Origin of the sequence: Microcoleus sp. EPA2, from assembly GCA_020882975.1 — a bacterium.
Classification (GTDB): Bacteria; Cyanobacteriota; Cyanobacteriia; order Cyanobacteriales; family Microcoleaceae; genus Microcoleus.
In genome coordinates, this window is the sequence record JAHRFD010000011.1 from 46,267 (window position 1) to 150,957 (window position 104,691).

84 protein-coding genes and 1 pseudogene are annotated in these 104,691 nt (G+C 44.4%); 32 read left to right on the forward strand and 53 right to left on the reverse strand.

All coding sequences use genetic code 11. From position 1 onward, the window contains the following. Positions 1–718, reverse strand: a pseudogene (locus tag AAFP14_RS12290) (CopG family transcriptional regulator); the annotation flags it as partial. Positions 719–1,524: 806 nt separating this feature from the next. Here AAFP14_RS12290 and AAFP14_RS12295 point away from each other — a divergent pair. Next, positions 1,525–3,363: an ATP-binding protein gene (locus AAFP14_RS12295; protein WP_341732539.1), complete on the forward strand. Its 1,839-nt coding sequence runs from the start codon at positions 1,525–1,527 to the stop codon at positions 3,361–3,363. 62 nt (positions 3,364–3,425) lie between these two features. On the opposite strand, the gene AAFP14_RS12300 is transcribed toward AAFP14_RS12295, so the two are convergent. Further along, the gene (locus AAFP14_RS12300; RefSeq protein ID WP_341732540.1) at positions 3,426–5,414 is read right to left on the reverse strand and encodes a bifunctional serine/threonine-protein kinase/formylglycine-generating enzyme family protein; all 1,989 of its coding nucleotides are present in this window, start codon (positions 5,412–5,414) and stop codon (positions 3,426–3,428) included. Positions 5,415–5,673: 259 nt separating this feature from the next. Here AAFP14_RS12300 and AAFP14_RS12305 point away from each other — a divergent pair, with 259 nt between their 5' ends. Then, positions 5,674–5,847, forward strand: coding sequence for a hypothetical protein (locus AAFP14_RS12305; protein WP_341732541.1), 174 nt, complete (start codon positions 5,674–5,676; stop codon positions 5,845–5,847). Positions 5,848–6,410: 563 nt separating this feature from the next. Here AAFP14_RS12305 and AAFP14_RS12310 read toward each other — a convergent pair. The 5 genes from AAFP14_RS12310 to AAFP14_RS12330 form a co-directional block, all read right to left on the reverse strand. Then, positions 6,411–6,938 carry a DM13 domain-containing protein gene (locus AAFP14_RS12310; RefSeq protein WP_341732542.1) on the reverse strand — a complete coding sequence of 176 codons (528 nt, stop codon included), beginning with the start codon at positions 6,936–6,938 and terminating at the stop codon, positions 6,411–6,413. A gap of 23 nt (positions 6,939–6,961) precedes the next feature. Further along, positions 6,962–7,957, reverse strand: coding sequence for a DMT family transporter (locus tag AAFP14_RS12315; protein WP_341732543.1), 996 nt, complete (start codon positions 7,955–7,957; stop codon positions 6,962–6,964). 94 nt (positions 7,958–8,051) lie between these two features. Next, complete coding sequence (locus AAFP14_RS12320) at positions 8,052–8,756, reverse strand: DUF4079 domain-containing protein (RefSeq protein WP_341732544.1); 705 nt, start codon at positions 8,754–8,756, stop codon at positions 8,052–8,054. 50 nt (positions 8,757–8,806) lie between these two features. Beyond that, positions 8,807–9,463, reverse strand: a complete 657-nt coding sequence (locus tag AAFP14_RS12325) for a peroxiredoxin-like family protein (protein WP_341732545.1) — start codon at positions 9,461–9,463, stop codon at positions 8,807–8,809. Positions 9,464–9,527: 64 nt separating this feature from the next. Further along, positions 9,528–9,905 (reverse strand): hypothetical protein, encoded by a 378-nt coding sequence (locus AAFP14_RS12330; protein ID WP_341732546.1) that lies wholly within the window; start codon positions 9,903–9,905, stop codon positions 9,528–9,530. A 128-nt stretch (positions 9,906–10,033) separates the two neighbouring features. Here AAFP14_RS12330 and AAFP14_RS12335 point away from each other — a divergent pair, with 128 nt between their 5' ends. Then, positions 10,034–10,924 carry a LysR family transcriptional regulator gene (locus AAFP14_RS12335; RefSeq protein ID WP_341732547.1) on the forward strand — a complete coding sequence of 297 codons (891 nt, stop codon included), beginning with the start codon at positions 10,034–10,036 and terminating at the stop codon, positions 10,922–10,924. Positions 10,925–10,989: 65 nt separating this feature from the next. On the opposite strand, the gene AAFP14_RS12340 is transcribed toward AAFP14_RS12335, so the two are convergent. The 4 genes from AAFP14_RS12340 to AAFP14_RS12355 all read right to left on the reverse strand — a co-directional run bounded on the left by AAFP14_RS12340 (position 10,990) and on the right by AAFP14_RS12355 (position 14,378). After that, complete coding sequence (locus AAFP14_RS12340) at positions 10,990–11,970, reverse strand: AAA family ATPase (protein ID WP_341732548.1); 981 nt, start codon at positions 11,968–11,970, stop codon at positions 10,990–10,992. Between the two features lie 245 nt (positions 11,971–12,215). After that, positions 12,216–13,097: a sulfite exporter TauE/SafE family protein gene (locus AAFP14_RS12345; RefSeq protein ID WP_341732549.1), complete on the reverse strand. Its 882-nt coding sequence runs from the start codon at positions 13,095–13,097 to the stop codon at positions 12,216–12,218. After that, positions 13,094–13,645 carry a rhodanese-like domain-containing protein gene (locus AAFP14_RS12350; RefSeq protein ID WP_341732550.1) on the reverse strand — a complete coding sequence of 184 codons (552 nt, stop codon included), beginning with the start codon at positions 13,643–13,645 and terminating at the stop codon, positions 13,094–13,096. The genes AAFP14_RS12345 and AAFP14_RS12350 overlap by 4 nt, the downstream gene beginning before the upstream one ends. A gap of 31 nt (positions 13,646–13,676) precedes the next feature. After that, positions 13,677–14,378: an MBL fold metallo-hydrolase gene (locus AAFP14_RS12355; protein WP_341732551.1), complete on the reverse strand. Its 702-nt coding sequence runs from the start codon at positions 14,376–14,378 to the stop codon at positions 13,677–13,679. A gap of 89 nt (positions 14,379–14,467) precedes the next feature. Between AAFP14_RS12355 and AAFP14_RS12360 the strand changes: the two genes are divergently transcribed. Next, positions 14,468–14,812, forward strand: coding sequence for an ArsR/SmtB family transcription factor (locus AAFP14_RS12360; protein WP_341732552.1), 345 nt, complete (start codon positions 14,468–14,470; stop codon positions 14,810–14,812). A gap of 77 nt (positions 14,813–14,889) precedes the next feature. On the opposite strand, the gene AAFP14_RS12365 is transcribed toward AAFP14_RS12360, so the two are convergent. Continuing rightward, positions 14,890–15,318 carry an MAPEG family protein gene (locus AAFP14_RS12365; protein ID WP_341732553.1) on the reverse strand — a complete coding sequence of 143 codons (429 nt, stop codon included), beginning with the start codon at positions 15,316–15,318 and terminating at the stop codon, positions 14,890–14,892. Between the two features lie 189 nt (positions 15,319–15,507). Here AAFP14_RS12365 and AAFP14_RS12370 point away from each other — a divergent pair, with 189 nt between their 5' ends. Next, the gene (locus AAFP14_RS12370) at positions 15,508–16,251 is read left to right on the forward strand and encodes a LuxR C-terminal-related transcriptional regulator (protein ID WP_341732554.1); all 744 of its coding nucleotides are present in this window, start codon (positions 15,508–15,510) and stop codon (positions 16,249–16,251) included. 82 nt (positions 16,252–16,333) lie between these two features. On the opposite strand, the gene AAFP14_RS12375 is transcribed toward AAFP14_RS12370, so the two are convergent. The 7 genes from AAFP14_RS12375 to AAFP14_RS12405 all read right to left on the reverse strand — a co-directional run bounded on the left by AAFP14_RS12375 (position 16,334) and on the right by AAFP14_RS12405 (position 23,928). After that, complete coding sequence (locus tag AAFP14_RS12375) at positions 16,334–16,780, reverse strand: hypothetical protein (RefSeq protein ID WP_341732555.1); 447 nt, start codon at positions 16,778–16,780, stop codon at positions 16,334–16,336. 71 nt (positions 16,781–16,851) lie between these two features. Further along, positions 16,852–17,085 carry a type II toxin-antitoxin system VapC family toxin gene (locus AAFP14_RS12380; protein ID WP_341732556.1) on the reverse strand — a complete coding sequence of 78 codons (234 nt, stop codon included), beginning with the start codon at positions 17,083–17,085 and terminating at the stop codon, positions 16,852–16,854. An 803-nt stretch (positions 17,086–17,888) separates the two neighbouring features. Further along, positions 17,889–19,475 carry a photosynthetic/respiratory NAD(P)H-quinone oxidoreductase subunit D1 gene (gene ndhD1 / locus AAFP14_RS12385; RefSeq protein WP_472851046.1) on the reverse strand — a complete coding sequence of 529 codons (1,587 nt, stop codon included), beginning with the start codon at positions 19,473–19,475 and terminating at the stop codon, positions 17,889–17,891. Positions 19,476–19,994: 519 nt separating this feature from the next. Beyond that, on the reverse strand, positions 19,995–22,040 hold the full coding sequence (locus AAFP14_RS12390) for an NAD(P)H-quinone oxidoreductase subunit 5 (protein WP_341732557.1): 2,046 nt from the start codon (positions 22,038–22,040) through the stop codon (positions 19,995–19,997). A gap of 281 nt (positions 22,041–22,321) precedes the next feature. Continuing rightward, complete coding sequence (locus AAFP14_RS12395) at positions 22,322–22,567, reverse strand: hypothetical protein (protein WP_341732558.1); 246 nt, start codon at positions 22,565–22,567, stop codon at positions 22,322–22,324. Positions 22,568–22,789: 222 nt separating this feature from the next. Beyond that, positions 22,790–23,170, reverse strand: a complete 381-nt coding sequence (locus AAFP14_RS12400; protein ID WP_341732559.1) for a thioredoxin family protein — start codon at positions 23,168–23,170, stop codon at positions 22,790–22,792. Between the two features lie 44 nt (positions 23,171–23,214). Then, positions 23,215–23,928, reverse strand: a complete 714-nt coding sequence (locus AAFP14_RS12405; RefSeq protein ID WP_341732560.1) for an NnrU family protein — start codon at positions 23,926–23,928, stop codon at positions 23,215–23,217. A 306-nt stretch (positions 23,929–24,234) separates the two neighbouring features. On the opposite strand from AAFP14_RS12405, the gene AAFP14_RS12410 reads away from it, so the two are divergent. Further along, positions 24,235–25,239 carry a LysR family transcriptional regulator gene (locus AAFP14_RS12410; protein WP_341732561.1) on the forward strand — a complete coding sequence of 335 codons (1,005 nt, stop codon included), beginning with the start codon at positions 24,235–24,237 and terminating at the stop codon, positions 25,237–25,239. A 340-nt stretch (positions 25,240–25,579) separates the two neighbouring features. Then, entirely contained in the window at positions 25,580–27,043 is a 1,464-nt protein-coding gene (locus AAFP14_RS12415) for a serine/threonine-protein kinase (RefSeq protein WP_341732562.1), read from the forward strand. Between the two features lie 341 nt (positions 27,044–27,384). Here AAFP14_RS12415 and AAFP14_RS12420 read toward each other — a convergent pair whose 3' ends face one another. Both AAFP14_RS12420 and AAFP14_RS12425 read right to left on the reverse strand, forming a co-directional pair. Beyond that, positions 27,385–28,110, reverse strand: a complete 726-nt coding sequence (locus AAFP14_RS12420; protein ID WP_341732563.1) for an HAD-IA family hydrolase — start codon at positions 28,108–28,110, stop codon at positions 27,385–27,387. Between the two features lie 160 nt (positions 28,111–28,270). Then, positions 28,271–29,464, reverse strand: coding sequence for an NAD(P)/FAD-dependent oxidoreductase (locus AAFP14_RS12425; protein ID WP_341732564.1), 1,194 nt, complete (start codon positions 29,462–29,464; stop codon positions 28,271–28,273). A 491-nt stretch (positions 29,465–29,955) separates the two neighbouring features. Here AAFP14_RS12425 and AAFP14_RS12430 point away from each other — a divergent pair, with 491 nt between their 5' ends. Both AAFP14_RS12430 and AAFP14_RS12435 read left to right on the forward strand, forming a co-directional pair. Next, positions 29,956–32,334 carry a PAS domain S-box protein gene (locus tag AAFP14_RS12430; protein WP_341732565.1) on the forward strand — a complete coding sequence of 793 codons (2,379 nt, stop codon included), beginning with the start codon at positions 29,956–29,958 and terminating at the stop codon, positions 32,332–32,334. Between the two features lie 45 nt (positions 32,335–32,379). Next, positions 32,380–32,805, forward strand: coding sequence for a thiol-disulfide oxidoreductase DCC family protein (locus AAFP14_RS12435; protein WP_341732566.1), 426 nt, complete (start codon positions 32,380–32,382; stop codon positions 32,803–32,805). A gap of 75 nt (positions 32,806–32,880) precedes the next feature. On the opposite strand, the gene AAFP14_RS12440 is transcribed toward AAFP14_RS12435, so the two are convergent. The 4 genes from AAFP14_RS12440 to AAFP14_RS12455 form a co-directional block, all read right to left on the reverse strand. Further along, complete coding sequence (locus tag AAFP14_RS12440; RefSeq protein ID WP_340518706.1) at positions 32,881–33,306, reverse strand: hypothetical protein; 426 nt, start codon at positions 33,304–33,306, stop codon at positions 32,881–32,883. Between the two features lie 357 nt (positions 33,307–33,663). Continuing rightward, positions 33,664–39,111 carry a trifunctional serine/threonine-protein kinase/ATP-binding protein/sensor histidine kinase gene (locus AAFP14_RS12445; RefSeq protein WP_341732567.1) on the reverse strand — a complete coding sequence of 1,816 codons (5,448 nt, stop codon included), beginning with the start codon at positions 39,109–39,111 and terminating at the stop codon, positions 33,664–33,666. 218 nt (positions 39,112–39,329) lie between these two features. Beyond that, positions 39,330–41,717: a GAF domain-containing protein gene (locus AAFP14_RS12450; RefSeq protein ID WP_341732568.1), complete on the reverse strand. Its 2,388-nt coding sequence runs from the start codon at positions 41,715–41,717 to the stop codon at positions 39,330–39,332. 408 nt (positions 41,718–42,125) lie between these two features. Continuing rightward, positions 42,126–42,314, reverse strand: coding sequence for a hypothetical protein (locus tag AAFP14_RS12455; RefSeq protein WP_341732569.1), 189 nt, complete (start codon positions 42,312–42,314; stop codon positions 42,126–42,128). Between the two features lie 594 nt (positions 42,315–42,908). Here AAFP14_RS12455 and AAFP14_RS12460 point away from each other — a divergent pair. Continuing rightward, positions 42,909–43,688, forward strand: coding sequence for a calcium-binding protein (locus AAFP14_RS12460; protein WP_341732570.1), 780 nt, complete (start codon positions 42,909–42,911; stop codon positions 43,686–43,688). A gap of 157 nt (positions 43,689–43,845) precedes the next feature. Here the strand turns inward: AAFP14_RS12460 and aat are convergent, their stop codons facing one another. Beyond that, entirely contained in the window at positions 43,846–44,424 is a 579-nt protein-coding gene (aat, locus tag AAFP14_RS12465; protein WP_341732571.1) for a leucyl/phenylalanyl-tRNA--protein transferase, read from the reverse strand. 68 nt (positions 44,425–44,492) lie between these two features. Here aat and AAFP14_RS12470 point away from each other — a divergent pair, with 68 nt between their 5' ends. Then, positions 44,493–44,822, forward strand: coding sequence for a hypothetical protein (locus AAFP14_RS12470; RefSeq protein ID WP_341732572.1), 330 nt, complete (start codon positions 44,493–44,495; stop codon positions 44,820–44,822). A gap of 193 nt (positions 44,823–45,015) precedes the next feature. Here AAFP14_RS12470 and rpsN read toward each other — a convergent pair whose 3' ends face one another. The 3 genes from rpsN to rseP form a co-directional block, all read right to left on the reverse strand. Continuing rightward, the gene (rpsN, locus tag AAFP14_RS12475) at positions 45,016–45,318 is read right to left on the reverse strand and encodes a 30S ribosomal protein S14 (RefSeq protein WP_340518712.1); all 303 of its coding nucleotides are present in this window, start codon (positions 45,316–45,318) and stop codon (positions 45,016–45,018) included. 140 nt (positions 45,319–45,458) lie between these two features. Continuing rightward, positions 45,459–46,106 carry an endonuclease III gene (nth, locus tag AAFP14_RS12480; RefSeq protein ID WP_341732573.1) on the reverse strand — a complete coding sequence of 216 codons (648 nt, stop codon included), beginning with the start codon at positions 46,104–46,106 and terminating at the stop codon, positions 45,459–45,461. A gap of 72 nt (positions 46,107–46,178) precedes the next feature. After that, positions 46,179–47,273 carry an RIP metalloprotease RseP gene (rseP, locus tag AAFP14_RS12485; RefSeq protein ID WP_341732574.1) on the reverse strand — a complete coding sequence of 365 codons (1,095 nt, stop codon included), beginning with the start codon at positions 47,271–47,273 and terminating at the stop codon, positions 46,179–46,181. 287 nt (positions 47,274–47,560) lie between these two features. Here rseP and AAFP14_RS12490 point away from each other — a divergent pair, with 287 nt between their 5' ends. Further along, complete coding sequence (locus tag AAFP14_RS12490) at positions 47,561–48,238, forward strand: ATP-dependent Zn protease (RefSeq protein WP_341732575.1); 678 nt, start codon at positions 47,561–47,563, stop codon at positions 48,236–48,238. 201 nt (positions 48,239–48,439) lie between these two features. Here AAFP14_RS12490 and AAFP14_RS12495 read toward each other — a convergent pair whose 3' ends face one another. Next, positions 48,440–48,655 (reverse strand): hypothetical protein, encoded by a 216-nt coding sequence (locus tag AAFP14_RS12495; protein WP_341732576.1) that lies wholly within the window; start codon positions 48,653–48,655, stop codon positions 48,440–48,442. Positions 48,656–48,919: 264 nt separating this feature from the next. Between AAFP14_RS12495 and grxC the strand changes: the two genes are divergently transcribed. Then, a complete protein-coding gene (grxC, locus tag AAFP14_RS12500; protein ID WP_341732577.1) occupies positions 48,920–49,234 on the forward strand; it encodes a glutaredoxin 3 in 315 nt (104 codons plus the stop codon). A gap of 71 nt (positions 49,235–49,305) precedes the next feature. On the opposite strand, the gene menD is transcribed toward grxC, so the two are convergent. Both menD and AAFP14_RS12510 read right to left on the reverse strand, forming a co-directional pair. Continuing rightward, positions 49,306–51,408, reverse strand: a complete 2,103-nt coding sequence (menD, locus tag AAFP14_RS12505) for a 2-succinyl-5-enolpyruvyl-6-hydroxy-3-cyclohexene-1-carboxylic-acid synthase (RefSeq protein ID WP_341732578.1) — start codon at positions 51,406–51,408, stop codon at positions 49,306–49,308. A 100-nt stretch (positions 51,409–51,508) separates the two neighbouring features. Beyond that, positions 51,509–52,942 carry an isochorismate synthase gene (locus AAFP14_RS12510; RefSeq protein WP_341732631.1) on the reverse strand — a complete coding sequence of 478 codons (1,434 nt, stop codon included), beginning with the start codon at positions 52,940–52,942 and terminating at the stop codon, positions 51,509–51,511. 382 nt (positions 52,943–53,324) lie between these two features. Here AAFP14_RS12510 and menA point away from each other — a divergent pair, with 382 nt between their 5' ends. The 4 genes from menA to AAFP14_RS12530 all read left to right on the forward strand — a co-directional run bounded on the left by menA (position 53,325) and on the right by AAFP14_RS12530 (position 57,687). Further along, entirely contained in the window at positions 53,325–54,221 is an 897-nt protein-coding gene (gene menA / locus AAFP14_RS12515; protein ID WP_341732579.1) for a 2-carboxy-1,4-naphthoquinone phytyltransferase, read from the forward strand. Positions 54,222–54,351: 130 nt separating this feature from the next. Then, complete coding sequence (gene menH / locus AAFP14_RS12520) at positions 54,352–55,152, forward strand: 2-succinyl-6-hydroxy-2,4-cyclohexadiene-1-carboxylate synthase (RefSeq protein ID WP_341732580.1); 801 nt, start codon at positions 54,352–54,354, stop codon at positions 55,150–55,152. Between the two features lie 76 nt (positions 55,153–55,228). Continuing rightward, entirely contained in the window at positions 55,229–56,239 is a 1,011-nt protein-coding gene (locus AAFP14_RS12525; RefSeq protein WP_341732581.1) for an o-succinylbenzoate synthase, read from the forward strand. Positions 56,240–56,244: 5 nt separating this feature from the next. Beyond that, complete coding sequence (locus AAFP14_RS12530; RefSeq protein ID WP_341732582.1) at positions 56,245–57,687, forward strand: 2-succinylbenzoate--CoA ligase; 1,443 nt, start codon at positions 56,245–56,247, stop codon at positions 57,685–57,687. Between the two features lie 278 nt (positions 57,688–57,965). Here the strand turns inward: AAFP14_RS12530 and AAFP14_RS12535 are convergent, their stop codons facing one another. The 4 genes from AAFP14_RS12535 to AAFP14_RS12550 are packed head-to-tail and all read right to left on the reverse strand — an operon-like array spanning position 57,966 to position 61,271. Next, positions 57,966–58,940, reverse strand: coding sequence for a putative 2-dehydropantoate 2-reductase (locus AAFP14_RS12535; protein ID WP_341732583.1), 975 nt, complete (start codon positions 58,938–58,940; stop codon positions 57,966–57,968). A 40-nt stretch (positions 58,941–58,980) separates the two neighbouring features. Continuing rightward, positions 58,981–59,460: an acyl-CoA thioesterase gene (locus tag AAFP14_RS12540; protein WP_341732584.1), complete on the reverse strand. Its 480-nt coding sequence runs from the start codon at positions 59,458–59,460 to the stop codon at positions 58,981–58,983. Positions 59,461–59,485: 25 nt separating this feature from the next. Continuing rightward, entirely contained in the window at positions 59,486–59,932 is a 447-nt protein-coding gene (locus AAFP14_RS12545; RefSeq protein WP_341732585.1) for a tellurite resistance TerB family protein, read from the reverse strand. Positions 59,933–59,966: 34 nt separating this feature from the next. Beyond that, on the reverse strand, positions 59,967–61,271 hold the full coding sequence (locus AAFP14_RS12550; RefSeq protein WP_341732586.1) for an ATP-binding protein: 1,305 nt from the start codon (positions 61,269–61,271) through the stop codon (positions 59,967–59,969). Positions 61,272–61,398: 127 nt separating this feature from the next. Here AAFP14_RS12550 and AAFP14_RS12555 point away from each other — a divergent pair, with 127 nt between their 5' ends. Then, positions 61,399–61,722 (forward strand): TMEM14 family protein, encoded by a 324-nt coding sequence (locus AAFP14_RS12555; RefSeq protein WP_341732587.1) that lies wholly within the window; start codon positions 61,399–61,401, stop codon positions 61,720–61,722. 232 nt (positions 61,723–61,954) lie between these two features. Here the strand turns inward: AAFP14_RS12555 and AAFP14_RS12560 are convergent, their stop codons facing one another. Continuing rightward, positions 61,955–62,980, reverse strand: a complete 1,026-nt coding sequence (locus AAFP14_RS12560; protein WP_341732588.1) for a hypothetical protein — start codon at positions 62,978–62,980, stop codon at positions 61,955–61,957. Between the two features lie 78 nt (positions 62,981–63,058). On the opposite strand from AAFP14_RS12560, the gene AAFP14_RS12565 reads away from it, so the two are divergent. After that, positions 63,059–64,483, forward strand: coding sequence for a hypothetical protein (locus AAFP14_RS12565; RefSeq protein WP_341732589.1), 1,425 nt, complete (start codon positions 63,059–63,061; stop codon positions 64,481–64,483). 18 nt (positions 64,484–64,501) lie between these two features. Here the strand turns inward: AAFP14_RS12565 and AAFP14_RS12570 are convergent, their stop codons facing one another. After that, entirely contained in the window at positions 64,502–67,003 is a 2,502-nt protein-coding gene (locus tag AAFP14_RS12570; RefSeq protein ID WP_341732632.1) for a serine/threonine-protein kinase, read from the reverse strand. Positions 67,004–67,458: 455 nt separating this feature from the next. Beyond that, positions 67,459–67,584, reverse strand: coding sequence for a hypothetical protein (locus AAFP14_RS12575; RefSeq protein ID WP_341732590.1), 126 nt, complete (start codon positions 67,582–67,584; stop codon positions 67,459–67,461). A 4-nt stretch (positions 67,585–67,588) separates the two neighbouring features. Between AAFP14_RS12575 and AAFP14_RS12580 the strand changes: the two genes are divergently transcribed. Together AAFP14_RS12580 and AAFP14_RS12585 are read left to right on the forward strand one after the other, a co-directional pair. Continuing rightward, a complete protein-coding gene (locus AAFP14_RS12580; RefSeq protein ID WP_341732591.1) occupies positions 67,589–68,818 on the forward strand; it encodes a glycosyltransferase family 2 protein in 1,230 nt (409 codons plus the stop codon). A 141-nt stretch (positions 68,819–68,959) separates the two neighbouring features. Continuing rightward, on the forward strand, positions 68,960–70,531 hold the full coding sequence (locus tag AAFP14_RS12585) for a matrixin family metalloprotease (RefSeq protein WP_341732592.1): 1,572 nt from the start codon (positions 68,960–68,962) through the stop codon (positions 70,529–70,531). A gap of 163 nt (positions 70,532–70,694) precedes the next feature. On the opposite strand, the gene AAFP14_RS12590 is transcribed toward AAFP14_RS12585, so the two are convergent. From AAFP14_RS12590 to AAFP14_RS12605, 4 genes are all read right to left on the reverse strand, one after another. Further along, a complete protein-coding gene (locus tag AAFP14_RS12590) occupies positions 70,695–72,968 on the reverse strand; it encodes an FdhF/YdeP family oxidoreductase (protein WP_341732593.1) in 2,274 nt (757 codons plus the stop codon). 167 nt (positions 72,969–73,135) lie between these two features. Further along, on the reverse strand, positions 73,136–78,328 hold the full coding sequence (locus tag AAFP14_RS12595) for an nSTAND1 domain-containing NTPase (RefSeq protein ID WP_341732594.1): 5,193 nt from the start codon (positions 78,326–78,328) through the stop codon (positions 73,136–73,138). A 38-nt stretch (positions 78,329–78,366) separates the two neighbouring features. After that, positions 78,367–78,498, reverse strand: coding sequence for a hypothetical protein (locus AAFP14_RS12600; protein ID WP_341732595.1), 132 nt, complete (start codon positions 78,496–78,498; stop codon positions 78,367–78,369). 198 nt (positions 78,499–78,696) lie between these two features. Next, a complete protein-coding gene (locus tag AAFP14_RS12605) occupies positions 78,697–79,053 on the reverse strand; it encodes a hypothetical protein (RefSeq protein WP_341732596.1) in 357 nt (118 codons plus the stop codon). 566 nt (positions 79,054–79,619) lie between these two features. Between AAFP14_RS12605 and AAFP14_RS12610 the strand changes: the two genes are divergently transcribed. Both AAFP14_RS12610 and AAFP14_RS12615 read left to right on the forward strand, forming a co-directional pair. Continuing rightward, a complete protein-coding gene (locus tag AAFP14_RS12610) occupies positions 79,620–80,981 on the forward strand; it encodes an aldehyde dehydrogenase (RefSeq protein WP_341732597.1) in 1,362 nt (453 codons plus the stop codon). A gap of 675 nt (positions 80,982–81,656) precedes the next feature. Beyond that, positions 81,657–82,085: a hypothetical protein gene (locus AAFP14_RS12615; protein ID WP_341732598.1), complete on the forward strand. Its 429-nt coding sequence runs from the start codon at positions 81,657–81,659 to the stop codon at positions 82,083–82,085. A 70-nt stretch (positions 82,086–82,155) separates the two neighbouring features. On the opposite strand, the gene AAFP14_RS12620 is transcribed toward AAFP14_RS12615, so the two are convergent. The 4 genes from AAFP14_RS12620 to AAFP14_RS12635 all read right to left on the reverse strand — a co-directional run bounded on the left by AAFP14_RS12620 (position 82,156) and on the right by AAFP14_RS12635 (position 87,270). After that, positions 82,156–82,887, reverse strand: coding sequence for a response regulator transcription factor (locus AAFP14_RS12620; RefSeq protein WP_341732599.1), 732 nt, complete (start codon positions 82,885–82,887; stop codon positions 82,156–82,158). 142 nt (positions 82,888–83,029) lie between these two features. Continuing rightward, on the reverse strand, positions 83,030–83,938 hold the full coding sequence (locus AAFP14_RS12625) for a succinate--CoA ligase subunit alpha (protein WP_341732600.1): 909 nt from the start codon (positions 83,936–83,938) through the stop codon (positions 83,030–83,032). A gap of 296 nt (positions 83,939–84,234) precedes the next feature. Next, positions 84,235–85,458, reverse strand: coding sequence for an ATP-grasp domain-containing protein (locus tag AAFP14_RS12630; protein ID WP_341732601.1), 1,224 nt, complete (start codon positions 85,456–85,458; stop codon positions 84,235–84,237). A 300-nt stretch (positions 85,459–85,758) separates the two neighbouring features. Next, a complete protein-coding gene (locus tag AAFP14_RS12635; RefSeq protein WP_341732602.1) occupies positions 85,759–87,270 on the reverse strand; it encodes a glycosyltransferase family 2 protein in 1,512 nt (503 codons plus the stop codon). A 329-nt stretch (positions 87,271–87,599) separates the two neighbouring features. Between AAFP14_RS12635 and ebsA the strand changes: the two genes are divergently transcribed. The 4 genes from ebsA to AAFP14_RS12655 all read left to right on the forward strand — a co-directional run bounded on the left by ebsA (position 87,600) and on the right by AAFP14_RS12655 (position 94,719). Further along, on the forward strand, positions 87,600–87,974 hold the full coding sequence (gene ebsA, locus AAFP14_RS12640) for a type IV pilus biogenesis protein EbsA (RefSeq protein ID WP_341732603.1): 375 nt from the start codon (positions 87,600–87,602) through the stop codon (positions 87,972–87,974). 292 nt (positions 87,975–88,266) lie between these two features. Continuing rightward, positions 88,267–88,941, forward strand: coding sequence for a choice-of-anchor L domain-containing protein (locus AAFP14_RS12645; RefSeq protein WP_341732604.1), 675 nt, complete (start codon positions 88,267–88,269; stop codon positions 88,939–88,941). Positions 88,942–88,956: 15 nt separating this feature from the next. Then, the gene (locus tag AAFP14_RS12650) at positions 88,957–93,153 is read left to right on the forward strand and encodes a Calx-beta domain-containing protein (RefSeq protein WP_341732605.1); all 4,197 of its coding nucleotides are present in this window, start codon (positions 88,957–88,959) and stop codon (positions 93,151–93,153) included. Between the two features lie 477 nt (positions 93,154–93,630). Further along, a complete protein-coding gene (locus AAFP14_RS12655; protein ID WP_341732606.1) occupies positions 93,631–94,719 on the forward strand; it encodes a phosphotransacetylase family protein in 1,089 nt (362 codons plus the stop codon). A 33-nt stretch (positions 94,720–94,752) separates the two neighbouring features. Here AAFP14_RS12655 and AAFP14_RS12660 read toward each other — a convergent pair whose 3' ends face one another. After that, positions 94,753–94,884, reverse strand: coding sequence for a hypothetical protein (locus tag AAFP14_RS12660; RefSeq protein WP_341732607.1), 132 nt, complete (start codon positions 94,882–94,884; stop codon positions 94,753–94,755). A 245-nt stretch (positions 94,885–95,129) separates the two neighbouring features. Between AAFP14_RS12660 and AAFP14_RS12665 the strand changes: the two genes are divergently transcribed. Then, positions 95,130–95,633 carry a DNA recombination-mediator protein A gene (locus tag AAFP14_RS12665; protein WP_340525435.1) on the forward strand — a complete coding sequence of 168 codons (504 nt, stop codon included), beginning with the start codon at positions 95,130–95,132 and terminating at the stop codon, positions 95,631–95,633. 15 nt (positions 95,634–95,648) lie between these two features. Next, positions 95,649–96,065, forward strand: coding sequence for an MAPEG family protein (locus AAFP14_RS12670; protein WP_341732608.1), 417 nt, complete (start codon positions 95,649–95,651; stop codon positions 96,063–96,065). Between the two features lie 96 nt (positions 96,066–96,161). On the opposite strand, the gene AAFP14_RS12675 is transcribed toward AAFP14_RS12670, so the two are convergent. Then, positions 96,162–96,305, reverse strand: coding sequence for a hypothetical protein (locus AAFP14_RS12675; RefSeq protein WP_341732609.1), 144 nt, complete (start codon positions 96,303–96,305; stop codon positions 96,162–96,164). Positions 96,306–96,321: 16 nt separating this feature from the next. Between AAFP14_RS12675 and AAFP14_RS12680 the strand changes: the two genes are divergently transcribed. Further along, complete coding sequence (locus AAFP14_RS12680; RefSeq protein WP_341732610.1) at positions 96,322–96,813, forward strand: YajQ family cyclic di-GMP-binding protein; 492 nt, start codon at positions 96,322–96,324, stop codon at positions 96,811–96,813. Positions 96,814–96,859: 46 nt separating this feature from the next. Here AAFP14_RS12680 and murG read toward each other — a convergent pair whose 3' ends face one another. Next, the gene (gene murG / locus AAFP14_RS12685; protein ID WP_341732611.1) at positions 96,860–97,924 is read right to left on the reverse strand and encodes an undecaprenyldiphospho-muramoylpentapeptide beta-N-acetylglucosaminyltransferase; all 1,065 of its coding nucleotides are present in this window, start codon (positions 97,922–97,924) and stop codon (positions 96,860–96,862) included. A 210-nt stretch (positions 97,925–98,134) separates the two neighbouring features. On the opposite strand from murG, the gene AAFP14_RS12690 reads away from it, so the two are divergent. Both AAFP14_RS12690 and AAFP14_RS12695 read left to right on the forward strand, forming a co-directional pair. Beyond that, complete coding sequence (locus tag AAFP14_RS12690) at positions 98,135–99,052, forward strand: nuclear transport factor 2 family protein (RefSeq protein ID WP_341732612.1); 918 nt, start codon at positions 98,135–98,137, stop codon at positions 99,050–99,052. Between the two features lie 93 nt (positions 99,053–99,145). Then, positions 99,146–99,928 (forward strand): SDR family oxidoreductase, encoded by a 783-nt coding sequence (locus AAFP14_RS12695; protein ID WP_341732613.1) that lies wholly within the window; start codon positions 99,146–99,148, stop codon positions 99,926–99,928. A 940-nt stretch (positions 99,929–100,868) separates the two neighbouring features. Here the strand turns inward: AAFP14_RS12695 and AAFP14_RS12700 are convergent. The 3 genes from AAFP14_RS12700 to AAFP14_RS12710 form a co-directional block, all read right to left on the reverse strand. Beyond that, complete coding sequence (locus AAFP14_RS12700) at positions 100,869–101,090, reverse strand: hypothetical protein (RefSeq protein WP_341732614.1); 222 nt, start codon at positions 101,088–101,090, stop codon at positions 100,869–100,871. Further along, the gene (locus AAFP14_RS12705; protein WP_341732615.1) at positions 101,087–102,856 is read right to left on the reverse strand and encodes a S8 family peptidase; all 1,770 of its coding nucleotides are present in this window, start codon (positions 102,854–102,856) and stop codon (positions 101,087–101,089) included. The genes AAFP14_RS12700 and AAFP14_RS12705 overlap by 4 nt, the downstream gene beginning before the upstream one ends. 443 nt (positions 102,857–103,299) lie before the next feature. Beyond that, on the reverse strand, positions 103,300–104,691 hold a 1,392-nt coding region (locus tag AAFP14_RS12710), incomplete at its 5' end, for a calcium-binding protein (RefSeq protein WP_341732616.1).

The window sequence follows — 104,691 nt, forward strand, 5'->3', positions numbered from 1 at the left end:
TGAGGGAGTTTTCTCGTTCTGACAATTGCTGATGCAATTGCTGTTGGAGATTTTGGGTTTCGGCTAGTTGAGCATCCAATTGGGCGATCGAGTTTTCTCGTTCTGTCAACTGTTGTTGCAAAGATTCGTAACTTGACTTTGGTACAGTTTCGGCTAGTTGCTGTTCCAAATTTTGCTTAGCGGAAGCTAGTTGAGCATCCAATTGGGCGATCGAGTTTTCTCGTTCTGTCAACTGTTGTTGCAAAGATTCGTAACTTGACTTTGGTACAGTTTCGGCTAGTTGCTGTTCCAAATTTTGCTTAGCGGAAGCTAGTTGAGCATCCAATTGGGCGATCGAGTTTTCTCGTTCTGTCAACTGTTGTTGTAAAGATTCGTAACTTGCTTGCAGTGGATTTGGCTGCGTACTCGTCGGATTTTCTGCTGGAGTTTGAGCCGTTTGGGTGTCATGAATTTCCCTGACTTCGGCTGTTTCCCCTGGGAATTCGGCGACATCTAGCGGAGTTTCTGACGTTTTTTTCCAAGTTACACTAACTTTTGTCTTGTCGGTAGAAATCTCCAGAGAACCCTTGGCTAAGCGTTCTAGGAGTTCTGACCTGGATATGTCCAGCTTGCGAGCGATTGCGTTCAATCGATCGGCACTATAAGGAGTGAGCGAAAGTCCGATTTTGACTTTGCTTTCTGGATCTGAACTAGCTACATTGCGACTTTTTTTTACCATTGGCATTTTCCTCATGCCAACCTACACTAATTAGTATAGTGGCTGAAGCTTCTATTAAAATCAATTTTTGTTACTTACTAATTGTTGCAGCTTCCGTTCCCAATCGAACAAAAAGCTGTGAATGTCATTTTCAGTTCTAGGAGTGCCGTAGAACCGCTTCAACATTCTTCGCCCAGAGTCTTTTACGGCACGATACCGCCATGGGCGCTGTTTAGCTTCTCAAATACTATCCAACTTTTGACACTCTGTCAGCCGATGGTCGATTTTTGATTTTCGACTTACCCCCAGGGATGAATTGGGGTGCTTGTTACCAGATTGTTTGCAGTCACTGGTTGGGAGCAATCTACTAATACACTCTATGTCGGTGAAAGTCAAATGCTCTGGGAATGCGGCCAAAACCACAATTTGCCGGTATTCCCTTTGCTTAGGGATCGTCCCTGGCTAGGACGAAAACCAACAAAAGGTCAGCCGGACTGAGGAAAATCCCCGCTGAGTTAAAGGGCTGTTAGGGGGATAGAGAGATTGGTTCGCCCGATCGATCTTATCACTGAGGCGATCGTCTGATGTCAAGGAGTGCGATCGGAGTCGCGGTAAACAAAATAAGTTAATTATTTATAGAAACTTTACATAAAATCTTAGAAAATTAATACAATAATAAATAATATGCCACCGATGATTGCTATAGCAGTCCTTGCAGGAGTCGTAAATTTTTTTACCCCACCCCAACCCTCCCCTTATGAAGGGGAGGGAGTAAGAAATTCACAAATGATTTAGGATTGCTATATAACTTTACCATTCTGTGACCTATGACTATCAAAAACCAGCAACAATATCAGCAATCCTTAGATTGGTTGCGACAATTTCAGCAGTTTATCACTGAATTCGATAGTAATGAAGCCTTAAAAGCCGAAGGCAAAATCTGGAAATTGCCCAAAGAATCTTACCAGACTAAAATTGACAAATTAAACTTAGAAATAGCCGAGTATGAAAGACTGATTAATTATGATAAAAAACAGCCCCTTCAAATCACTGTTGAAAGTTTAAAAAAACTACCCGATGCTTTAATTAAAGCTCGCATCGCTTCAAAAATCAGCCAAAAAGAACTGGCAGATAGACTGGAAATTGATGAAGAAATCATTAAACAGCATGAGGACACAGATTATCAATGTGCTAGTTTTTTAGAAATAATCGAAATTAGTACCGCTTTGGGCATAAAATTTGCACCGGCTGCAATCCGAGTAGATTTTGACGAAGTAACCCACATTAAACACAATGCAGAAAAATGCCCTCGGAAAATTTTTGATTCAGGAGAATATACTGACAACTCTTTACAGCGAACACTCAAGGAACTTGCAGATGTAAAGTTTGCTTTGGATCAATCCTGTATTCTCGCCATTACCGATTGCCAAGGTAAGATTACCTACATCAATGACAAGTTTTGCGAAATTTCTCAATACTCGCGAGCCGAACTATTGGGAAAAACTCACCGCATTATTAATTCAGGATATCATCCCAAAGAATTTTTTAGCGAAATGTGGCAAACTATCGCTAGTGGCAAAGTGTGGAAAGGAGAAGTCAAAAACCGGGCTAAAGATGGAACTTATTATTGGGTAGACACTACCATCGTTCCTTTCTTGAATGCAGCAGGCAATCCTTATCAATATGTGGCAATTCGTAATGACATCACTAATTGTAAACAAGCCAAAGAAGCACTACAATTTCTGAATGAAGAATTAGAAGCTAGAGTGGCAGCCCGGACTGCTGATTTAGAAAAGGTGCTACACAATCTCCAGCAGGCGCAAACCCGATTAGTTCAAAGTGAAAAAATGTCAAGTCTTGGACAATTGGTTGCCGGAATTGCGCATGAAATTAACAATCCAGTGAATTTCATCTACGGCAATGTCATTCATGCCACCGAATACACTCAGGAATTGTTAAGACTGCTTCAGCTATATCGACAGCACCATAGAGACACCAGAGATACCCATCCTGAAAGCTGGGAAGAATCGGAAGACAGCGATATCGATTTTATGATTGAAGATTTACCGAAAATTTTGGAATCTATGGGAGTTGGGGCTAAGCGAATTCAGGGAATTGTCACATCGTTACGAACTTTTTCTCGGATGGATGAAGCCGAGATTAAAAATGTTAATATCCATGAGGGCATGGATAGCACCTTGATGATTTTGCAGAACCGTTTGAAAACTAAGTCCGATCGCCTAAGTATTGAGGTGATTAAAGACTATGGTAATCTACCTCGGATCGAGTGTTACGCCGGACAACTAAATCAAGTGTTTATGAATATTCTGACCAATGCCATCGATGCTTTAGAAGAGGCGTATACTAAAGGAGATAATTTTCAAGGTTGTATTACAATTCGTACCAGTTTGTGCGATCGCCAACAAGTAGTGATTGAAATTGGTGATAACGGTTTAGGAGTGCCTCCATCAGTACAGCAGCGATTATTCGACCCATTTTTTACCACAAAACCAGTGGGTAAGGGAACTGGTTTGGGATTATCCATTAGCTATCAGATAATTACTGAGAGGCATAAAGGTACACTACGCTGTGAATCAGAATTGGGCAAAGGTAGTCGGTTTATTATCACAATTCCCACTTCCCAAATAACTAAGTCCAAACTTTAATTTAATACTGCCACGCATCACATCCTCAAGGATGGAAAACTGGACGTTCATTCATGGGGATTTTATCCAACAGCAACTCGAAAACCCACAATACTAGCCCTACAATCAGGTTGATATCTGAGGCGACAGGCGCTGCGACAATTGGGAGCATGATCGTTCCAAGAACCGCCTCGCAATACCCTCAGCGACTCGTCACCACGATAGTCCCAAACACGACCATCGGTAGGTGCACCATTGTAATTACTATGCCAAAAATCCGCGCACCATTCCCAAACATTTCCGTGGAAATCGTACAATCCAAAAGCATTAGGTTTAAAACTACCAACATCAGTTGTTTGAGCTCGATAAATTCCCTTCGGTGCTTCAGCATAATTAGAACTACCGTTGTAATTTGCCAAGTCAGTGGTAATCGTTTCCCCAAAGTGAAAAGCCGTCATAGTTTCCCCCCGACAAGCATATTCCCATTGGGCCTCGCTAGGTAAACGATAATTCTTACCAGTTTTCCGAGAAAGTCTAGCGCAGAACTCCACAGCCTCGTACCAAGATATATTTTCTACAGGTCGATTTACGCCTTTAAAACGGGAAGGATCGGGATTGAGGAATATTTTAATTTCCGACAGTGAAGCTACCACCGCCCACTGAGCCTGAGTGACTGGAAATTTGCCCATATAGAAAGGTGCTAAAGTAACTTGTTGCTGAGGTTTTTCATCACTATCTCCCTCATTACTTGCAGAACCTATCAGGAAATTACCGCTAGGCACTGACACCATTTCTATAACTAAGCCGCTGCCAATATTTTCTTCAAAAAAATCAGCTTTTCCCTGTTGAACATTAGTTTGATGACCTCTTTTGTCGAGGGTTAAAAACTCAAATTTAAAGGTATTTTTGGGAGAGTTGACATTGTGGTTAGCCTGGGTAACGGCGACACTGCTATTAAAATTTTCCTGTTTATTAACCACATTGCTGGGACGTTGCGTCCTGGGAGGCTGAGGATTTTGGACAACAATTGACCCTCCTGTTTTTTGTTCAGAATTGAGAGCTAGTTTACCTGCTGATAGGGACAGAGGAGGTTGGGGTGGTAACGAATAAAGATTTAAAGCTTTGATTACTTCATCAGCAGATTGATACCTATTTATGAGATAATCTTGAATTAATTTATCTAATACTTCTACCAATTTTCGACTTAAACTTGTGTGGGGGGGTAATTTTTTTCTCCAGTTACCAATGCCTTTAGTCGGGTCATAAAGCTCATCATAACCGTCAACTTGTGGCAAACAGTTAGTTAGCAACCGCAGGCAAGTTATCCCCAAGCTGTACAAATCACTGCCCGGAAAAACTTGACCCCGCATTTGTTCCATCGGTGAGTATCCGCGAGTCCCCACTGTGGTCCCTGATTTACTCATCAGCGATCCTGTTACCTGTTTAGAAACACCGAAGTCGATCAGAACTAAATCTCCTCGCCCTCCTTTTCGGAAAACTGAATTACGCAAGGTTCTAGTTTTTGGGAGAGATGAGTTAAGGGAGCTGCGACGGCGGATGATGTTCTCAAGTTTTATATCTCGGTGAATCACATTGCGATCGTGAACAAATTTAAGAACTGGTAGTAAATCTGCTAGTAACTGCCAAATTTTTTCTTCATTAAAAACGCCCTGTTGAGTTAATTCGGCGAGTAAATTTTGCCCTTCTATTAACTCTTGTACTAAATAAAGTCGCTGGTCTTGTTCAAAATAAGCAATTAATCTAGGAATTTGGGGATGTTCGCCTAGTTCGTAAAGTCGTTTTGCTTCTTGCTGAAACAGTTCAGTTGCTTTTTCAATGGCAGAGGTTCCCTGAAATTGAGGCATAAACTGCTTAATTACGCATGGGTCGTCCATGCGGTCTGTATCTACTGCTTCATAAGTTCTGCCAAATCCCCCTTCGCCCAAAAGTCGAATTACGCGGTAGCGGTTTCTGAATAAAGGTGTGAGGCCTTGAACTCCGCAACTTTGACAAAATTTAGAGTTGTCGGGATTGAAAGGATTAGAACACCTGGGGTTGGAACAGTAGAACATATCTGGGAAGAAATGATCCGGTTAAGATTATGATATATCTTTTATGGGTGTTTGCCTCCTCATGGAGTTATCAAAATTAGAAAGAGATTTAAATAGCAGGAATCCTAGCCCGATCGACTAATTTTCGCCACTCTCTGTGCGCCGATATTTGCCCTTGTCCTCACACAGATGCACCCCGCCGATGGGCCTCCGTAGCATTAAGTATCAAATTAAACACTGTCGAAGGGTTTATTAAATATTGTGAAGCTAGCATCGACAGATGGAAACATCCAGCCCGATAGAAGCTTCTTGGTTGGCGGCAGAGGGCTCGGCCAGACCCCAACACGCAGGCAGAAATATGGAGGCGATCGGCTGCACTTCATTATACCTATTTCATAAAGTAGCGCTACATATCTACCCCCCCAACCCCCCCGATGCCAAGGGGGGGCTTTGAACTACATCTGTAGTAGGACTTTATGAAAATGGTATTATTCGGTGGCTGTTAATTATTTCCCAGCTTCGGTTAATCCACTGCACCACCGTCATTAGATGGATGGAAACTGCTGATTATGTTTGCTAATGTTGACGAACTTTTTGCGTCTTGCTAAGTAAGTTTATTTTTGCAGAATTTGACTCCGAAAATAACTGATACAAACAGAATACAGCAGGATACTGACACTATTGTTTCTGTGATATTTGGTGATATGAATACGATAAATCCTCGATCTTTAATCAAGGCGGAGAAGCTGGACACACAAAATGGCATCAGATATAATCTGAAGGCCTGCCAAAAATCTTTTTTGCCAGGATTAGAAGAAACACTTAGCATCAGACCTGTACCAATTACAACACTTACACCAATAGAATTCATCCAGATATTAATGGCAGGATCGAAATGAAAATAAACTACTACAAGATACCAAATGAGATAGCACCAGAGAATAGTTTTATTTAATTTGATGGTGTAAAGATATTGGATCAACCATTTCATAGGTATAACAAGGCTTTTTCCAAGGGCTAGGAACTCGATCGCTGGAGTCGGGCAGCACCAAAGGTGGCATTGAACTTACGGCACCAAATCGCCACAGAAGCATAATCTTCTGAGTTGATGCTGGCAGGGAGGGCATAGCTTTGAGCACCGCTGTATGATTTGAGTGGCGCGATCGACACATAGTCACCTTTTTTGAGGGGATAGGCGGGAGGAACTGTCGAGCCAATGACATCGGGGGATTTGTGTAAAATGACTACCAAATCAGGACCAGAGGTTGAGGTTTGAAATGCTCGATCGAGTTCCAGAATGCGCTCATTCCCTTTCTGGACAATGCGGGCAGTGCCTTTGGTGGGGTGTTCGCCATCGACAAAAGTGCCAGAAGTTAGAACTTTTGCGACTTGAGCCGTTGCGGGTGATGTGGCTGGCCGAGTTGGCGTGGTTTCAGGAGTGACGGATAACGCCATAGTAGCTCGATCGCCAGGGGTTTTGGTGCAGGCGATCGCGATTGTTGACACGAAGGTAATACTAGCAAAGTTGAAATAGCGACGTTTCATAAAAAAGCTTGTTCCTTAAAATATTAAACACCCCGGAAACCGATCGCGGTTTCCATGGCATCGTGAGGACTGGGGTTAACTAATTCTCGATTTATTTTAGCTTGATGTAAGTTGCCTACCAAACCAAATATCATCCCGACAAACAACAAACTTCCCCCTAAATATTGAGCTAAAGTAGGAGCTTCACCTAAAATTAAATAGCCCATAATTATAGCTGCAATCGGGTTCAATAAACTAGCTAAATTAAGTTCTGTTGAAGTCGCATTTTTTAGACCAGCCAACCAACATAATTGACCAGTGACGACAATAACCGCCGCATAGATAATCATCCATTGCCACAGAAAAGGTGATAAGACTTCGGCAAAATGGTGAGGTCCGTAAAGCAAATTAGCCAATAGGAAAAAAAATACCGTCCCCAGAATATTGCGATAAATCGTAAAAATGCCCAAGGGAATCGATTGTAATTGCAGTTTACCAACGACGGTAGCAATGGAACCAACGATCGCAGCGATCGCCACAAAAATTTCTCCGGTGCCAATTTGAAATCCACCCATCGTCATCATCTGACTTGAACTCCCTAAAACAGCAGTCACTATCACCCCAGCCAAGGAAAGCAGAGAACCTGCAATTGCCCAAAAATCTACCCGCGAACCCAACAACAAAACACCCAATACAAGGGTTAAAATTGGTTCGATGCGCCCAATTAACACAATATTAGTAACATTAGTCTGTCCCAGGGCTGCAAAAATTAACGCCGGAGCGATCGCCCCCGATAAAATACCTGTAATAGTTAAACTCATCCAATCTTTACGAGTCAGAGATTTCAGAGTCGGTCGTTGCCAATCTTGATAAAAAATTAGAGTCATCAACCCCAAGGCACAGATATTACCTACAAATAAAACATTGCATAGTGAAATAGGATTTCTGCCATTAATCGCATGATTTTCCCCAATTTCCACAAGTTTACGAGTTACAGAATTGGCAGCAGCAAAAATTAAAACAGCAAGGCCAAGATACATTGGGCTAGGAACTCGGATGAAAAATTGATGTAATTTATGCGCAAATTTCATGCTGTTAATTTCTCTAATTTTTCAAACCTGAAAATTAATTAGTTTATTTGGGTTGAGGACAGGTTTTATTGGTGTAATCGCATTGATAGATATACTGTGATTGCCAATGGAGGGGAATTTCTAGTAAATCTCTGGCACCAGTCATTCCCTGACCGATAAAGAACAGGAGAGCCAAACAATTGAGAATGATATGAACCCTGCGCCAGCGATTTTCTCTATCCTGATAAATATCTTGGACGATCGCCACTGAAAAAATCATCAACAAAGAGGCTATCATACCGTAGTAATAATGGGAAACAAACCATTCATTATCGCGACGAAAGATTTCTGGTTGAAACCCTAAAATCATCAATCCCATGCCCGTAAAAGTGGCAAAAATGCCTCGCCAGAGTTTAACTCTTGCCTTAAATAGTAGTGCGAAAGAAGCAATGGTTAACAGGAAAATGGCGATCGCAAAAAAGAATCGAAAAGGTTCTTTGGTGATGGTATCGTTACTGAGCATTTTGGAGAAAATGGGGTAGGCCATTCCCAGTAGAGCCACCCCTACCACTGAGCCGCTCAACCAATTACCCATGGCTACGTGCTCGGAACCGACTACGGGCGGAATTTTAGTTTTTCCCCCGTCGGCGACAAGCAGGCGGCGTTGACGGGTGAGCAAGGCGCGATTCACCACAATTCCGATTAAGGGAAAAACGACAACAATGGCGATCGCCGGATGTAATAATGCAAAGATATCTTGAAGTTCCATGTTAAAGATCCATTAATTCACTATTTAAGGACAATCGAAATTTTTGATAACTAAGCAGCCACAAACAGGGACAATAAAATGGCGATCGCATCCGCTGGTTCATAACGCTTGCTATAATCCACGTCAATGTGAGCTAGGGCAATATGACGATGGCGATCGATAATAAAAGTAGCAGGAACAGGTAACAGCCAATCTTCCGTCCCATTGTAATCTGGGAGAGCGTGACCCAATTCGGTATAAAGTAATTTAAGAGGAGGGGGAATTTGAAATACAATACCATAATCACGGGCAATTTGGCAACCCGCATCACTCAGAACATCAAAGGAAAGTCCGTTGTTGAGGACTGTTTTTCGGGAAGCATCAATTGTTTGGGGAGAAATGGCTAAAACCGAAGCTCCCAAGGCTTGAATTTTGGGTGACAGCCCCTGATAAGCCCGTAATTCCAGATTACAATAGGGACACCAACTGCCAAAATAAAAACAGAGAATCACAGCTCCCTGATTTAATCGGTCGTAGAGACTAATCTTTTGACCGTCAGTATTTTCGAGGACAAAATCCGGGGCATCATCGTCAATTCTTAAGCTTCTGCGATTTTTAAATTCCTTGGCTAATGCTTGAGTTGCTCGTTGCATAATCGCCGCTTTTTCCGGGGGAAACCTTGCCAAGAATTCCTGGTAAAATTTATGAAATTCCAGTTGTAAATTCACGATATTTCCCAATATATGTCTGGGGGATATTCCCTTACTTAAAATCAGCAAGGGAACAGGCAAATTACTTCACTTCATTTGGTGAAAACATCGCTACTTTCCCTTGTTTTACAGCGACAATGACATCATACGTTGCACAGTAGGAGAAAGTAACATCGTTGGCTTTGTTATACAGATTGACCACCATGCCTGCTCCACCTGGTTGTACTCCTAATGGTAATAAATCACCAAAGAAAAATCTTCGCAATTGGTCGCCACTACCAATTTGTCCTTTGTTTTTACTAATCATATCGATCTTTTGTTGAGCCGTCATTTCCGGGGCGGCGATCGCGGTATTTTGCAATTGAGGTACAAAGCTATGTACAGCCACATCTCCCGCAGTGATAACGCTAGCTAGGGCTAGCGGAGCAAACAGAGGACTAAGGGATTTGAGTTTTAACATTTACATTTTTGGGGTGAGAACTGTTGATGAGACTATCATGATCTATTTCAATTTCTTTGAGAAGTAGGCAAAATAGAATATGCTATATGCCATTTAGGAATAGGTGCTGTATGGACCGAATTGCTTGTATGCAAAGTTTCGTTCGGGCGATCGAATTGAATAGCTTTTCTGCCGTAGCGCGGGAACAAAAGACTACGCAACCGACGATTAGTAAGCAAATCGCCGCTCTCGAAAAATATTTGGGGGTACAATTACTCACTCGTTCCACTACCAATTTGAATTTGACAGAAGAAGGTAAAAAATACTATCAATATTGCCAGCAAATTTTGGAAACCGTTGCCGAAGCAGAGGCCAGTTTAACCGGGAAAGAACGGGCAACAGGCGTTTTAAGATTGGGCTGTCCCGTGCTGTTTGGGCAAATGCAGGTTGTTCCCCGTTTAAAAGCATTTATGAAACGCTATCCCGATGTCAAGGTAGATCTGATGATGGCAGATCATTTTGTGGACATTGTAGAGGATGGTTTAGACCTGTTAATCCGCATTGGTAATCGTCTGGATAGTTCCCTGATTAGCCATCGTATCGGCACGACTCGCCGCGTCACAGTAGCAACAACAGACTATTTTGAGCAAGCCGGAGAACCGAAAAAACCGGAGGATTTAGTACATCATGATTGTATTGTTTACACTCATCTGTCAACGGGTAATGAGTGGCATTTTCAAGGAACAGATAGCACTATTAAGGTGCGGGTGGGGGGCTGTTTTCAAACTAATAGTTCTGTGGCAATTCGAGCCGCAGTGTTATCGGGTTTGGGGATTGCGGTAGCGCCGGTGTGGATGTTTGGTGATGAGATTTACCGGGGCGATATCAAGGTTGTGTTGCAGGATTATCAGCCGACTCCGTTGCAAATTCATGGGGTGTATCGTCGGAGTCGTTTTTATCCAGCAAAGATAGTTTGTTTTATTGAATTTTTAGCGGCAGAATTCAAGCTCGATCCCTGGGTTTCAGATTATGGGGTTTGAGCCAGATAATTAGAAGACATCTTCGATCGCATTCTCAAAGGCTCATTCGGAAGTTCTTTTTGATGTCATTTTATCGATCTTTTTACGAAGATAATAAACAACAACCTGACAGAATGGATCGAGATAGTTATCATAGTCAGTATTAGAACTAGCCCTGATGTTTGTTGCAAAATCAGAGGCAATTTTTGATTATATCTATCTGATTCTTCAGTTAAGAAAGAGGCATTTTGAGTAACGATTTTGATGGCAATATCGGCGATTAGACCTACCATCATTTTTTGACCAGCACTAAGGTTACTAAAGGGTTGGGGGTTGCCTTGAATAGAAACAACAATTTCCGATCGCTCTGGGTCAAACCATAGGTCATCGGCGTTGGGAATACAACGCAAAATAGCCAATTTTACCACCTTGTAACCAGGGCGCATTTGTCCCTGTCGATTGACCGAAGCGATCGCTTCTTTCTGGAACCAAGTATCGATATCGGCGATTCTAATCCGTTCTTTAAAGCAGTCATAGAAGGCATCCCAACGGCGAGCGGGGCTAGTGTGGGTAGTTGCTTTGTCGCGTTGGTTGGAGGGTAGCCAAGCTCTACCTGCTCCGTAGTAGGCGATGATGGGTAGCCAAATTTTTGCGCCTGCTTCAATCTGTTGAAATAAAGTGGAGATAATTTCTAGAGCTTGTTTGGCTTCTGTGTTGGAGGTTCTAGAGCCGTTAGTTTTGAATTGTCTGAGCCATTGGACTGGCTGACTGTTAATCGTGCCGATCGCTTTAATCTGGACGGGTTTTCGTTGTATAAATTGGGTGATGGTGTCGGATTCGATCGCTTCTAAGCGAATTTCTGAGGGCAGAATGTTACGGCGGCTATTGTTGAGGGTTGTGTCGGGGGAGTTGACCAGCCAAATTCCAGCCGCGATCGCCAAAGCATCGAGGATCGTCGTTTTACCTGTGCCATTGTCCCCAACCAGCAACGTAAATTGGGGATGCAAGTCAAGGGTATAGTCTGAAAATTTCTTGAAGTTTTTGATTTCTAGTCGGTCAATTCTCATGGTAATGTGCTACTGTCGATCGGTATTTAGCTTGTAATTTGTAGCATAGAAATCATCGTAGTACGACACCAACAGCTTTAATTATAGGACAAGTATGGGAGATTGAAAACTCAGCGTCTTTAGACCTGAGAGTGTCAAAGGATATCTATATGTGTCGCAAAAAAGAACGATCGGACTAGAAACTAAAAGGGCGATCGTATTGAATTGAATGGCGATCGCGAGTCGCTAAGATGAGTGACGACAGATTACCTCAGCATCCCAGCCGAAATCTCCCGTCCGTCAGAGAGTGCGTTTTGAGGTTGCTGCTGAGTAGATGACTTTTTGAGTCCCTGCAAACTATCACGATTTTGGACTAATACAAATGTGGCAACTACTAGCAGGAAGTAACCGAAACTTTTTTGCAGTTGTGGCGCTGGAATAAACTGTGCAAGATAAGCCCCAATCACTGTCCCACATCCAGCTAAAAAGGTGAATGAAACCGTGAGATTCCAGTCTAGGGAAATATGCCCTAAATAACCTAACAGCCCCGCGACAGAATTACACGCAATAATTAGGAGAGAAGTTCCGATCGCCTGTCGCATCGGTATGTTTCCCAACAACACCAAAGCAGGGACGATCGCAAACCCGCCCCCCACACCAACCAATCCTGTTAAAACACCTACTGCAATCCCTTCAGTCATCAGCCATAACCAGCAGTATTTGCAAACAGGTTTGACATACTCAATAGCATCTAGTTCATCCTGACTAGATAAAGGCTTTGACTTGGTGGTGCGATAAATCATCAATCCGGCAGCAATCAACATCGACAGTCCAAATAGAGTCATCTGGAATGCGCTGGTAATGAACGGCAGCGTCGCTATTCTTGCACCGAAATAAGCCCCCAACATGGTCGCAGTTCCAAAAATAACTGCGGTTTTGAAATTAAGATTGCCACGCCGCGCATGGGGAATACTGCCCAATAAGCTAACAGTCCCCACAATAATCAAAGTCATGGCGATCGCAGGTTTGGGCGCAACACCCATCACATAAACCAGCACAGGCAATGCTAACACAGAACCACCACCGCCCAATAAGCCTAAACTCACACCAATACCAACTGCCAGGAAATGTCCAATTATCCAGATCATAGTTTATTTCCGGCTTGTTGGTTATAAGGTAACTTTGCCAATAGCATTCCCATCGCACAGGTGTTAGTGACTCCTGCAAACACTAAGCCAGCACCCACAAATCCACTCAAAAGTAAAAAATTAGGTGAGACAAACACCCCTAAAACTGTTCCCAGCACAACCAATGAGCCAGCCACAATCTGCACCTGTCGAAACAAGCTAATCGGCGCATTTTGACTTTTTTCAATCGGATATCCTGCATTTTTCCAAGTAGGAATTCCGCCACGCAGATGAATCACAGAATTGAATCCTGCATCTAAACATTGTCTGGCGGCTTTGGCAGAGCGATTTCCAGATTGACAATAAAGAACGAGTTTTTTCCCTTCAGACGGTCGTACTCGATCGGGATTGAATTGTGAAAGTGGATGCAATTTTGCGCAGGGAATTCGTTCAGTTGCATATTCGGCAGCTTCCCGAACATCCACTAAAGTTACGGCGTTTTCGTCAAGCAATTGTTTCAATGTTTGAGCATCAATTTCTTGAATTTGAGCATCGTTAGTCATTGTCATTGTGTTACTCCAAATAAAATAGATCTAAGGTTTAAGCTAAAATTGAAGTTAGGTTGCCACACCGTTCATTCGCTGGCACAGCTTCCATCATTTTTTGAGGATTGGGCAGATTTAGTGCATTCATAAATTCAATAAACTCATCCCGGCTGCGCCCCACAAACCGAGGGTTCCAGCGTTTTTCTTCCTCAATGGAAGAAACAGTTTGCCCGCGATAGTCGTGTCCTGGATAGATCGAGGTAGAATCAGGCAAGGTAAATAATCTTTGGGTTACTGAATCAAACAAGGTTCCGGCGTCCCCGCTTTGAAAATCCGTGCGTCCACAGCCACGGATAAATAACGCATCCCCGCTGAGCAAGTGAGTTCCATTGACGATGTATGCCATGTGGCTATCGGTGTGTCCTGGTGTGGCGATCGCCTGCACAGCAACCAATCCAACCTGTAGCGTTTCGCCCTGGTGGATAAAACGGTCTGCACAGTTAACCTGTGCTTGGGCTGGAACCACACTCACACAGCCTGTTGCTTCCCGCAGTTGAGATGCACTGGTAATGTGATCGGCATGAACATGAGTTTCCAAGCAATAACGCAAGGTCAAACCTAGTTCTTTGAGCAATTTGAGATCTCGCTCAACCTGTTCCAATACTGGATCGACCAATAGGGCTTCTGCGGAACCGCGATCGGCTATCAGATAAGTATAGGTACTGCTTTCCCGGTCAAAAAGTTGACGAAACAGCATAGCTATGGCTCTCTATCTATGAATAATATTACGATATAGTAATATAGTAAATAAGTCAAGTCAAAACTCTAGTCAACAAACTCCTGCTTATGTCTCAAATCCCAGTTTCGGCTCTCGCTCAGCTTGCCGATTACTTCAAAGTTTTATCAGAGCTGAGTCGGCTGCAAGTGCTGTGTGCGCTCAAGAGTGGTACTAAAAATGTCACTGAAATCATTGAAGAGACAGGGCTGGGGCAAGCCAATGTTTCCAAGCACCTCAAGATTTTGACCCAAGCAGGCATCGTTCAACGGCAGCCGCAGGGAGTCAGCGTTTACTATCAAATCACTGACCCGATGATTTTTGATTTATGCGAAGTTGTGTGTCAGAAGCTCGAAACTCGATTGCAAGAACAGTCACAGGAGTTAAAAAAGCTCGACAGATTGCGTCAACTCTAACCGCCCCTGATTGCAGCGTCTAGACACGCTTAATTGTTTCTATCCCAGGAGCGATCGCTCTACTGGTAATAGCGTACCTACGTGCCGAAGTGGATCAGGGCTGCGCGGATCGCGATGAACCACACCGCGAGTGTGGAAAATAAGTAGAGGTAGAACCGCAGGATGATGAGATTGAACGTGCAATGGACAGCACTATGCAAGGCGCGAAATACAACGAATATCCACGCGACATTTACATAGACTGCATCCACCTGATTTGTGATGAATAGATATAAGACAAGCGCATAGAAAATTATCGGAATCTCGAATAAGTTCTTGAGATTGTCCGATGGATTAGATACGTTTGGTGGCGATATCTGCGCCAGCGTACCCGGTACAGAAAGGTCTTTTTGGCTGAGCTTTGTACTGGTGATGAAACTGATACGGCGGATGTACATATACACCCAGACTATGAGTGTCAGAAACACTGTTGCAAAGAAGGGGCTGAAGATTGCATCTTGCGTCATTTATACCTCTCAAATTTGATTGTTTTGATGGTTGCTGGACGATAAACTGCGCGATATGCGACTGCGATACAAGGCTTGAAGAAATATAGAGTAAGGTAAATCTAATCAGTTGCTTTTGAGATTACAAGGGTAATATAATTGGAGTATTGCAATGTTTCTAGTCCTCGATCGGGTACTCTTTTTGACACCATGACCAGGAAAAGTCCCTTACAGCTTTTATTTCAAGAAATCGACCAGGTGAAGGATGAAGACGATCTGCGATCGCAAATAGTGCCCGCAATCGGCGAGTATTTTGCAGCCACGCGATCGGGAATCTTTTTCTTCGATCGACTTCATTTAGTAGATACTAAGCTTCAGAAAGCATTTAAAGTGGCGCTATCGATCGAACACAATCCTGTGGCACGTTATTTAGTCGAGCGTCATGCTCCAGTGCACGAAGCCTTGGTGACAAAATCACCCAAGGTTTGGACAATGATTTGTCCGCGCCCCGATCATTGGCACGTCATGGCGGGGCCGATCGTCAATCGCGGTCAGTTAGTGGGTGTAGTTGGTTGCACGCGCGATCGGTCAATGTTTGCCTTTGATACACAAAATTTAGCCGATTTGAGTGCGATCTGTTTGCACTTATCTGTTTGGACTGCAACGAAAGTGCGATCGGCGAAGCTATCCTGTAGGGAATCGCCACAACAAGCTTTTAAGAGCGATCGATTAACATCTCGTGAATTACAAATTGCTGAATTGGTTGCTATGGGACGAACCAACGCAGAAATCGGGAAGGAAATCTGGATTACTGAGAATTCAGTGAAGCAAGCTTTGAAGCGAATGTTCCGCAAACTTGAGGTTTCGTCTCGCGCCGAAATGGTGGCACAGCTTGCCGCGACAAAATACGATTTATCAAGTGTCAAAAATAACGCACTCTTGGCAGAAAAATAACGCTAGAAACTAAAAGAGTCCTGGACTCAACTGTCACATTTCAATTAAGTTGTAGGGTGCGTCAGGTGAGTTTAACGCTAGATTATCTTGTACTTTTTGGCAACAATTGATTTAACGCACCGCACAAATATCCCTTCACGGTGTCCCTACTTGCAGTTACGCCACTTGGAAGAGTAAAAATCATCTCCACAGTTAATAGATTTCCGTCGGCTGAGGCAAATACATCAATTGGCAAAGCGCGCTGAAATGCTGTGGCGGGATTTTCGGCTTTCATGACACCTGTACTCACATCGGTGCTGATAGTTCTGATGCTCTCGCGGGCTAAAATGGGTCGTAATTGTGAAAATGCTTTTTCTATTGATAATCCTTCTACCTGAACGCGCGCAGAAAAAGCGGCACCATTCAAAAAGTCCCCTTTTTTTTGAAAGCTTTCTTCGCAGGTTGTGGCAACAGCGGGGGTGGCTAAACACATGAGAGCTAGAGTCAAGAAGAGCGATCGCATATTAATTGAGTTATAAGAATGAAACAATCATCAATATCATGATGAGTCATCATGGGATTGTTTGGCAAGTGATGCAAGTAGCTTCTACGCAACCACTGCTACATAAAGCTGACTGAGTAGGCACGAATTGCTGAATCTACTGTCGCAAGAGTCATACCATTCTGTAAGGCTTGACAGCTCAGCATTCTGTCAAATGGATCGCGATGTAATGGTGGGAGTTTAGCCAATTGAGCTACGCTACTTTCATTAAGAGCAAGACTGACAATTTGATGAAGTTCGCGCTGTTTGGGTAAATATGTTTCGGGATGCTCCGGCAGAGGTAACTTACCCAACTGGTATTTGACAATTGCTTCCCCAGGGCTGTTTCATTCTCAGGTAAATCATCGTTTTGTAGGGGCGGTGCCCCCGTGCCCGCCCTCCCCGTCCACGATTTTGTAAGTGTTTCAGAGATTGGGGCAGCCACGGGGGGCGGCCCCTACAAGAGAATGAAACAGCCCTGATTGCTTCCCAGACTGAAACTGCACTCAAATAGACCTTATTATCTGGATCGCGAATTGCATCTCGAACATCTGTTGATAACTGTCACCACTGATGAACCATAAAAAGATGTGCGTATCTAGCAGAATCTTCATTTACGCACTCTTGGCAGAACTATACTGAGTTCACGGATCTCTATTGGTCTAGTAGCTTCATTAACCTTTTCTACCAATTACAGCTATGTTTGGAGAATGCAAATCCTCCAGCGTTTTCTCCAACTCCTGCTTAAACTTTCCCATGATTTATTTCTAATCTAGCTAATTGACATTTAACAGCTACTGATTTCATGACCAGTAGCCTAACAAAAACTCAACTCTGACAAATAAGATTTCAACTGCGTCCTCACAGACAACTCAGAGGTTTAACTATTAATCATACCGCAGTTGCGGTTGACGGGGTGAAAAGCAAGTTGTAGAGCTTACGCATGGGGGTTCAGAAACCGGGTTTTTTACGAAAATACTTCGTTGCAGCCAAAAGATTTGGCAAAAAACCCGGTTTCTTTGTCGGAGTGTGTCCAAGACTGTCAGAAAAAATAGAAAACCCCCAAACCCGATTTTTAAACTTGGTTTGGGGGTTTTCTTCCTAAATCCAGTTTAAATCACAACTTGCTCGGCTCGATCGCCGGAGCCCGCAAAGACACTGTTTTATCCGCTGCTGCTTTAGCCACCAACGAAGGTACAGAATCCCTCAACTTTGCAGTCAACTGAACAGTAGTGGCATCATAAACCTGAGTCAACATCTTCGGATACAAACCAATGCCAATAATCGGCACTAACAGCGAAGCAATGATAAATACTTCTCGTGGTTCCGCATCCACCAATTCCTCGTGTTCCACCAGTTCCTTATTTTCCGGGCCGTAGAAGATTTCCCGCAGCATTGACAGCAGATAAATCGGAGTCAAAATCACCCCGACAGCAGCTAAACATACCACGCAAACCTTAAACACCGGATTGTAAGCATCGCTGGTTGCAAAACCCACAAATACCATCAATTCTGCTACAAAACCGCTCATTCCCGGCAAAGCCAAAGAAGCCATAGAACAAGCAGTCCACATGGCAAAAACCTTACGCATTTTCTGTCCTACACCGCCCATTTCGTCGAGCATGAGGGTGTGAGTGCGATCGTAAGTGCAACCCACCATAAAGAACAAACTCGCCCCAATTAAACCGTGGGAAACCATTTGCAGCATTGCACCGCTAATTCCCAAATCGGTAAACGAAGCTATCCCGATTAGCACAAAGCCCATGTGGGAAATCGAGGAATAAGCAATTTTCCGCTTCAAATTGCGCTGAGCAAAAGAAGTTAAGGCGGCGTAAACAATGTTTACCACACCCAAAATTACCAAAATCGGTGCGAAGACAGCATGAGCATCTGGGAGCATTCCCGCATTCATTCTGAGCAAAGCATAACCGCCCATTTTGAGCAGAATTCCTGCTAGCAACATATGGGCTGGTGCGGTGGCTTCACCGTGAGCGTCGGGGAGCCAAGTGTGTAGGGGGAAAATCGGCAGTTTGACACCGTAAGCTATTAGGAAACCTGCGTATAGTAGCAATTCGATATTGGGGGCGAAGTCTTTAAGTGCGATCGCCCGCATATCAAAAGTCACTGTATCGCCATAAAACGCCATTGTCAGCGCACCAACCAAAATAAACAGCGAACCGCCCGCCGTGTACAGAATAAACTTAGTTGCTGCGTAGAGCCGTTTTTTGCCACCCCAGATGGACAAAATCAGGTAAATCGGCACTAATTCTAATTCCCAAACTAGGAAAAATAGCAACATATCCTGCACGGCAAAAACTGCTATTTGCCCGCCGTACATTGTCAGCATCAAAAAGTAAAATAGCTTAGGTTTAAACGTAACTGGCCAAGCAGCTAAGGTAGCTAAAGTAGTAATAAAACCCGTCAGCAAAATCAGTGGCATCGACAAACCATCCGCACCGACGGACCAATTCAAATCCAGTTGCTGTACCCAAGTATAACTTTCTACCAGTTGCAGTCCCGGATTGCTGAACTCGTACTGAGTGTAAAAAGCGTAAACAAGCAGAGCAAAATCAATCAAACCGACAATCAAAGCATACCACCGCACCGTCTTGCCATCCTTATCGGGAATTAAAGGAATCAGCAAAGCCGCAGCAATAGGAAACAGGATTGTTGTTGTTAACCAGGGAAAGTTAGCTGTATCCATTGCATTTTAAAATTATCCATCAATTATTAGGTTTAAACATATTTTGGCAAGTTTGGGCTAAATTTTATACTTTCTTTATACGAAGCCGACTTTTTGCAATAATTGCTACGAAATATGCGATCGCATATTTCGAGTTTAATCACAAATTTATTTCTCTTGGCTAATTGTCAATTGTAAGTTATTAAGCTAAGGTCAGTTCTTAAAATATCTTCTGGTGGGACATGACAATACTTTTAATCGTGTCAACTTAACTCTAAAAACCTTTGTATCTCTTGTCGATCGCTGAGTTCAGATCCCCCTAAATCCCCCTTAAGAAGGGGGACTTTGAGAGAATACTCTTTTTCCATCAGGGGGACTTTGAGAGAATACTCTTTTTCCATCAGGGGGACTTTGAGAGAATACTCTTTTTCCCCCTTTATTAAGGGGGGTTAGGGGGGATCTAGACTTCGAGACAAACAAAAGATACGGTTGGTTTGACGTTAAGTTGACACTAATTGGTAATGCCGTGTCCCAACAGATTTAACTGACTCCCGAAACGATCGCAAAACCCAGAACTGCGACAAACACAATCAGGGCATAAAATTGAGCGCGACCGTTTTCAATGTATTTGAGTCCTTCGCCTGTTACCAGGGCGAGAAAACCAGTCAAATTAACCACACCATCAACAACTCGCAAATCCACTTCCATGACTTGCCGCGCTAAACGGCGGCTGCCTTTGACAAACAGAAATTCGTTGATGTCGTCGAGATACCACTTGTTGAGGGAGAATTCGTAAAGCGGTTTGATTTTTTGGGCGATCGCCCCAGCATCAATTTTCCGGCTCAAATACATCAGGGAAGCCAAAGTAATGCCAAGCAAAGCAATACCCACAGAGCTGCCACCCATGATCAGAAATTCCGTTAAATCGAACTCGGCGGCGTGTTCCAATACTTCTTCCAGAGACTCCCCAGGCGCACGCACAAACTGCTCGAAATAATTAGCAAAGGGAGTACCGACAAAACCAATTAACACAGAAGGTACTGCCAACACCACTAAAGGCAAAGCCATTGTCAGCGGAGATTCGTGAGGGAAATGGTCGTGTTCATCGTGACTTTCCCCAGTTGTTGCTAATTCCTTAACATTCATCGCGCCTGGGCCGAAAGCAACCTTTGGTTGCAGAAGTTGCTGTTTGATCGCGTTGTCATTACCCCGGAATTCGCCCTCAAAGGTGCTGAAATACATTCGGAACATATAAAACGCGGTCATCCCAGCCGTTACCCAGCTCACAGCCCACAGAGCGGGATTTGCTTCAAAAGCTTGGGCGAGGATTTCGTCTTTTGACCAAAAACCGGCAAATGGCGGAATGCCACAGATTGCCAAATTTCCGATTAAGAAGCAAGTTGCCGTAATCGGCATATATTTCCGCAAGCCCCCCATCAGTCGCATATCTTGAGCGAGGGCGGGGTTGTGGCCGACGACATCTTCCATACCATGAATCACTGAACCAGAACACAGGAACAGCATCGCTTTGAAGTAAGCGTGGGTCATCAAGTGGAACAGTCCGGCACTGTAAGCGCCGACTCCCATTGCCATTACCATGTAGCCCAATTGGGAGATGGTGGAGTAGGCTAGGCCTTTTTTGATGTCATTTTGGGTAATGGCGATCGAAGCGCCCATAAATGCCGTAAAACAGCCCGTACAGGCGATTAAATTCATGACTGCTGGCAACCCTTCAAACACTGGGTACATCCGAGCAATCAGGAATACGCCGGCGGCTACCATTGTCGCGGCGTGGATCAGGGCTGAAATTGGTGTCGGGCCTTCCATGGCATCTGGGAGCCAGACGTGGAGGGGGAATTGAGCGGATTTGGCGGCTGGCCCCAAAAATATCAGGACTCCGAAAATGGTGGCCAAAGTGGCGCTCAGGGCACCGGATTCGACTAAGGAGTGCAGGCGATCGCCCATCACGTTAAATTCAAAGCTACCGGTGGCCCAGTAAATGCCGAGGATGCCCAGCAGCAGGCCGAAGTCGCCGACGCGGTTGGTGACGAAGGCTTTTTGGCAGGCGTCAGCAGCGGGTTTGCGATCGTACCAGAAGCCCACTAGCAGGTACGAACACATACCTACGAGTTCCCAGAAGATGTAAATCTGAACGATGTTGGGGCTGACTACTAGACCTAGCATCGAGGCGCTGAAGATGCTGAGGTAGGCGTAAAAACGCACGTACCCGTCATCGTGAGCCATGTAGCCATCGGTATAAATCATTACTAAAAAGGCGACCGTAGTGACGATCGCCAGCATCACCGACGTTAGGGGGTCAATGATATAGCCCATACTCAGGGAGAAGTCCCCAGCAGAAGCCCACTGAATAGTGCGGGTGTAAGGTGCGTGACCTTGTAGTTGACTCCACAGCAATGCGAAAGAGAGTACCATTGACCCTCCGAGCGCGGAAAGGATTAAAATCGCATTCGCTTGTCGGAGTTTGTTGGTGGCTTGATTAAATGTAATTAAGCCGAGACCTACTAGCATTGCGCCTGCCAGTGGCAGGACTGGAATCAGCCAGGCGTATTGATAAAGCGGTTCCATGACTGATGTAGTTTAAAGTTTCTACTAGATTGACAAAACTGTGAACTATTGTGACACAGGCTTGGACGACTGGGCATAAATGCTGGCTTTTTTTGAATAGTCCCGGACGCTCTAATATCGTTTCCGGCTGCATCGGAATGATTTAACCGGACCTAGAACACAGAGAACACAGAGGGAGATAAGAGAGATGAATACAGGACGATGTTACCGGATTTGATATAACTCTATTTTTATGGGGCTGGCGGCAGATCCGATCGCTATAGCTGTAAGGTCGATCGCCCTTAGCCCAAGTTGAAAATCGCATCGGTAATAGATGCGATGAATGTGGAACGGCGAACAGTTGCGGGGGAAGCATTTAAAACATTGGCTAAAATGTCGCCATTAGCTAACAAGATGAGCGTGTTTGCGCCCGTCGCAGTGAAACTGAGGTCATTCAGACGGATAGTGCCTGCGATCGCAATTCTATCCCCGCTATTTAAATCGGTAATTCGATCGACAAAATTGGTATCCCTGCCCCCTGCATCCACATCTATTTTGATAATAAAATTATCTGTTACGCCGCCACTGAAAACGATCTACAATTACTTGTAATTCTTCCTTTCTGGCTAACTAAATTAGACATGATGGTATTAAGCTGCTAATCGATGCTGCTCCGGTGCAACCGGAATTGATATTACCTGCACAATAGAGATTGTATCGCCGAAGTTTTTAATAATTCGGGGATACAATCTCTATGGCACTTAAAAATGCTACCTGTTGACTGCTTCCTGGGGTTGCAGCCTTTGACTTGGGGCAGATACCCCAGACGTCGCCAGCATCCAGGAGTCAAGAGTCCGGCGCAGTTCCTCGCGTCCTTGATAATGTTCAAATCTAAATCGAACTTTGTCCCCTTCAAACAAAATCAGCGTCGGGAGACTTGTCAGGCGATAAGTGTTGGCTAATTTGAAACTTTCATCGGCATTCACCCCTAGGAGCTTGACTTTGCCTGCCCACTGTCTCTCAAATGTTGTGAGTGTGGGGTCGATCGCGCGGCACAGACCGCACCAGGGCGCCCAAAAATGAACTAAAACGGGGGTAGACGCTTGAAAAACCTCTTGTGCAAAAGTGCGTTCGCTAACGGACAACACCATGATCCCTCAAAAATTAATAAATTTTTTCTATCCTAGGGATCATGCTACCAGTATATGTTCCCAGTCGCACGCATCAAAAAAGGATGAATTTTCCACAGTAAGCTAGTAAAAATGACTACACCTACATAGGAAGGGCGCAAAAACTCAAGCAAATCAAGGGTTTGACGTTTTTGGAGGATAGCCAAAAATGGCAAAATTGATGTCCGAGATTTGATGGTTTCAAAGGATTCGCCAAAACGGGCCTGAAGTCTCCTGTCACCGTGCCAGACTCCAAACAGGTGGTGAAGTACCAAACCAATGGAAGTCAGGAGGGTAAAGCTAGTGCCAATCCAGAGGGTATGGGCTATGCACCAAATCACCTGTCCTACCATTTGCGGGTGCCGGGTGATGCGGATGATGCCGGTTTCGTAGAGGTGAACTTGGGGTTTTTGGATGGCGGCAATTTCGAGGAGGTTGAAAGTTGCTGGGTACAGAAACAGGAAAGAAATTGCCGAAAGTATCCAAACTAGGGGTTTGACAGCGGGGATGCCTTGTAGCTGCCAAAGTTGTATACCGTCGTAGCGGTGGTTGAAAAAGTAAACAATCAGAATGACTGCTAGGGGCAAACTGACTAGGGCAAATAAAACGCGGTAAAGTCTTGCCCCGATGAGCTTTTCAGCTTTGGGGCGGAGGGCTGCTAAACCGCTGTGGGCGGACGCAAAACCGAGTAAAAGTCCGAGCATAACTAGGTGGCTATCGAGTGCCAAATTCATCGTCATTGTAAATATTAAGAAAAGTTATTGATTCGTGGCCAATTTGTGTCACAAAGTATCTATGGGAGCATTCAGCGGTTATCAGTCATCAGTCATCATTCATTAGTCATTAGTCCTTAGTCCTTAGTCATTAGTCATTAGTCATTAGTCCTTAGCGCTAGGCCAATTTGCAGCTACAGACAAATGACAACTGCTTTCTTGACAACTGCCTGGTACCCACTGCCCACTGCTTTCTTGACAACTGCCCGCTGCCGACTGCCTACTGCCAACGGACAACGGACAACTACCAAATGACAACTGACAAGTAGATATATGTCTGACCTTCCTTTCACTTTAGACCAGTTACGTATTCTCAAGGCGATCGCTTCTGAAGGTAGCTTCAAACGCGCCGCTGACAGCCTCTATGTATCCCAGCCAGCAGTTAGCTTGCAGGTGCAAAACTTAGAGAGACAGTTGGACGTGCCACTGTTCGATAGAGGGGGGCGTAGGGCTCAACTCACGGAAGCGGGACACCTGCTGCTAAGTTACGGCGAGAAAATTTTATCGCTTTGTCAAGAAACTTGTCGAGCTCTGGAAGACTTGCAAAATCTTCAAGGTGGCACCTTGATTGTGGGGGCTTCTCAAACTACTGGGACTTATTTGCTACCTCGGATGATCGGGATGTTTCGGCAAAAATACCCGGATGTGGCGGTACAACTTCACGTTCACTCGACTCGTCGTACTGCTTGGAGTGTGGCTAACGGACAAATCGATTTGGCGATTGTGGGTGGAGAAATTCCGACGGAACTTCTGGAAGCTTTGGATGTTGTTCCTTATGCTGAGGACGAACTGGCTCTGATTCTCCCTCCATCTCACCCGATGGTACAACAAGAAACAATCCAAAAGGAAGACCTTTACAAATTGCAGTTTATTTCCCTGGATTCCCAGTCTACTATCCGCAAAGTTATCGATCAGGTGCTCACTCGCAGCGGCATTGATACTCGTCGCCTGAAAATTGAGATGGAACTAAATTCCATTGAGGCGATTAAAAATGCGGTGCAGTCGGGGTTGGGTGCTGCATTTGTGTCGGTTTCGGCGATCGAAAAGGAGTTGCTGATGGGTGTTTTGCACAAATCTCAAATGGAGGAAGTGGTGGTGACTCGAGTTTTGTCGCTGATTTGCAACCCCAACCGCTACCGTTCTAAAGCTGCTGAGGCTTTCAGTAATGAAATTTTGCCTTCCTTTGCTACTTATTCTGGTATCAAGGAGAGAAAAGAATCTCCCGGCTTTGAGTTCGATCCTAGAGAGATTCTATCTCCCAACTCGGCGGGTAGTTAATCTGTGGACTGGGGCGCGATGGGTGGCGGGTAGACATCTCAAGTGTTTGTTAATTTGGGAGGGACACAGGGGTACAAAGGGAGAGGGGGATAGAATTTTACTTTTTTTCCCCAAGGATTTAAGTATACAATTTAAAGGCGCGACTGTTGATTAGACTTCTTTAAAAAAGTAAGTCTTGAACAGGCTTTCTGGTCTGTTGCACAATAAATATGGTCGATGTCTATTAGATTGTTGTGTCTATCCCGGTCTGAGTTGGTACTGAGAATGCTTCTCCTCAACATGAGGTTGAATAGCTAAGGGTCGATTCTTCAATTCTTTTGTCTCAAATCTAAAATTGATAATGGAAGTTTACTGCACGCGCCCAGGATGTCCGCGCCCTCAAAACTATTTTCCCGATCTCGATGACAGTTCGCTGCTGAAAACTGTGCAGCAAAGGTATTGCAAAACCTGTGGAATGCCCCTGATTCTGAGCGGCCGCTATTTGCCGGTGAGGCTTTTGGGTCAAGGCGGTTTTGGGGCTGCTTTTCTGGCTCGCGATCGCTATACTCCGGCGATGCGGCAGTGCGTTGCTAAACTGTTGCAACCGTCGGTGAGTCTGACTCCGGCACAACTAACAATCGCTCAAAATCTGTTTGAACGGGAAGCGGCGGTTTTGGAAGAACTGGGCAACGAACACCCGCAAATTCCGAGTCTGCTGGCTTTTTTTGAGTTGACTGTTCCCAGTTTGCAGGCGGGGAAAACCGATCAGTTTTTCTATCTGGTTCAAGAATTTATTGATGGTGAAAATTTGGAGCAGGAACTGGCTGTAAAAGGCAAGTTTTCGGAATCGGAAACGGTGGAAGTATTGCGGGAAATTTTGAAGGTTCTCGATTTTGTTCACTCTCGCGGTTCGATTCACCGGGATATTAAACCTGCTAATATTATGCGGGGGAAAAATGGTCGGCTTTATCTATTAGATTTTGGGGCGGTTAAACAGGTAACGCAAAGTGCTGGAAGTGCTAAAGCTTCTACTGGGATTTATTCTTTGGGTTATGCTCCCCCAGAACAAATGAATGGCCAAGAGGTTTATCCGGCAACGGATTTGTATGCTTTGGGTGTGACTTGCATTACTTTGCTGAGTGGTTTGCAGCCGACGGAGTTGTTTGATAGTTACAGAAATGAGTGGAATTGGCATTCGCGGGTGCTGATTAACTCGCGTTTGGCTCAAGTTCTCGATCGAATGTTGTTATCAGCTCCCAGCCAGCGTTTTCAATCTGTGGCCCAGGTGGAAGCTGCTCTCAAGTCTGGGCCTCAACCACCTTCTCAACAGTCTACAGTCGTGGTGGCACCGCCTCCGATAGGGACTCCGCAGCCCCCTGGGATCGCACCGCAGCCGCTGCCTCCGACGGTAATTCCTGGGACTCCTCCGGGAGGCTTGCAACCTTCGCCGAGAGGGTCTTTTTCGATCTGGGAGGTGTTGTCGGGGGCGGCGTTTACGGGTTTTGAGGGAGGGTTGCTGGCGATCGCCCTGACGAGTTTGCTGCCCTCTCCTGGGCTGAGTATGGGATTGTTGGGGATGATTCTGGGGGGGCTGATTTATGGTCAATATCGCCGAACGCTGGAAGTAACTGAGATGTTGACTATTGGCGCTGGTACTCTGGCTTTGTTGGTGTTTTTCCCGGCTTTGCGATCGGCTGCAACTGTGATTTATCCTGGTGCTACTATCATGGGCGTGTTGTTTGTGGGGTGGTTGGGGGCTTTAGGTGCGATCGCTGCAACTGCTATATTTCGTTTGATTTATAAGTTTCTTTCTCATCTTTTTTAATCAAGCTAAATCTATGTCAAATCAGAATTTAGTAGGCGGTGTAATATCGTTTCCGATTGTATCGGAATGATTTAACCGCGAAGGCGCTAAGGACGCGAAGTTCGAGAAGAGAGAGTTTAATACAGGACGATGAAGAGAGGATTTTATATAACTGTTTCAATGCCCGAATGATCTATTAGGCTCAAATCAGCTAGCGCAGGACCCAATACTCCTAATCTCATCAGTCAAAAAGCACTTGGCGGTTGTGACTTTTTTCCTAGTCTCCAGCCCCAAATTCAGTCAAATTTACTCTAGCGCGATCGGTGGCGGATGCGCTAAGTGGCTACAGATAACTCTAAAAATCAGAGCTTTGACATGAAATCCAGACTGGGAAATTCCTGTATGTTTTGGGAATTGGTTAAATCCAATTTCCCTAAATCAAATTTTTCCTGTTTTCGATTTAACCAAATTGCTTTTAAGCCAGCATTTATAGCCCCGCAATAATCTGCTTTGAAACTATCGCCTATATGCACGACATTTGCAGCAATGCTGTTGTGTTTTTGCAAAGCGGTAGTGAAAATTTTTGAGTCGGGTTTGGCTGCACCAACTTCGGTGGAAATGGTGACTGATGTGAAATATTCTGCTAAATTTAGTGCTTTTAATACCCCATAAAGTCGCGAATCAAAATTCGATACTACTGCTAATTCTATTCCTTGTTGCTGCCACCTGTTTAATGCGGGTAACACATCGGGATAGACAAACCAAGGTTCGGCGGTGGCAAAATGAGCGTAGAGTTCGGCAAAGAAATGGGGAAAATCGGAGAATTGGTGATAAACGCCTGCAATTTGAAATGCTTTGCTGGAAACTGATTGCCACCATTCAAATTCTAGTTGGGGAATTTTGGAGGCTTCTATTCCAGGAAATGTCATGGGAGTTGAGTCGGCAAAACTTTTGGAAAATGCTATATTTAACTCTTCGCTGTTAACGGTTACTCCAAAATTATTGGCTAATTTTTGGTAAACTTGACCGACGTTGCCACGAACGTCAAATAGTGTGCCTGCGGCATCTAAAAAAATTACTTTGGTCATTTGTTATTGGTTTTTGGTTATTGGTTATTTGTTGTTGGTTATTGGTTTTTGGTTGTTTGATAATTCGGCGGTTGAAACCGCTACTATACAAACAAAGTCCGCCTGGGCGGACTAATGAATACAGTTACATTGTCAAAAATTAACAATTAACCCTTAACCATTAATTTTTTAACAAATCTTGAATTGGTCTGCTAATCCAATTGAAACCAACTTTCACTTGATGGTCAAAGGTTGGCATCCGATAGAGATAGGCTAAGCGGCGAGCAATGTGGGCTAGTTGTCCGTCTAGTTGAATTCCTAAACCTGCTAGGGTGGCGTTGTCTATTCCTAATGTCATCATTTCTCCTAGTGGCTGATACCGGAAAGGAAGTAAAGGCCGACCGGTGAGGGAAGCCCAGATGTTCCAGGCTGTGTAGTCAGCTTGCTGGAAGGCTACTTGGGCTGTAGTGGGAAGTTTTTGGCCGCTGGCGTCGTGACATTCGGCTATATCTCCTAGGGCAAATATGTCTGGACGATCGACTATTTGCAATGTGGGGGTAGTGATTAGTTGACCGCGTTGGTTTTGTTTGAGAGGGAGCGATCGCACTGCTTGACTAACTTGAGTTCCTACTGTCCACAATACTATGTCTACCGGCAGAATATCTAATTGTCCTTTGTACATTAAGGAAATTGTGTCCGATCCGATCGAGTCTACGCTGGTTTCTAAGTCGATCCAAACTTGTCGTTTTTCTAAGGCTTTTCTGGCTGCGTCTCGGTTGAACTCCGGCGATGTCCGCAACATCATGTCGCTTTGTTCGACTAACCGCACGCGACCTTTTTCTCCGAGTCGATCGGCTAGTTTGCAAGCCAATTCTACTCCAGAATAACCGGCACCGACGATCGCCACCCGAATTTTGTCGGTATTTTTGGCTTCTAAAAATCGCAGTCTTTCTTCTAGTCGGTAAGCGTCCTTGAGTGTGCGAAATGAATAAGCATATTCAACGGCACCATTGACCATATCTAGAGGGGTTTCGCCTCCTAAAGCTAACACGAGGCGATCGCACGCAAATTCTGGACCGTCGTGTAATTGGACTCGTTTTGTTTCTATGTCGATGCCACAGACAGTGCCTTGACAAAAGCGCACGCCTGTGTTTTCTAATAGTTCGGTAAAGGGTGGGGCAATTTCCCAAGTTTGTAGTTCGTTGGTTAGGAGTTCGTACAGCAGGGGCACGAATAGGAATCGATCGCGGCGATCGACTAGGACTATTTCGGGTTTTTCGGCTTTGGGGAAGGGTAACTGACTTAAACGCAGGGCCGTGTAGAGTCCGCCGAAGCCTCCGCCAAGAATGCAAATCCGGGGTTGTTGTTGAGTCATGGTGTTTTGAGGGGCGATCGATTCTGGGCAACTTATTTATTGTAACGAGATGGGGAGTGGGAGAGGGGGGAGTAGAAAAGAGGGAGAGTGGAAGAGAGGAGATAATTTTGATTATTGCTGCTTCCCCCTCCCGATAGAGGTAATTAAACCCCATACAAGTTATGAATTTTCACAGAAGCAAAAAATCAGGAAGACTGAGGCTAAAGTTAGGTCGATCGCTGTTTTTGTCTCGATCCCCACCCTGTCTTCCCGCTGCTACCAGTCTCAGACGATCGATCCGGTGCCAAAACCTCTGTTTATCCCAAACCCTAGCCTCCACTGTATTTCCGACTCTATACATTTCCCTATTAGCGGCTATCAAATTTTCTGAATGTTTAAACAACAAATTTTATACTATATTAATTAATAAGGAATTATTGTCTTAATCAAATTCACTTTTTATGGGCCATCTACTTTAATATTTCAACCCGCACTCACCAGTGTAAAAAACTATGCAAATTTACTCAAATTCATCTAAATTTACGGATGGCGCAACCCCTAGTGAAGCAGATTCATTTTTGTTAAACAGTGAAGAAACATATAAAACTTTAGTAGCTAATATTCCTGGTGCTATCTACCGTTGTATCTGGGACTTGAGCGACCCCACGGCTGGTAAACGGAGGATGGCTTTTTTGAGCGAGGCGATTCAAGAAATATCAGGCTATCCCGCCTCGGATTTTGTTAACGATCGCGTCCGTGATTTTGCTAGCATTATTCATCCTCAAGACCGCAAAAATGTGGAAGCTTTGCTGCTGCAAAGTGTGGTATCTAAAACTCCGTATATCCTGGAATACCGGATTGTCAGACATGACGGCGGTATTAGCTGGGTTTATGAAAAAGGCAAACCTGTTTATTGCCAAGTAAAAGATGCGAACTTGGTATCTAATTCCCAGGAAATACCAAGGGAATTAGATTTAAAAACAGAAATAGAAAATGGTAAAATTGCCGAGTTCAAAGCACCAGAAAAATTTCGGGATTCCTTAGTCTCCTACCCTTCCCAAATCGCTAATTCGCAGTTGGGACTGTTTTGTTTCGACGGGGTAATTTTGGATATTACCGATCGCAGACAGACAGAAGAAATACTCAGGGAGAGGGATAGTTATTACCGCTGCATTGTGGAGACTGCTTCCGAGGGCGTTTGGATGTTCGACTCAGAAAGCAAAACGACTTTTGCTAATTCTCGGATGGCAGAAATGCTAGGGTATACAGTGGAGGAAATGCAGGGGCGATCGCTCTTTGAATTTATTGACGACAATACTAAGGAAATTGCCAATATTTACGTGCAGCGACGACGCCAAGGTATCCGGGAACGCCACGATTTTCAGTTTACTCGCAAAGATGGCTCTCACTTGTGGGCGATCGTCTCTGCGACACCGATGTTTGATGTCAACGGCGAATTTTCTGGGGTTTTGCGGATGATTACTGATATTAGCGATCGCAAACAAGCCGAAGCGGAATTGCGGCAAACCCTCCAAGAACTAGAATTTGAAAAATTTGCCTTGGATCAATCTGCGATCGTCTCTAATACCGACGAGTTCGGCGCTATTACTTATGTCAACGACCAATTTTGCGAACTCTTTAAATACCATCGAGAAGAACTGATTGGCAAAACTCACCGACTGGTCAATTCTAGCTATCACTCTGCCGATTTTTTCAAGCAGCTTTGGTCAACAATTCGTCAGGGCCATGTTTGGCGGGGAGAGATGAAAAATACAGCTAAAGATGGCACATATTTTTGGTTAGATACTACCATTGTACCTTGCTTAAACGCCCAAGGGAAACCCCATCAATATGTAGCAATCCGCAAAAATATTACAGGTAGAAAAAAAGCCGAAGAAGCAGTACGACTTTCCGAAAGTGAATTGAGGACTAAAAATCAAGAATTAGCAAAGGCTTTGCGGGATGTGCAGCAAACTCAAAGCCTGATGGTACAAAATGAAAAAATGGTCAGCTTGGGGCAATTGGTAGCTGGAGTAGCTCACGAAATTAACAATCCAGTCAGCTTTATTTACGGCAATGTCATGCACGCTGACGATTACTTTCAAGACTTGTTGAAAATGCTGCTACTTTATCAGGCAGAATACCCGGAACCCACCGAAGCAATTCGAGAAGAGATAGATGATATCGATTTAAATTTTCTGCTTCAAGATTTGCCAAAGCTCTTAAATTCCATGAAAATGGGTTCTGAGCGAATTCGCCAAATTGTGCTCTCGCTGAAAAATTTTTCACGGTTGGATGAAGCAGGACAAAAGCACGTAGATATTCATGAAGGCATTGATAGCAGTTTGTTGATTTTGCAGCATAGGCTGAAAGAAACGCCGGGACATCCTAAAATTTCCTTAGTCAAAGAATACGGTGATTTGCCTTGCGTACAGTGTTATGCGGGGCAATTGAATCAGGTATTTATGAATATTATTGGCAATGCCATTGATGCTTTGGAAGAAGCTATGGAAACTGGGCAGTGGGCTGAGGATGTGAATTCGTTTATTCCTTCTTGTCCTTCACCAACGCTGCGGATTTGTACGGAAGTAAAGTATGAACCGGATGTGTTGACGGAGACCAACAATGTTGTTTATGATGCTTCAAGACGCAATCCCACTCATATTGTAATTCGGATTGCTGACAACGGCCCAGGAATTCCAGCAGAAGTTCACCAAAGGCTGTTCGATCCTTTTTTCACCACAAAAGCACCGGGAAAAGGGACTGGTTTGGGGCTGTCGATTAGTTATCAAATTGTGGTGGAAAAGCACGGCGGACAGTTGCATTGCTATTCAGCGCCCGGTCAAGGAACCGAATTTGCGATCGAAATTCCTATAGTTAGTAGTCATTAGTCAGTTAACCAATTCCCAATTCCCCATTACCCCTTACCAATTTCTATGAAATATCATGTAATTTACGACGGCAATTGCAATCTCTGCGTCACCTTAGTGCAGCTACTGGAAAACTTAGATCGAGGTCAGAGATTTGAGTATATTCCTATGCAAGATTTACAGGAATTAGAGCATTTTGGCATAACTTCTGCTGACTGCGAAATGGGGATGATTTTGATAGATAGTGACACACCGCAACGGCGTTGGCAAGGTAGCGATGCGGCGGAGGAAATCGGGCGAATATTACCCGCAGGTGAGGTATTTGTGGCTGCTTACCGTGCTATTCCGGGGATGAAGTGGATGGGCGATCGCGTTTACGAACAAGTGCGGGATAATCGTTATACTTTATTTGGCAAGCGTTCTACCACTTACAACTCAGTTTATGCTATAGGCTGTCGGGCGATCGACAATTGCGATAATAGCAAGGACTAAAATCCTTGCTACTAACCTGTTCGTAGTTAGGACTTTAGTCCTCAAATACCAGGTTTGTAGTCAGGAATTTAGTCCTCAAAAAGATGGATTAAACAGATTAAATATCTCCTGGCAAAAATGTTTGAGTTTTTGTGCCGACTCCGCAGCAGGTTCAGTTTGGCCAAGAAAACTCCAATTTTCCACAGTAGAAAAACGCCACTGCTGACCAGTATGATCGTAGCCGGCTGCTTCAACTCCGATCGCCCTTCTCGATCCTTCTACCGGATCTTGGTAAAATCGGATTTGAATCAGGATGCTGCGGCTTTGTAACAAGCGGCTTCTACCTGGAAAATGAAAACCAATGTCAATGGAATCGGGATCGACAAGTTCTCTAGTATCTGCGTCATTCATCCAAGGTTTCAAATCGACTTTCACATCCGGGAATTCCGATTTGAATAAATTAACAACCGCAGCAATTTTGCTCGTAAGTTCAATATTTTTAGCTTGTTCGGCAGCGTTCACTGGCAAAACTCCTATCAAATACACTTATGACATTTAGCTAACAATGTAACTGCATACTGCCGAATCTAGACTGTAAACAGCGGACTTTTTCTCAGATAATTAGACATTGACAAATTTTAAAATTTATGTTGTGTCGTTTTTAGCCTAGTCTTGATCCCCCTAAATCCCCCTTAAAAACGGGGAAGAAAGAGAATGCTCTTGTCCCCCCCTTATTAAGGGGGGTTAGGGGGGATCTCCGGGTTTCAAAATACGCCGAGTCCCTCCTTAAAAACGGGGAAGAAAGAGAATGCTCTTGCCCCCCCCCTTATTAAGGGGGGTTAGGGGGGATCTCCGGGTTTCAAAATACGCCATAGTAGCTTAATCCAGCGGTAGGGCGATCGCAAATTCTGTCCCTGTTCCCACTACCGAATCACAAGTCAGTTTGCCACCGTGGGTTTCTTCCACAATTTGACGACTGATAGATAAACCCAACCCTGTCCCTTTTCCAACACCTTTCGTAGTGAATAAATGGTCAAAAATCCGCGCTACAACTTCTTCAGAAATTCCCCTGCCATTATCTCCAATCTTAATGACAACTATTTGATGCTCGTCATCAATTTCAGTTTTGATAGTAATGATATTAGGAGCGAGTTCAATTTCCTCAAAACTCCGACCTTTATTTGCTTCTTCAAAACAGTCGATCGCGTTTGCCAGAATATTCATAAACACCTGATTCAACTGTCCCAAATAACACTTAACTTTTGGGAGATTTCCATACTCCTTAACCACTTGAATCAGGGGACGGTCGGGATTAGCTTTCAAGCGATGCTGTAAAATCATTAAAGTGCTATCAATCCCTTCATGGATATCTGCCAATACTTTTTGGTTGGTGTCGGCACGGGAGAAGGTGCGCAGAGACGTGCTAATATTGCGAATGCGATCGCACCCAACTTTCATTGACCCCAACATTTTCGGCAAATCTTGTATAAGATACTCTAAATCAATATTTTCAGCATCCTGTTCAATTTTTGAGCTAGGATCTGTCACTTCTTCCTGATATAACTTCAAATGGTTAATTAAATCAGCAACACTCCTATTAGCTTCGTTAATATTCCCCGCAATAAAACCAACCGGATTATTGATTTCGTGAGCGACACCAGCCACTAAATTACCCAAAGAAGACATTTTTTCACTTTGAATTAATTGCAGTTGTGCTTGTTGCAGTTCCGAGAAAGACTTTTCTAATAGTTGAGATTTTTCTTGCTCGCGAGCGTACAAACTAGCATTCTCAATCGCAATAGCAACTTGAGTAACTAAAACCTTTAAAACTTCTACCCTGTCGGTGGTAAAAGCTCCGGCTGTTAACTTATTTTCTAGATAAATAATTCCTTGGAGATGGGATTGATAAATAATTGGCAAACACAGGATTGATTTAATTTGAAATTCTCTAATATACACATCTGCATGAAAAAATTCAGCAACATTCCCATCCTCCAATACCAGAGGCTTTTGACTGCGAAAAACATAGTTAATCACAGAAATTGGCAAATCTTTACTGTTTTCCAAGGGTATAGATTGTAAAATAGTTGCCGTGCTATCTGTAGAATTACCTACTCCTTCAATGCAGAGTTCATCGTCTTTAAGTAACAACAGCACGACTTTTTGAGCCGCCGCATTTTCTAAAAGGATGTTAATTAATTTTGTCAACAATTTTTCGAGAACTATTTCACTGTTAATCGCTTGCGAAGACTTAATAAAAGTAGTCACGTCCAAGAAATCGCCTAAACCATTGCTGGTAGTGCTTCCAGTGGTAGTGCGCGTGACATCGAGGGTTTTGGTTGGGGCTTGGGTGGTGCGTGTTTGTGCTAACAAGAAAGGATGTGTTGATTCTAACTGTTTAAGTTTAGCTATAGCTCCCCAGCGGATATAGCCATAATAAGCTTTAGTTAGATATGCTTGAGCAATTATCTGTTTTCCTAGAGATTGATAAAATTCTCCGGCTAATTCATAAGCTAAGGCTTCATCTTGAAGATAACCGTTTTTGGCGGCACCAGCAATTGCGCGATCGTACAATTCCATTGCTTCGGAATTTTGCCCCAGCACTCGCGCTTTTTCCGCTGCTACCAAGTCGTATTTGTGCTGGTAATTCATGGGAGCATTAACAGCCCATTTCTTCATTTTATTAAAGATTTCTACCACTTTTTTGAAATATTGCTTTTGCTCCTTTTTTTCAGCTTGGGGATACAAAGCCAGGAGACTCAAGGAGTAGTAGAATTTACTCACAGAAACTATATAAAATCCCGCTGCTACTTCTTCATATTTCTCAAATAACCGTGAATTTTCTACAGCTTCGGTGTAGTTTTTAAACATATAATTAAGCATAGCTTTGGCATTGTAAGCCAAACAGACTAACACAAAGCTTTTCCCTTCTATCAAAGCTGGTAGCAATTTGAATTCATTAAAAATCTCACCAACTAAATGACAGGTATCGGCAGTTTTACCACACAAATTGAGGGCGATCTCTTTCTCTATACTTATAGATAGCCAAGAGCTTTCTTGTTTAAGTTGCTGCATTAGTTTCACATACTTATCTGTCTCCTCTGCAACCACATCTAGAGGCTTTCCCATCCACAGTGTATAAGTACAATATAGATTAATAGAATAACCAGCATATTCCAATTCTCCTGCTTCCATGCCACTTTGAAAACCTTCCTTGAGATAGCATAATGCAGAGTTAAGTTCTACTTTCCAAGGTAGAATAAAAGCACCAAGACCTGTATAAACTTTACTTTTAATTGAACGAGATGAACATTTTTCTAATAGCTTAATTCCCAGTTGGCCGAATTGATAGGCCAAACTAAAGTCCCCTAGCTTGGACAAAACTGCGCCATAATAAACGTAAGCGACACTAGCATAAGGCGAATTTCCATATTTAATACACAGTTTGACCATCGTAAAGGTCAGCAGCGGTACCAGTAGGGGCTTGGCTGCAATAGCAGATCCGAGAATCACTGATAAAATCCGCATAGCTGCTTCTTTGTCAGGATCGGTCATTTCTGGTAAGGTTGCTAACTCGCTAATTGGCTTAGTTCCTAATCTCACTTTGCTCTCGATTAGTCCTAGCACAATATTCGGAACCTTGGGATTTTCAGGAAAATTAATGCCTAACAGTTTGAGCACTTCTAGTCCTGTATTTAGGGCTTCTATGAGTCTATTCTGAACATTATAAGACTGGAGTTGAAGTTCATAGACATTGACTTTTTCCAGGATAGTTTTGGCTTGAATTAACGTCAAATCAACTAACTTTTTTGATTCTTCATAATTACTGTTTAAATATTCTGATTCGGCTGTTGCTTCGTAAATTGCTAAAGTTAATTCATACAGATATTGCCAACAATCTGCTGGCAATAATTCCAGCCCCACCCGCAAGTACCTAACAGCAGATTCATAAGCAGCAGCGGCTTTCGCCTTACGCCCCGCAGTTAAATTTAGTTTTGCTAACTCAATTTTTTCTGCGGGCTGGCTAATCGTGTCAATGCCCACATTTAACTGATTGACAATATCAAAGATGTTTTCTTCGATCTTTTCTGGCGGAGTATTCTGTAACAGTAATTGACCGATTTTTAAATGGGTGGATTGCTTTTGCTGTTCGGGAATTAGGGAATAGGCGGCTTGCTGAACGCGATCGTGCAAAAATTTGTAACTAACCCGCGAAGTGTCTAATTTAAGGTTAATTGATTCCGATTTGTCGAAAACTAAAGGAATGCGATAAGCATCGCTCAAGGGCAGAATTAACCCTGCTTGCAAAGCTGAATAAAGTTCATTTGCTGTAGAATTCGCTGACTTTTTACTGACCAGTGACAGTACATCTAGAGCAAATTTATCCCCTACACAGGCTGCTAATTTTAACATTTCTTGCGTAGTGACGGGCAGTTTTTTAAGGCGGCTGGCTACCAGTTCGACTACACTTTTATCGGTAATTCCAATGGCTTGAATTTCGTCTAGACTCCAATGCCATCCCCCTTGACATTCCCCAGTGGAGTTAAACTCAAATTTTAAAAGATTTTCTTGATAAAGTGCTTGAAGGAGTTGCGTCAAGAAAAAAGGATTACCGCCTGTTTTGTTGCAGATTAACTCAGCTAAATTATTGATTTTTTCCGTGCGGTTGTTAAGTGTGTCTGACACTAATTCAGTCACATTTTCTAAATTGAGCGGTGCCAATACAATATTGTTGACAACCGTCCCTGTTTTTTCAATTTCTTCTACAGTTTGAATTAACGGGTGAGTCGGACTGACTTCGTTATCTCGATAAGCACCGATTAGCAGTAAAGATTGTTGGTCGGGGTCAGTTATCAGTGTTTGCATTAACTTTAATGTTGCTGAATCTGCCCACTGCAAATCGTCTAAAAAGATGACTAGCGGGTGTTCTTTTTGGGCAAAAACGCGAATAAATTCTTTGAATACGCGATTAAAGCGATTTTGCGATTCTACAGGGCCCTGTTCTGGCACATTGGGCTGTTTCCCAACGATTAATTCAAGTTCTGGAATTACATCGGCAATTACTTTCCCGTCTGTGCCTAAAGCTGTTAAAATTTTTGTGCGCCATGTTTCTATGGCGACCGCATTTTCTGTTAGCAACTGACGCAGTAGCGAGTTAAATGCTTGAATTAATGATGCGTAGGGAATGTTGCGTTTGAATTGGTCAAATTTGCCGCTGATGAAGTAACCTTTTGAGCGAGTTATTGGTTTGCTAACTTCGTTGACGACTGCTGATTTGCCGATGCCGGAATAGCCGGATACTAGCATTAGTTCGCTTTGGGAAGGGGCGGGATTTTCTGTATTTCGATTAGGTGGCAAAGATGCAGGTGAACCAGCTCCTACACGTTCAAATGCTGTTAATATTTGATTGACTTGGTTTTCTCTACCGTATAATTTTTGGGGTATTAATAACTGACTGAGAATATCTAAACGTCCAGGGCTAAAATCTGTGATTTCTCCTGTGGTTTCTAATTGATATAAACAGTTTTCTAAGTCGGCGAGTAATCCGGCTGCACTTTGATATCTGTGTTCGGCATTTTTGGACATCAATTTCATCACTATTTCTGAGATGGTTGGCGAAATTTCAGGAGTGATGTGATGGGGCGAGATTGCTTGTATGGCGATGTGGCTGTAAACTATTTCTAAGGGGTCTATGCTCTGAAATGGCAAACGACCTGTCAGCATTTCATACAAGGTAATTCCGAGGGAATAAAAGTCGGTGCGGTAGTCGAGGGTGCGGTTCATTCTCCCGGTTTGTTCGGGAGACATATAGGCTAATGTGCCTTCGACGGAGTTGGGATTGTTAAATTGCGGGTTTTCTTTGTTTAGTTTGGTGGCAATGCCAAAGTCGGTGAGTTTAACTTGTTGTGTTTGGGAGTTGATGATGATGTTGCTGGGTTTGATGTCTTTGTGAATAATCTGATTTTGGTGCAGGTATGCTAAGGCTTTAGTTATTTTGATGGCGATGTCTAAAAAGGATCGCAGACTCAAGGTTTCTCTTTCGAGCATTTTTCCGAGAGATTCGCCACCAAAGTCTTCCACAACGAGTCCTAATCGGTTGTCAAAGCTTTGGAGACTGATGGTTTTAACGATTTGTTCGTTATCTAAATTGTGGCGGATTTGATATTCGTGTTTGAGGCGAGTAATGGCTTCGAGTGTGGGATATTCGGCTTTGAGGATTTTGATAATTATTGAAGTCTGGTCAATAGGTGTGTTGGCGCGATAGATAATTGTTTCGACACCTTCATGGATATTAGAATTAATTTGGTATTTTGAAAGAATTTGCATAAGTTTATTTAAATTCATATAGGGTTATATTTTACTTAGAGTATCGCTAATTTTTTGAATATTTATGTGATATCGATCGCGTTTTTTTATGCCCTAAGTCACAAAGAATAGATAGCACTAACTTGTGTAGGGGCAATCCCACACCTGGTTGCCCCTAGATGAGAACCCCACGCACCATGCACGGCCCTTACCTTAATTGCTGTTTAAATTGGGGAGTTTCAATCTTGTACAACTGTAACTTCACTGACATGAACAATGGATTCGGGGTCTGGTAAAATACGGACGCGGGCAAATTTTAAACCGCTGACTCCTTGCAGGGATTCCACCATCCCTGTTTGAATTTTTGATTCTACCCAACCTTCGCGAGACAAGTAGCGCAAATATTGTTCGTACTCTTCCCACTCGTCTTCAGTTGAATAAACTATAGTTAACATTCCTGACTGGGTTATTCGTTCTTGGGCGTCTTTGTCAACGGCTTTTTCGATGCGCTTTTTGACAAGTTCGTAGCGGATGTCGCGGGTGCCTTTGACATCAAACATTTTTTCTGTATTTTCGTTGTGAAAAATGTCTATAGTGGTATTTTGTACTAAGACTAAATGTGCGAGTTCCATATTTATTTGCGAATCTGCTTCCAGGCGAAATACGGTGCGCCCGCAGTCGCAAATTGCTCGCAGTTGTTCGTACCGCAAACTGTGGAGATGAAACTGACTGAATCTGCTATCTATAGATTTGCCGACATACATCATGTGATCCATGCCGTCGGTGCATTCTATGTCGCAGTAGTGGGGAAGTATTTTCTGCATTCGCTCTTGCCAGCGAGCCCAAGTTTCTTGGAGTTTGCTACTAATTAAATGGAGCATTTCGTCGTAGCGGTTGCGCTCTCTATAAACGCAGTTGTGTTCGTTTTGGCAAGCTACTCGGTAAGCTTCTACTGCATCCTGTACTTTTTGCCCGCACTGCAAAAAGTAGTCAAAATATACTTCTAAATGTTCGTTCAAATATTCCGCTGCTCGCACCTCCATATCAACTGTTATTTTTTCTTTTAAATGCTCAATGTAGTCTAGTAAATCGAGCCGTAGTTGCTGGCCGAGGTGAGTGGTTTGTGAAACACAAACGACATCAACTATGTCTAAGGCTAAGCGAAATTGTTCTAGTAAATCACTTTGAATGGCTCGATTTCGCTCGTCGCTAGAACCACGAATATCGGAAATTCCAAACAGTGGATAAACTTCAGAAAATACTATTGTTTCCTGTGGTAGTCCCCAACTTCGTCTTTCGGCTTCTTGGATGAAGCGCCATTCGACGGCGGGGTGGATGTTGTGGATGTGGCTAAACCGTTGCTGCATGGCTTGCCGCAGGGCTGCTATGAAGGCGGGAATGAGTTCTTGGGCGTGCTGGGTGTCAATGCGGTTGAAGTGGTTGGGCCGATCGCACAACATCCCTACTAGGCCCAAAATCCGCTGCACGCAGCCCTCGCGGGTGACTGTTTTTACCACTAGCGGTACCAGTAGCATCGATCGCACGCCCATTTTTCGCAAAGCCCGATCGCATTCGGTGTCGCATTCTCGGCGCAAATCGGGGACATTCCAAACTTGATTTGCCGCGGTTGCTTTCAAAAAATGAGAATCTTCTAGGGAGTCCATTGAATAAACCACTGGCTGCAAAGGTTGGCCGCCTTTAGCGACTAATATTTGTACCTGTTCCCCGTCAGGGCGCAGCAGCAAAGTGCCGTCAGCATTAAATAGCGATCGTAAACAACCGTCTATTCTTTCAAATTTGTCGGGGCGCAGCATGGAATCGCGATCGATTAATAACTGCGTCAGCCGCCGAATTTGCTCCTGGATGGTGACATCAAAACCTTCGAGTACCAGTAAACCTTCTACTTGGTAATTATCCAACTGCAAGCGATCGCCTAAAATCGCCAATTGATTCGACTGCATCAACCAAGCTTCCCGTTCGTTCACTGGCATTAAATGCAAATGTAAATCGGCAAATTCATCTATCTTTGGGTCAATTCTAGAAATTTGCAACTGTTCCGAGCCCAGCCAAAATTCGACAAATCTTGGTTCAGGGTGTACCCGATTTTTGACAGTAGCCATCACTGGTTCGTCGAGGACTCGCAAAGCGCCGAGGTCAATTTGATAAGATTGTTTGAATACCCAGTGCAAAAGGTGGCGACGGTATAATTGTTCCGCTGTTTTGTTGTCCCACTCGTCGAACAGTTCCAGCAAAGTAATACCCATTCCGGCAAACAAACCGCCTAGTGGGCCATTTCCCAGGGGTGTTCCTTCCCAGCCAGCCAAACGGCAGAAAGCTGCGTTAGCGTACCGCAGTGCAAAAGTTCTCGGCTCGATTACTGCTATTAAAACGCGACGGTTGCTGAGGAATTGAAACACCCACTGCAAGTCTTGTTTCCATGTTTTTAACCGTTCTATTTCGGCTGATTGACTCGGTACTCCCGCCGCCAAAGCTTGCAGTAGCTGTTCCATATTAACTTCGCTTTGCAAACTCTGATTATCTTGCTCAGTGGAGTCTATATTTGCTGGCATGAGTGACTTGGCGGAGTGATTGCTGCTTTGACGAGATGAGGATTTAGGAGTAGACATGAGTAAAACACCTGAAAACAGTGAATTTTGCCAATAATAATCTTGGCGAGCCGGAATTTAAGGATTTTTGACACTCCCTGCGAGTCAAGCCACAGGGATTCTTAAGCCCATAATTTATGTCTTAAAGGCGCTGACAATTCGCCCCTACTGATTCCGCTTAGATCGAGTCCAAGCATTACCGCTACTTTTCTACCAATATTGCCACAACCGTTGCAATCTGCATTAATCAGCCAACCTTGAGCTGTTCGATACAAGCCACGCTTAATTCGTTTACCAGATGGAAGCCACCCTTCGGGTTTTTCGCCGAATGTAGGTAGCAAATCATTATCAACGAATGAAGCCTTTGAGGAATACGATTCTTCAGTCTCCAGAAATCTTAAACCGTACTGCTCACACAATTGACTAATTCTATCCTTTTTCGGTTCCTAAAACCTTGTGCAACTGAGCGCGGTTCGGAACTTTGCCAGTTTTAAAATATAACTGACGGGCATAGTAAATTCCGCAATTAGAAAGTTTTGCCGACTCAGAAGACAGATATTCGAGAATCGCCTTAATCTCTGAGTCAGCTCGAATTAAGTTTTGTTGACAGCCAAACATGAGTTATCCTCCTTGTTATATAATTGTACAGCAAAACAACGGATGAAATCACGAAGAAAGGTTGAGATTTTCGGATTCAAGAGTCTGAATTTAAAATCCTTGAAGAACATTGCAAATCTGTAGGTCGGACTAAAACCGATGTACTTAGGGAATTAATCAGAAGCCTCAAAGTCAAAGAAAAGCAGTCCTAAAAGGACGGGGCTTCAGACCCAGTTTTTTTGGTGAAGAAATTACAGCCTGTTTATAAAGCTTTTGTCTGGCGATCGAAAACTGGCTATTTTCCCAGGGCGATCGGGACTATAAACTTTGACTTTTCTTGACAAACAACCTTGCCCTCTCGACGTTACGGGGTTACATTAACGTTGTTAGCACATTGCCTGTTAGGCTTATTATAAGTGCTAAACAGTTGATACGTACTAAATATTAGCAGTCCTAGTCAATATATTTGAGCTGGGAAATGGCAAATACGCAAGCAAGTTGCGCTTGACTGGTTTTACACAAAAAAGTTCCAAAATAATTTTTACTCAAATTTATAGCGTCTCAGTAAATTCTAAAATATAATAGGATAATCCGCATTTTGAAAAGGAGATATCCATGGTTTTAACGATTAACAATCTACTCGGAGATCTGACTGGTTTTCCTGTGTCCGCTGGGGGGGGACCGCGTTTTTTGGGATTTGCTACGGACGATGATATCAATGTAACAGAGGGAGATTTGTCTGCTTTTACGTGGGGAGTGTGGGGATTAGATGGGAACGATACGATTTTAGGTTCCTCCGATAGCAACGAACGACTATTAGGAAATAACGGCAATGATGTCATCGCAGGTGGTCCGGGAAATGACATCATTTACGGTGGTAAAAATAACGATATACTTGATGGAAATGAGAGCAATGATGTCCTTAGAGGTGATGCTGGTAATGATGTTTTGTTTGGGAGCCGTGGCAACGATCTACTGCGAGGTGGGCAAGGAGATGATGATTTAGAGGGCAATGAAGGTAATGATTTCCTCGTGGGCGATCGCGGTGTTGATGTCTTGACTGGTGGCCCTGGTAGTGATATATTTGTGCTCAAAAGCAATGATGAAGGATTTAGTGTTGCTCAAGCTGATGTGATTACTGATTTTAACTTTGAGGAAGGCGATCGCCTTGGTCTCACTGATGGCTTAACTGAATTAAGTTTGCTGTTTACTGACGAGAATCTGATTGCTTATGACAATGACGGAATTGTCAACGATATGGTGATTCGCAACCTCACTAATGGGCAGATTTTGGGAATCGTGTTGAATAATAACAACTTCGATCTGACTGGTTCATTTGAAACAGCAAGTCCATTTGCTTTGGCGATTAATGGTTCCGATTTCCAGTTTTTGTAGGTAGTTTCAGGTGGATGTGAAACCTAATTTTTTTTACCTCAATACTGGCTCCTAGCTAGTAACTAACAGTTCATCGATGATATTTATGGGTAAGTAGTGAATGGGTTTGCGAAATTCTTCGTTCCCAAGCCAGGCTGAAGAACGAGGAATTTCCGATTTACAACAGGGAACAATTGCGCTTCAAAGCTTCTTCCAAGAGAGCATTGTACTGTTTTTCTTTGACAGTATAAGCCCCGAATCTTTCGAGGTGAGGATTGTTCATTTGAGCGTCGAATAGTAGATAATATCGATCGCGCAATCTCTCTACCAATTTCACCATCGCTACCTTAGAACCTTCTGGAATTCGATAAAACATCGATTCGCCAATAAAAGCGCCGCCTATAGACAATCCGAGAATTCCCCCAGCCAATTCGTCACCATACCAAGTCTCGAAGCTGTAAGCCCAACCGGTCTGATACAAAGCCCAATATATCTGTTTGAGTTCTTGAGAAATCCAGGTAGTTTCGCGATCGGCACAACCCTCAACCACCGCTCTAAAATCGCGGTTTACAGCCACGGAAAACCGATTTTGATTTATTTGACGGCGGAGGGATTTAGGATAGGTAAAGCTTTCATCTAGGGGAATCAGCGCCCGCTGGCGGCTGGAATACCAGCCCAAACTATCTTCACCGTCATTTGCCATCAGGAAATAGCCTTGCGCGTATCCTTGTATAATTGACTGTATATCATATTGCATAAATTTATCAGTTGTTTGTCAGTTGACCGTTAACCGCCAACATTAGCAATTAGGAATTAGGAATAACTATGTCAGAATCGATCGCACCCATCACCTTACCACCAGCCAAAAACCCAGAACAGGAAGGTGAATGGCTCCAACAAACACTGCTCGCATGGCTGGACTCTGAGTTTATCCCAGAACCTGCCAACCAGCAAATAGCCAAAAGAGCAGCCCAAATCTATGTCCGCCAACGCATGGAAGGCGAAAACGATGTGGGCAGTCTCGTAATTGCGATCGTCACCGAAATGCAAGCCTATGATTTTTCTAAAAGCTTCTACGGCGAATTTGCGATCGCCAATGCCGTCAGCGACTTATTACTAGAAAGTCTGGGCATCGATAAATGCTGCGGACAATGAAGCAAGAAAGAGGAAAATTTAACTCAGAATCAGGAAACAAGAATCAACCCAAAACACAATCTTACCCATTAATTGATTGTGAGTTTTTTCTTCCTTCTTCGTACCCGCTTCTTGCGCAGTCGAAGAGTCGAAGGGCTTTCTTCCTTCTTCCTTCTTCACATCGATCTTCTTCCTTCTTCCTTCGTTCTTTCTACTACCAGCTAGACTTAACTACACCGGGCAAAAGACCTTCGTGAGCCATTTCTCGCATCATGTTCCGAGACAGCCCGAAGTCACGATAGTAACCTCTGGGACGACCAGTCGCCCAGCAGCGGTTACGCAAGCGAGTCCGCGAACTGCTGCGGGGTAGTTTTTGTAGTTCGCGGTGAATCGCCATTTTATCCATCTGATTCGCAGCTTGGTCGAACTGGTCTTTCAGGTCTGCGCGCTTGTCAGCGTACTTGTCTACGAGTCTTTGGCGTTTTTTCTCGCGCTCGACCATGCTCTTTTTAGCCATAATCTGTTGATATCCTTAGATAAATCACAATCTAGTATTATACTATGTTTTGGTAATTTTGGATGAATTTAAATAATTTAACCGCAGAGAACGCTCCAGAACGCAGAGGAAGAGAGAAGACCGATCGATAAATTTTGACTCTATGAAACATTAGCAGAAGGACACAAATCTGCCAGTTCACACACATCACAATTTGGATTTCTGGCATTACAAACCGCCCGACCATGATACACCAACCGAATCGACCAATTTTCCCAATCGGGCTGCGGTAACAAGAGCATCAAATCTCGCTCAATCCTGGCAGGATCTGGATGTTTGGTCAAGCCCAAGCGCTGACTTAATCGCTTGACATGAGTATCGACTGTCACGCCCATATGAATTCCAAAAGCGTGAGCGAGAACTACATTAGCCGTTTTGCGCGCCACTCCGGGTAATTCTAACAGCAATTCCATTGTCTGCGGGACTTGATTATTGAATTTATTGGCGATCGCCCAACAAGCACCTTTAATATTTTTAGCTTTATTCCGATAGAAACCAGTCGATCGCACTAAATTCTCCAATTCTTCCAAATCGGCATTCCCCAAAGCAATTGCATCGGGAAAACGCTCAAATAAAGCGGGTGTCACCAGATTAACTCGCGCATCCGTGCATTGAGCCGAAAGAATAGTCGCCACCAGCAACTGCACGGGAGTTTCGTAATCGAGAGTGCAAGGAGCCTCTGGATATAGGGATTTTAGGCGATTCAAAATTTCTAGCGATCGCTTTTTTAAACTTATTTTTTTAGTCATTTGTTATTAGTTATTAGTTATTAGTTATTAGTTGTTTTATCCCGAAAACCAATAACTAATAACTAATAATTATTATTGCCTTAAAAAGCTAAAATCTATCCCAGCCAAATTAGCTGTGTCCCGAATAATCAAGAAAATTCCCAAACCCAGCAACAGCACCAAACCAGTCTGCATCACGTTTTCCTGAATACGGTTCGGCAAAGGTTTACCGCGCATTCCTTCGATTAACAGAAAAGCTAGCTGACCGCCATCCAAAGCAGGTAAAGGCAAGATATTAATCACAGCCAAATTGATGCTAATTAGCACAGCATACTGAAACAAACTTGCTGCATCCGATCGCGCAATTCCTGCGCCCACCGCCACAATCGCTACTGGCCCGGATAACTTTTCAGCAGTCTGACTGAAATTACTCAATAATTGCCCGAAACCTTGAAAAGTCAGCACCACAATCCGCTCAAATTCAGCCGAGGCTTTAGTTAACGCCTCGACAATTCCGACTCGCTGCCGCACCACAGTACCATTGGAAGTTAGCTGCACCCCAATGCGACCTTTACCGTCAGGGGTTAATTCGGGAGTTACTGTTACTACAAATTTCTGTTCTTGACGCTGAATTTCCAAGGCTAGGGGTTGGTTGGGATGATTTTGGATTTCCGCGACTAAAGATTTGATGGCTTGGCTGGAAGCCCCCAATTCCTTACCGTCTACAGATAGAACTATGTCTCCCGATTTAATGCCGGCTTTGGCGGCGGCTGAACTGACTTCTAGCGCCACTTCTGGGACTTTAACTCCTGGTTGGTAGTCCATTGATGGGAGCCCGACAGTCCCAAATTGCACTACTAGCAGGAAGTAAGCAAAAATTAAGTTGGCAATTACCCCTGCACTAATGACGATCGCCCGATCGAGCACGGGCCGATTTTTGAGCAAATCCGGGTCATTTGGGGGGATAGTGCTTTCTGGATCGTCATCGGGAAAACCTACGAAACCTCCCAAGGGAAAGGCTCGGAGGGCGTATTCGGTTTCTGGGCCTTGGTATTTCCACAGGATGGGGCCGAAACCGATGGAAAAGCGGTTGACGTGGATGTGTTGCAGTCTCGCCGCCAGGAAGTGGCCGAGTTCGTGAACGACAATGAGGATACCTAAAACTGCGATCGCTGCCAAAACAGACATGAAGGATTCCAATTATGCTTTTATTTGACTTTGATTTATTTTAATATCTTTTTTAATATCGGTGGCATGAGAGCGGCAATTTTCCATCACACTGGAAGATAGCATTTTCAGCTAAAGTCTCCTCCCGTGGGCCATCCGGCTGGTGTCGATTTTGGTCTCAAGGGCGATCGATCTACCAAATTAAAGATGAGTCACTACTCAGTTGCTGGTTTTTGGTATAATCATAAAGCACCAATAACTAATAACTAATAACCGATCGCTAATCACCCATAACTAATAACAATTTTATGAAAGAAACTTCTGTGAATATTATCGCTATTTCTATATTTGCCATCACTGTTTCAATCTTATTAGGACCACTTTTCAATTTGCCAGAGGCCGTACCGGCGATCGCCACTTTTTGTCTTTTGGGCCTCGCCACCTTAGATACTTTCCAGTGGCAAGGTCAAGGCGGGACAATTTTATTAGACTTGCTCGCGGGCACTTCCAAACAAAGGCGCGATCGCATCCTCCATCACGAAGCCGGACACTTTCTAGTCGCACACCTATTAGGAATTCCCGTCACAGGCTACGCCCTCAACGCTTGGGAAGCATTTAAACAAGGCCAATCTGCCCAAGGAGGCGTTCGATTTGAAGACGAACAATTAGCCTTACAACTGCAAAATGGCACACTTTCCGCCCAACTTTTAGACCGATACTGCACCGTTTGGATGGCGGGAATAGTCGCTGAAAATTTTGTCTATGGTAATGCCGAAGGCGGAGCCGAAGACCGCACTAAAATTAATGCAATTTTCACACAACTCCGGCGTCCAAGTTCCGAAATTCAACTCAAGCAAAACTGGGGTGCTCTCCAAGCTAAAAATCTCATCGAAAGCCATAAATTAGCCTACGAAGCTCTAGTTACAGCAATGGAAAAAAGAGCAACTATAGAGGAATGTTATAGAATTATACAAGAAAATTTGTAATCTTTGGGCCGCACCGTTAAACTCTACGTCACAAAAAAGCAACCTTTACAGGCTGCTTAGAGAAAAAAACCGTTGTTCAGTTACAGGAGAAAACTTTCAATCGAATTCAAATTACCGCTGCTGTAGTTACCGCCTATTTTCACCGTTTTTGGGATCTACCGTTGAATGACTTTGGATTCCGAACAAAATTGTCAATCCCGATCAGAATGCTGCGGAAAATTCGTTGACGATTTTGACTTTGCCTTTTCTGACAGCCCGTAGCAAGCGGTTGACACAGCCTCTCTCTTCCTCATTCAGAGACTCGTCAAAGGTCGCCGCCATCAAACCGTAGCGATCGGCTAGAGTCAAAACACCTGTGTCGCTTACAGAAGCGAGGATTTCAGAGATAGCGCCGGGGAGGAGTTGTACGGGATTCATGGCAGTAAGATTGAATTCGATATATACATCATCTCCGTATTTTCCGAAAACAGCGGTGACATTGATGAGGATAGGAAGGTGATTATTTTGGGTGCCGGCAAGTGATCCAAATAGAGTTTATTTGTGACTTGAGTCACAGCCTCACCCATAGTGGCGGGCAATTCCACCCAACCCTCACCTTTGGGTAGGACTTGGGAATGACCGGGTTTAGTAAAATAATCGTTAATCCCTCAAACAGTTCAACTTTTACCCCCGGTACTCAAAATGCTTGACTTTCTCAATCCCATATTAGGGCGCAAACCCGATCGCATGAAAGCCAACGTGGAAATCTACACATGGCAAACCTGTCCCTATTGTATCCGCGCCAAATCCTTGCTGTGGTGGAAAGGCGTAAATTACACCGAATACAAGATTGACGGCGACGAAGCAGCTAGAAATGCCATGGCTCAACGCGCCAACGGACGCCGCAGCGTGCCCCAAATTTTCATTAATAACCAACACGTCGGTGGCTGCGATGACATTCACAAACTTGATGCCGAAGGAAACTTAGAGCCGCTGCTAGTTCAACCAGCAGTTTAAATACAGTCCCTATCAGGTTCATAGTCAGGACTTTAGTCATTAAATTACCTAACAAAGGCATGAATGCTTGACTACGAACCTTGCGTAAATTTACTGAGATTATCTTGCCGCCATTTAGCATCTGTGCGTCTATTGGTTGCCAATTCTAAGACCCGAATCCCCCTATTTGGCAACAAACTTAATTTTGCTTGGAACACTTCCCAATCGTCAATTATCTCGTGTTCCACACCATAGGTTGCACACAACTTAGCAAAGTTGATATCTTGCGGGGTGGCAAAAAACTCTTCAAAGGGTGGCTCGAATTTAGCAACGGGCAACATTTCAAAAATCCCACCGCCGTTGTTATTAATTAAAATAATTGTCAAATGACCGACCAATTTATTTTTAATTAAAAAACCGTTGGTATCGTGCAAAAGTGCTAAGTCTCCTGTTAACATTATACAGCTTTGATTGCGGTGTGCAACTCCTAAAGCTGTTGATAATGTGCCGTCTATGCCATTAGCACCGCGATTGAAAAAAGGTTGGATTTCTAAGTTATTTGGCTGCCAGAAAAACTCTACATCTCTGACTGGCATACTGTTGGCAATAAATATCGGTGTGCCTGCTGGTAATATTTGGGAAAGCAGCCAGGAAACTTTGGGTTCAATTATGTTTTGAATTGCTGATATTTTTTGGTCTATTGCTTGTCTGACTTGGGTTTCGGTGTTGTGCCAAAGTTGGAGGTATTCGTTTGATTCAGAGGTGTTAACCCCCCCTAACCCCCCCTTGGTAAGGGGGGGGACTTGAGTTGATTGGGTATTGGTAAGGGGGGGGACTTGAGTTGATTGGGTATTGGTAAGGGGGGGGACTTGAGGGGAGATAACTGTTGCGAGATTTTCTGGGGAAATTCGCAGGTGGATGGTTCTGCCGTGTAGGGGATCGAAGTTGTGGTGGCTGGGATGGATTATATATCGTTTGGGTTGCGTTTTATCTAACCAGTTTCGCAGTTCTTTACTTGTGGGTAAGTCTCCGATTTGAATGGCTATTTCTGGGGTTAATTTATCTGCTAGTTCGCCGTTTCTCAGGATTAAATCATAGGTGGAAATGAGATGGGGGTTGAGTTGAGCGTAGTTCCTGAGTGGGGATAGTCCTTCTGCTAAAACAGGCCAGTTTAAGGATTGGGAAATTTGGGCGATCGCCCTACAATACTGTTCGGGAAATTGAGGCTGTGCAACTCCCGCAATAATTATCCCTCTGCTGCACTTTTGCCATTGTTCTATGGCACTTCCTACTCCCCCTTTTAACAAGGGGTGGCTGGGTTCTATGCCACTTCCTACCCCCCCTTTTAACAAGGGGTGGCTGGGTTCTATGCCACTTCCTACTCCCCCTCTTAACAAGGGGTGGCTGGGTTCTATGGCACTTCCTACTCCCCCCCTTAACAAGGGGTGGCTGGGTTCTATGCCACTTCCTACTCCCCCTTTTAACAAGGGGTGGCTGGGTTCTATGCCACTTCCTCTTCTTACTCCCCCCCTTAGCAAGGGGGGGCTGGGGGGGGTAGAAATTTCTCCTATAATAATCGGTTCTAATCCTGCAAAGAAATCCTCCATATCAAATTGTGTTTCTAAAGCTTCTACAGCTATGTCTGAAACGGGTACAAGGGGGTCACGAAAGGGAATGTTGAGGTGAACGGGGCCTGGAGTTGGAAATTGTGCCCGCTCCCAAGCATAGGCGATCGTCTGCCGCAAATAGCCTAACATTCCTAGGGACGTGGCAGGCATGGCTAATTCCGCTTGCCAGTTGGGATAGTTGCCGTAGATTTTCACTTGGTCGATCGCCTGTCCAGCATGGCAATCCCGCAGTTCGGGAGGTCGATCGGCTGTGAAGATTAGCAACGGAATTCGACTTTCTCTGGCTTCTATGATAGCAGGATAAAAGTTGGCGGCGGCGGTTCCAGATGTGCAAATGAGTGCGACGGGTAAACCGGATTTTTTGGCAATTCCTAATGCAAAAAAGCTGGCTGAACGTTCGTCGAGGACGGGAATACTTTCTATATTGTGATTTTGGGCAAAGGCGATTGTTAATGGTGCCGATCGCGAACCGGGACAAATGACAGCGGTAGTCAATCCCAGGCGCTGCAAAGTTTCTGCTAATATTGAAGACCAGAGAGTATTTGTATTCCGAAAATCTATTGACATTGCTAAATTTGAGTAGCTCAAGTCTGTATTGTGCTCAGATATTATACCCAAATAATTATCAAAATACATTTTTACTTACTATAACTAAATAAACAATTAACTAAACCAAAGCATTTAAAAGTGGTTGTAATTTGAGCTGAATTTCTGCTAGTTCTTTTTCCGGTTCCGAACCGGCCACAATACCGGCACCAGCATAGAGTATAGCCCGATCGCCGTCGATTAATGCCGATCGAATGCCGACGGCGAATTCCCCATTGCCACGGGCATCTATCCAGCCTATGGGTGCTGCGTACAAAGAGCGATCGCAGGTTTCGCAGCGACGAATTTGTTCTAGGGCTATATCTCTCGGTACGCCCGCTACCGCTGGGGTTGGATGCAGTTGGGCTAAAATATTTAATAAATGAATATCAGGCGGAATTTGAGCCGCGATCGGTGTCCACAAATGCTGAATGTTTGATAGCTGTAGCAGTCTTGGTACTGGGGAACAATTGGGACTTATGCCAAGTTGCGACAGGCGATCGACTATAAAATCAATCACCACTCGATGTTCTCTAATATCTTTTTCACTATGCAATAAACCTTTGGCTAAATTCCCATCTTCTGCCTCGGTTTTGCCCCTGGGCGCTGAACCAGCTAAAGCATCTGTTGATAACTGATTATTATGAATGCTAATTAAGCGTTCTGGACTAGCTCCAATAAAATTTTGACCTTGACCGTTACTGGTTAAAAATACATAGCAACCTGGATAACTGAGGCGTAAGTTATTTAAGGAATCGAACGCACTAAAACTGGTTTCCGAAATCACATTGATGGCTTGGGATAAAACAATTTTGCTAAAATATTTAGACTCTATCAATTCTAACGCAGATTTAACAGATGTTTTAAATTGATTAGCATCATTCACTGGTATTTGTTTGAAAGCTATGGAGTTATGGATATAATTAGTTAATTTACGGTAGGGCAGAAATGCAATTTTTTCAAAAGTTTGCCAAATATTTTCCGCTATTTTTTTGACATTTATCTCTTTTTCTACCAGGGCATTGGCGACAATAATACAGCTATCTTGTTGTCTAGAAATCTGCCATTTTGGTAAAAATATGGTAGCGGGTGGAAAGTAAGAATTAGAGGCAAGGTTCTCATCAAAAAAAGCAAAACTGCAAAAAAAGTGAGGCCCGCTCAAGGGCAAGCGTTCTGTACCAATGGTAATTGTATTGGCAAGTGTTGAACGAATAAAGTTTTGCGCCACAGCAAATCGATCGCTTCCTGCTACTGTGAGATGAATTGCCGAATCAATGGCGGCAATCGCAAAACTTTTGTCGGGAATGAGGTCTCTTTTTTCAAAGTAAAAGTGCCGCTGACAAGGTTCGGAAATCTCTTGCAGTACAGCTAGCGGATCGAGAGGGTAAATCTCCTGAGAAATACTAACTATTTTGGTTTGATATTTGTCAGTTAAAGACTGCTGACAATCTAACAGCAACTGATGCAGTTGATTGCGGTCTTGCAAAAGATTAGCGCGATGCGGTATTACTGTCATGAAATCGAGAATAGCAGATTTGTCAGCAAGAGTGCGGGTTTGTCCCGCCATAACCCCTATTTCGATCTAAGCACGGGAGGGCGATCGCCAAACATCACCTTTCTAGTTTCCCTCCCGGTTTCGACTCCCTAGGGCAAAAAAACAGACTCTGGGGCGATCTATCGAAACATTTAGACACAAAACTTTATAGATCGATCGCCTAACAGTCGCCAAAAGTCGATCGCCCCACAGAGGTTTACAGACGGGATACTTCCACAGTTTGACTACCCCCACAGCCTTTGAATGGATGCCTGCACGCACTCAACCTGATACACATTACACCTACTTAACCAATAAAATTGTAAAATTACTAAGCTGCTATCAATTGAATCAAGTTTGTATAATGACAACAAAGTTAATTGAACGTCCAAATAGTAAACTGTGGCTAGCGGCAATCAAGCCACCCATGTACAGCGTTGCCGTGATTCCTATTTCCGTAGGAACTGCAATTTCTTTTGCGGAAACTCAAAGGATTAATTGGTCAATATTTTCGACTTTTTTAATGTCAGCTATCTTAATTATAGCATGGCTGAATCTCACCAATGATGTATTTGACTCGGAAACCGGAATCGACAAAAACAAAGCACATTCCCTCGTTAACTTAACCGGAAATAAAGCTTTGATTTTCTGGTTGGCCAATCTGTTTTTAGCTTTGGGAGTGTCGGGAATCTGTGCTATTTCTTGGTGGCAACAAGACCCAACAGTGATTTTACTCGTAATTTTGTGTTGCGCCCTTGGCTACACTTATCAAGGGCCTCCTTTTCGTTTGGGCTATCAGGGTTTAGGAGAATTTATCTGTTTTTTTACCTTCGGTCCCCTAGCTTTAGCTGCTGCTTATTACAGTCAAACTCAAACTTGGTCAGCCACTAATTTTGGCGCTTCAGTAATCGTGGGAATTACTACGAGTATTATCTTATTTTGTTCTCACTTTCATCAAGTGGCGGATGATTTGGCTGCGGGTAAAAAATCCCCTATTGTTCGACTCGGTACAGAAAAAAGTGCCCAGTTGTTGCAGTGGTTTTGCGGTAGCATTTATGCTTTGACTGTGCTGTTTGTGCTGTTGCAAATTTTCCCAATTTGGACTCTGTTGATTTTTGGGAGTGTGTTTTTTGCGATCGACCTTTGCCGCCATGTCACAGACAATCACGATCGGCCAGCAAAAGTCAGCAACTGCAAGTTTATTGCTGTCACCCTGCATTTTGTTAGCGGTTTACTGCTGGCGTTGGGGTTTGTTTTGTAAATGGGGCGATCGCCAATTGAAGTAAAATAGAAATATGTTTCGTAGTCAGGGCTTTAGTCATTTTTGCCAAATTTTAGTCAATCATGACTAAAGTCCTGACTACCAACAGAATTACTTCTATTAATCACAAATGCAACAAGTGAAAAAATATAATTTTAACTATTCCTTAACGGGAAAACCCACACACCGAATAATTTTATTACTCCACGGATTTACTGGTGATTTGCAAGATTTTACTCCCATCATTGCCTTACTTTCTCCAAGTTATTACTGTCTAGCAGTTGACCTTCCTGGTCACGGAAAAACCAACATCAATGGCGAAGAAACTTGCTATAATATGTCAAATACAGCGCTAGCATTAATACACCTATTAGATAATTTACAAATACACAAATGTTTGTTATTAGGCTATTCAATGGGCGGGCGATTGGCGCTTTATATGACCTTACATTTTCCTGACAGATTCGAGAAAGTAGTGCTGGAGTCAGCTTCGCCGGGATTGAAGACCCAAAAAGAGCGATCGCACCGCCTAGAATCCGATTTGCAGATAGCACAAAAACTGGAAAATAGCAACCTTCAAGAATTTTTATACTACTGGTACGATCGCCCTTTGTTCCAATCCTTAAAAAAATCTCCTAATTTCGAGCGACTCATCGAAACCCGTTTAGCAAATAACCCCATAGAATTAGCCAAATCCCTCCGCAACATGGGAACCGGCAACCAGCCCTCTCTCTGGGAAAAACTAGCACAAAATCAAATTCCTCTCCTGTTGCTAGCGGGAGAATACGATGATAAATTTCAAAGGATTAATACAGAAATTGCCAGTTTATGTCCCGCAGCCCATAACAAAATTGTATCCAAAGCTGGTCACAACATCCATTTTGAAAATATCGATGAATTTGTCGCCGCTGTGAGACAATTTTATAACTAACAAAACTTACGCGGAACCTGTGTGTAATTCTGAGTGAAGCGCACAATCTCAGTGCTAATTATTCCCTATTCAGTAAATGCTATATCAATTTCAATTTCAGACTTATCATCGAAAATTTAAGCGTCCATTACAAACAAGTCACGGTGTTTGGGATATGCGATCGGGAATTATCCTGAGACTTACCGACGAAAAAGGTCAAATTCGTTGGGGAGAAATTGCCCCTTTGAGTTGGTTTGGTTCCGAAAGTTTTGACCAAGCTTTAGATTTTTGCACCTCGTTACCAACTAATATTTCAGAAGAAACTATTTTCGCTATTTCCAGTGAATTGCCTGCTTGTCAATTTGGCTTCGAGTCAGCACTATCTAACTCGTATTCAGGCTCTGCATCGATTCTACACGAGGCAGAAAATAGTCGGTACAGTGGTTTATTGCCCGCCGGGAAAACAGCTTTATCGGCTTTACAAACGCTTTGGAAACAGGGATTTAGGACGTTTAAATGGAAAATAGGTGTGGCGGCAATTGACGAAGAATTACAGGTTTTTCAGCAGCTAATCGAGGCAATGGATGATTTGGGCGATCGCGATCCAGCATTTTTACGATTAGATGCCAACGGTGGACTCAATTACTCCCAAGCTGAAACCTGGCTAAACACTGGCGACAATCTGTTAAAAAATCCAAACTTATCCGTAAAAATTGAATTTTTAGAACAGCCCTTACCTGTATCACAATTTGATAAAATGCTAGCATTGAGCGCTGTTTACAAAACTCCGATCGCCCTAGACGAATCAGTCGCCAATCTCGATCGCATCCAAGAATGCTACGAGGGAGGCTGGAGGGGAATTTTCGTCATCAAACCAGCCATCCTCGGTTCGCCATCCCAACTGCGGAAATTTTGTGAAATCCACCCTATAGACGCTGTTTTTTCCTCCGTATTTGAAACCCAGATAGGCAGACAAGCAGCATTGAATTTAGCTCTAGAATTGTTTCCCAATTCTAGAGCATTAGGCTTCGGCACTGATGACTGGTTCGACGACAAATATCATTCAATTTTAGATTTTGAATTTGACCTGACTACTGAAAAATCATAAAATTCGTGAAAGCATCTATCCGCACAAATGTAACAGCAAATATTCTGGATATCGCATCCAGATTGCCTGAGAATTGGCTGATTGGTGGTGAAAGTCGCCAAATTGGTCAAATAGTCGATCGCCTATTTCCACAACTAACCCACAATCAACCACAGCCCACACCAAAAATAATTTTCCTAGCCGAATCAGAACCAGTACAATTTATTGCCAGTTTCATAGCGGCTTGTGCCAGCAAATCCCACATTTTTCTGTGCAATCCCAACTGGGGAAAATCAGAATGGCAACAAGTCTTTGATTTAGTCAAACCAGACATAATTATTGGGGAAAATGCACCGCCAAACCTCAGTGAAAAGGGATTCGTCACATCTCCCCTCGAAAAACAGAAAAACCATTACCAACTACCAATTACCAACTACCAATTACCATTAATTATGATTCCCACCGGCGGTTCATCGGGAAAAATCCGTTTTGCCATCCACACTTGGGAAACACTAACCGCATCAGTTCAAGGTTTCCAAGAATATTTTCAACTCGATCGAATTAACTCATTCTGCGTTTTGCCCTTATATCACGTCAGCGGTTTAATGCAATTCATGCGTTGCTTTAGTACGGGAGGAAAACTAGCCATCCAGGTATTTAAAGGACTAGAATCAGGCAAAAAATGCGATATCAAACCCGAAGACTTTTTCATTTCCCTAGTTCCAACTCAACTGCAACGCCTGTTGCAAAATCCAGATACAGCTAATTGGCTTCGACGCTTTCCTACCGTACTTTTGGGCGGTGCTCCCGCTTGGTCAGAACTTTTGGCAGCAGCTAGAAAATATGAAATTAAATTAGCCCTAACCTATGGCATGACAGAAACAGCTTCGCAAATTGCCACACTTAAACCCGAAGAATTCCTAGCTGGTAATAACAGTTCTGGTCATATCTTGCCCCACGCTCAAGTAACAATTCGTAGTGTTAAAGGCGAGATTTTGGGTGACAATCAAGTCGGAAATATTACAGTAAATGCTAAGTCTTTAGCCTTGGGTTATTATCCTACTACCTGGGGCGGTAGCGACTATTTTTCAGTAGATGATTTGGGATTCTTAGATAATAATAAATACTTAAACATTGTGGGGCGTAACAGTGATAAAATTATTACAGGCGGAGAAAACGTATTTCCTGCCGAAGTAGAAGCCGCCATTAGGACGACTAATTTAGTTGCTGACGTGGCAGTAATTGGTGTGCTAGACAAACATTGGGGTCAAGTAGTAACGGCGATTTACGTTCCCACAAATGCTGCTGTTACTGTGACAGCTTTGCAAAGGGCAATAGAAGGTAAATTGAGCAAGTTTAAGCGCCCTAAATATTGGGTTTTGGCGGCACAATTACCGCGAACTTCCCAAGGGAAAATCAATCGCGAATTATTACAAGAAATTGCGATCGTGTCAGATAAAATCCGTTAGCATCGTCCTGTATTAAACTCTCTCTTCTCTTCCTTCGCGTCCTTAGCGCCTTCGCGGTTAAATCACCTGACGATACAACCGGAATTAATATCATCTCCTCTTATACCATTTTCATAAAGTCATAATACAGATGTAGTTCAAAGCCCCCCCAAGGCATCGGGGGGGTTGGGGGGGTAGATATGTAGCGCTACTTTATGAAATTGATATTAGTCGGTAAGAAAAAATGGTTTGTAGTGACGATTAAAGTCATGACTACAAACCTATTGAATTCCCAATTACTACAAACTTAATAGCTGTCGCTTCCTTTCCAATTCTTGATTTTGAGCATCCACAAACTTCAACATTCGGTAAAGCACCTCTATTTGTGGCAACTTAACTCCTCTTTGCTCCGCCAATCGTATCGGATTACCAAAAATCGCTTCAACTTCTAGGGGGCGCAATTCATCGTAATCGATTTTCATGCTGGTACGGTAGGGTTTCATTTTGTGAGTGTAGTCGAGCATATGTGGAATAAAGTTATCGGGAATAATCCGATCGTAACTTTTTGCTCCCGCTACTACTTCCCTCATAATTTCTTCAATTAAAATCAGAGTATCGGGATTAGCCATCAGTTCGTCTGTTCTCGCATTCAATACTACAGACAGTCCATTATAAGGAATATTCCAAACCAGTTTTTTCCACCTCGATAAAAGTAAATCTTCGCTCAATTTAATCGGAACCTTTGCGTGTTTAAAATCGTTCGCAATCTGATTCAATCTATTAGTTATTTTTTGGGGATTATAGTTTTCGGAATATTCCCCCATGGTGATAGTCCCGTAATCGAGATGGCAGATGTGACCGGGCCCAATTTTATAAGAACATAAAAAACACAGCCCGCCAATCACTCGTTCTGGACCGACTATTTTAGCTACTTCTGGTTCGATATCCAGTCCATTTTGCAATACTAAAACCACGCCATTATCTTTTAATAAACCAGGTAAAATTTTGGGCAATAAGTGATTTTGAGTGGTTTTTAGGGCTACAATTACCACATCGCATTTAGGCATTTTGTGCGCGTCGTGGTAGGCGCGGACTTGGGAGAGGGTGAAGTCACCTTCGGGAGACTCGACAATCAAACCGTGTTTTTTGACGCGATCGTAATCGCTGCGTAGCAAAAAATTAACTTCTAAACCGGCTTTTTGCAGTTTAGCACCATAGAATCCGCCTAAAGCTCCGGTGCCGACGATGGCATAATTGCGATTGCGATTTGGCATATTAATCATCAAGAAATAAACAGTAGAAACAATCTAAACTCTACAATGGGCTGAGCCACTGCATCAATTGTTCCGATAGCTGTGTTCTAGTTCGGTTAACTGAATTAATGCAGACGTGCTTAGTAACAGCCTTAGCTGCGGATTTCCCTGTAATTTCTCCCAAAAAAACTTGATATGCAATTTCAAATTCATCGCCTGCAAGCTGTTTTGGTGTCAATTGAATAGTTAGGCGATCGCCTGCAAACATCGGGCGGTAAAAATCTACATTAGCATGAATTATCGGAATGGCTAGCTCGGCCTTGCTAAAAAATGCTTTGAGATTGATTCCCGATGCGGCCAGAGATGCCTCGTAAGCTTCATGGCACATCGCCAAGACGTTAGTAAAGTATACAACTCCAGCAGCATCGGTATCCTGAAAGCGGACAGTGCGGGTGTAAGTAAAAGACATTTCCAGTAGGTTTGAGTTTTGAGGTTTGAGTTTTGAGTTAAAAATCTGGTATTTATTTAATTCAAAACTCATAAAATTTTGTCCTGAACTTGATTTTTTAACCTTTGTTTTTAATCAACATCACGTCGATTATTTTGATGGCAATTTCTTCGGAAAGTCCCAGGGCAATGTACAGATCGTTCAAAAGCTGTTCTTCTTCTTGGGAAACTTCACCATCTGCTAAAGCGATATCAGTTGTAACCGCAAAAACAGTTTCTTTTAATTCGTCGGGAAGTGTGGCTAAAGCCGCATTAAATAATACTTGAACTCCTTGTCTTTGCAGCAGCATCAGTAGTCGATCGAGCATTTTTTTCATGACATCATTCGGATAGCTTCTAAACAGTTGCATCCGAGATAAAGTCATGCTTAAAACTTGACTTTCATTTTCATTAATGTAACCATCGGCTGCTACGGCAATTAGGGCGATCGCTGCAAATGCTTCGGCAGGCCCCAAAGTGACTTCACTATGTTGGCGAGTCTGCGCTATTTTATCAAATAAACCCATGGTAATTTCCTCATTCTTTAGTGTTTGAATTGTACTACTTTTGTGAAAGAGCTAACTCTGCCTTCAGAAAATCTACAAACTGTCGGGCTGTTCGGCCCGATCGCCCATTACGGCGAGTTGCCCACTCTTTAGCCCGGTGTTCCAAATCTTCAGGTGCCAGTTGGATGCCAGCCAGGAGCGCCAGATGTCGGACAATGGTTAAATAAGTGTTTTGATCGGCCGGTTCAAAAGTTAAAGTCAAGCCAAAGCGATCGCTAAATGAAAGTTTTTCCTGCACCGTATCCCAAGCGTGAATTTCATCACCATCGCGGGGGCGGGGTCTATCGTCAAAAAACTCTCGAATTAAATGCCGCCTATTAGATGTGGCGTAAACAACTACATTTTGAGCTTTGGCGGTGACATTCCCTTCTAAAACCACTTTCAAGGCTTTAAAAGCATCATCATCTTCCTCAAAGGAAAGGTCATCTACAAAAATAATAAACTTCTGAGGAACACCTCGCAACTGTTCCATAATTAGCGGTAAATCTTGCAAATCGGATTTAGATACTTCAATCAAGCGCAAATTGCGATCGCCAAACTCATTCAACAGCGACTTCACCAAAGAAGACTTACCAGAACCACGACTACCGTATAGCAAAACGTGCAAAGCCGGATAACCCGCCAGCAAAAATTCCGTATTTTTGACCAAAGCATCTCGTTGCCAATCGCAGCAAACCAACTCTTTCAACTTGATGCGATCGGGATGATAAATACTCGACAACTGACCGTTTCGCCACTGAAATGCGCGATATTCAGCAAATAAACCAGTGCCAAACTTGCGGTAATATTCTGCCAAAGATTCCGCAGCACTCGACCAATTTTCCAGTTTTCCAGGCAGAGGCAAATCGTCGCTTTCTTTAATAGTTTCAGAATCCCAAATCGGAGGTACGGCTTCCAGTTGTCCAGCGACTCGCACCCACTTACTCAACTGCTCCCCGCTGCATTGATAAAGATTTTGTAACACTTGTAAATCATGTCGCGCGGCTTCCACTAAGGCGGGAGACAAACTGGCAAAATCTGTTTTTTGAGCTTGGCGAGAAAAGGGGTTTTCGTCTTTGAGGATTTGGGAAATCAGGAAACCTTTCCAGCTCATATTTTGAGCAGCCTGAACTTTAAACCAGTTCCCATAGGCTGTCAGACAGTCAATACCGCTGACTTCGCTATGGTGCAGGGCTTGCAACAAATCCAGAAAAGCTTGACCAGCAGGGCTTTTGAAGACAGATTGATACAGCAACAGGGATGCTGCTTGGCGTTGGAGGTAGCGAATTTGGGCGATCGCACCAGAAGTTAGGGCCGACATAATTGCAGTTGTATAACGAAGTGAAATATCCCAGTGGGGTTTAATAAATTTTCTAACAATTAGTGACACTAATTGCAGGCCGCGCTGTATAAATTTAGATGCACTTGTGAAATCAGAAGGATAAAAAATGAATTTAGGTATAGCAGCAGCCCTAGGCTATGGGACTTTAACCCTGATTGGTGGCATCATGGGCTACGTCAAGGCAAAAAGCCAAGCCTCCTTAATTTCTGGTCTCCTTAGCGGTTCGCTGCTAATTTTAGCTGGCATCGCCCAGATCCTGGGACAAAGTTGGGGTTTAATATTAGCAGCAGCCATTTCTGCTGTTTTAGTAGTGGTGTTTATTCTGCGGTTGGCAAAAACTCGCAAATTCATGCCAGCAGGAATGTTAATTTTAGCCAGCTTAGCCTCTTTCGGAGCGATCGCCTACGAAATCAGCGGTCAATATCAATAGTCAGTGAATTGTTGACTGTTGTCGATCGTTAGTTGTTATTTGCGTCGCCCTGAGCGAAGTCGAAGGGTTGTTTGTTTTGTTGGTTTTGAGTCTGGTTGAATCTTGTTCCCAGGCTATTCCTGGGAATACATACCTAGAGGCTCTGCCTCCAATAATTCATAACAAATAACCCATAACAAATAACCCATAACAAATAACCAATAACCAATAACCAATAACCAATAACCAATAACTATTGACCAATCACGGATTCAATATGCTGCTGAACTTCCTGGAGTTGTTGGAACTGCAATTCCATCCAATTTTTTTGGGCCGCTCGCTGTTCCGGTGTTTCTTTCTGGTATCTCACCTGCTTTTCTAAAAAATCACTGTAGAACCTCATCATTTTTTCAATTGTTTGAATTGCTAAATTAATCCGGTCTTCAAATATTAAAATAATCAAATTATCTATAATCGCTCCAATCACCTTACAACATTCTTCAAAATCTACCAAACTGATTCCCATATTGCTTTTATGCACCAGAGTTTCCACCGGAACTTTGACGGTTTCTTTGAAAGTCTTCAGATCGGAGATTGGCAAATATTTCATAGGTTCGGTAAACTTAGAGACAATTTCTCCGCCTAGGGACTGTACTTGCTCTCTAAAATTAGATTGACTTTGGATATCGAAGCATTCAATACAAAATTCAAGTTTTTCTATGTCTATACTTTGTAATTCTTTGAAAATTACATTAAGTTCATTTTCCACAACCAAAACTACCCGCTCTGCATGGAAATTCACTTCATTTCTTAACTCTTTATGTAAATTATTTTTTTCATAAAAACCAATAGTATCTCTGAGAAACTTTTGCTGATTTTCATCCCACAAAAACCACTGATTTTGTAACTTAGCAGCCTTTTCTTTCCAGAGTTGGCGCACTTTAACAACAGCTTCATATTTGCCCTGTTTTCCTAAATTACGAATTCTCGCATCGCATCCGGTAAGTTTGCCAATTTGCTCCCAAATATCCACGGAAGATGCTTGAGCAATTCTCGGCTTGCTATGCCAGATATCCTCAGCATGAGATACATCTTTAAAACACACCTGAAGTAAAGCCTTGAGTCTGAGGGCAGATTGCTTAATTTCTTGAATGCAGGGTTGCACATCTACGCTGAGGTTAGTAGCTGACTGTTTCATTTCTAGGGATTGGTATTCGTCTGCGAGCAATCGATCGCTAAACTGGGTAATAGCCTGGAATACCTTGAGATATTCATTCATTTCGTTTTATTCCTCTCTCTCCCTAAATAGCATACAATACAAAACATCTGCCTTTTTGAATGCAAACTGAGCCACAACATGAATTATGTATTCACCCCTACAACTCAGGCTCTACTCAATACTGGCAACCTGGTACAGCCTGCTACCCAAAAAGGAAAATTGCTGCCCGCAGCTAGAGATCCAGTGACTGGGGAGTTTGTGGAGATTGCCAAAATATTTTATCAATCAACGAGTGAAATTCCAGAAACTCGCGGAGTTTTAGGATTGCTAGCACACTTGGCAGGAGGTAGCCCCCTAGAGCCATTGGTAGCCCCTGTGCATCTGACAATGGCACCCTTGCAGATTGCTCAAACTCATGTGGGATTTCAAAAAATATACAGAGTGCTTAATTCGCTAAAAATTAATTTGGCTGTGATGCAAGCCACTACTGCTGTTATTGGTGTCGGGAATGTATCCCCGACCATTTTGTCAGCAGTAAATCTCGAACAAATATTACAATTAAAAGAAGAAGCAAAGCAGCAAAGGCTAAAAATTAAAGATGGTTTTATCGATCTCAGGCATATCCTCAAAGACAAAGGAGTAGAGGTAATTCAGCAGATTTATAAGGTGGCTCATGACTCAAAATTTGAGGTACACCGCCAGCAATTGGTTAATGGTTATGAGGTTTTTTCTAAAGGGATTAAACGCTGCCAGTCTGCCCTGACTGTAGGGGATGTGAAACTGCGGAATTCGGAAATTAATAGCGGGCGTGAAGAGTTGTTTGAGGCTTTAAAAATCTATGAAAATTCCTGTTTTTTGGAGGGGTTGTGTTCGGCGGGACAAATGAGGAAAATTGAATGCGTTTGGGCGATAGAACAGGCGATCGCCGTTACGTTTCAGTTGCAGCGGGCCTATGATATGGTTAGCGATCGCCTCCAGGAACTCCAATCAAAAATCCGTCAACATTGTCTAACTGTGGTTAAAGAATGCCAATCGGAACTAGAACTAGATTTTTTATTTCCCGAAATTATCAGAATTCTCGGTCACGATTTAAATGCGCTGGAATTTTGGCATCTGGAGGTTGATTGGATGCAAACTTTGTCCCCAAAGGATCAGCACCAATTAGCGAGTTTAGATCAACTAACTGTAGATAATTTAAAAAGTACGATCCAGACTCCATTCACTATAGTAGCCCCGGAATTTTCACTCTATGAAGATTTAAAGCAAAAGTCTCACTTTCTCTCCTTGCGGGACCAGCTAGCGATCGCCCTGAAGCCGGAACTCCGCCGAGGACAGGAATTTTATATCAGCCAACAGGCGATCGCCACTGGATATCCAGCATTAGCCCCCTCCAGTTGGCAAGAAATATCAGATTTAACTGTAGCTAATCTCTACTATTATTTTAAGTTCCGAGAAGACTCAATGGACATTTATCCAAATCACGAGGAATTAGAGCAGTTGTCAGTTGTCAATTGTGGACTCAATTTAAAATCAAAAATCGAAAATCTCCCATCTCAAATCTAAAACTATCCCACAGCGTGATTATCTCAGCCACAACCTAATAGTATTATCTTTAGAACCACTAGCAATAGTTTTGCCATCGGGGCTAAAAGTCACCACATAAACCTCATCGGAATGTCCGGTCAAAGTATTCAGCAATTCACCAGTAGCCACATCCCAAATTTTAATAGTTTTATCCTTACTGCCGCTAGCAATAAATTTCCCGTCATGACTGATAGCAACCGATACAATATCATCAGAATGTCCCTTAATAGAACGAATCAACTCCCCGGTTTCCAGATTCCAAACTTTAATACTTTCATCATAAGAACCACTAAATAATGTTTTGCCATCGGGACTAATAGCCACAGTTCTCACCTGGTCTGCATGACCATCAAGAGTCTTGAGCAACCTCCCAGTTACCACATCAACAATTGTAATTTTATTATCCTTAGAAGCACTTACCAAAGTTTTGCCATCGGGACTAAAAGCCACAGAATAAACAAAATCTGTATGGTCTGGCAAAGTATTAATTAGTCGGCCATCTACAGCATCCCAAATCTTGGTTGTCTTATCTCCACTGCCGCTAGCAATTAGTTTACCATCGCGACTAATCGCCACGGACCAAACAGAAGCATTATGGTCAAGACTGCGAATCAATTGCCCTGTTTTCAAATCCCACAGCATCACTCTCCAAAAACCCGTACCAGTTACCAATCGCGAGCCATTTGAGTCAAAAGCAACGGACCAAACCGTGGATGAATCACCCTGAAAAGTACGGAGCGACTTACCTGTAGCTAAATCCCAAATTTGGATAGTTTTATCCTTGGAACCGCTGGCTAATATCAAGCCATCTGGACTAAAAGCCACGGCTCCAACTGCATCGGAATGTTGAGCAAAATTTTTGACTTTGGGGTTTTGCCAGCGGAGGCCTTCTTGGCATTTTTCTTGTAAGTTTTTAGCTGATAAATAGCTAGTGGAAGTGTTAGCAATTTTGGGTATTTCGCCGATGCACTCTTCATAATTGCTTTCTTGATAAAGAGCATTAATTTGATTAACTTGTTGCGAGTCCCTCGCCAGTCGCTGCTGCCATTCTTGCCATTTCAAATAGCCATAAATTCCGCCGATCGCCGCTAAAATAGCAGCCATTGCAGCTCCCGCAAGTAAAGGATTGAATTTGCGAGTTTCCGGCGGGGCAATTGGTGCGGTATTCTTGACCGTCAAGTCAGTTTTTCCGTTTAAATTAAGCGGTGAGTAGGTCCCTTGACTGGGCTGCAAGTTGAGTGGAGAAATAGTTTCCCCAGGGGACTGATTAGACTTGCCGTGTCCTGCTAAGACTGTATAAATTGCCTTATATAATTTCGAGAATAAAGATTTAGGGACGACTAATTCTTCTATGTTTGCCGCATCTTCATCCGTAAGTCCTAAAACTTGCTGCAACCGTTTTAATTCATCGCGAGTTGTCGCCGAAAACGGATATTCTTGCTGCATTGCTTCTTGCAGTGCTTGTTCGTAGCGTTCCCCTTTTTCCCTGTATTTGCGGTAAGGATTTAATACCTCGTCTTCGATGGCTTCTGCTTCTTCTGGTAGCAAATCCAAGCTGACACGCAGTTCGTCTAATATTCGGCGGCCGACAACTGTAATGTCACCGCGACTGCTAGTGCGTCGATCGACTTCTTCGCGATATATGGTGAGTTTGGGAATGCGCGATCGCGAGCGATCGCCTATTTTTCTCAAATCGGCTAAAGCTTCCGACGCCGACTGATATCGTTCCCGAAAATCGTAGCGCACCATATTATCTAAAACATCAGCTAGCCCTTGGGAACAGTTGGCTAAATGCCGCCAAATTATTTCACCTTTATTAGAATTTTTCAAATCTCGCAGTTTCGGCAAATCGTAAGCCGGCACGCCAGTAATCGCTTGGATGCCCATCATTCCCAAAGCATAGATATCGCTATTGAGTTGGGGGTTATATTGAAATTGTTCGATCGGCATATATTCCAGAGTCCCGATCCGCACAGTCACCGGCGCTTGTCGTTGGGCTATATGTATTTCCTTCACCGATCCAAAATCGATCAAAACTAATTTATTGTCGGCATAGCGGCGAATTAAATTGGCTGGTTTGATATCTCGGTGAATTACTCCATGTCCATGTACAAATACCAAAATTTCTAACAGTTCTTTCAGCAAAGAAATCATTTTTTCTTCTGTTAGTGGCTTGCCGGGGACAATCTCTGTGGATAAGGAGTGACCAGCAATAAATGATTCTACTAAGAAAAACTCTTCATTTTCTTCAAAATAAGCAAATAATTGAGGAATTTGGTCATGTAAACCGAGCTTTTCTAGAACTTCTGCTTCTTTTTGGAAAAGACGGCGCGTAGCATTAATTAATTTCGGTTCGCTGCTACCTGGACGCAGGTGCTTGACAAAACACTGAGGTTCACCTGGACGGCGAATATCTTTAGCGAGATAGGTTAGTCCAAATTCTCCTGTTTCTATGACTTCAATGATTTGATAGCGTCCATCTAAAAGTTGGCTCACCATGATAATAACGCAGCCTTTTTTTGGTTGATTTTCGCCAGAAACAGTTTTACTGTTGGGTCGGTTGTAGTCGAGTCTCCATCCCATCCTCTCCCCCTTCCCAAGGGGAGTAAGGGGGTGATGCAACCATGCTCCTATCGGGGGTTCAAGGAGCTAATCCTTCTTGCTTCTTCCTGACTCGGTTCCTGTGCTTCGACTACGGGAGCGGATCGACGCACTCGTTGGATCTTCTTGCTTCAACATCGGCCATACTTTATTTTTTTAACATCTGCAAAGCTTGGTATCCCAAAAAGAAGAAACCCAAAGCACCCACTATCGCTATTCCGTCTGCTAATATATCGACGGTAAGAAATTCACCCATTGCAGTATCCTCTGACAACTGATATCTATCTTCGGTTTTTACCCTCGCTAACCGGGTGATTGGTTTGACCCATGAAGCCCCGTTGAGCGAAAGATGCTCACAAATTATAGCAAGAGCGATCGCCAAAATAACTTTCCGGGCGATCGACTAGCTTTTTGCTGTAATGTTTTTTAGTATTTAAGCAAGTTAACTGCGTGACCGCGACGAAATTTTGAGGTAACATCACTTTGATATTGCTAACCCTGCTGATTTTTTCCCTAATTGTCAGTACAGCCTACACTAAGAATTTACGCCGATCGGTCGAAAACGCACCTCGAACGGGTAAAAGTCCGGCTCAGCAGTCAGCACCCTCTACTGCTCAGTTCCCTAAGTTTTCTGTAATCGTACCAGCATACAACGAAGCCGAGAATATTCGGGATTGCGCGATCGCCATTTTGGAGAGTACACGGCTGTCTGTAGACAACCTAGAAGTTTTGATTGTAGACGATCGCTCCACAGATGACACACTGGCGATCGCCCAAACTCTCCAACAGCAACTTAATGACCCCCGCCTCAAAATATTAGCAGGTCAGCCCCGACCGGCCAACGAATATTGGGCGGGCAAAAACTGGGCCTGCGCCCAAGCTGTCGAGGTAGCAACGGGAGATTTCTTATTATTTATCGATGCTGATGTTCGACTCAAACCCCAGGCGATCGAAACCGCCCTGGAAACCGTCGAAACCGAAAAAATTGACCTACTAACCTGTATGCCCGCTCTGGTTTGTGAGTGTTTCGCCGAATGGTTAGTCCAGCCCTTAATGTTCAATCACCTAGCAGTTTGCTTCGACTTTACCGCCGTCAACGATCCGACAGTGGACAGTGCTTTTGCCGCTGGGCCATTCATGCTATTTAGGCGATCGGCCTACGAAAAAATCGGCGGTCACGAAGCAGTTGCTGGCGAAATTGTCGAAGATGTAGAATTATCCAGACGCATCAAACGTGCGGGTTTAAAGCTAGGACTTTATGCAGGGTCAAATTTGGCATTTGTGCGGATGTATCGGTCTTGGAGCGCCTTGTGGGAAGGCTGGACAAAGAATTTGTATCTGGGTGCTAACCGCAGTTGGGGAATGATGGTTTATATGGCAGCAATTATGTTATTTCTCTATCCAATTCCCTGGATCGGATTATTCATTATTCTCAAAGATCTAATTTCTTTCTTCCATCTTCCATCTTCCATCTTCCATCTTCCATCTTCCATCTTCCTTCTTCCTTCTTTCCTGTTAGCAATAATCGTAATTTGGCAACAGTACAATCTGCGACGTTTAGGTGAACAGATTTCCGACTGTTCCACGAAATACTGGTGGTTGGGAGGTTTGGGAGGAACATTAGTGGCGGCGATCGCGATCGGTTCTGCAATTAAAACCGAAACTGGTTGGGGATGGACTTGGCGAGGTAGACCATTACAAATCAAGAGTTAATAGCGAAATTCAAATCCTTGGTGACCACCGATAAATATGACTTTTATGAAGTCAAAATTATGACTTTTATGAATTGACTCCATCTGTGCTGATTGGATAACATTAATAAATATTCTTTTAGATAGAATTGGAAGCAAGCTCATGTCAGTTTATAATCTGAGCGATTTCACTAATCACAATTCAGATTTGTTGCAACGTTCTTCAAAACATAGCTGTCCCATCTGTGACAGCCGCCCTGAAACCTCAGATGCCAGCGCCGAGCGATCGGCCGCTCAAGCTTTCACCTTCAGCAACTCTAACGATATCGATGCTCTGCTCCACAGCAGCATCATCAATCGCCAACAGCCAGCAAAATGGAACGTTGCTCCCGGTGGCACCCTCACCTACAGTTTTGTGACTGCTGAGAGCGCCAAAAGTTATTTTGCATATAGCACCGAAACTAATATTGAGGAAGTTAACGATCGCATCAAACAGAACGTCCGCCAAATCTTCCGGGACAATTACGCCACAGTCTTGCCACTCAACTTTGTAGAAGTTCCAGACTCCGCCCAAAGCAACATCAGAATTATGTTTTCCGACGGGCCGGGTACTGAGGGCTATGCCTACGGTTATCGTCCGGGTTTGTTGCGCGGTGGCGCCATCCACCTTCAAAAGCTCTATGAAAACGATCCGCAAACAGCTTTTTCCACAGGCCCCGGCAGTTACGGCTACTATACTTTAATTCATGAAATCGGTCACGCCATGGGTTTAAAGCACCCCGGCAACTACAACTTCGGCAGCAATGGAACAGCAAACTCCGCAGACGGTCCCTATCTTCCATTGGACAAGGACAACACCAGAAATACGATCATGTCCTACAATGCCGCATATAAAACATTTAACGACCCCAACGCCGAAAATCCCCGGAGTTTGATGCCTTATGACATTCGGGCCTTGCAGTATCTCTACGGTACCCGCGAAGATTTGAGCGGTGGTGATAATGTTTACGAATTTGACAGCAGTAATTTTAATACCGTTCAAACTATCTGGGACGGCGGTGGTAGTGATACTTTGGACTTTTCGGCACTGCCTGCCAACAATGTTTATCGTTTGGACATGAATCAGGGTAAGTCGCTAACAGCAAAAAGCGCTTTGGCAGATCTCAGCTACTATTTACAACCTTCGCAGTTGCCACCAGGTGCCGATCCCGATCGCATTTATACAACTGAAAACTTTGGCACCTACATTGCTTTTGGCGCAAATATCGAAAATCTGGTGGGTTCGCCGGCAAAGGACGAGGCAGTGGGAAACGAATTAGCTAACAATATTCTAGGCGGTGCGGGGGACGACACGATTACTGGGCTGCGACAAAACGATACTTTGGATGGTGGCGAAGGCAATGACTATGTTTTGGGCAACAAAGGCAGCGATGTGTTAACTGGTGCCGCCGGTGACGATGTGCTCTGGGGCGGTCAGGGGAACGATAGCATTATCAGTGGTTTCGGTCGCGATCGCATTGTGTTACAGCCCGATGGGGGTACAGATACAATTCTTGATTTTGTCGATGGTTTTGACTTCCTGGCCTTGGTTCAAGGTTTGAAATTCGAGCAACTGTCGATCGTACCTTCAGCTAATGGTACTGCAATTACCCTCGGCAGCACCGGACAAGTCTTGGTCGAGTTGCCCGGAACTCCCATAAGTGCGATCGGGAAATTTGATTTTTTAGTTACTTAAAGTATGTTTTTTTGAGCCCCGCTGCTGCAAAAAATCGGAACTCTAATACCATTTTCATAAAGTCCTACTACAGATGTAGTTCAAAGCCCCCCCAAGGCATCGGGGGGGTTGGGGGGGTAGATATGTAGCGCTACTTTATGAAATTGGTATAAGTACGGTGTTTTTACCCGGCCGCATAAACAAAAGCAGGTACGCGCTTATAAGCAGGCGTGCCCGATCGCTTTTCAATCTCCGGGTGAAAAATCACATTAACTTCAGGATAAAACATCAAAGCAGCACCCACACGCACCGCCCCATAAATCACCTCCACATTCTCCATTTTTCCCACATTTCCCTGCACAGTAACCCGCTGATGTTCTTGCAAACCAGCACTTTTTGCATCGGCCGGATTCATCAAAATGCAATTCCGGTGTGGCATTCCCCGATACTTGTCATCAATTTTGTAAACCACAGTATTATGCTGAGAATAGCTGCGCCCCGTCATCAATGCCACAACGATACCCCGCACTGATGGTGATACTCCAAACTCTTGGGCTTCCGGTAGTTTCAGATGAGGTAAAGGCGTGATAAACATCTTCGCTTTACCAGACTCTGTAGGGAATTTAGGTTCGGTAAAAATGCGACCGCCGATGGTAAATTCCTCGTTAGTTTCATCAATCTCTCCAATTTTTTCATAGCCAGGAATAGTTTGAGCAATCAGTTTTCTCACATATTTTGTGTCCTGAAGTTGGCGCCAATCTACGGGATAAGTCCCGTGAATTCTGCTAGCTAATTCTGTTAAAAATGTCACTTCAGGAATCAAATCAGCATCAGTGAGATGAGTTTTTCCCTCATCATTGAAACGCACAAAGTTATTCCCCGATTCCACAGTAGTTTTGTGAGGATTTTCAAATCTATTTAAAACCGGAATCACAATTGTATTGTGTTTAGCCAATCCGTGAAAATGCCCTAAATTTGGTTTAGTGGCGAGGTAAATAATAGTTTCAATTTTACCTAACGCGCGTTTTGCTTGAGTAGAATCTGGATTCGCCCCATACAAATTACCGCCCAGACAAATCAGCGTATCGACTTTCCCTGCATCTGCTGCTTCAATGAGCGATCGCGTTTCGTAGCCCTTAACGCGGCTGAGAGGACGATCCAACAGTTTTTCTAAAGCTTCTTGGATTTCTTTTTTCAGCTTCACAGTCACGCCCATAGAGCCAAATCCTTGGACGTTTGAGTGTCCCCTCACCGGCATTAATCCCGCCCCTTCTTTACCGACATTTCCGGTCATTAAGGCAGTATTGGCAATACTGAAAACATTATCTACACCGTTATCATGTTGGGTAATTCCCATCGCCCAACCAAAGACAACTCGCTTGGAACTACCGATAATTGTAGCCGCAGCTTCAATTTCAGCGCGGGAAACTCCACAAGTTTCAGTAATCGTTTCCCAAGTAGTTTCGCGGGCTTGTTGTACTACTGCTTCCCAGCCTTCTGTGTGGGCTTTTAAATAACTTTCATCCAGCAACCCTTGTTCGATTACAGACTTTTGCATCCCCACAAATAGGGCTGTATCACTGCCGGGAATTGGTTGCAAATATAGAGACGAAATATCAGAACCAGGGATGAGCGATTTCACCGGAAAAGCCGGAGAACCAAACTTGACTAACCCGATTTCCATCATAGGGTTAATCACAATTATTTTACCGCCTTTGTCACGGATTTTAATCAACTCGTTCATCAAGCGGGGATGATTGTAAGCAGAATTAGCACCTGCAAGTACCACGCAATCTGCTTGTTTCAAATTTTCTAGACTCACCACCGAAGTGCGAGTACCAAACATTTCGTTTAACCCGGTGGTTGAAGGAGCATGACACAGATCGGAACAATCTGCTAAATTGTTAGAACCTAGCGATCGCATCATCAATTGCAGCAAAAAAGCGGCCTCATTGGAGGAGCGACCAGAACTATAAGATGCCACTCGTTCCGGGGTTTTTCGCAAAGCATCGGCGGCAATCTCATAAACCTCTTGCCAAGAAATGCGATCGTAATGAGACTTTCCCGCCCGCAAAATCATCGGAAAACCAAGCCTTCCCAGCCTGTCAGCTTCCATGGAAGTTAATTGTTGAAGTTGGGAAATACTCTGGTTTGCAAAGAAGTGACTGGAGACAGCAGGTTTAATTTCTGCTGAAATTGCTTCCACACTTTTCATACAGCGCTGAAGTTTTTCACCCTCTTCGTTGGTAAAGCCTCCTTTCTGGCCACCCGTGCCCCAAGAACAAGACAAACACGCGCTTTTATGCAGCAAAGTTTTCCAAAGTTTTGGGCCTTCCGGTGACAAGGTATGTTCGGCCCAAAACTCAATTACCGGCAAACCGCCACCTATCTCTGGCGTTTCCTGATTTTTCTCGTTGAATGGCGGAACTGGTTGGACATTTTGTGAGTTGGTGTCCATCGGGCTTACCTCGCTGTTGAATTGACTACTGGAATTTTACCGTAAATTTATTACTAGAAAGATTAGCCAATAGATAGATTTATGAGAACTGTGTTCGGTTCCTAAACTCCTTACTAAGAACCATCGCAGGTTGATAGTGAGGACTAAATTCCTCTCGGTAATTTTTACTAATTGTTCTTATTTAAACCTTGATTTCCCAACCCAACACAAAGCTTTTTATCGCCCTCAGTGACATTTTGATTGTTCTTCAAATAATCCCCCAACCAATCACAAGTTTTAGCAATTATCTGATTCAATTCTAAATTTTCCACAGGCCACAGAACCACATTTCTATCCATCGCAAAAGCCAGAGTTTTACTATCAGAACTAAAAGTAACACTAAACATCCGATAGCTAGATTCCAAAGTCTTAGATAGCGTCGCCTTCCGACCATCAAAATTCCATAATTTAAGAGTATTGCCCGCACCAGCAGCCATTAACTTCCCGTCCGGGCTGAAACTAACATTTTCCACACTATCGCTGTGGTTATATTTTTCGGCTAAAACTGCTTTTTTCCCATCAAAATTCCACAAGTAAACTTTTTGATCTGCACAACCCGTAGCAATGGTTTTTCCATCAGGACTGAAAGTAACATCCTTAACACTATTGTCGTGGTCCAGAGTAGTCAGCAATTTGGCCGACATACCATTAATTTGCCACAGGTAAACTTTCTTGGTTGCTGCAACTTTTAAAGGATTTTTTTTCGGCTCTGGCTTGTCATTTGTCAGCGCAGCAATGGTTTTACCATCGGGACTGAAACTTACTCTCACTACCTGATTCATGTGGTCTAGTTTGGCGATCGCAGTTGCCCGACCATTCTGCCAACGCCAGAGGTACAATTTATTATCATCGCTTCCCGTGGCAATTATTTTGCCATCAGGACTAAAACTCACGCTGTTAACAATGTCGCCGTGTGGGAGAGTATCTAACAGTTTCCCATCTATACTCCATACTTTCACTGTTTTGTCATCGCTGGCCGAAGCAATGGTGCGATTGTCCGGCGCAATACTCACCCAATTAACAGAATTTTCGTGACCTACTAAGCTTCTCAACAAACTACCATTAGCCAGCCAAAGTTTCACAGTTTTGTCTCTGCTAGCAGAAGCAATTATTTTGCCATCTGAACTCAAACTAACTTTATTCACCCAGTCACCGTGCCCAGCCAAAATTTGATTCAAAGGAGTATTGTTCGGTTTCCAACTTTTAACCATTTGGTCTTTGCTTGCCGAAACAATAGTGCCATCGCGACTGAAAGTTACTGCCCTCACGTCATCTTGATGCCCTCGAAAAGTGTTCAACAAAGTGCCGCTACGACTCCAAACTTTCAGAGTGTTATCCGCACTGCCACTGACAATCTTGTTGCCATCGCGACTAAAACTCGCACTCACCACTTCTTCGTTGTGTCCTTTAATCGTCTTAATTTCCTTTCCTTCTCGATTCCAAATTTTGACTGTGGTGTCCGCACTTGCCGAGACTATTTCTTTACCATTAGGACTAAAATTGACACTGTAAACAATCTCAGAATGCTTATTTAAATTTTTGGGTATAGTTTTAAATTTATCACTTTTAGCTTCTTTGTCCCAAAGTTTGATAGTTTTGTCCGCACTTGCGGAAGCAATTGTGTCGCCGTCGGGACTGAATCTGACACCAAGTACCAAGTCTTTGTGTCCGGTTAAAGTTTGTAGCAATTTTTTGCTGGAGATGTTCCAGATTTTGATAGTATTGTCGTAACTACCGGAAGCGATGGTTTTACCGTAGGGACTGAAACTGACGCTGGTAATTATATCTTTGTGACCTTCTAAAGTGGCGATCGGACTTTTATTATTATCTAACTGCCAAATTCTAATTTTGCCATCGCCACAACCCGTAGCGAGGGTTTTGCCATCGGGACTAAAAGTAACACTCGTGACACCATCGCTGTGATTAAAAGTATTTAATAACTTACCTTCTTTGCTCCACAATTTAACCGTTTTGTCCGCACTGGCCGAAGCAACTTTATTGCCATCAGGACTGACACTCACATCCAAAACAAAGTTGGTGTGCTGCTCAAAACTATTGTATTCTTGCACCCCAGAAACTGCTCGTCTGAGTCTTTCTGCAATCTGGTTTTTAGTATCCAAAGGTAAGGCTGTACTATTGACAGAATCTTTGGCAATTTTCAGACTGGTTCCCAAGATTCCCATTTGGTCTTTTTCATTAGAAAGCACGAGAGCACGGGAACCCGAATCTAGGGCATCAGTCCGAGCTTTTTCAGCCTGTTGTCGCGCTTCGTCTCCTACTTTTGTTTGATAAAGCGCTAGGCCAGAAAGACCAGTTAATCCCACCACTCCCACCACTGCTAATCGCAGTTGCCATTTGCGATTTTCGTAGAGTTTTGCTTCAGCTTCATGTTGTTTTTCTTTAGCTTGACGCTGTTTGTCTCTGGATTCTGAAAGCAGGGCATTTAGTTCTTTTTCCTTGCGGAGTTGTTCGATGACATCTCTATTAATTTTGTGCTGCTTTCGTAGTTCCTCAAATTCAGCTTTTTTATCTAATTCCTGCTGCTGGCGGATGAAACCAACTAAATAGTCGTGAACTAGCTGATAAAGCTCGGCTGGCAGTTCTGTCCAACGAAAAATTAAACCAGATTTTACCAACAATTCTAAGACTAAATCTAATTTATCAGCTTCTTCAAAAGTGGCTAAATCTAAGGCTAGTTCGGCACGAGTTTTCAGAGGACGGATATCATCTTCATCCGTGAGCAAGTACAAAACTCTACGGGCTGCTCCTTCATTTTCTGGACCACAGTCTTGGATGACTTCTTCGAGAAATTTGGCGACTAATTTTTGTTTAGGATTATTGCCTAGTTCCTGATATTTAGTTAAGGTGGTAATGCCATCTTGTTGGAGTTGAGCACCGACAACTTGTAGTTCTATGGGGCGAACTTCTCCCAAATTTCCTGCTAAATCTTTGACCAGTTCTTCGATTAATTTTGGTTCCAAATAAAACTGAGCACGTTGAGTTAAACTCCCAATAATCGCGGTAGCATCTGCTAAGGAAAAATTGCCTAGATAAAACAAAATATCTTTGCTGAGAATGTCACTTAAAATGTCATTGGTGATGATTTGTTGATTGCTTTTGGGTCGGCAAAATTCTAGCATATAATGCAAATAGTCTTCCCGTAAAGATAGGATCACTTTTAAGTATTTGATTTTTAAGCATTCCCGCAAGAACTCAAAAAATATTTCCCTTTCTGCTTGTTCTTTCCACACAAAGAAAAATTCTTCAAATTGGTCAAATATGAGAACTGTGACTAGATGTTCTGCATTTATTTGCAATTCTTTGATGATTTTGTCGTATTCTATAGTCTGTTTTTTGAGGATTACTTCTACAGGCTGTTCGGGAACGATTTTCTCTTCGGTAGGGCGATTTTCATGAGGATTTAATATAGCCATTAAAGTGTCATTGGTTTCCCTGGTTTCACCTTCCGATGCGACTTCGATTGAACCTAGCCTATCTTCGGCAATTACTCGCTCGAATATTTCTGATTTGCTAGCAGATAACTGTCTGGTCAATTCCCGCGGCCAATTATTGTAAACTTGTAGCAATACTGGTAAAACAGTGCGGTTTTCTATCTTTTTTTGTTTCAGCGCTGGTACTAATCCCCCCGTGACCATGGAACTTTTACCAACTCCCGATTGACCGTAAATTACTGTTATTTTGTTTTGGGCGCTGTTCATCCTACCTATCAAACGGTTGAGGTCTTGTTCTCTGCCGGAAGCAGTAATTTCATCAGCAATTGTAGTATTGACGTCAACAGTTTCTGTGGTGGGATTAATTGCTTGTCTGTGGGGCTGCAACTTTCCTGCACCAATAAAAGCTCGAAAACGATAGGTATGTTCGATCGATCGATAATCTTGCTTAACTTGAAATGCTTCGAGATATTCTCCTCGTTGAAAATAAACCGATCGCAGCAGTTCTAACACTCGCAAATACAACTGCGGGTTGTAGCAAGGAGGGGTTTGGGCTCGCGCCATTTCTAGATGTGCGATCGCCTGTTCAATTTCACCAATTTCCTTCTCTGCTTCTGCTAAAATTAACAGGTACAAGCCTTGATGCTGGGACTTTAACGAGGTTCCTTGTCCAGCGGTATCTAAATTGGAGTTCAGAACCTCTAGAGCCACTAAAGCCCATTCCTTAGCCCCTTGCCAATTTTTCTGCTCTAAGGCTACCTTAGCCAAAAAACCATAATCTTGAGCTAAATTAACTGCTGAATTTTCCATATTTTGATGTAACCTCCGAGCTTTGATAGCTAAATTCCAGAGTGCATCCCAATCTTCTAAATACTGCAATACTTCGCCTAATTGATTGATAAATTTACCAACAGTATCGTGCTGTCCGACTCTTTCTAAAACCTCAATAGATTCTTGAAAATAATTTTTAGCTTCTGTCCAGTAAGGACGGTTGCCTTTACGATGCTGTTCTGCTTGAAATCGGTAACAAAGTCCGATGTGAAAGAGCAGAATTCCCTCTAATACGGGTGCTGGGTGAATCGTAAATAACAAGTTACTAAATTCTGTTTGATGACCAATTAATCCTACTTGATACTTCCAAAAATTGAGACTTTTTTGATATAATGCAATGGCAGTATCGATGCGCTGACAAGCATATTCGTTGCGAGCGCGCAGAAATTGTAAACTAGCTTCAATCGCTGGTTCCAAGCGGATATCGGAAGCTTCCAAATCTTTCCGGGCTGACTCTAATTCAGTCAAGGCACCAGTACCCAGAAGGGCAGAATTAGTTAAACGCCAATTGCCATTTTCTAAAATACCCGAAAAAATGCGATCGGCACTTTTTCCTAAAAAGTCTACTAACTCATCGGGCCGAAGTACAAATTCAATAGTTGTCGTCCAACTTTCAATATCTGTGACTAAGCGAATCAGTTTTTTTAAAATTTTGTCTGTAACCCACAGTACCACCGGAAAGGGAAAGTTATTGCGAAATTCTTCCCTGACATAGTTGGTAGAAGTCAGCACTTTATCGATCGCATTTACCGACTCTAGTCCAAACACCATCAAAGCCTGGGGCTGGCTACCAGCAAGTTCTGCTTCTATGGTAGTGTAAAGAGTTTTTACAGATGCCGGGAGAAAAATTTCTCGCAGATCCACTGCACAAGCTTGGTGCAATTGTCTGACAATTTGCTCTCGGAGAAAACCGTAATTGCAGCGCACCAAAGTCAGAGAAAATTGCCCCTGAGACATTTTGAGAGTGCGGGCGAGAGTTTGCAGCGCATTTTTGTTTTCCAGCCCTGGTGTATCTTCTTGGTAGTGTGAATTAATCATATTAAATATAGAAAAAATATTTGAATAATCCGTTGGTATTAACCACCTAGAAATAGAGAAATCGGTTGGACAGTTCTCTGCTTCCCAAAAATCGTCAAATACAAATCTCCTCTAATTTCTGTGGGATAGCCATCCTTCCAGCCCTCGATCGCCTTTTTTGGAGATGTCACATAGCCGATGATTGTTTCAGTCCAGCGAAAAAATACATACCCTGAAAAAATCCTTTCTCTGCTCTTAGCACATTTAGATAAAAATACACCAAAAATTTGGGAAAAAATTTACAATTACTGCATCAAATTGTACCACTTTGGTGGGGTAGGCATCTTGCCAGCCCAAGACTTATATTTCTGGAAATAACTATGGATGGATTAGCAGAGTCCTGAAATACGACAACTCCGGCTGGATCTACCCCTAGCTGCACTGATATAAAGCTTTGGTTCTGGGGAAGTAATTTCTGATTTAACAGGAGATTCCTTAATTTGGGTGATCGGCATATTCCCATCTTCAGAAAAATTAGGTGAGTCCCAATTTTCGCTTTCTTCAACGGCGATGAATTGTGAATCCAAATTCTCCGAATTCATCCCATCACCACCAACCAAAACTGGTTTGATTGGAGTTCCAGTCATAGCACTAATACTAGCCAAACATTGAGTTGTCTGTGCCATGAGCAAAATAGGGATTGCTACTAAGGCACTTATAGTTTGTCGCGTCGTCATGTTTTTCATAATGTTATCCTCTATATAAACTGAGTAGGGCAGTTGTCCTCGCTGAACCTAAGTCGCTACTTTGATAGGTGCTGTCATTAATTGATAGTGCTTCTGGTTGAGAAAACCAAGGGGCCTACCTGTGACACTTAATCAAAGGTTTGCTTAGGCGATCGCCAAGAGTCAACTGTACTGCTTCCTATTACTAAGTAAAAACTCTTAAACAGTAAGGTTTTTTAGCCAACTGCGGACCTAGGCAGAAACCCGCTTTTTTAAGATAATTTCGCTATTTTAGCCTCATCGCCCTCATGCTGAACCTGGTGTCACAGATTCGTCGCCCTCACTCTTGTCAGTAATTTCCGAGCTTTTGGGAGTATCCCTGTCCCATGCCAAGCTGTTACACTGGTGACATTGACACATACTCACAGCAAGCAGAAGTGTTACCACAAACACAATACCCATGTCAACCCTTTTATTTTAACATTAATCTCAAATCCCTGGACTTTCCGGGAAATACGATCGCACTTTAGCTGTCATCGCCTATTTTCGGAAATGCTTTAACACTTTATAAACAAGGAGGACAAAAGATGTTAGTTAGCGATATGCTCCAGCAACAGCGACAATTTTTTGCGACGGGGAAAACTAAAGATGTGGATTTTCGGCTGGAACAATTGCATAAACTTAAAAGCGCCATCCAACTTAATCAATCACGAATAGTGGATGCTGTCCATGCTGACCTAAATCGGCCGGAATTCGAGGCTTACTTTGAAATCGCATCCATTGCCGAAGTTAATTATGCCATCAAAAATCTGAAATCTTGGGTAAAGCCCAGAAAAGTGCCAACTTCGATCGACCAATTCCCAGCCTCAGCCCGCATTTTTCCCGAACCTTTAGGCGTAGTTTTAATCATCGGGCCTTGGAACTATCCCTTTCAGTTAATGATATCACCCTTAGTAGGGGCGATCGCCGCGGGCAACTGTACTATCCTCAAACCATCAGAAATCGCCTCACATACCTCAGCAGTTGTTGCTGACATGATTGCTAAAACCTTCGATCCAGCTTATATAGCAGCCATCGAAGGTGGTGTGGAAATTAGCCAACAATTGCTAGCTGAAAAATTCGACCATATCTTCTTTACCGGAGGTACAAAAATTGGCAAAGTCGTGATGGAAGCCGCCGCCAAACACCTAACTCCCGTCACCTTAGAATTAGGTGGCAAAAGTCCTTGCATTGTAGACTCAGATGTGCAGATAGAACACACCGCAAAACGGATTGCTTGGGGCAAATTCATCAATGCTGGTCAAACCTGTATCGCTCCAGATTACCTGTTAGTCGATCGCAAAATTAAGCCAGCTTTAATGCCAGCAATCAAAGCATCGATTCTTGAATTATACGGCAACGATCCCCAAACAAGTCCAGACTATTGCAGAATTATCAATCAGCGGCAATTAGAACGTTTGAGTGCCTTCGTCAAAGACGGAGAAATTCTCATCGGCGGGGAAGTTAAGCCGGAAGATAGATATATTGCACCGACGGTTTTAGATAAAGTTTCCTGGGATTCCCCCGTGATGGAAGATGAGATTTTCGGGCCGATTTTACCAGTGTTGGAGTATGATGATTTATCAGAGGCGATCGCCCAAATCAACGCCCGCCCCAAACCTTTAGCTTTATATTTCTTTTCCAAGGATAAGCAGAAACAAGAACGAGTTCTGCGGGAAACTTCTTCTGGGGGAGTTTGTATCAACGACACAGTAATGCAAGTGGGAGTAACAACCTTACCCTTTGGCGGAGTTGGAGAAAGCGGCATCGGGAGCTATCACGGAAAAGCAAGTTTTGATACTTTTTCCCATTACAAAAGCGTGCTGCAAAAGTCTTTTTGGCTGGACTTGAAATGGCGCTACGCTCCTTATAAGGGTAAGTTAGATTTGATTAAAAAAGTGATTGGTTGAAATGATATAAACGGAGGAGACGGCACTGCCCATTGGTGTCAACTTAATCCTGAAAATCTTGAGAAATCTCGCTGTTAACTGAGTCTCGATCCCCCTAAATCCCCCTTAAGAAGCAGGGCGGTTTCATTCTCCAAAAAACGAGGGCTTTGTAGGGGTAGTGGATGGTGCGTGCCTACCCAGGGCTGTTTCATTCTCAGGAAAACGATGATTTTGTAGGGGTAGTGGATGGTGCGTGCCTACCCTCTTCGTCCACGATTTTGTATGTGTTTGGTGAGATTGGGGCGGGCACTCACAGGCACCGCCCCTACAAGAGAATGAAACAGCCCTGCGTGCCTACCCCCCCCACCAACCATTTTCCGTCATTTCAGAGATTGGGGCAGCCACGGGGGGCTGCCCCTACAAGAGAATGAAACAGCCCTGGGGGCACGGCCCCTACAGAGAATGAAACCGCCCTGCCCCCTAACCCCCCCTTATCAAGGGGAGGGACAAGACTACTGTTGTATTCTTTTTTAAAATTGGTATTAGTCTGTGCGATTGCTTCATTCCTGGCAATGACATGACGATCGGGACTGATGCAGGGAGATGGAAAAAAAGGCTCTGGCGCGTAAATTCAGCTTTACAACCAAACTCTCAATGTATTAAAATTTCTATTCAAAATCTGGTTGTGAGTATTATATGAAAAATATTTTATCACTTTTGACAGGAATGGCGATCGGCTCTGTATCTCTTGCTGCTTTCATTCCACCTACCTACCTGCTGCGAGTAGAAACAGTCAAACAGGGAATGTTAAGGGTGACTAATATTTCCAATCAGCGCATTTATATCAAAAACTTTGTCCTTCATAATCACAAAGTTAATGAATTTGGCAAACGAACCGGAGAAGTCGAGAAAATAAGTATTAGCGTAGAATCATCGCTCCATCCAGGGGAAAGCACCTTAGAACAAACTGCCGATGCACCAAGGCGGACTACCGCAAATACCGAATTATTGCGGTGGAATGATGGCAAAAAAAATCACCGCCAAGGATTGCTCGTATGTTTCATTAATGACTTCAATCACAATGTTTACGTAACTCCTAACGGACAATTGCCCTGTCCCAAATAATCCTATTCATGCTTTCAGGAAAAACCGAGGCGATCGCCAATTAATTCCCAACATCAAATCAGCCAGCAAATTAAGAAATCACCACCCTAGATAGCGGTGAATTCCATTCATTCGCATTTAACAATTCCAAATTCAGCCGATAGCCAACATTCCGCACAGTTTGAATCAGACTCGGCTGTCGCGGATCGATTTCGATTTTTTTGCGCAAAGACAGTACATGAGTGTCAATGGTGCGCGGGTTGTCAATAGCATCGGGCCAAGCTCTGCGCAGTAAGTCCGATCGCGACAGAGGGACTCCTCCAGCTTGAGCCAGCACGTACAACAGGCTAAATTCCTGGGGAGTGAGTTCGATATGTTGTTCGTACAAACGGACTCGGCGTTGCACCAAATCAATTTTGAGCAGCCCACACTCCAGGGTAGCCGGCGGTATCATCGTGCGGTTGCGACGCATCAAAGCTTCTACCCGCGCCATAAATTCTTGCATCCCAAAAGGTTTGGTGAGGTAATCGTCAGCCCCCGACTTCAAACCTTCAACAATATCCGCTTCAGAATTCCGGGCTGACAGCATTAAAATCAGCGACTGCTGCTGTTTTTGTAGCCATCGGCAAAATTCCAAACCGTCTCCATCTGGCAATTCTGCATCAAGAATTACTAGGGATGGCTGTTGGCTGAAAAATATTTCCCTAGCATGATTGATATCCGCTGATTGATGCACCCAGTGACCGACTTGCTGTAGATGCCAGCCCAAGAGCGATCGCAGGTGCGGATTCCCTTCAACAATTGAAATACTAAGACATCCCACAGCAGCGAGCTTCCAATATCATTAATTGCTACCAGGTTAACAGAGCTTTTGTCAAGGTTTTGTAACCATAGCTACCCAAATATTAGCTTCCAAACCTATGAGCAAATATAGATGCAGAAACCAGGAAGAAAGCCGATCGGATTTAGGAAACGTCTTGATTTTTCTTGAGTAATTTATCGATCAACTTAGGTATCTCCGAAGGTCGAGAAGCGACTGGGATATTTGCCTCTTCAAAGGCAGCCATTTTATTTTCTGCACTCACCCCAAAGGCAGTCCGCGCAGCAGCCCTAGAGCTGATCAGGATGCCGGCGTGGCCCAAAGACGGCCCTTTGGGAGCATAGCGGCCAGCCAGGTAAGCCACCACGGGTTTGTCGATCGCCTCAGCGATATAAGAAGCAGCAGCTTGTTCGCTCCAGCCACCAACTTCCCCCACCAACACGATCGCCTCCGTAGTCTCATCTTCGTCCAAAATTTGCAGCCACTGCATAAAAGAAGAACCCACAATCGCATCACAGCCAATACAAACAGCCATCGACTGTCCCAACCCCGCATTAGTCAGTTCTAGAGCCACCTCGTAAGTCAAAGTGCTGCTGCGGCTGATAATCCCCACCGGGCCGGGAGTGTAAAACTCCTTGGGATGAGTTCCCAACAATAACTTGTCAGGCACAATAATTCCCGGACTGTTGGGCCCAATCACCAAAGTTTCCATAGCTTCAGCTTTTCTGACTAAGCGCACCATATCCAGAGGAGGCACTCCAGGAGTAACGATCGCGATTTGCCGAATGCCAGCAGCGATCGCTTCCAGGGCCGCATCCAGCACCCAGTAGGGTTCCACCAAAATCACCGTGGTATCAATGTGCCCCACCGCCGCCACAGCTTGTTCCACCAAATCAAAAACCGGAATTCCCTCCAACTCCTGCCCGCCCCTACCGGGACTGACACCAGCCACTACATTTGTGCCGTAGGCTTTCATCATCAGCCCCACAAGGGTTGACGCGGGAGATTCTGTAATGCCTTGTATGAGGACTTTACTCTCAGGAGTTAAATTCATTTTTTATATCGCAGAAGAAGGAAGAAGGAAGAAGGAAGAAGGAAGAAGGAAGAAGGAAGAAGTCATATAAAATCCTCTCTTCATCGGAATTATTAAACTCTCTCTTCTCTTCCTTCGCGTCATAAGCGCCTTCGCGGTTAAATCATTCCGATACAACCGGAATTGATATCACCCCCCCAAGGGGAGAAAAGAAGGAAGAAGGAAGAAGGAAGAAGGAAGAAGGAGCAAGGAAGTTTGCCCAACTACGGAGTCGATCGGCCCTTGATTGAAGGTTTCTATAGTGTCTGGGCTTCCCGCTATTTAGCTAAAGACACAGCTTGTGCTACGGCCTGATCCAAAGTGCTCGCTAGTTGCACAGGCAACTGCCCCAAACGCTTTTTCACCCCATCTCGATCGATCGCCACCAAGAGCAGCACCACCTGAACTTGGCGATTGGCACGGGCTTTCCGTTCCAGATAGCCTACCACTGCCGAGATAGTCGCCTCGCTGGCTGCGGTACTAGCCAAAATATTCACCAGCACCACCTTCACGCTTTTATCCTGAGAGACTAACTCCAGAGATAACTCTAAGCGATCGCGCAGGGTCTTGGTTCCATCGTAGCGGTCTAGGGAACCGAGATTCACAAAATTAGCTGGTTTGCCTCCTTCGTGAGTCACCGCATCCAAAGTCGCCATTGTCAAACCCACCCCGTTGCACAACACCCCAATATTCCCGTCTAGTTCCACCAAGTTCAAAGATTCAGAATTGGAGAATTGGGATTGAGAACTCCCTCCCAATTCCAAGGGGGAGTGCAGCAAGTTCGAGTGGGCACTCCGGCGATCGGCCTGACGTCTCTTGTCTCCTGGGAGCTTGCTATCTGCTTTCTTTTCCCCCAGTGCCACCAAGTCGGGATGACGTCCCAAGGCATCATTATTGGCACTGACTTTACCGTCTAGAGCCATTACCTCTCCCTTGGGACTGATGCCGAGAGGATTGATTTCTACTAAATCTAAATCTTTTGCGACAAACAGCCCATACATTTTTTCCACAATCGTGCTGACTGATTGAATCAGATCTCCCTGCAATCCCATTTTCAGCATCAATCGCCTCGCGTAGAAAGGCGAAAATTCTTGGTCTACAACAACTTGCTGCATTTTCTCGATCGACCCTTCCACATCCATACCTCCTTGTTGCGAGCCCAGAAGTACGGGGCGTCGCGCTACGGGATCTAGCAATACAGCCAAGTACAATTCTTGGTCTGCGTTGTACTTTGCCTCTGCTAGCAGGACTTCGGGATACTCCGATTCGATCGGCAAATTAAAAATTGTCTGAGCCGCAGCCACCGCATCGATCGTATTTTCCACAAACTTCACCCCACCGGCCTTACCCCGTCCCCCCGCCCGCACTTGGGACTTGAGTACGACTGGGTAGGGAATCTTCAGCCCTTTGAGGTCTGCCGGATTGTCAATCCGCTGGGAGGGCAGAACCGGAATTGCCATCTGACGAAATAAAGCTTTAGCTTGGTACTCTAACAAATCCATTATCAATAACTGGTGACTCGTAGTTGGCAACAAGCAATTGGTAATTCGCAATCTATCAATTAATCCTAATTGATAGATAGTAATTGGTGTTTTGTCAAGTTCAAATTTAAAAATCTTGGCGATATTTATAATTTACGACTTTTGTATTACCGATTACTTATTTGCTTTTACCCATCGACTCTTGTGTATTTTTTTGATAAAAGACATTTTCTTTTAAAATTCTACCATCATTAGTGAGTAGAATTCTAATTGTTGATATTTTCCTTAATCCTGGTCATTTTAGATGATTTTTTGCCAGTTTTAGTTGCTACTAGCAGTGCCTTGATGGACTGTTTTCACCCATTTTAACTGTTTAGGACGCACGGAAACCCTAGCTGTCACAGCACCTACTAGCAGCCAGTGAAGCATATATACAGTAGACAACAGGGTTTGCATCAAGGTGGCAAAAACTCTTTTGAGGTCAAATTTGGTCTCTTGGCGAGTGCGACGCAAACCGACAAACATTCCCACCAGAGACAGGGTAATAGTCATGAAAGTTAGGGGACTGGCGATCGGCATTCGGCGCAGTACGATCGACATCAAAAAGTCGGGTACAGCTACTGTGGGCAACAAATACTGAGATACCCAAAATCCAAATAAATCCCAAGTTTTCCCCGTTCCCATGCGGTTACGAACAATGAGCTGCCAGTAGTCAAGATAACGCTGATAGCCACCTTCTGCCCAGCGATTGCGCTGATGCCAAAGAGCCTGGGCGTTGGTGACTCCTTCTTCAGATACGGGGGGAACAGCCAAAAATTCAATATCCCACCGCTCTAAGTGCAGCCTGATTGTTAAATCCAAATCGTCGGTAATCGTCTCCTCGTTCCAACCTCCGCAGCTTTCCAAGGCTGTGCGGCGCATAAATTGACCGTTACCGCGCAATTCTCCAATACCACCGATCGCAATCCGTTGTTGTTGGAAAAAACTGTCCAGCGCCATTTCTGCTTCTTGGCTGCGAGTCCAAAAATTTAGGGGAGCATTGGCGATCGATTTTCTGACTTGCACAGCTCCAACTTGAGCTCGATCGAACACCGGCAGTACCAAGCGCAGCAAGTCTGGTGTCACCGTCGCGTCCGCATCAAATACCCCCACAAATTCCCCGCGAGTCAGGGGTAAAACTTGATTGAGGGCTCCCGATTTGCCACCACTGGCATTGGGTCCTCTCCTCCATACTTTGAGTTGCGGGTACTGTTTGGTTAGCTGTTCCAATACCATAGGCGTACTGTCTGTGCTATTATCATCGATCGCCCAAAGTTCATAACGGTCGATCGGGTAATCCAAATTACCAATGGACTGTACCAGTCTGGCAATTACCGCTTCTTCATTTTTCGCAGCTACCAGCAGCGACACGTAAGGCCAATCCTCTTGATTGGATTCTGAAAGAGGCGGCATTGTCGGCTTGGGTGAAGCAAACAAAAATCGAAATGCTTGCATCCACAGCAGTCCCGTCAATCCCCAGACTACCCAAGCACCCCAAGAAACCAAGTGCAAAGTAATCGTTCCGCCCCAAATCACCGTCAGGACTATAGCAGCTTTCCTCCGGCGTCCCTGGTATAATTTTTGAGGAAAAGAGGGAGAATTAGGCAACTTAAGCGCTACCGTTGGATCTGTGGAAACCACATCAAACTTCCTTTCGCCACCGGAGGCTGTAGCAAATATCGTGCCAACCTTCGGGTTTGAGGTCAAACTCTCGTGTTCTTCAGGAGCTAAATCAGGGATATCCAAGTTAAGCTCGCTGCGAACGTCGTTTTCTTGCCAAGAACTCTCCTGCATAGGTTACTTGATTCAATCACCAATAGTTTTGGATTTAATAGACTTCTCCCAAAAAGCCTGTCAAGGACTGGCAGGATGCCTACCCCACAGGAATTATGAGAGATGCCTAGTAGAGATAAGTATCTACTCTATCAGTTTCTGGGATTTTGTCGAAAGCTGACGGAGAGAGCAACTCAGCCCCACTCTGCTGACACTGATGCTCTACCAATTTTTTTTCTAAGTAAATCCACTTAATTTAACCTCAGATACGGATGGCTAAAAAGCTTGCTGAATGAGCATTTTTCCTTTTTCCTTCTGCCTTGGACCAATCGATATTCTACTTAACAAATATGTCTATTCCTCAACTCAAGCCCGCTGATGAAAAAGAATCAAAAGTCTATGCACCTTTTTTTCCAGAGCAGAGGCGCAAGTCTTTACCCTACGCTATAGCTCTGTACAAGCTCAAAACCTTGGAAGGTGCCAGAAAAATTGAAGGTGGCGAGGAGATTCCGTTTGTAGCTAGTTGGAATATTTCATCACTGCCGATCGATTTGACCCGCTGTCGAGTGTTGTTTGACGGCAATGCTGAACTCAGCTACGAAGTAACTATGCAAAGCTCTGATTTTGTGAATTGCTTGATTGAGGTACTAATGATTTTTCAGCGCACTCGCACCGTCGATTTTTCTAAAGTTTTTTACCGGAAGCTAATGCGCATGGATGAGTAATTTTTACCACACCCCTACTCTCGAAGTTCTGCAATAGACTGGCGCTATAACTGGCGCATCAGTAGTGTAAATCGACCACCACATCGACTTTACACTACTGGTGCGCCATTCCTATTTGACAAACCTGCAATAGTAAGTGAGTTGTTCGATTATTTCATGTAAAAACTGCTGTATTTGTTGTCGAACAGCGCCCAAGCCTATTTCTGACATTTGTGTGCGATCGATCTGCAACACAAATTTCCCCAACTAAATATCAACTTAAAACCGACAAATATTTGCAAAGAGGTAGATTATGACTCTGATCACTAAAAATCTCAACCCTCCTGCTTTGACTGCCCAGCAACTTGCCGAATTTATCGTGGGAGATACAGGCAATGTCGTTCCGGGCAGTGCGAAATTTACGGGTGACAATCGGGCGGCTGGCACTTTCGGCGGTGGAATATCAGAAGGGATAAATGTCGAAGCAGGGGTGATTTTCAGCACCGGAGAGATTGCGAAGGCTAATGGGCCTAATAATTCAGACACCACGAGTTCCAGCTTAGCGAGTGCCGGCGATCCAGTGACTCTCGACCCCCTTGTTGCTCCTGAAACAACAAAAAATGCTGCTATTTTAGAGTTTGAATTCATACCCAAGCAAAGTCAGTTTAGTTTGGAATACGTGTTTGCTTCGGAAGAATACAATGAGTTTGTTAACCAGTTTAACGATGTCTTTGCCTTTGTCCTGAATGGCATCAACATTCCCTTGATTCCTGGGACGAACCAACCAGTTTCCATCAACACTATTAATAAAAACAAAAACTCAGCATTTTACATAGACAACGACCCGACTACATTTGGTTTGGGGAAGACTCCTCATAACACCCAGTTTGACGGTTTTACCAAGTTGTTAACCGCTCAAGGAACCGCGATCCCGAATATCACGAATAAACTGAGGATTGCGATCGCCGACACTCGCGATAGTGCCTAGGACTCGGCAATTTTCTTGAACGTTCCGCCCAGCTTCAATTTCTCCCAGCCTACATATCAAGTCAAGGAAGATGGAAAAGTAATCGGGGCAGCAGTTACCATCAACCGCACAGGAATTACTAACGGCACTTCCAAGATCGACGTAAAATTAACTAACGGCAGCGCCACAGGCGGAGCTACCTTGGGATTGGGAGTAGATTTTGTATTCACCACCCAAACCGTCAACTTTGCCCCCAATCAAACTACTGCCGAACTTATCGTTCCCATCAACGATGACAGCTTAGTCGAACCGACAGAAAATCTCACCCTGACATTAACAAATCCCGCCAATGCCAGGATCGGCATCACCCAGAATACTGCGACCTTAAATATTACCGACAACGACACCACAGGGATTACCATTACCTCAAGCGGTGGCAACACGGCTGTCACCGAAAGTGGCACCACAGACACCTACACAGCGGTACTTAACAGCCAGCCGACAAGCCTAGTAATTCTGACTGTTAAACCGGACAAGCAGACAGATTTGGGGACTGGTGGGGGAAACCCGATCGCCCTCAACTTCACCCCCGCCAACTGGAATGTCCCGCAAACCGTCACTGTCAAGGCAGTGGACGATGATGTCACTGAAGCGAACCCCCACACCAGCACGATTCTCCACACAGCCAGCAGTGCCGATCCCAACTACGACGGCAGCACCCCACCCCTCAGAATAGACGGTACTGCTATTGCTACCCTCACAGCTAACATCACAGACAACGACACTCCACAGGTAAAAATTACCGAAACTGGCGGCACCACTAAAATCGGCGAAGGCGGAGCTAGCGATAACTATACGGCGGTGTTAACCAGCCAGCCAACGGCCGATGTTACTGTCACCGCCTCCCCAGACAGCCAAAGCGATGTAGGGGCAGGAGGCGGAAACCCGATCGCCCTGAAATTTACTCCTGACAACTGGAACGTGCCTCAACTGGTCACTGTGCAAGCCGTGGACGATACTGTAGACCAAGGCGCGCACACCAGTACGATCGCCCACAAAGTCACCAGTACAGACGCGAAATACAACCTGATTGCTACGGCCTCGGTGATTGCCCAAATTACTGACAACGATACCGCCGGAGTCACCATTACTCCTCAAAACACCAATGCTACCGAAGGCGGGGCCACAGGCAGTTACAAGGTAGCGCTGACTAGCAAACCGACTGCGCCAGTTAAGGTCAACTTCAATACGGGCTTTCAAATCGATTCGATTTCCACATTTACCTTCACCTCAGACAACTGGAATCTACCCCAGACAGTCACAGTGAAAGCTACCGACGACAGTTTAGTCGAAGGAACTCACAGCGCTAGCATCAGTCACAGCATTGACCCTAGCAGTGCTGCGGAATACAAGTCTGTGGCGATCGCGCCCGTTACAGTTTTGATCGTGGACAACGACACACCTACTGCTGCTGGAGTAAAAATCTCTCCTACAAGCACTACAGCGGCAGAAGGCGGTGTCAATGGCAGTTACAGTGCGGTATTGACTTCCAAGCCTGGAAGCGACGTTAAAGTTAGCTTCGCCACAGACAGTCAAATCGAAGCGATCGCCTCCTTCACCTTCACTAGCGCTAACTGGAACCTGCCTCAAACCGCCACAGTCAAAGCAGTGGACGACTCGGCTGTGGAAGGAACGCAGCTTAGCACCATCACTGCCAGCGCTAGCAGTACAGATCTGGCTTACAACAAGATCGGCATTCCCAAAGTTGATGTATTGTTGATCGACAACGACTCCCCCGGCATCGCCGTCACTCCTAATAGCACCAATGCAGCAGAAGGCGGTGCAACGGGCAGTTACAGCATTGTCCTCACCAAGGCCCCGACGGCTAATGTCACCGTCAACTTCGCAGCGGGCAGTCAAATCAATGCGATCGCGCCTCTGGTTTTCACTCCCGCTAACTGGAATGTGCCGCAAACAGTAACGGTGACAGCTACCGACGACACTGTTGTTGAAGGAGCTCACAGCGCCACAATCAGCCACAGCGTGGCCACAGGCAGTGCTGCTGAATACTTGCCAGTGGCGATCGCCCCCGTTAGTGTCAGCATCACCGACAACGACACAGCTACTACTCCTGCTGGCATCACTGTTACTCAAACAGGCGGCAGCACCATTGTTGCCGAAGGTGGTGCAACCGACACCTATCAAGTAGCGCTCAACAGCCAACCCAAAAATGATGTTAAAGTTAGCTTCGCCACAGACAGTCAAATAGAAGCGATCGCCTCCTTCACCTTCACTAGCGCTAACTGGAACCTGCCTCAAACCGCCACAGTCAAAGCAGTGGACGACTCGGCTGTGGAAGGAACGCACCTGAGCACCATTATTTCCAGCGCTAGCAGCACCGATCTGGCTTACAACAAGATCGGCATCCCCAAAGTTGATGTCTTGATTCTCGACAATGACTCCCCCGGCATTGCCGTCACTCCCACCAGTACCAATGCCGCAGAAGGCGGTGCAACGGGCAGTTACAGCGTGGTTCTCACCAAAGCGCCGACGGCTAATGTCACCGTCAACTTCGCCGTGGGCAGTCAAATAGATGCGATCGCGCCTCTGGTTTTCACTCCGGCTAACTGGAATGCAGCCCAAACTGTCACCGTCAAAGCTACCGACGACACCATAGTGGAAGGAACCCACACCGGGTTGATTTTTTCCAGCGTCGCCCCCGACAGCGCTACCGAATACTTGCCAGTGGCGATCGCGCCCATTAGCGTCACCATCGCCGACAACGACATCGCCCCGCCGACACCGACACCAGTCATCAATTTTTCGCCCACCATTATCGTGCCGCCGACACCGACACCAGTCATCAATTTTTCGCCCACCATTATCGTGCCGCCGACACCGACACCAGCCATCAATTTTTCGCCCACAATTATCGTGCCACCGACGCCGACACCCCCACCAACTCCTGCGCCGACGCCGACACCCCCACCAACTCCTGCGCCGACACCGACACCCCCACCGACGCCGACACCAACCCCAACCCCCCTCTCGGAAACAACTCCTGTCCTAACCCCGCAGCCAACCGAAGATCCAGATTGCATTTGCGCGCAAATTACCTTACCGGAGATCGGGCGTCTTCAGGGTTTCAATCCTGTTGACAACAACCTGGTTGGTGGAGATACAAACGAGACCCTTACTGGCGGCAGTGGCGGTGACGGCATCAATGGTTTGCCTGGAGACGATGTTCTTGTGGGTTTGGCTGGGAACGACAACCTCTTTGGGGGATTGATCAGCAACATTCCTGTTGGGCCTTCTGTCGATCGCGACTTGCTAGACGGTGGGCCCGGTGACGACTACCTCAACGGTCAAGCAGGCTACGACACCCTGTTAGGCGGTGAGGGCAACGACGCTGGTTTCGGTGGCAAAGATAACGACGCCATCTGGGGCGGACTCGGTGCTGACACCCTTGAGGGCGAGGAAGGAAACGATACTCTTTACGGTGGCACGAACAGCCAATCTGACCGCGATCGCGCCGGAAACGACTTGTTATTCGGTGGCACAGGAAATGACTTACTCTACGGTCAAGATGCCTCTGATAGTCTTTCTGGCGGTGAGGGGAGCGATACTGCCCGTGGTGGCAAAGGGAACGATGTAATTTTAGGCGATAGTGGCAGCGACTCGCTGTTGGGCGACCAAGGCAATGACTCTATCTGCGGCGGCGAGGGCGATGACACGGTATATGGGGATATCGGCAGCCCCCTGCCTATCGGGGTTGTTGGCGGTCAAGACCAAGTGTGTGGCGGGGAAGGCAATGACCTGCTGTTCGGCAATGAAGGGAGCGATACCATCAACGGCGATGCTGGCAACGATACGATTTTGGGGGGCAAAGACAGTGACAGCTTGGTGGGTGGTGCTGGCAACGACGTGTTGATTGGCGATGAGGGCAGTGATACTTTGCTCGGTGGCAGCGGGCGCGATTTATTTTTCTTGACATCAGGACAAGGAAGTGATACCATTTCTGATTTCAGGAAAGGGGAAGATTTGCTAAGTTTAGCCGGCGGTTTGACTTTCGCTCAACTGAGCATTAGCCACAGTACAAACGGGCAAGATGCCAGTCCCACTACATTCATCAGAATTGCCAACTCTGGGGAACTCTTAGCCGTTTTGAATGGGGTGCAAGCAAGCGCGATCGCGCCCTCAGATTTCGTTCAAATTTTGCGACTCGGTAGTTGAGAAGACAACGCCTACGGCGCTGGCGATCGAAACTCAATCTACAGCCCTTGAACTTCGATCGGGCTGGCATCGAATCAACCTTTGGGCGATCAAAATGCCAGCCCACTGCACCAGACAATTGATCTGTTTAGGCAAGATCTACCAGTCCCCTCCTAAACAGTTTATTGCTGGCAGCACCAGATATCAGTTTGAACGATCGCGCTCCCACTAATAATTAATCACTAATAATACCTATCGATTTAAAAGTATAAATCGAGTATAATATTATTGCAAAATTGAGTGGCAGTGCAGAAATACTGTTGAATAAACTAAATTTATTGAAATATAACGGTTCTCAAAGCAGTGAAGTTCAAAATAGAGAGGTTGGGTTGAGGTTCCCGTTACCCAATTCTTCATTTAAAATAAGGTGTTGGGTTTGGCGATCGCAAGAGTCTAACCTACTTCATCTATTTGAGAAACGCTATAGACAGGTGCAAATTGAGGAGTAAAGGCTTACCGAAATTGACTAAATATTTACTGATCGGTTCCACTAAAGCTTACAGTGGCAAGTCCGCTATCGCCCTGGGGATAGCACTCGGACTCCGGGAACAAGGATTGACCGTCGCCTACGGCAAACCCCTGGGAACTTCTTTTAACTCTGATGAACCTGGTGCCCAAGAGGAAGACGTGCGCTTCGCGATCGAGACCCTGAAGCTCAAAGATACCCAAATGCCATCTACTCTGCTTGCTTTGGACGAAGAGACTGTTCACAAGCGACTGCTAGGAGAAGATCAGACCGATTACCGCCAGTCTCTAGCACAATATGTCCAATGCCAAAATACAGATGTAGTGCTGCTAGAAGGTCCTGCTAATTTAGAGGAAGGCACTCTATTTGACTTGTCTTTGCCTCAAATAGCCCAGGCCGTTGATGCCTCTGTGCTGCTGGTGACACGCCCGATCGATCTGTTTGTAGATGATTTGCTGTCAGCTAAGCAACGTTTAGGTTCCCGTTTGCTAGGTGTCGTCCTCAACGACGTTCCCTCCGACAAACTCGAATCCATCGCCGCCACTGTGCGACCTTTTCTGGAAGCAAAAGGAATTCCTGTGTTGGGAATGCTACCCAGAAGCGCTTTGCTACGCAGTGTCAGCGTCAAAGAATTGGTTCACCAATTGAAAGCTGAGGTACTCTGTCGCCCAGACCGCTTGGACTTGATGGTCGAAACCTTGACAATTGGTGCAATGAATGTTAGTTCCGCTCTCAAGTATTTCCGCAAAGCTAGAAATATGGCAGTGGTGACAGGGGGCGATCGCACCGACATCCAGTTAGCAGCTCTGGAAAGCTCGACTCAGTGCTTAATTCTGACAGGACACTTGCCTCCTTCTCCCCTAGTCATCGGCAGAGCAGAAGAAATGGAAATTCCAGTGTTGTCTGTAGATTTAGATACCTTAACCACTGTGGAAATTATCGACAGCACCTTTGGCAACGTGCGCCTGCACGAAACCATTAAGGTGGAATGCGTTACTCAACTAATGGCAGAGCATTTTGACATTAACGCAGTGATGGCTTCCCTAACCCTGGGTGATTAAATTCCTATCTAAGGAAAAAATAAGTAGCCAGAATCAAAAAGGAAGTCTCCTTTTTTGATTCTTCCTACCTTCTGCTTTTGATTCAGACGATCGTTGACTGTTAACAGCTAACTGTTCGATCGTTCCGATGCCACCGGAAACCATAGCAGTGGTAAAATTCATCATTCTGCCGGCCAATAGCAAAATTCTGGACTCAAGAAGTTTTTAGTCCCCCAAACCATTGATTTTATGGCATTGACCTTCTTCCTTGTGGCTTTTTGCTAGTTCCGGGTGGTATATTTGTGATGAGAGGATTTATTCCTCCTCCAGTGCGATCGGGTAAATCTGTAATTCTTAACTTCTTTTTGGCTGCAATAGCTATTCCGTCTGCTAGAATCCACAACGTAGTTTTATTTAATTTAATAAATTCTTTGAGTCAATCAATTGAGCTACCCAGAGTTGATGATTTTTTACAAGAACTTGCGGCAATCCAGCAAACAAGCTCCAAGCGGCTTGCTCTTTTGGGTTCTCGCCATGTTCCAATTACCCACCAGCAGCTAATTGAGATGCTGAGCTACGCCTTAGTTTTGTCTGGTAATCAGCTCATAACTTCTGGCGCTACAGGCACCAATTCAGCCGCAATTCGCGGGGCGATGCGAGCAGATCCCAATCTGCTGACGGTGATTTTGCCACAAAGCATGAGCCGCCAGCCACGAGAGTCTCGCGAGCAGCTAGAACAAGTGATACATTTGGTAGAAAATCCCAAAAATGACAGTTTGTCTCTCCCAGAAGCAAGCGCCCTGTGCAATCAGGAGATTATTTCTCGGTGTCAGCAACTGCTCTGTTTTGCTTTTCACGAAAGTCACACTTTGCTGAAAACTTGTCAGGATGCAGAGGAACAGCGCAAGGTCGTTACTCTATTCTATTTTGATTGAAATACGAGGCGGATAATGCTATTGGGATTACCTGTTTCGGTTATTCTGCTTGATTGTATTGTTGCTGCTGCCGCCCTGGTGTACGCCCCGTTTTTAGTGGTTGCCTACGCCCGCTTGCAGCTAGGCTACGATCAAGCCGCGCCCCGCGCTATGTTTGATAAATTACCTGCTTACGCTCAACGGGCTACTTGGGCTCACCAAAATTCCTTTGAGACGTTTATGCTGTTTTCAGCGGCAGCTTTGATGGCTTTTGTGACTGGGGTAAATTCGGAAGTGGCTGGTTGGGCTGCGATCGCTTTTACGATCGCCCGGTTGTTGTTTTCCGTTTTCTATATCCTGAATGTACCACTGGGGCGATCGCTCATGTTTGCCATTAGTTCTTCTTGCACTGTCACTCTATTTTATTTCAGTTTGATGGCTGTTAATAACTAATTCTTATTGGTGATTAGTTGTTGCTTATTGGTTGTTGGTGATTGGTGATTGGTGATTGGTGATTGGTGATTGGTTGTTGGTTATTGGTTATTTGTATTAATTCCAATCGCCAATCTCCCAATTCCCTCCCCCCTTGGGGGGCAGACCAATTCCCCAATTCCCCAATTCCCCAATTCCCAATTCCCAATTCCCCAATTCCCCAATTCCCCAATTCCCAATTCCCAATTCCCCATTCCCCATTCCCCACTATCACTTTATGGCCGCCAGTTATTCCTTTGATATTGTGAGCGACTTCGACCGTCAAGAATTAGTTAATGCTGTTGACCAAACAACACGAGAAATTCAAAGTCGCTACGACCTGAAAGACACCAAAACCACGGTGGAACTTGGTGCTGAATCCATTATTATCAATACGGACAGTGAATTCACATTGGATGCAATTCACACTGTTTTGCAAACAAAAGCTGCCAAACGCAATTTGTCTCTGAAAATTTTTGATTATGGCAAAATTGAAGCTGCTAGTGGCAGTCGGGTGCGCCAAGAAATTAAACTCAAAAAAGGTATTGACCAGGAAATTGCCAAAAAAATTACTAAATTAATTCGAGATGAATTTAAAAAAATTCAAGGCTCGATTCAAGGTGACGCGGTGCGGGTTTCTGCCAAGGATAAAGATGATTTGCAGTTGGTAATTCAACGATTGAAGCAAGAAGATTACCCAGTAGCTTTGCAGTTTACCAATTATAGGTAAAGTTTTGAAAACCAACTCAAAGATGCAATTGAGATTTAGCCGGATTTTAGTTAGCTACCAATTCCCTAACCAAATTAGCCAAACGCTCTGCACTGTCTGTCACAGCTAATTGAGCAGCAGCCTGGGACATTTTTGTCAAATATTGAGTGTCGCTAAGTAAATGTAAAACTTTAGTTTGCAAAATATCAGCAGTTAATTCACTTTGACGAAATACCAAGGCCGCTCCCGAAGCGGCAAATACTTCAGCATTAAAACTTTGGTGGTTGTCAGCAGCGAAAGGAAAAGGAATTAAAATAGCAGGCATTCCCGTCACTGCTAATTCTGTCATCGCACTAGCACCCGATCGACTAATTGCTAAATTTGCCCGCTGCAATAAACCAGCTACATTATCATAAAATGGCATCGATATATATTGTGCGTGCTGCAAACTTTCAGCATCCGGGTCATTATTTCCGGTGAGGTGAACCACCCAAGCACCAGCCTCAAACCAAGCAGGAGCACACTGTCTCACTAACTGATTAACTGCGACAGCACCTTGAGAGCCACCCATGACTAAAATTACAGGTACCTTGTCAGGAATGGGTAAATTGAGAGGTTCGCGAGTCAGGAATTGCGATCGCACGGGCGTACCAGCAAACACTGTTTTGGCGCGGGGTAAATACTGGGCTGCGGCCTCAAACCCGATCGCCACTGCACTGCAAATAGGACTAAACCAACGAGTCACCTTACCCGGAAAAACATTAGATTCGTGAAGAATTACCGGCAAACCCAAAGAGCGAGCGGCCAAAATTGCCGGTGCTGCGATGTAACCTCCGGTAGTAAATACTCCCTGAAAATTTCCCTGTTTGAGCAATCGGCGCACTTGGAGAATCGAGCTGGCGAGACCACCTAAAATTCTCACTGTACCGAGTCCCAATCGCTGCTGAAAGCCTTCAACGGCGATGGTGTGGAGGGGGTAAAGGGAGGGGACTAACTGAGTCTCCATGCGGTCGGGAACTCCCAGCCATTCGATGTGACAGTCATGCAACTGTTGAGCGGTGGCGATCGCCGGAAATAAATGTCCTCCTGTGCCACTAGCTGCAATCAACAACCGGATAGGAGATTTAGTCAAGGTATTTGTCTCGGTTACAAGTTCCACAGCTCGATCGATTTTGGGTTTAAGGTTTTAGATTATTATGCTGATTTTTCCGGCAGTTTCAGCCAATTTCCCATCAGCCATCTAAAATTAGATAGTGCCGTGTTCCGCTCAGTTGTCAGTCTTCGTTGCAGGCGAACCATTGTCCGCTTCGCGACCCCTGACAAATAACCAAATTATCATCTAATGCGTAATTTTTTTAATTTAGTGCCAAGTGTATCTCAGTATTGGATCGGCCATCGGCGCAAAAAAGCCGATCGCCGGTACATCCGCCTGTCGGCTGCCCGGAATGTAGTCGAAGGGTCGATCGCCCCTTTGTTGATATGTTTGACAGTTCTCAGTAGTAGCATAGTGCATCCTGCCCAGGCCAGAGCCCAAGGAGTGCGGGAGGCGAATCCCAGAGTACAAGCTCAAACCCCTACAGCGGCACCGGCTGAATTGACAAAACTGCTAACCGAAATTGACGCAGCGGCAAATCGTCGCGATGTCAAAGCAGTAATGGCATTTTATGGTCAAAATTTCACTCATTCTGACGGATTTAACAGTCAGAAGATGGAAACAGCATTAACTCAACTTTGGCAGCGCTATCCCAGTTTAAATTACCGCACAGAGCTCAAATCTTGGAAAGCCGAAGGCAGTGCGATTGTTGCTGAAACCGTGACTACAATCGCCGGCACTCAGAAAAAAGACGGCAGAGACTTAACCCTCAAAGCTACTATTCGTTCTCAGCAACACTTTGAAGATCAAAAAATAGTCAAACAAGAGATTTTAGCAGAACAAACTCAGCTTAGTTCTGGCAAAAATCCTCCCACGATTCAAGTGAACTTGCCAGAGCAAGTTAAGGTGGGTGAAGACTACCACTTTGATGCAATTGTTCGAGAGCCGATCGGGGATGACATTTTAATAGGAACTGTGGTGGAAGCACCAGTCGGCGAGCAAAAATCGATCGAGTCCCCACAAATCGATTTAGAGTTGTTAAATTCCGGGGGAATTTTTAAAGTAGGTAAAGCTCCAGCCACACCTGGAAATCGCTTAGTTTCAGCAGTATTGATGCGACAAGGTGGTATAACCACAGTCACTGTGCGCTTGCGAGTAGTCAAATAAATATGTTATTAGTTATTGGTAACAGGTTATTGGGAAAAACCAAAAACTAACAACTAATAACTAATAACTAATAACTAATAACTAATAAAAAAAATGATTTCTGTCCAAAATCAAATTGTTTTAATTACTGGTGCCAGTAGCGGTATCGGAGCAGCCTGTGCCAAGATATTTGCTAGGGGTGGCGCTAAACTAATTTTAGCAGCGCGGCGCATCGACAAGCTCGATCGACTGGCAAAGGAACTGGTAGAAACCGGATTAATAGCATCGGCAAACCAAATTTATTTGCTAGAGTTAGACGTGCGCGATCGCCCAAAAGTCGAATCCGCTGTAAATACACTACCCGAAGCTTGGAAAGCGATCGATATTCTGATTAACAATGCCGGGTTAAGTAGAGGCTTAGACAAACTACACGAAGGGAACTTTCAAGACTGGGAAGAAATGATTGATACCAATGTAAAAGGCTTGCTTTACATGACTCGCTACATCGTACCCGGAATGGTAAATCGAAATCGCGGTCACGTAATCAATATTGGTTCCATTGCAGGTCGCGAAACCTACCCAAAAGGCAATGTTTATTGTGCTACCAAAGCGGCGGTAAAAGCAATTTCCGAAGGGTTAAAACAAGACCTGTTAGGAACACCAGTCCGAGTAACACAGATAGAACCAGGTTTAGTGGAAACAGAATTTAGCAATGTCAGGTTTCACGGCGACGCAGAAAAAGCCAAAAATGTCTACCAAGGATTAACACCCCTGACTGGTGATGATGTAGCCGATGTCGTGTATTTTTGTGCAACGCGATCGCCCCACGTTAATATTAGCGAAATTTTGCTAGTTCCCACAGACCAAGCCACTGCAACCCTAGTTCACCGAAAATAGTTTGGATTTTTAACTGAGGATTTTCCGGATCTAGATAACATCCCTGGGAAAGTAGATTGGTAGATGCACCCTGATTGATTGATAACTCCCGACCAAACATGGCCGGGTTTTTTGTCTATGACAGCCACAGCGCCCAACATATCCGTCCCTCTGCGGTCAAAAAATCAAATTCATCCTGAACATCCCTCCAGCCCATGAAAAGTAAATAAAGATGCACCCTGATTAATAACCCCAGCCAAATTTGGCCGGGGTTTTTTTTGTCTACTAATATCAAATCCGTTGACCTCAGAATTATGATTTCTCTCTACTCTTTCTCTGTGTCCTCTGTGTTCTCTGTGGTTCAATCATTCCCATACAACCGGAAACGATAATATAACTCCCCACCAAATTTGGCCGGGTTTTTTTTGTTTACTAAAGCCACAGCGCCAAACCTCCGCGTCCTTCTGCGGTAAAAAAAATCCAATTCATCCTGAAAGAGGTCTGAACATAGCGGAGACTAGATTAGTAGATGCACCCTGATTAATTAACTCCCGACCAAATTTGGCCGGGTTTTTTTTGTTTACTAAAGCCACAGCGCCAAACCTCCGCGTCCTTCTGCGGTAAAAAAAATCCAATTCATCCTGAAAGAGGTCTGAACATAGCGGAGACTAGATTAGTAGATGCACCCTGATTAATTAACTCCCGACCAAATTTGGCCGGGTTTTTTTTGTTTACTAAAGCCACAGCGCCAAACCTCCGCGCCCTTCTGCGGTAAAAAAAATCCAATTCATCCTGAAAGAGGTCTAAACATAGCGGAAACTCGATTAGTAGATGCACCCTGATTAATAACCCCAGCCAAATTTGGCCGGGGTTTTTTTTGTCTAGGACAGCCAAGACGATTTTTCAAAGAAACCGGGTTTTTTGCGTCCAGGACTGTTTGCGATCGAAGGAATCATTTAGCCTAAAGCACTTCAAAAGACTGCACCTCAAGCACCGGCCCGATCATCGCAAAAGTCATAATGTCCTTACGCACCAAACCTTTGACACGGACTTTCAAACCCTCTTTTTTCAGTTCAGAAGCAGCATCCTTAAGTTCATAAGTTTCCCCATCTTCGCCCACCAAGGCCCAAGTACCTGGTCCCAAGCCTTGGCGTTCAATTACACCCTTGACTGTAATACTCATGCTGACTGAACCTCTGTTTTAATTGCTAAACGTGCTAGCCCGAAACATAGAAAAGCATTGACAATTAAAAATGTTTGTGCTACTAAACCAGTTCCCAATCCCCAAACACTGGGAGACACAAAAGCATTGACTGCTAAACTGCTAGCAAAGCCGATCGATGTGGCGATCGCAATCCACTTCCACTGTGAATGTCCCAACAGCAACACAATCAAAATCCCCGGAATCAACACACTAGCAAAGATCGGATTCAGGATACTACTGCCATTAATTGCGCCACCAAGTTCGGGAATAGAACTGCCCATCACCCGCAGCGGCCACTGTGGTAGGTCAAATACAAACAAATTTCTGAGGAAAAAGAACCCAGAACTACCAGCCATCAAACCGCCAGAAAAACCCCAAGTCCACTGGAAAGGGAAATAGTTCCGCAACAAGAAAGCCAGCAGATAGGAACCGAGCACCATTGCAATCTTAGGTAACAGCGCCACAGCACCGCCATCGATCCAGAAATGGGGACTGAGATAGCCATTGTCATACAACCAGCGGAAGAAATCGCGGAAGTTGATTTGACCTTTGTGGGCTAGCTGAACAGCCGCGCCAGCATCGAGGTTTCCCGCACCAAAATGGTTGAGGGGGTCTTCCCCCACAACTCGCGCCGATTGCAAAAGTATGCCGCGAATTTGGTCTGGTTCTTTGATGCCGGAGGCTTTGATCAGGGCTGCAACGGCGGCAACGTGGGGAGATGCCATGCTTGTACCTTGGTAGCCTTCAAAAATTTCTGCACCGGTTTCTGGGTCGATCGTACTTTGGAGAATTTTCCCAGTTTCAGAACCACCGGGGGCTGAAATGTCAACTCCCGCGCCGAAATTGGAGTAAGAAGCTTTTTCGTCGTCCGGGCCAAGGGCAGAAACGCCGATGACGTGGGGATAGCGGGCTGGATAGGAGGCGGAACTATCGCCGGAATTGCCGGCGGCTGCGATGACGACAACGCCTTTACTGTGGGCGTAGTCGATCGCCTCTTCCATTAACTGACTTTCGCCACCGCCACCGAGACTCATGTTAATCACATCCGCCCCATTATCCGCCGCAAATTTGATGGCTTCAGCGATGTCAGCAACCGTACCGCCACCACTACCACCCAACACTTTTAGTGGCATTAAGGCTGCTTCGTAAGCAATGCCAGCAACACCGTAATTGTTGTTAGTTGATTGGGCGACTGTACCGGCGACGTGAGTACCATGGCCGTTGTCATCGAAGGCTTCGGCGCGATCGTTTACAAAGTCGTAGCCCGGTACAAATTTGGTTTCTTTTAAGTCCGCAACCGGGGAGATTCCCGTATCAATTATCGCTACTGTTGTGCCACTGCCTTTGGTTTCGTTCCAGGCAGATTCTACATTGATGCTGCGGAGATTCCACTGTTTGTTATACATGGGGTCGTTGGGAATCTCGAAAGCGCTGTAAACGTAGTTTGGTTCAATGTATTCGGTATCTTTAGCCAAATTTGATTTTTTCAGGGCATTTAACAAACTGCGATCGCCCTTGACAACATACACATTATCCTGTTGGGAAAACTCGCTATTGAGTTGGGGATTGACGTGGTACTTGTTGGCGATCGCCTCTACTTGTTTGACAATCTCAACAGCACCAACATCTTCGCGGAAATCCAGCAAAATAGAATCATAGGTCCCTTGAGTCGCCAATCCTGGGAAACTAGAAATTGCCCAGCCGAGGCCGATAAAAAATAAGCACAGAACGAAAAACTTTTTCATGCCAATGATCCTTGTAGGGAAGGCTTGCTCACCACCATAACCCAATTTTAACCCCTTGTCATTGGCACCAACAGCTATCAATTTGCGATGAGGGAATTAAACCCACAGAAGCTGCTAGTGTACCAGCATTGCTGTATTCGGTTAAGTTTCCCCTGACATAAATCTCAAATTTAAAATAGTTTCAAAAGCGCGATCGATTTCAAGCGATCGGTCAAATAATAAGTAAGTCCACCTAATTAAATGCAAGATCCCAATCGCTCAAAAGCTTACTGGCTTGCTATTCTTCACATCGATCTTCTTCCTGAATTTCCCCCCTTGGGGGGGGGGTGACTTGTTCCTTCCACTTAAAAAAATATTTTAAATTTTAGGTGGCATTAAGCCACCTAAAATATTTAGTCTAGTATTCCCGTTCAGTTTAAGAAAGGGAATACTAGAGCAACGGGTTAGAACAAGAACAACTCAGAGTTGCCCGAAGCTCCCAAATTGAGATCGACAGTTGCAAACAAACTGTTGCCACCAACCGTAGAACCATTGCTATCGTAATACAGTTTAGTAACTGCACCATCGTAGAGAGCAATAATCGACGGGCCAGTCAAAGTTGACTCGATCGCACTTACAGTAGCAACGGTGCTGCTATAAGCGTAGAAACTCGAACCCAAAGGCCCAGAACCAGTCGTAAAGGCAGCAAAACCAGTTTTATCGAGGTTAATTACATCATCAGCAGTGCTGTAATTGGTAATTAAATCCCCGCCACCAACAGAAGTTCCAGTGAACACAAACACATCCAAACCAGCACCGCCGTTGAGAACATTAGTTCCCAAACCGCCGATTAAAGTGTCATTTCCGGCACCACCATTGATGGTATCGTTACCAGGGCCACCGAAGAGACTGTCGTTACCATCATCCCCGGAGAGACTATCGTTACCCAAACCACCATTGAAAATATCAGCACCAGAACCGCCGTTCAAAATGTCAGCAAAGTCCGTACCGGTGACGTTATTAACAGCACTATTGCCTGTAAACAATACAGGGGTGGTAAAGTTGTAACCGCCCGCGCCGGAACCGAAGTTGTTAATAGCAACCGGGAAAGTATTTCCAGCAGCAGTCAAGTCAACAATACTGTTATTAGGTGGTGGAGTGGGAGCAGAGCCTAGGGAGCCTGTAAACACAAAGTCCGAGGTGCCCAAACTCACCGCAGCAGTACCAAAGCTAGCCACCGTGGTAGAACCACTCGGTGCAGTACCGTTGGAGTCAAACACCAATACAGTCTCGTTGGCTGCATTGGTAAATACGAAGAAGCCAGGAGTGGTGGAAGTCCCTAGAGCCTTAGTTTGAGCAGCTTCTAAACTGACATAAGTACCGCCGGTGAAAATCACCAACTCTTTGCCAGTCACATCAGGAGCACTACCGCTAACAGCATCAAAGTTAGTGGTAGTCAAATTGCCGAAAGCGCCACTGACGAACTGCAATTTGTCAACTCCAGCAGTAAAGTCAGTAATCGTATCACCGCCTTCACCAGGAGCCTTGTAAACAAACAGATCCGCACCAGAACCACCAGTGAGAATATCAACACCAGAACCACCTGTGATGATGTCCGCAAACGGAGTACCAATCACGGTGTTAGCACTCTCATTGCCTGTAAATAAGACAGGCCCGCTAAAGTTGTAACCGCCGGCGCCGGAACCGAAATTGTTCAAGCCACTGGGGTAAGTATTTCCAGCAGCAGTCAAGTCAACAATACTGTTATTAGGTGGTGGAGTGGGAGCAGAGCCTAGGGAGCCTGTAAACACAAAGTCCGAGGTGCCCAAACTCACCGCAGCAGTACCAAAGCTAGC

Bases quoted from the DNA above. Each gene is read 5' to 3' on its own strand.
- AAFP14_RS12330 (WP_341732546.1), bottom strand. From the start codon at position 9,905: ATGTTAAAACTCAAATCCCTTAGTCCTCTGTTTGCTCCGCTAGCCCTA.
- grxC (WP_341732577.1), top strand. From the start codon at position 48,920: ATGCTTGACTTTCTCAATCCCATATTAGGGCGCAAACCCGATCGCATG.
- AAFP14_RS12450 (WP_341732568.1), bottom strand. From the start codon at position 41,717: ATGTCTACTCCTAAATCCTCATCTCGTCAAAGCAGCAATCACTCCGCC.
- AAFP14_RS12670 (WP_341732608.1), top strand. From the start codon at position 95,649: ATGCTATTGGGATTACCTGTTTCGGTTATTCTGCTTGATTGTATTGTT.
- AAFP14_RS12370 (WP_341732554.1), top strand. From the start codon at position 15,508: ATGACCAGGAAAAGTCCCTTACAGCTTTTATTTCAAGAAATCGACCAG.
- AAFP14_RS12455 (WP_341732569.1), bottom strand. From the start codon at position 42,314: ATGTTTGGCTGTCAACAAAACTTAATTCGAGCTGACTCAGAGATTAAG.
- AAFP14_RS12470 (WP_341732572.1), top strand. From the start codon at position 44,493: ATGTCAGAATCGATCGCACCCATCACCTTACCACCAGCCAAAAACCCA.
- AAFP14_RS12495 (WP_341732576.1), bottom strand. From the start codon at position 48,655: ATGAATCCCGTACAACTCCTCCCCGGCGCTATCTCTGAAATCCTCGCT.
- AAFP14_RS12610 (WP_341732597.1), top strand. From the start codon at position 79,620: ATGTTAGTTAGCGATATGCTCCAGCAACAGCGACAATTTTTTGCGACG.
- AAFP14_RS12565 (WP_341732589.1), top strand. From the start codon at position 63,059: ATGAATTATGTATTCACCCCTACAACTCAGGCTCTACTCAATACTGGC.
- AAFP14_RS12605 (WP_341732596.1), bottom strand. From the start codon at position 79,053: ATGAAAAACATGACGACGCGACAAACTATAAGTGCCTTAGTAGCAATC.
- AAFP14_RS12320 (WP_341732544.1), bottom strand. From the start codon at position 8,756: ATGGAACTTCAAGATATCTTTGCATTATTACATCCGGCGATCGCCATT.
- AAFP14_RS12630 (WP_341732601.1), bottom strand. From the start codon at position 85,458: ATGGATTTGTTAGAGTACCAAGCTAAAGCTTTATTTCGTCAGATGGCA.
- AAFP14_RS12560 (WP_341732588.1), bottom strand. From the start codon at position 62,980: ATGAATGAATATCTCAAGGTATTCCAGGCTATTACCCAGTTTAGCGAT.
- menD (WP_341732578.1), bottom strand. From the start codon at position 51,408: ATGTCAATAGATTTTCGGAATACAAATACTCTCTGGTCTTCAATATTA.
- AAFP14_RS12360 (WP_341732552.1), top strand. From the start codon at position 14,468: ATGTCTCAAATCCCAGTTTCGGCTCTCGCTCAGCTTGCCGATTACTTC.
- menH (WP_341732580.1), top strand. From the start codon at position 54,352: ATGCAACAAGTGAAAAAATATAATTTTAACTATTCCTTAACGGGAAAA.
- rseP (WP_341732574.1), bottom strand. From the start codon at position 47,273: ATGTCTGTTTTGGCAGCGATCGCAGTTTTAGGTATCCTCATTGTCGTT.
- AAFP14_RS12615 (WP_341732598.1), top strand. From the start codon at position 81,657: ATGAAAAATATTTTATCACTTTTGACAGGAATGGCGATCGGCTCTGTA.
- AAFP14_RS12365 (WP_341732553.1), bottom strand. From the start codon at position 15,318: ATGACGCAAGATGCAATCTTCAGCCCCTTCTTTGCAACAGTGTTTCTG.
- AAFP14_RS12390 (WP_341732557.1), bottom strand. From the start codon at position 22,040: ATGGAACCGCTTTATCAATACGCCTGGCTGATTCCAGTCCTGCCACTG.
- AAFP14_RS12545 (WP_341732585.1), bottom strand. From the start codon at position 59,932: ATGGGTTTATTTGATAAAATAGCGCAGACTCGCCAACATAGTGAAGTC.
- AAFP14_RS12435 (WP_341732566.1), top strand. From the start codon at position 32,380: ATGAAATATCATGTAATTTACGACGGCAATTGCAATCTCTGCGTCACC.
- ndhD1 (WP_472851046.1), bottom strand. From the start codon at position 19,475: ATGGATACAGCTAACTTTCCCTGGTTAACAACAACAATCCTGTTTCCT.
- AAFP14_RS12410 (WP_341732561.1), top strand. From the start codon at position 24,235: ATGTCTGACCTTCCTTTCACTTTAGACCAGTTACGTATTCTCAAGGCG.
- AAFP14_RS12635 (WP_341732602.1), bottom strand. From the start codon at position 87,270: ATGCAGGAGAGTTCTTGGCAAGAAAACGACGTTCGCAGCGAGCTTAAC.
- AAFP14_RS12340 (WP_341732548.1), bottom strand. From the start codon at position 11,970: ATGAGAATTGACCGACTAGAAATCAAAAACTTCAAGAAATTTTCAGAC.
- AAFP14_RS12425 (WP_341732564.1), bottom strand. From the start codon at position 29,464: ATGACTCAACAACAACCCCGGATTTGCATTCTTGGCGGAGGCTTCGGC.
- AAFP14_RS12295 (WP_341732539.1), top strand. From the start codon at position 1,525: ATGACTATCAAAAACCAGCAACAATATCAGCAATCCTTAGATTGGTTG.
- AAFP14_RS12570 (WP_341732632.1), bottom strand. From the start codon at position 67,003: ATGGTGAGCCAACTTTTAGATGGACGCTATCAAATCATTGAAGTCATA.
- AAFP14_RS12535 (WP_341732583.1), bottom strand. From the start codon at position 58,940: ATGCCAAATCGCAATCGCAATTATGCCATCGTCGGCACCGGAGCTTTA.
- AAFP14_RS12675 (WP_341732609.1), bottom strand. From the start codon at position 96,305: ATGGGGAATGGGGAATTGGGAATTGGGAATTGGGGAATTGGGGAATTG.
- AAFP14_RS12300 (WP_341732540.1), bottom strand. From the start codon at position 5,414: ATGTTCTACTGTTCCAACCCCAGGTGTTCTAATCCTTTCAATCCCGAC.
- AAFP14_RS12420 (WP_341732563.1), bottom strand. From the start codon at position 28,110: ATGACCAAAGTAATTTTTTTAGATGCCGCAGGCACACTATTTGACGTT.
- AAFP14_RS12690 (WP_341732612.1), top strand. From the start codon at position 98,135: ATGCGTAATTTTTTTAATTTAGTGCCAAGTGTATCTCAGTATTGGATC.
- AAFP14_RS12645 (WP_341732604.1), top strand. From the start codon at position 88,267: ATGACTCTGATCACTAAAAATCTCAACCCTCCTGCTTTGACTGCCCAG.
- AAFP14_RS12700 (WP_341732614.1), bottom strand. From the start codon at position 101,090: ATGAGTATTACAGTCAAGGGTGTAATTGAACGCCAAGGCTTGGGACCA.
- AAFP14_RS12345 (WP_341732549.1), bottom strand. From the start codon at position 13,097: ATGATCTGGATAATTGGACATTTCCTGGCAGTTGGTATTGGTGTGAGT.
- AAFP14_RS12405 (WP_341732560.1), bottom strand. From the start codon at position 23,928: ATGACGATGAATTTGGCACTCGATAGCCACCTAGTTATGCTCGGACTT.
- AAFP14_RS12695 (WP_341732613.1), top strand. From the start codon at position 99,146: ATGATTTCTGTCCAAAATCAAATTGTTTTAATTACTGGTGCCAGTAGC.
- AAFP14_RS12355 (WP_341732551.1), bottom strand. From the start codon at position 14,378: ATGCTGTTTCGTCAACTTTTTGACCGGGAAAGCAGTACCTATACTTAT.
- aat (WP_341732571.1), bottom strand. From the start codon at position 44,424: ATGCAATATGATATACAGTCAATTATACAAGGATACGCGCAAGGCTAT.
- AAFP14_RS12705 (WP_341732615.1), bottom strand. From the start codon at position 102,856: ATGAAAAAGTTTTTCGTTCTGTGCTTATTTTTTATCGGCCTCGGCTGG.
- AAFP14_RS12680 (WP_341732610.1), top strand. From the start codon at position 96,322: ATGGCCGCCAGTTATTCCTTTGATATTGTGAGCGACTTCGACCGTCAA.
- AAFP14_RS12585 (WP_341732592.1), top strand. From the start codon at position 68,960: ATGTCAGTTTATAATCTGAGCGATTTCACTAATCACAATTCAGATTTG.
- nth (WP_341732573.1), bottom strand. From the start codon at position 46,106: ATGACTAAAAAAATAAGTTTAAAAAAGCGATCGCTAGAAATTTTGAAT.
- AAFP14_RS12550 (WP_341732586.1), bottom strand. From the start codon at position 61,271: ATGTCGGCCCTAACTTCTGGTGCGATCGCCCAAATTCGCTACCTCCAA.
- AAFP14_RS12400 (WP_341732559.1), bottom strand. From the start codon at position 23,170: ATGGTGTTGTCCGTTAGCGAACGCACTTTTGCACAAGAGGTTTTTCAA.
- AAFP14_RS12315 (WP_341732543.1), bottom strand. From the start codon at position 7,957: ATGTATCTTGGCCTTGCTGTTTTAATTTTTGCTGCTGCCAATTCTGTA.
- AAFP14_RS12430 (WP_341732565.1), top strand. From the start codon at position 29,956: ATGCAAATTTACTCAAATTCATCTAAATTTACGGATGGCGCAACCCCT.
- rpsN (WP_340518712.1), bottom strand. From the start codon at position 45,318: ATGGCTAAAAAGAGCATGGTCGAGCGCGAGAAAAAACGCCAAAGACTC.
- AAFP14_RS12460 (WP_341732570.1), top strand. From the start codon at position 42,909: ATGGTTTTAACGATTAACAATCTACTCGGAGATCTGACTGGTTTTCCT.
- ebsA (WP_341732603.1), top strand. From the start codon at position 87,600: ATGTCTATTCCTCAACTCAAGCCCGCTGATGAAAAAGAATCAAAAGTC.
- AAFP14_RS12415 (WP_341732562.1), top strand. From the start codon at position 25,580: ATGGAAGTTTACTGCACGCGCCCAGGATGTCCGCGCCCTCAAAACTAT.
- AAFP14_RS12445 (WP_341732567.1), bottom strand. From the start codon at position 39,111: ATGCAAATTCTTTCAAAATACCAAATTAATTCTAATATCCATGAAGGT.
- AAFP14_RS12555 (WP_341732587.1), top strand. From the start codon at position 61,399: ATGAATTTAGGTATAGCAGCAGCCCTAGGCTATGGGACTTTAACCCTG.
- AAFP14_RS12660 (WP_341732607.1), bottom strand. From the start codon at position 94,884: ATGATGAATTTTACCACTGCTATGGTTTCCGGTGGCATCGGAACGATC.
- AAFP14_RS12490 (WP_341732575.1), top strand. From the start codon at position 47,561: ATGAAAGAAACTTCTGTGAATATTATCGCTATTTCTATATTTGCCATC.
- AAFP14_RS12350 (WP_341732550.1), bottom strand. From the start codon at position 13,645: ATGACAATGACTAACGATGCTCAAATTCAAGAAATTGATGCTCAAACA.
- AAFP14_RS12595 (WP_341732594.1), bottom strand. From the start codon at position 78,328: ATGATTAATTCACACTACCAAGAAGATACACCAGGGCTGGAAAACAAA.
- AAFP14_RS12525 (WP_341732581.1), top strand. From the start codon at position 55,229: ATGCTATATCAATTTCAATTTCAGACTTATCATCGAAAATTTAAGCGT.
- AAFP14_RS12540 (WP_341732584.1), bottom strand. From the start codon at position 59,460: ATGAGTTTTGAATTAAATAAATACCAGATTTTTAACTCAAAACTCAAA.
- AAFP14_RS12590 (WP_341732593.1), bottom strand. From the start codon at position 72,968: ATGGACACCAACTCACAAAATGTCCAACCAGTTCCGCCATTCAACGAG.
- menA (WP_341732579.1), top strand. From the start codon at position 53,325: ATGACAACAAAGTTAATTGAACGTCCAAATAGTAAACTGTGGCTAGCG.
- AAFP14_RS12575 (WP_341732590.1), bottom strand. From the start codon at position 67,584: ATGTTACCTCAAAATTTCGTCGCGGTCACGCAGTTAACTTGCTTAAAT.
- AAFP14_RS12625 (WP_341732600.1), bottom strand. From the start codon at position 83,938: ATGAATTTAACTCCTGAGAGTAAAGTCCTCATACAAGGCATTACAGAA.
- AAFP14_RS12335 (WP_341732547.1), top strand. From the start codon at position 10,034: ATGCAAAGTTTCGTTCGGGCGATCGAATTGAATAGCTTTTCTGCCGTA.
- AAFP14_RS12310 (WP_341732542.1), bottom strand. From the start codon at position 6,938: ATGAAACGTCGCTATTTCAACTTTGCTAGTATTACCTTCGTGTCAACA.
- AAFP14_RS12305 (WP_341732541.1), top strand. From the start codon at position 5,674: ATGGAAACATCCAGCCCGATAGAAGCTTCTTGGTTGGCGGCAGAGGGC.
- AAFP14_RS12510 (WP_341732631.1), bottom strand. From the start codon at position 52,942: ATGACAGTAATACCGCATCGCGCTAATCTTTTGCAAGACCGCAATCAA.